The sequence below is a fragment of the Corynebacterium qintianiae genome (genome assembly GCF_011038645.2).
Lineage (GTDB): Bacteria > Actinomycetota > Actinomycetes > Mycobacteriales > Mycobacteriaceae > Corynebacterium > Corynebacterium qintianiae.
Window position 1 is genome coordinate 1,132,684 of record NZ_CP064955.1, and the last position, 114,251, is coordinate 1,246,934.

General features: G+C 65.7%; 110 protein-coding genes and 7 tRNA genes (2 of these 117 only partly in view). 31 read left to right on the forward strand and 86 right to left on the reverse strand.

Features of this window, described 5'->3' with window-relative positions; genetic code table 11:
* The 3 genes from G7Y29_RS05590 to G7Y29_RS05600 all read left to right on the forward strand — a co-directional run.
* Window positions 1–998, forward strand: partial view of a PFL family protein gene (locus G7Y29_RS05590; protein WP_165004073.1) — the 3' portion only. Its footprint begins 373 nt before the window's first position; the window shows 998 of its 1,371 coding nt (coding positions 374–1,371); its start codon lies off the left edge, out of view; it ends in the stop codon at window positions 996–998.
* Window positions 999–1,157: 159 nt separating this feature from the next.
* Complete coding sequence (locus tag G7Y29_RS05595; RefSeq protein ID WP_165004070.1) at window positions 1,158–2,690, forward strand: DUF222 domain-containing protein; 1,533 nt, start codon at window positions 1,158–1,160, stop codon at window positions 2,688–2,690.
* An 85-nt stretch (window positions 2,691–2,775) separates the two neighbouring features.
* Window positions 2,776–3,510: a glutamine amidotransferase gene (locus G7Y29_RS05600; RefSeq protein WP_165004067.1), complete on the forward strand. Its 735-nt coding sequence runs from the start codon at window positions 2,776–2,778 to the stop codon at window positions 3,508–3,510.
* Window positions 3,511–3,613: 103 nt separating this feature from the next.
* Here G7Y29_RS05600 and G7Y29_RS05605 read toward each other — a convergent pair whose 3' ends face one another.
* The 8 genes from G7Y29_RS05605 to G7Y29_RS05640 are packed head-to-tail and all read right to left on the reverse strand — an operon-like array spanning window position 3,614 to window position 11,491.
* Window positions 3,614–5,242, reverse strand: a complete 1,629-nt coding sequence (locus G7Y29_RS05605) for an ABC-F family ATP-binding cassette domain-containing protein (RefSeq protein ID WP_165004065.1) — start codon at window positions 5,240–5,242, stop codon at window positions 3,614–3,616.
* Between the two features lie 27 nt (window positions 5,243–5,269).
* Window positions 5,270–5,650 (reverse strand): metal-sulfur cluster assembly factor, encoded by a 381-nt coding sequence (locus G7Y29_RS05610; RefSeq protein ID WP_165004062.1) that lies wholly within the window; start codon window positions 5,648–5,650, stop codon window positions 5,270–5,272.
* A complete protein-coding gene (gene sufU / locus G7Y29_RS05615) occupies window positions 5,651–6,103 on the reverse strand; it encodes a Fe-S cluster assembly sulfur transfer protein SufU (protein ID WP_165004060.1) in 453 nt (150 codons plus the stop codon).
* The gene (locus G7Y29_RS05620; protein WP_165004058.1) at window positions 6,100–7,359 is read right to left on the reverse strand and encodes a cysteine desulfurase; all 1,260 of its coding nucleotides are present in this window, start codon (window positions 7,357–7,359) and stop codon (window positions 6,100–6,102) included. Before G7Y29_RS05620 ends, sufU begins: the two co-directional genes overlap by 4 nt.
* Window positions 7,359–8,114 (reverse strand): Fe-S cluster assembly ATPase SufC, encoded by a 756-nt coding sequence (sufC, locus tag G7Y29_RS05625; protein WP_165004055.1) that lies wholly within the window; start codon window positions 8,112–8,114, stop codon window positions 7,359–7,361. The genes G7Y29_RS05620 and sufC overlap by 1 nt, the downstream gene beginning before the upstream one ends.
* 37 nt (window positions 8,115–8,151) lie before the next feature.
* Window positions 8,152–9,333, reverse strand: a complete 1,182-nt coding sequence (gene sufD, locus G7Y29_RS05630) for a Fe-S cluster assembly protein SufD (RefSeq protein ID WP_165004052.1) — start codon at window positions 9,331–9,333, stop codon at window positions 8,152–8,154.
* A gap of 3 nt (window positions 9,334–9,336) precedes the next feature.
* The gene (gene sufB / locus G7Y29_RS05635; protein WP_165004287.1) at window positions 9,337–10,743 is read right to left on the reverse strand and encodes a Fe-S cluster assembly protein SufB; all 1,407 of its coding nucleotides are present in this window, start codon (window positions 10,741–10,743) and stop codon (window positions 9,337–9,339) included.
* A gap of 31 nt (window positions 10,744–10,774) precedes the next feature.
* Entirely contained in the window at window positions 10,775–11,491 is a 717-nt protein-coding gene (locus G7Y29_RS05640; RefSeq protein ID WP_165004050.1) for a helix-turn-helix transcriptional regulator, read from the reverse strand.
* An 83-nt stretch (window positions 11,492–11,574) separates the two neighbouring features.
* Between G7Y29_RS05640 and mptB the strand changes: the two genes are divergently transcribed.
* From mptB to G7Y29_RS05665, 5 genes are all read left to right on the forward strand, one after another.
* On the forward strand, window positions 11,575–13,272 hold the full coding sequence (gene mptB, locus G7Y29_RS05645; RefSeq protein ID WP_196820114.1) for a polyprenol phosphomannose-dependent alpha 1,6 mannosyltransferase MptB: 1,698 nt from the start codon (window positions 11,575–11,577) through the stop codon (window positions 13,270–13,272).
* 6 nt (window positions 13,273–13,278) lie between these two features.
* Entirely contained in the window at window positions 13,279–14,202 is a 924-nt protein-coding gene (locus G7Y29_RS05650) for an ABC transporter ATP-binding protein (RefSeq protein ID WP_165004048.1), read from the forward strand.
* Between the two features lie 10 nt (window positions 14,203–14,212).
* On the forward strand, window positions 14,213–14,986 hold the full coding sequence (locus tag G7Y29_RS05655) for an ABC transporter permease (protein ID WP_165004046.1): 774 nt from the start codon (window positions 14,213–14,215) through the stop codon (window positions 14,984–14,986).
* Window positions 14,987–15,055: 69 nt separating this feature from the next.
* Window positions 15,056–16,012, forward strand: a complete 957-nt coding sequence (locus G7Y29_RS05660; protein WP_165004045.1) for a COX15/CtaA family protein — start codon at window positions 15,056–15,058, stop codon at window positions 16,010–16,012.
* A 10-nt stretch (window positions 16,013–16,022) separates the two neighbouring features.
* Window positions 16,023–16,982, forward strand: coding sequence for a quinone oxidoreductase family protein (locus tag G7Y29_RS05665; RefSeq protein ID WP_165004043.1), 960 nt, complete (start codon window positions 16,023–16,025; stop codon window positions 16,980–16,982).
* Here the strand turns inward: G7Y29_RS05665 and G7Y29_RS05670 are convergent.
* The gene (locus G7Y29_RS05670) at window positions 16,979–17,893 is read right to left on the reverse strand and encodes a heme o synthase (protein WP_165004041.1); all 915 of its coding nucleotides are present in this window, start codon (window positions 17,891–17,893) and stop codon (window positions 16,979–16,981) included. The genes G7Y29_RS05665 and G7Y29_RS05670 overlap by 4 nt on opposite strands.
* Before the next feature lie 288 nt (window positions 17,894–18,181).
* Here G7Y29_RS05670 and tkt point away from each other — a divergent pair, with 288 nt between their 5' ends.
* The 5 genes from tkt to pgl all read left to right on the forward strand — a co-directional run bounded on the left by tkt (window position 18,182) and on the right by pgl (window position 24,702).
* Window positions 18,182–20,257 (forward strand): transketolase, encoded by a 2,076-nt coding sequence (tkt, locus tag G7Y29_RS05675; RefSeq protein ID WP_196820203.1) that lies wholly within the window; start codon window positions 18,182–18,184, stop codon window positions 20,255–20,257.
* A 25-nt stretch (window positions 20,258–20,282) separates the two neighbouring features.
* Window positions 20,283–21,368, forward strand: coding sequence for a transaldolase (gene tal / locus G7Y29_RS05680; protein ID WP_165004037.1), 1,086 nt, complete (start codon window positions 20,283–20,285; stop codon window positions 21,366–21,368).
* Between the two features lie 96 nt (window positions 21,369–21,464).
* Window positions 21,465–23,000 carry a glucose-6-phosphate dehydrogenase gene (zwf, locus tag G7Y29_RS05685; protein WP_165004035.1) on the forward strand — a complete coding sequence of 512 codons (1,536 nt, stop codon included), beginning with the start codon at window positions 21,465–21,467 and terminating at the stop codon, window positions 22,998–23,000.
* A gap of 30 nt (window positions 23,001–23,030) precedes the next feature.
* A complete protein-coding gene (locus tag G7Y29_RS05690; RefSeq protein WP_165004033.1) occupies window positions 23,031–23,963 on the forward strand; it encodes a glucose-6-phosphate dehydrogenase assembly protein OpcA in 933 nt (310 codons plus the stop codon).
* Between the two features lie 16 nt (window positions 23,964–23,979).
* Entirely contained in the window at window positions 23,980–24,702 is a 723-nt protein-coding gene (gene pgl, locus G7Y29_RS05695; RefSeq protein ID WP_165004031.1) for a 6-phosphogluconolactonase, read from the forward strand.
* Window positions 24,703–24,753: 51 nt separating this feature from the next.
* On the opposite strand, the gene secG is transcribed toward pgl, so the two are convergent.
* From secG to G7Y29_RS05795, 20 genes are all read right to left on the reverse strand, one after another.
* Window positions 24,754–24,990, reverse strand: coding sequence for a preprotein translocase subunit SecG (gene secG, locus G7Y29_RS05700; RefSeq protein ID WP_165004029.1), 237 nt, complete (start codon window positions 24,988–24,990; stop codon window positions 24,754–24,756).
* A gap of 18 nt (window positions 24,991–25,008) precedes the next feature.
* Window positions 25,009–25,791, reverse strand: a complete 783-nt coding sequence (tpiA, locus tag G7Y29_RS05705; RefSeq protein WP_165004027.1) for a triose-phosphate isomerase — start codon at window positions 25,789–25,791, stop codon at window positions 25,009–25,011.
* Between the two features lie 13 nt (window positions 25,792–25,804).
* Window positions 25,805–27,022 (reverse strand): phosphoglycerate kinase, encoded by a 1,218-nt coding sequence (locus tag G7Y29_RS05710; protein ID WP_165004025.1) that lies wholly within the window; start codon window positions 27,020–27,022, stop codon window positions 25,805–25,807.
* A 103-nt stretch (window positions 27,023–27,125) separates the two neighbouring features.
* A complete protein-coding gene (gap, locus tag G7Y29_RS05715; protein ID WP_165004023.1) occupies window positions 27,126–28,139 on the reverse strand; it encodes a type I glyceraldehyde-3-phosphate dehydrogenase in 1,014 nt (337 codons plus the stop codon).
* Between the two features lie 127 nt (window positions 28,140–28,266).
* On the reverse strand, window positions 28,267–29,268 hold the full coding sequence (gene whiA / locus G7Y29_RS05720) for a DNA-binding protein WhiA (RefSeq protein WP_165004020.1): 1,002 nt from the start codon (window positions 29,266–29,268) through the stop codon (window positions 28,267–28,269).
* A gap of 75 nt (window positions 29,269–29,343) precedes the next feature.
* A complete protein-coding gene (locus tag G7Y29_RS05725) occupies window positions 29,344–30,312 on the reverse strand; it encodes a gluconeogenesis factor YvcK family protein (protein WP_165004018.1) in 969 nt (322 codons plus the stop codon).
* A 19-nt stretch (window positions 30,313–30,331) separates the two neighbouring features.
* Window positions 30,332–31,213: an RNase adapter RapZ gene (rapZ, locus tag G7Y29_RS05730; RefSeq protein WP_165004282.1), complete on the reverse strand. Its 882-nt coding sequence runs from the start codon at window positions 31,211–31,213 to the stop codon at window positions 30,332–30,334.
* A gap of 12 nt (window positions 31,214–31,225) precedes the next feature.
* The gene (gene uvrC / locus G7Y29_RS05735; protein WP_165004014.1) at window positions 31,226–33,295 is read right to left on the reverse strand and encodes an excinuclease ABC subunit UvrC; all 2,070 of its coding nucleotides are present in this window, start codon (window positions 33,293–33,295) and stop codon (window positions 31,226–31,228) included.
* Window positions 33,296–33,301: 6 nt separating this feature from the next.
* Window positions 33,302–33,877 (reverse strand): PH domain-containing protein, encoded by a 576-nt coding sequence (locus G7Y29_RS05740; protein WP_413228031.1) that lies wholly within the window; start codon window positions 33,875–33,877, stop codon window positions 33,302–33,304.
* A gap of 39 nt (window positions 33,878–33,916) precedes the next feature.
* A complete protein-coding gene (gene ribH / locus G7Y29_RS05745; RefSeq protein ID WP_165004011.1) occupies window positions 33,917–34,402 on the reverse strand; it encodes a 6,7-dimethyl-8-ribityllumazine synthase in 486 nt (161 codons plus the stop codon).
* Between the two features lie 32 nt (window positions 34,403–34,434).
* Entirely contained in the window at window positions 34,435–35,697 is a 1,263-nt protein-coding gene (locus tag G7Y29_RS05750; protein ID WP_165004008.1) for a bifunctional 3,4-dihydroxy-2-butanone-4-phosphate synthase/GTP cyclohydrolase II, read from the reverse strand.
* 5 nt (window positions 35,698–35,702) lie between these two features.
* Window positions 35,703–36,296 (reverse strand): riboflavin synthase, encoded by a 594-nt coding sequence (locus G7Y29_RS05755; RefSeq protein WP_165004006.1) that lies wholly within the window; start codon window positions 36,294–36,296, stop codon window positions 35,703–35,705.
* On the reverse strand, window positions 36,281–37,270 hold the full coding sequence (ribD, locus tag G7Y29_RS05760; RefSeq protein WP_165004003.1) for a bifunctional diaminohydroxyphosphoribosylaminopyrimidine deaminase/5-amino-6-(5-phosphoribosylamino)uracil reductase RibD: 990 nt from the start codon (window positions 37,268–37,270) through the stop codon (window positions 36,281–36,283). Before ribD ends, G7Y29_RS05755 begins: the two co-directional genes overlap by 16 nt.
* On the reverse strand, window positions 37,267–37,923 hold the full coding sequence (gene rpe, locus G7Y29_RS05765) for a ribulose-phosphate 3-epimerase (RefSeq protein ID WP_165004001.1): 657 nt from the start codon (window positions 37,921–37,923) through the stop codon (window positions 37,267–37,269). Before rpe ends, ribD begins: the two co-directional genes overlap by 4 nt.
* A 10-nt stretch (window positions 37,924–37,933) precedes the next feature.
* Complete coding sequence (locus G7Y29_RS05770) at window positions 37,934–39,367, reverse strand: RsmB/NOP family class I SAM-dependent RNA methyltransferase (protein ID WP_165003999.1); 1,434 nt, start codon at window positions 39,365–39,367, stop codon at window positions 37,934–37,936.
* Complete coding sequence (gene fmt, locus G7Y29_RS05775) at window positions 39,364–40,287, reverse strand: methionyl-tRNA formyltransferase (RefSeq protein WP_165003997.1); 924 nt, start codon at window positions 40,285–40,287, stop codon at window positions 39,364–39,366. Before fmt ends, G7Y29_RS05770 begins: the two co-directional genes overlap by 4 nt.
* 14 nt (window positions 40,288–40,301) lie before the next feature.
* Complete coding sequence (gene def, locus G7Y29_RS05780; protein ID WP_165003995.1) at window positions 40,302–40,802, reverse strand: peptide deformylase; 501 nt, start codon at window positions 40,800–40,802, stop codon at window positions 40,302–40,304.
* A 42-nt stretch (window positions 40,803–40,844) separates the two neighbouring features.
* Complete coding sequence (locus tag G7Y29_RS05785; RefSeq protein WP_165003993.1) at window positions 40,845–42,860, reverse strand: primosomal protein N'; 2,016 nt, start codon at window positions 42,858–42,860, stop codon at window positions 40,845–40,847.
* 23 nt (window positions 42,861–42,883) lie between these two features.
* A complete protein-coding gene (locus G7Y29_RS05790; RefSeq protein WP_196820116.1) occupies window positions 42,884–43,783 on the reverse strand; it encodes a VOC family protein in 900 nt (299 codons plus the stop codon).
* 101 nt (window positions 43,784–43,884) lie between these two features.
* Window positions 43,885–45,165 carry a glycosyltransferase 87 family protein gene (locus G7Y29_RS05795; protein WP_165003970.1) on the reverse strand — a complete coding sequence of 427 codons (1,281 nt, stop codon included), beginning with the start codon at window positions 45,163–45,165 and terminating at the stop codon, window positions 43,885–43,887.
* Between the two features lie 106 nt (window positions 45,166–45,271).
* On the opposite strand from G7Y29_RS05795, the gene G7Y29_RS05800 reads away from it, so the two are divergent.
* Entirely contained in the window at window positions 45,272–45,751 is a 480-nt protein-coding gene (locus G7Y29_RS05800; protein ID WP_165003968.1) for a MarR family winged helix-turn-helix transcriptional regulator, read from the forward strand.
* Here the strand turns inward: G7Y29_RS05800 and metK are convergent.
* The 11 genes from metK to pyrR all read right to left on the reverse strand — a co-directional run bounded on the left by metK (window position 45,732) and on the right by pyrR (window position 57,922).
* Window positions 45,732–46,961: a methionine adenosyltransferase gene (gene metK, locus G7Y29_RS05805; RefSeq protein ID WP_165003966.1), complete on the reverse strand. Its 1,230-nt coding sequence runs from the start codon at window positions 46,959–46,961 to the stop codon at window positions 45,732–45,734. The genes G7Y29_RS05800 and metK overlap by 20 nt on opposite strands.
* 44 nt (window positions 46,962–47,005) lie before the next feature.
* Window positions 47,006–48,247, reverse strand: a complete 1,242-nt coding sequence (coaBC, locus tag G7Y29_RS05810) for a bifunctional phosphopantothenoylcysteine decarboxylase/phosphopantothenate--cysteine ligase CoaBC (protein ID WP_165003964.1) — start codon at window positions 48,245–48,247, stop codon at window positions 47,006–47,008.
* 78 nt (window positions 48,248–48,325) lie between these two features.
* Window positions 48,326–48,646, reverse strand: coding sequence for a DNA-directed RNA polymerase subunit omega (gene rpoZ, locus G7Y29_RS05815; RefSeq protein ID WP_413228027.1), 321 nt, complete (start codon window positions 48,644–48,646; stop codon window positions 48,326–48,328).
* A 7-nt stretch (window positions 48,647–48,653) separates the two neighbouring features.
* Window positions 48,654–49,244: a guanylate kinase gene (gene gmk, locus G7Y29_RS05820; protein WP_165003962.1), complete on the reverse strand. Its 591-nt coding sequence runs from the start codon at window positions 49,242–49,244 to the stop codon at window positions 48,654–48,656.
* Between the two features lie 4 nt (window positions 49,245–49,248).
* Window positions 49,249–49,572 carry an integration host factor, actinobacterial type gene (gene mihF, locus G7Y29_RS05825; protein WP_165003960.1) on the reverse strand — a complete coding sequence of 108 codons (324 nt, stop codon included), beginning with the start codon at window positions 49,570–49,572 and terminating at the stop codon, window positions 49,249–49,251.
* Between the two features lie 204 nt (window positions 49,573–49,776).
* Window positions 49,777–50,577, reverse strand: coding sequence for an orotidine-5'-phosphate decarboxylase (gene pyrF / locus G7Y29_RS05830; protein ID WP_165003958.1), 801 nt, complete (start codon window positions 50,575–50,577; stop codon window positions 49,777–49,779).
* A complete protein-coding gene (carB, locus tag G7Y29_RS05835) occupies window positions 50,578–53,919 on the reverse strand; it encodes a carbamoyl-phosphate synthase large subunit (protein ID WP_165003956.1) in 3,342 nt (1,113 codons plus the stop codon).
* A 15-nt stretch (window positions 53,920–53,934) separates the two neighbouring features.
* Complete coding sequence (carA, locus tag G7Y29_RS05840; protein ID WP_165003954.1) at window positions 53,935–55,104, reverse strand: glutamine-hydrolyzing carbamoyl-phosphate synthase small subunit; 1,170 nt, start codon at window positions 55,102–55,104, stop codon at window positions 53,935–53,937.
* Window positions 55,105–55,115: 11 nt separating this feature from the next.
* The gene (locus tag G7Y29_RS05845) at window positions 55,116–56,417 is read right to left on the reverse strand and encodes a dihydroorotase (protein ID WP_165003952.1); all 1,302 of its coding nucleotides are present in this window, start codon (window positions 56,415–56,417) and stop codon (window positions 55,116–55,118) included.
* Window positions 56,414–57,337, reverse strand: coding sequence for an aspartate carbamoyltransferase catalytic subunit (locus G7Y29_RS05850; protein ID WP_165003950.1), 924 nt, complete (start codon window positions 57,335–57,337; stop codon window positions 56,414–56,416). The genes G7Y29_RS05845 and G7Y29_RS05850 overlap by 4 nt, the downstream gene beginning before the upstream one ends.
* A complete protein-coding gene (gene pyrR, locus G7Y29_RS05855; RefSeq protein WP_165003948.1) occupies window positions 57,338–57,922 on the reverse strand; it encodes a bifunctional pyr operon transcriptional regulator/uracil phosphoribosyltransferase PyrR in 585 nt (194 codons plus the stop codon). It lies immediately after the preceding gene.
* Between the two features lie 116 nt (window positions 57,923–58,038).
* Here pyrR and G7Y29_RS05860 point away from each other — a divergent pair, with 116 nt between their 5' ends.
* Genes G7Y29_RS05860 through G7Y29_RS05870 form a run of 3 tightly spaced genes read left to right on the forward strand, consistent with a single transcriptional unit; the run spans window position 58,039 to window position 60,317 of the window.
* The gene (locus G7Y29_RS05860; protein ID WP_165003947.1) at window positions 58,039–59,385 is read left to right on the forward strand and encodes a TIGR01777 family oxidoreductase; all 1,347 of its coding nucleotides are present in this window, start codon (window positions 58,039–58,041) and stop codon (window positions 59,383–59,385) included.
* Window positions 59,386–59,395: 10 nt separating this feature from the next.
* On the forward strand, window positions 59,396–59,866 hold the full coding sequence (locus tag G7Y29_RS05865) for a YbjN domain-containing protein (RefSeq protein ID WP_165003945.1): 471 nt from the start codon (window positions 59,396–59,398) through the stop codon (window positions 59,864–59,866).
* Window positions 59,856–60,317 carry a YbjN domain-containing protein gene (locus tag G7Y29_RS05870; RefSeq protein ID WP_165003943.1) on the forward strand — a complete coding sequence of 154 codons (462 nt, stop codon included), beginning with the start codon at window positions 59,856–59,858 and terminating at the stop codon, window positions 60,315–60,317. The genes G7Y29_RS05865 and G7Y29_RS05870 overlap by 11 nt, the downstream gene beginning before the upstream one ends.
* A gap of 88 nt (window positions 60,318–60,405) precedes the next feature.
* Here the strand turns inward: G7Y29_RS05870 and G7Y29_RS05875 are convergent, their stop codons facing one another.
* The 19 genes from G7Y29_RS05875 to aspS form a co-directional block, all read right to left on the reverse strand.
* The gene (locus G7Y29_RS05875) at window positions 60,406–61,164 is read right to left on the reverse strand and encodes an ATP-binding cassette domain-containing protein (protein WP_165003941.1); all 759 of its coding nucleotides are present in this window, start codon (window positions 61,162–61,164) and stop codon (window positions 60,406–60,408) included.
* A gap of 8 nt (window positions 61,165–61,172) precedes the next feature.
* The gene (locus tag G7Y29_RS05880; RefSeq protein WP_165003940.1) at window positions 61,173–62,207 is read right to left on the reverse strand and encodes an ABC transporter permease; all 1,035 of its coding nucleotides are present in this window, start codon (window positions 62,205–62,207) and stop codon (window positions 61,173–61,175) included.
* The gene (locus G7Y29_RS05885) at window positions 62,204–63,202 is read right to left on the reverse strand and encodes a substrate-binding domain-containing protein (RefSeq protein ID WP_165003939.1); all 999 of its coding nucleotides are present in this window, start codon (window positions 63,200–63,202) and stop codon (window positions 62,204–62,206) included. Before G7Y29_RS05885 ends, G7Y29_RS05880 begins: the two co-directional genes overlap by 4 nt.
* Window positions 63,203–63,363: 161 nt before the next feature.
* On the reverse strand, window positions 63,364–64,215 hold the full coding sequence (locus G7Y29_RS05890) for a PPK2 family polyphosphate kinase (RefSeq protein ID WP_165003938.1): 852 nt from the start codon (window positions 64,213–64,215) through the stop codon (window positions 63,364–63,366).
* 48 nt (window positions 64,216–64,263) lie between these two features.
* On the reverse strand, window positions 64,264–64,797 hold the full coding sequence (nusB, locus tag G7Y29_RS05895) for a transcription antitermination factor NusB (RefSeq protein ID WP_165003937.1): 534 nt from the start codon (window positions 64,795–64,797) through the stop codon (window positions 64,264–64,266).
* Window positions 64,797–65,360, reverse strand: coding sequence for an elongation factor P (gene efp / locus G7Y29_RS05900; RefSeq protein WP_165003936.1), 564 nt, complete (start codon window positions 65,358–65,360; stop codon window positions 64,797–64,799). The genes nusB and efp overlap by 1 nt, the downstream gene beginning before the upstream one ends.
* Before the next feature lie 69 nt (window positions 65,361–65,429).
* Complete coding sequence (locus G7Y29_RS05905; protein WP_165003935.1) at window positions 65,430–66,521, reverse strand: aminopeptidase P family protein; 1,092 nt, start codon at window positions 66,519–66,521, stop codon at window positions 65,430–65,432.
* Window positions 66,508–66,954: a type II 3-dehydroquinate dehydratase gene (aroQ, locus tag G7Y29_RS05910; RefSeq protein WP_165003934.1), complete on the reverse strand. Its 447-nt coding sequence runs from the start codon at window positions 66,952–66,954 to the stop codon at window positions 66,508–66,510. The genes G7Y29_RS05905 and aroQ overlap by 14 nt, the downstream gene beginning before the upstream one ends.
* Entirely contained in the window at window positions 66,951–68,000 is a 1,050-nt protein-coding gene (gene aroB, locus G7Y29_RS05915; protein WP_165003933.1) for a 3-dehydroquinate synthase, read from the reverse strand. The genes aroQ and aroB overlap by 4 nt, the downstream gene beginning before the upstream one ends.
* A gap of 17 nt (window positions 68,001–68,017) precedes the next feature.
* Entirely contained in the window at window positions 68,018–68,575 is a 558-nt protein-coding gene (locus tag G7Y29_RS05920) for a shikimate kinase (protein WP_165003932.1), read from the reverse strand.
* Window positions 68,568–69,785, reverse strand: coding sequence for a chorismate synthase (gene aroC, locus G7Y29_RS05925; protein ID WP_165003931.1), 1,218 nt, complete (start codon window positions 69,783–69,785; stop codon window positions 68,568–68,570). Before aroC ends, G7Y29_RS05920 begins: the two co-directional genes overlap by 8 nt.
* Before the next feature lie 13 nt (window positions 69,786–69,798).
* The gene (locus tag G7Y29_RS05930; RefSeq protein WP_165003929.1) at window positions 69,799–70,203 is read right to left on the reverse strand and encodes a prepilin peptidase; all 405 of its coding nucleotides are present in this window, start codon (window positions 70,201–70,203) and stop codon (window positions 69,799–69,801) included.
* Window positions 70,204–70,218: 15 nt separating this feature from the next.
* Window positions 70,219–71,040, reverse strand: coding sequence for a shikimate dehydrogenase (locus G7Y29_RS05935; RefSeq protein ID WP_165003928.1), 822 nt, complete (start codon window positions 71,038–71,040; stop codon window positions 70,219–70,221).
* Complete coding sequence (mltG, locus tag G7Y29_RS05940; protein ID WP_165003927.1) at window positions 71,040–72,188, reverse strand: endolytic transglycosylase MltG; 1,149 nt, start codon at window positions 72,186–72,188, stop codon at window positions 71,040–71,042. Before mltG ends, G7Y29_RS05935 begins: the two co-directional genes overlap by 1 nt.
* Window positions 72,185–72,679: a Holliday junction resolvase RuvX gene (gene ruvX / locus G7Y29_RS05945; protein WP_165003926.1), complete on the reverse strand. Its 495-nt coding sequence runs from the start codon at window positions 72,677–72,679 to the stop codon at window positions 72,185–72,187. Before ruvX ends, mltG begins: the two co-directional genes overlap by 4 nt.
* Window positions 72,680–72,773: 94 nt before the next feature.
* Window positions 72,774–75,443 carry an alanine--tRNA ligase gene (alaS, locus tag G7Y29_RS05950; protein ID WP_165003925.1) on the reverse strand — a complete coding sequence of 890 codons (2,670 nt, stop codon included), beginning with the start codon at window positions 75,441–75,443 and terminating at the stop codon, window positions 72,774–72,776.
* Window positions 75,444–75,523: 80 nt separating this feature from the next.
* Entirely contained in the window at window positions 75,524–76,873 is a 1,350-nt protein-coding gene (locus G7Y29_RS05955) for a replication-associated recombination protein A (RefSeq protein ID WP_165003924.1), read from the reverse strand.
* A gap of 10 nt (window positions 76,874–76,883) precedes the next feature.
* Window positions 76,884–78,116: a phosphotransferase gene (locus G7Y29_RS05960; RefSeq protein ID WP_165003923.1), complete on the reverse strand. Its 1,233-nt coding sequence runs from the start codon at window positions 78,114–78,116 to the stop codon at window positions 76,884–76,886.
* Between the two features lie 10 nt (window positions 78,117–78,126).
* Window positions 78,127–79,935 carry an aspartate--tRNA ligase gene (aspS, locus tag G7Y29_RS05965; protein ID WP_165004270.1) on the reverse strand — a complete coding sequence of 603 codons (1,809 nt, stop codon included), beginning with the start codon at window positions 79,933–79,935 and terminating at the stop codon, window positions 78,127–78,129.
* A 206-nt stretch (window positions 79,936–80,141) separates the two neighbouring features.
* Between aspS and ypfJ the strand changes: the two genes are divergently transcribed.
* The 5 genes from ypfJ to G7Y29_RS05990 all read left to right on the forward strand — a co-directional run bounded on the left by ypfJ (window position 80,142) and on the right by G7Y29_RS05990 (window position 85,062).
* Complete coding sequence (gene ypfJ, locus G7Y29_RS05970; protein ID WP_165003922.1) at window positions 80,142–81,035, forward strand: KPN_02809 family neutral zinc metallopeptidase; 894 nt, start codon at window positions 80,142–80,144, stop codon at window positions 81,033–81,035.
* A 3-nt stretch (window positions 81,036–81,038) separates the two neighbouring features.
* Window positions 81,039–81,752 (forward strand): CBS domain-containing protein, encoded by a 714-nt coding sequence (locus G7Y29_RS05975; protein WP_165003921.1) that lies wholly within the window; start codon window positions 81,039–81,041, stop codon window positions 81,750–81,752.
* Window positions 81,753–81,846: 94 nt separating this feature from the next.
* Window positions 81,847–82,980: an LLM class flavin-dependent oxidoreductase gene (locus tag G7Y29_RS05980; protein ID WP_165003919.1), complete on the forward strand. Its 1,134-nt coding sequence runs from the start codon at window positions 81,847–81,849 to the stop codon at window positions 82,978–82,980.
* Window positions 82,980–83,645: an FMN reductase gene (locus G7Y29_RS05985; protein WP_165003917.1), complete on the forward strand. Its 666-nt coding sequence runs from the start codon at window positions 82,980–82,982 to the stop codon at window positions 83,643–83,645. Before G7Y29_RS05980 ends, G7Y29_RS05985 begins: the two co-directional genes overlap by 1 nt.
* Window positions 83,646–83,667: 22 nt before the next feature.
* Window positions 83,668–85,062, forward strand: coding sequence for an L-serine ammonia-lyase (locus tag G7Y29_RS05990; protein WP_165003915.1), 1,395 nt, complete (start codon window positions 83,668–83,670; stop codon window positions 85,060–85,062).
* On the opposite strand, the gene hisS is transcribed toward G7Y29_RS05990, so the two are convergent.
* From hisS to tpx, 3 genes are read right to left on the reverse strand one after another with little or no spacing between them, the layout of a single operon-like run.
* On the reverse strand, window positions 85,049–86,332 hold the full coding sequence (gene hisS, locus G7Y29_RS05995; RefSeq protein WP_165003913.1) for a histidine--tRNA ligase: 1,284 nt from the start codon (window positions 86,330–86,332) through the stop codon (window positions 85,049–85,051). The genes G7Y29_RS05990 and hisS overlap by 14 nt on opposite strands.
* A 15-nt stretch (window positions 86,333–86,347) precedes the next feature.
* Window positions 86,348–86,986: an MBL fold metallo-hydrolase gene (locus G7Y29_RS06000; RefSeq protein WP_165003911.1), complete on the reverse strand. Its 639-nt coding sequence runs from the start codon at window positions 86,984–86,986 to the stop codon at window positions 86,348–86,350.
* A 7-nt stretch (window positions 86,987–86,993) separates the two neighbouring features.
* A complete protein-coding gene (gene tpx, locus G7Y29_RS06005) occupies window positions 86,994–87,503 on the reverse strand; it encodes a thiol peroxidase (protein WP_165003909.1) in 510 nt (169 codons plus the stop codon).
* 85 nt (window positions 87,504–87,588) lie between these two features.
* Here tpx and G7Y29_RS06010 point away from each other — a divergent pair, with 85 nt between their 5' ends.
* Complete coding sequence (locus G7Y29_RS06010; protein WP_165003907.1) at window positions 87,589–88,494, forward strand: peptidylprolyl isomerase; 906 nt, start codon at window positions 87,589–87,591, stop codon at window positions 88,492–88,494.
* 167 nt (window positions 88,495–88,661) lie between these two features.
* Window positions 88,662–88,967, forward strand: coding sequence for a hypothetical protein (locus G7Y29_RS06015; protein WP_165003905.1), 306 nt, complete (start codon window positions 88,662–88,664; stop codon window positions 88,965–88,967).
* A gap of 63 nt (window positions 88,968–89,030) precedes the next feature.
* Here G7Y29_RS06015 and G7Y29_RS06020 read toward each other — a convergent pair whose 3' ends face one another.
* From G7Y29_RS06020 to G7Y29_RS06135, 24 genes are all read right to left on the reverse strand, one after another.
* A complete protein-coding gene (locus G7Y29_RS06020) occupies window positions 89,031–91,307 on the reverse strand; it encodes a RelA/SpoT family protein (RefSeq protein ID WP_165003903.1) in 2,277 nt (758 codons plus the stop codon).
* A gap of 27 nt (window positions 91,308–91,334) precedes the next feature.
* Entirely contained in the window at window positions 91,335–91,895 is a 561-nt protein-coding gene (locus G7Y29_RS06025; RefSeq protein WP_235933562.1) for an adenine phosphoribosyltransferase, read from the reverse strand.
* Between the two features lie 24 nt (window positions 91,896–91,919).
* Entirely contained in the window at window positions 91,920–93,572 is a 1,653-nt protein-coding gene (locus G7Y29_RS06030) for an ABC transporter substrate-binding protein (RefSeq protein ID WP_235933561.1), read from the reverse strand.
* A gap of 46 nt (window positions 93,573–93,618) precedes the next feature.
* Entirely contained in the window at window positions 93,619–94,824 is a 1,206-nt protein-coding gene (secF, locus tag G7Y29_RS06035) for a protein translocase subunit SecF (RefSeq protein WP_249399708.1), read from the reverse strand.
* Between the two features lie 3 nt (window positions 94,825–94,827).
* On the reverse strand, window positions 94,828–96,549 hold the full coding sequence (secD, locus tag G7Y29_RS06040; protein ID WP_165004261.1) for a protein translocase subunit SecD: 1,722 nt from the start codon (window positions 96,547–96,549) through the stop codon (window positions 94,828–94,830).
* A 439-nt stretch (window positions 96,550–96,988) separates the two neighbouring features.
* On the reverse strand, window positions 96,989–97,321 hold the full coding sequence (gene yajC / locus G7Y29_RS06045; RefSeq protein ID WP_165003900.1) for a preprotein translocase subunit YajC: 333 nt from the start codon (window positions 97,319–97,321) through the stop codon (window positions 96,989–96,991).
* A 14-nt stretch (window positions 97,322–97,335) separates the two neighbouring features.
* Complete coding sequence (ruvB, locus tag G7Y29_RS06050; protein ID WP_165003898.1) at window positions 97,336–98,412, reverse strand: Holliday junction branch migration DNA helicase RuvB; 1,077 nt, start codon at window positions 98,410–98,412, stop codon at window positions 97,336–97,338.
* A gap of 21 nt (window positions 98,413–98,433) precedes the next feature.
* Window positions 98,434–99,054 carry a Holliday junction branch migration protein RuvA gene (gene ruvA, locus G7Y29_RS06055; RefSeq protein ID WP_165003896.1) on the reverse strand — a complete coding sequence of 207 codons (621 nt, stop codon included), beginning with the start codon at window positions 99,052–99,054 and terminating at the stop codon, window positions 98,434–98,436.
* A gap of 18 nt (window positions 99,055–99,072) precedes the next feature.
* Window positions 99,073–99,597: a crossover junction endodeoxyribonuclease RuvC gene (ruvC, locus tag G7Y29_RS06060; RefSeq protein ID WP_165004259.1), complete on the reverse strand. Its 525-nt coding sequence runs from the start codon at window positions 99,595–99,597 to the stop codon at window positions 99,073–99,075.
* 47 nt (window positions 99,598–99,644) lie between these two features.
* Window positions 99,645–100,397: a YebC/PmpR family DNA-binding transcriptional regulator gene (locus G7Y29_RS06065; RefSeq protein ID WP_165003894.1), complete on the reverse strand. Its 753-nt coding sequence runs from the start codon at window positions 100,395–100,397 to the stop codon at window positions 99,645–99,647.
* A 98-nt stretch (window positions 100,398–100,495) separates the two neighbouring features.
* Complete coding sequence (locus G7Y29_RS06070; protein WP_165003892.1) at window positions 100,496–101,377, reverse strand: acyl-CoA thioesterase; 882 nt, start codon at window positions 101,375–101,377, stop codon at window positions 100,496–100,498.
* Between the two features lie 11 nt (window positions 101,378–101,388).
* Window positions 101,389–101,862, reverse strand: coding sequence for a hypothetical protein (locus G7Y29_RS06075; protein ID WP_165003890.1), 474 nt, complete (start codon window positions 101,860–101,862; stop codon window positions 101,389–101,391).
* Entirely contained in the window at window positions 101,859–102,950 is a 1,092-nt protein-coding gene (locus G7Y29_RS06080; RefSeq protein WP_165003888.1) for a glycosyltransferase family 4 protein, read from the reverse strand. Before G7Y29_RS06080 ends, G7Y29_RS06075 begins: the two co-directional genes overlap by 4 nt.
* 11 nt (window positions 102,951–102,961) lie before the next feature.
* A complete protein-coding gene (locus G7Y29_RS06085; protein ID WP_165003886.1) occupies window positions 102,962–103,870 on the reverse strand; it encodes a phosphatidylinositol mannoside acyltransferase in 909 nt (302 codons plus the stop codon).
* Window positions 103,867–104,508: a phosphatidylinositol phosphate synthase gene (gene pgsA, locus G7Y29_RS06090; RefSeq protein ID WP_165003884.1), complete on the reverse strand. Its 642-nt coding sequence runs from the start codon at window positions 104,506–104,508 to the stop codon at window positions 103,867–103,869. Before pgsA ends, G7Y29_RS06085 begins: the two co-directional genes overlap by 4 nt.
* Complete coding sequence (locus tag G7Y29_RS06095) at window positions 104,501–105,085, reverse strand: ATP adenylyltransferase (RefSeq protein WP_165003882.1); 585 nt, start codon at window positions 105,083–105,085, stop codon at window positions 104,501–104,503. The genes pgsA and G7Y29_RS06095 overlap by 8 nt, the downstream gene beginning before the upstream one ends.
* Complete coding sequence (gene thrS, locus G7Y29_RS06100) at window positions 105,078–107,138, reverse strand: threonine--tRNA ligase (protein ID WP_165003880.1); 2,061 nt, start codon at window positions 107,136–107,138, stop codon at window positions 105,078–105,080. The genes G7Y29_RS06095 and thrS overlap by 8 nt, the downstream gene beginning before the upstream one ends.
* A gap of 89 nt (window positions 107,139–107,227) precedes the next feature.
* Complete coding sequence (locus G7Y29_RS06105) at window positions 107,228–108,472, reverse strand: Dyp-type peroxidase (RefSeq protein ID WP_165003878.1); 1,245 nt, start codon at window positions 108,470–108,472, stop codon at window positions 107,228–107,230.
* 9 nt (window positions 108,473–108,481) lie between these two features.
* Window positions 108,482–109,078, reverse strand: coding sequence for a copper chaperone PCu(A)C (locus G7Y29_RS06110; protein ID WP_165003876.1), 597 nt, complete (start codon window positions 109,076–109,078; stop codon window positions 108,482–108,484).
* 28 nt (window positions 109,079–109,106) lie between these two features.
* The gene (locus tag G7Y29_RS06115) at window positions 109,107–109,718 is read right to left on the reverse strand and encodes a copper resistance CopC family protein (protein WP_165003874.1); all 612 of its coding nucleotides are present in this window, start codon (window positions 109,716–109,718) and stop codon (window positions 109,107–109,109) included.
* 134 nt (window positions 109,719–109,852) lie between these two features.
* Window positions 109,853–110,956, reverse strand: a complete 1,104-nt coding sequence (locus G7Y29_RS06120; RefSeq protein ID WP_165003873.1) for a hypothetical protein — start codon at window positions 110,954–110,956, stop codon at window positions 109,853–109,855.
* Window positions 110,953–111,435, reverse strand: a complete 483-nt coding sequence (locus tag G7Y29_RS06125) for an RNA polymerase sigma factor (RefSeq protein ID WP_165003871.1) — start codon at window positions 111,433–111,435, stop codon at window positions 110,953–110,955. Before G7Y29_RS06125 ends, G7Y29_RS06120 begins: the two co-directional genes overlap by 4 nt.
* A gap of 16 nt (window positions 111,436–111,451) precedes the next feature.
* A complete protein-coding gene (locus tag G7Y29_RS06130) occupies window positions 111,452–111,832 on the reverse strand; it encodes a hypothetical protein (RefSeq protein ID WP_249399709.1) in 381 nt (126 codons plus the stop codon).
* 335 nt (window positions 111,833–112,167) lie between these two features.
* Window positions 112,168–112,239: transfer RNA gene (locus tag G7Y29_RS06135), tRNA-Val, on the reverse strand.
* Between the two features lie 208 nt (window positions 112,240–112,447).
* Between G7Y29_RS06135 and G7Y29_RS06140 the strand changes: the two genes are divergently transcribed.
* The 7 genes from G7Y29_RS06140 to G7Y29_RS06170 all read left to right on the forward strand — a co-directional run.
* Window positions 112,448–112,520: transfer RNA gene (locus G7Y29_RS06140), tRNA-Gly, on the forward strand.
* 26 nt (window positions 112,521–112,546) lie between these two features.
* A tRNA-Val gene (locus G7Y29_RS06145) sits at window positions 112,547–112,621 on the forward strand.
* A 17-nt stretch (window positions 112,622–112,638) separates the two neighbouring features.
* Window positions 112,639–112,714, forward strand: a tRNA-Gly gene (locus G7Y29_RS06150).
* A 33-nt stretch (window positions 112,715–112,747) separates the two neighbouring features.
* A tRNA-Cys gene (locus tag G7Y29_RS06155) sits at window positions 112,748–112,818 on the forward strand.
* Between the two features lie 21 nt (window positions 112,819–112,839).
* Window positions 112,840–112,914, forward strand: a tRNA-Val gene (locus G7Y29_RS06160).
* Window positions 112,915–112,931: 17 nt separating this feature from the next.
* Window positions 112,932–113,007, forward strand: a tRNA-Gly gene (locus G7Y29_RS06165).
* Between the two features lie 117 nt (window positions 113,008–113,124).
* Window positions 113,125–114,251, forward strand: partial view of a glycosyltransferase family 87 protein gene (locus G7Y29_RS06170; RefSeq protein WP_165003869.1) — the 5' portion only. It continues 100 nt past the right edge of the window; 1,127 of the gene's 1,227 nt are visible here — the first part of the coding sequence; the start codon lies at window positions 113,125–113,127; its stop codon lies beyond the right edge, outside the window.

A 114,251-nucleotide genomic window follows, 5' to 3' on the forward strand; every position in this document is an offset into this window, starting at 1 on the left:
AGGGTGCGACCGAGTCCGACCGGCGCCTCATCTCATCTATCCCCGAGGCCCTGTCCGTCACGGGCAGCGTCTGCGGGTCCGTCAACGTCGCAACGTCGCGCGCCGGGATCAACATGAACGCCGTAGCCGCGATGGGACGGGTGATCAAGGAAGCCGCCGAGCTGACGCGGGACGAGTCCTCCATCGCCTGTGCCAAACTGGTGGTCTTCGCCAACGCCGTGGGTGACAACCCGTTCATGGCGGGCGCCTTCCACGGCATCGAGGAACCGGACACAGTGGTATCAGTGGGCGTGTCCGGCCCCGGCGTGGTCGACCACGCCATCGGTTCCCTGGAGGGCGCCTCGTTGAACGAGGTCGCCGAGGAGATTAAGAAGGCGGCGTTCAAGATCACGCGTGCGGGCCAGCTCGTGGGCACGATGGCGTCGCAACGCTTGGGCGTGCCGTTCGGCATCGTGGATCTTTCTCTCGCGCCCACTGCCGAGATCGGCGACTCCGTCGCGCACATTCTGGAGCACATGGGCCTTGAGCAGGTGGGAACGCACGGGACGACAGCAGCGCTGGCGCTGCTTAACGACGCAGTGAAGAAGGGCGGCATGATGGCGTGCTCCCGCGTCGGCGGTCTCTCCGGTTCCTTCATTCCCGTCTCCGAGGACCAGGGAATGATCGATGCGGTACGCGCCGGTACCATCACGATGGACAAGCTCGAGGCAATGACGTCGATCTGCTCCGTGGGCTTCGACATGGTCGCCATCCCGGGTGATACCTCCGCCGAGCTCATCGCGGGCATGATCGCCGACGAGGCCGCGATCGGTGTGATGAACCACAAGACGACCGCCGCGCGCCTCATCCCTGTGCCAGGAACACGGCCAGGCGACGAGGTCAACTTCGGCGGGTTGCTGGGCTATGCACCAGTGATCCCGGTGCACGCCGTGGGCAACGACGCATTCATTCTCCGTGGCGGGTTCATCCCCGCGCCGGTGCATGGATTCAGGAACTAGGCCCGAAGATTTTTGTGAAATACGTCATACACCTTTAGTTGGTGTTTCGCATTTGGGCTGGTAGAGATGTTTTGTCGGCGCTTCGGCTCACCTGCGATGTCGAACCTCTTTTCTATAGTGCTTCTAAACCGCACAACGGAGCACTCGAAAGGAGGGGCCATGGCTTCTGAACTGGCTAAACACGTCGACACGCTTGCGGTTGCGTTGCTTGCGATACGGGACGTGTTCTCCGACCCCTCCGCGGTCATGTTCAACGATGTCGCCGCAGACATGGAGAAGCTCGAGGGTGCGCTACACGCCAAGGCGCTTATCGACGCCGCCTTCGCCCACATCTGTGAGCGCGACCGCGCCGGCCGTTTCGTCGGGGCAAAGCACCCGGACGCCTACCTGAAGGAGCGTCTGGGGCTGTCCCCCCGCGAGGCGCGGGAACGCATCGCGCGCGGACGGGACCTGTTCTCGGAACCTCCGATTCCGGAACCCGGGGACACTGGCGAGGATGTACGCAGCGGGGCGAAGGGAGAGACCCCGGCCGAAGCGGCAGCGCGTCGCGCGACCGAGGAAGAAGTGGCTCGGGAGCGGGCGCGGCGCGAGCAAGAGCGAGCCCGCAAGCAGGCGGACAAAATTAACGCCGAGAAGCAAGCCGCGATCCGTTATGAGCTGGACAAGCTGCTCGATGCAGCCCGCGGGGCGCGGCCACGTTTGCTCGCTGCCGCGCTGCGTGACGCGCAGTCGCGCGATCTCAAGGACCTGCGGGTGAGAGTGCGTCGCTGGGTCGATGACGAGAATCGCAAGCACGCCGAGCCCGCGAACCCTAACGCAGGTATGGAGCGTCGGGGGGTGCGAATCGGGCGCCGCAACGCGGACGGAACCCACGACATCACCATCACAGCCCCGGCCGGGGATGCGGCGTTGCTGAAAGCCCTGCTGGATAAGGGCTCGGCGCCCAACTCGAACCTGCCCGACGGTATGCAGGACTACCGCTCCCCCTCCCAGCGCCACTACGACCAGTTGATGAAGGTGCTGCGCCACTTCGACACCTGCAACCGGCCCGTCTCCGGCGGCTGCGCGTCGGTGGTCATCTCCGTCACCCTCGACGAGATCGCGGGCGCCGATGCCGCGACGTTGTTCGCAACAAACACCGGCATTGAGCTTGATGTCTTCGACCTCGTCCGGCTCGGTATGGACGGTACAGACGACTTTGTCCTCGCCGTCGACGGTGCGACGGGGGTGCCACTCAATCTGCTGCGCACAAACCGCACCGCATCGATTGCTCAACGAGTGGCCTTGTTGGCCGTCCAAGGGGTGTGCGCATGGTCTGGATGCACAGCGCCGATCACTGAATGCGAGGCGCACCACATTGTCGCCTGGATTCAGGGAGGTAACACGGACATCTCTAACCTGACTGCTCTATGCCGCGAGCACCACAGATGTAACAATGACCACCGCGACCACAGGTTCAACACCCGACATATGGAGCTCGATCCGAAAACCGGACGGGTGGGCCTCAAACTGCCCGGTGAGCCTACGCTCCGTTTCAACCAGGCAGACGCGGCAGAGCGGTCAGCGGTCAACCGGATACGAGCTCGAGGTAAGTCATCACCGGCCCACCGACTCCGTCCGGCTAGTCGGCAGTCCGAGCCCGACGTTCATAAGCGCCCTCCGCCGGCCCGATCACCCGGCCCACCGTTCTAGTTTAGGATGCCGTAGTCTCCGCTGCCGCGGAGCCCGACGGGACATTTCACCGTGCCGTGGGGTGCCCTCCTGTAGATTCAGAAAAATGACGCCGCGCCCCTTCCTCCTCATCAGCACCCGCCCCGAGGCCGACGCGGCGGCCGCCGAGCTCGCGAGCTTCTCCGAAACCATGAAAGTTCCCATCGACGCCATCGAGCAGCGCCGCGTCGAATCCGCGCCGCTCGGAGAAGTCGAGCTCGCGAACTACTCGGGCGTGATCCTGGGCGGCAGCCCTTTCAACAACACTGACCTGGCGAAGTCCGAGCTCCAACTGCGGGTGGAACGCGAGATCGGCACGCTCGTCGCAGACATCATCGACAGGGATTTCCCCCTCATGGGCGCCTGTTACGGAATCGGAGCAGTGGGCACCGCGATTGGCGCGCGGTTGGGTAACGAGTTCGCCGAGGATGCGGGCGCCGTGATGCTGTCTGTGAGCGACGCAGGCAAGCACGATCCCGTACTCGAGGGACTTCCCGACAGGTTCGAATCGATCGTCGGACACAAAGAGAACATCTCGACTCTGCCGGAGTCGGCAACGGTGCTGGTGTCCGGCGACGCGTGCCCGATCCAGATGTTCCGGGTCAAGGCGAACGTTTACGCCACCCAATTCCACCCGGAGTTGACCGCAGCGTCGCTCGAATTCCGCCTCCGCGTGTACGCGCACCTCAATTACTTCGACCCGCAGGCATTCAACACAATCGTCTCAGCCGCGCAGGAGGCCGACTACACCTTCAGCAACCGGGTGATGGAGAACTTCGCCCGGTGCTACCGGCGTTTCTAGACGCTTCCGCCCGGGGCAATGCGGTCGACGAGGTCTTTCGCCGCCCGCAGGCCGAGCCCCGTCTCCTCGCGCAGCTGTTTGATGCCGCCGAGGGTAACAGGTCCTAGGCGAGCTCGACGATCTCCATGTATTCGTCCGACCACATGTCCTCGTCACCCTCCGGCATGATGATAACCCTCTCCGGCTCAAGCGCGCGGACCGCGCCCGGATCGTGGGTGACCAGAACGACGGCCCCCGTGTAGGTCTTCAGGGCGTCGAGCACCTGCTCGCGAGACTGGGGGTCGAGGTTGTTGGTGGGTTCGTCGAGAAGCAGCACGTTTGCCCGCGAGGAGACCAGGGTGGCCAGCGCGAGGCGGGTCTTCTCACCGCCGGAGAGCGTGCCCGCCGGCTGGTCGAGCTTATCGCCTGAGAACATGAAGGCGCCCAGCAACCCGCGCAGGTCCTGCTGGCCCGCGTCGGGGCAGGCGTTGATGGTGTTCTCCCACACCGACTTCGAGCCGTCGATGGTGTCGTGCTCCTGCGCGAAGTAGCCGATCCTCAACCCGTGGCCGGTGACCAAGCCTCCCTCACCGTCGGTGCGCTCCACTCCCGCCAGAAGCTTGAGCAGCGTCGTCTTGCCGGCGCCGTTCGTACCGAGCACGACCACGCGCGAGCCCTTGTCAATCGCGAGATCCACACCCGCGAAGACCTCCAGGGAGCCGTACATCTTGGTGAGCCCCTTGCCGTGCAGCGGGGTCTTGCCGCAGGGGGCGGGTTCGGGGAAGGAAATGGCGGCGACCTTGTCGGCCACGCGGACGCTGTCGAGCGATCCCATCAGGCGTTCGGCGCGGGCCAGCATCTGCTTCGCGGCGGCGGCCTTCGTAGCCTTTGCACCGAGCTTCGCGGCCTGCTTGTGCAGCGCGGAGGCCTTCTTCTCGGCGTTGGCGCGTTCGCGGCGCCGGCGGGCCTCGTCGAGGGCGCGTGCGTCCTTGTACTTAGAAAAGCCCATGTTGTAGACGTCGGCCTCGGCGCGTACAGCGTCGAGGAACCAGACCTTGTTGCAGACGTCGTTGAGAAGCTCAACGTCGTGGGAGATCATGATGAGCCCGCCCTCATGCTTGGACAGGAAAGCGCGCAGCCACGAGATGGAGTCAGCGTCGAGGTGGTTGGTCGGCTCGTCAAGAAGTAGCGTGGTGGTCGACTTACCGGAACCGTTGTTCGCCGCGAACAGGATTTGGGCCAGTTCCACGCGGCGGCGCTGGCCGCCGGACAGGGTGTGCAGCGGCTGGTCGAGGATGCGGGCGGGCAGGCCCAGGTTGTCACAGATCTGGGCCGCCTCCGCGTCGGCCTCGTACCCGCCGAGCGCCGAGAAACGCTCCTCGAGTCGGGAGTACCTGGAAATCGCCTTGTCGCGCTCGGCCGCGTCCTCACTTTCCATGAGTACCTGCTGCTTCTCCATGCTGCGGCGGATCTCGTCCAAGCCGCGCGCGGAGAGGACACGGTCGCGGGCGGTCTGCTCGATGTCGCCTTCCTTGGAGTCCTGCGGCAGGTATCCGATGTCACCGGAGCGCGTCACCGACCCGCCGTAGGGCTCCGTCTCCCCCGAGAGAATGCGCATCGTGGTGGTCTTACCTGCACCGTTGCGGCCCACTAGGCCGATGCGGTCACCCGGCTGCACCCGCAAATGCTGCCCTGGGGCATGCAGGAGGGTGCGGGCGCCGACGCGGACTTCGAGGTCTTGAGTGACAATCACAACGGGACACCTTACCCGCCGGGGTTTCTACACCGCGAAGCCGAGCGCGCGCAGCTGTTCGCGGCCTTCCTCGGTGATCATCTGCGGACCCCACGGCGGCATCCACACCCAGTTGATCACGACCTCGTCAATGGAGGTGTTGCCCGTGATTGCGTCGGTCGTCTGCTCCTCGATCACGTCGGTCAGCGGGCAGGCGGGAGAGGTCAGCGTCATGTTGACGATCGCTTTGGTCACGCCGCCCTCTTCCTCGATCCACAGGTCGTAGACGAGACCGAGGTCAATGACATTGATACCCAGCTCGGGGTCGATCACGTCGTGCATGTATTCGGCGGCTTCGCCAGCAAGCTTGATCTGCTCTTCTGTCTGGCTCGGGCGCTCGCCCGCTCCCGCAAAATTCGATTCGGCCATTTAATTCTCTTCCTTCTCTAGAGCATCGGAGGTCGCGGCCTGAAAAGCTTTCCAGCCGAGCAGCGCGCACTTGACCCGCGCGGGGAACTTGGCGACACCAGCGAACGCAACGCCGTCACCGATCATCTCGGGGTCGCCCTCGAGCTCGCCGCGCGAGGTCACCATCTCCTCGAACGAGGCGAGTTTCTCCATCGCCTTATCGACGCTCAGCCCGACGATCTCCTCGGCCATCACGCTTGTCGACGCCTGGGAGATGGAACACCCGGCTGCGTCGTAGGAGACATCGGCGACGGTCGAATGGTCGTCGCTCAGTGAAACACGCAGGGTGATCTCGTCACCGCACGACGGGTTGACATGGTGCACCTCGGCGTCGAACGGGTCGCGCAACCCCGCGTGCTGCGGATTCTTGTAATGGTCCAGGATGACTTCCTGGTACATCGACTCTAGGTTCATGCGCCGAAGAACTCCTTCGCCTTTTCGATCGCTGCGACGAGCGCATCGACCTCCGCGCGCGTGTTGTACAGATAAAAGCTGGCCCGCGAAGTCGCCTGCACGGAAAGGCCGCGGTGCGCCGGCCACGCGCAGTGGTGCCCGGTGCGGATCGCGATACCCTCGGAGTCGAGCACCTGGCCCAGGTCGTGCGGGTGCACTCCCTCGACGGTGAACGCGATTGCGCCACCGCGCTGGTCGGCCGTGGGGGGGCCTGCGATTGTCAGGCCGTCGATAAGCTGCATGCGCTCCAGCGCGTACGCCGTGAGCTGCTGTTCGTGGCGCTGCACCGCCTCCATGCCGACCTCGGTGAGGAAGTCCACCGCCGCGCCCATCCCGACGACCTGGCTGGTCATCTGGGTGCCCGCCTCAAAACGCTGCGGGGCCGGGGCGTAGGTCGAGCCCTCCATCTGGACCACCTCGATCATCGAGCCACCCGTGAGGAACGGGGGCAGCTTGTCCAGCAGCTCTCCCCTGCCGTACAAGACACCGACACCCGAGGGGCCGCACATCTTGTGGCTGGAGAAGCCGGCGAAATCCACGCCCAGCTCGTGGAAGTCGACCGGCATGTGCGGGACAGACTGGCACGCGTCGAGCACGGTCAGCGCCCCGACAGCCTTGGCGCGGCGCACCATCTCGGGCACATCCGCGTGAGCGCCCGTGACGTTCGATTGGTGCGTGAACGCGACCACCTTGACGGAGTCGTCGAGCTCCAGGGAATCCATGTCGATGCGCCCGTCCGGGGTCATCGCGTACCACTTCAGGGTGGCACCCGTGCGCCGCGCGAGCTCCTGCCACGGCACCAGGTTGGCGTGGTGCTCCAGCTCGGTGACCACGATGGTGTCGCCGTCGCCGACGCGGAGTTCGCCCGCGCGGTCGTCGCCAAGCACGTAGGCGACCGCATTAAGCGCCTCCGTGGCGTTTTTGGTGAAGGCGATCTCGTGCCCCGCCGCACCCACGAACGCGGCGATTTTCTCACGCGCGGATTCGTAGGCGTCGGTGGCTTCCTCAGCGAGCTGGTAGGAGCCGCGGTGGACAGGAGCGAAAGTGTTCAGGACGAAGTCACGCTCCGCGTTCCACACGCGTTCCGGTCGCTGCGAGGTCGCACCGGAGTCCAGGTAGACGAGCGGTTTGCCGTCTCGGACGGTGCGGGACAGGATCGGAAACTCCGCGCGGATGGCGTCCACGTTGAGTGTTCCGTCTGGGTGTGTGTAGGTCATTAGACGAACTTCTCGTAGCCTTCTGCTTCGAGGACGTCGGCCATCTCGGCACCGCCGGTCTGGACAATCTTGCCGTCGGCGAAAATATGGACGAAGTCCGGGGTGACGTAGTTGAGGATGCGCTTGTAGTGCGTGATCATGAGCACGCCACCATTGGTCTCATCCTGGTAGCGGTTGATGCCCTCGGAAACGATGCGGAGCGCGTCGACGTCGAGGCCGGAGTCGGTCTCGTCCATCACCGCGAACTTGGGCTTCATCAGGGCGAGCTGCATAACCTCGTGGCGCTTCTTCTCGCCGCCGGAGAAGCCCTCGTTGACGGAGCGCTCGGAGAAGGAGGCATCCATTTGCAGAGAGTCACGGGCGGCGTTGAGCTCCTGGACCCACTCACGCAGCTTCGGCGCCTCACCGCGCACGGCGGTGACGGCGGAGCGCATGAAGTTGGAGGAGGACACGCCCGGGACCTCGACGGGGTACTGCATCGCGAGGAAGAGGCCGGCGCGAGCGCGCTCGTCGACTTCCATCTCGAGGATGTTCTCGCCGTCGAGAAGCACCTCGCCGTCGGTCACCTCGTACTTCGGGTGGCCAGCCAGGGTGTAGGCCAGGGTGGATTTGCCAGAACCGTTGGGGCCCATGATCGCGTGGGTCTCACCCGAAGTGATGGTCAGGTTCACACCCTTGAGAATCGGGGTCGGCTCTTGGCCCTCCTCGTTCGGTAGGACGTTGGCGTGCAGGTTTTTGATTTCGAGAGTAGACATAGAGTTCTTTCCGTCGGCTTTCGTTCGGTAGAGGGGCTTACAGGTTGGCGTTTTCGAGCTCGCCGGACACACGGGCAATCAGGTCATCGCGCACCGACTCGACCGGGATCTTGTTCAGGACCTCATTGAAGAAGCCGCGGATGATCAGGCGGGTGGCCTCCTCCGTGGGGATACCGCGGGCGCGCAAGTAGAAGACCTGTTCCTCGTCGAAGCGGCCGACGGTGGCGGCGTGGCCTGCGCCGGCGATCTCGCCGGTCTCGATCTCGAGGTTGGGGATGGCGTCTGCGCGGGCGCCGTCGGTAAGCACCATGTTGCGGTTGGTCTCGTAGGTGTCAGTGCCCTGCGCCTCGGCGCGGATGAGCACGTCGCCGACCCAGCAGGTGCGCGCATCCGGCTTGTCGGACTGCTTGTCGCCCTGCAGCGCACCCTTGTACAGCACGTTGGAACGGCAGTTGGGCACGCTGTGGTCCACCAAGAGGCGGTTTTCGATGTACTGGCCATCGTCCGCGAAGTACACGCCCGTCAGCTCGACATCGCCGCCGGGTGCGGTGAACTTCACGCGCGGGGTGATGCGTGTGACCTCGCCGCCGAAGCTGGCGACGGTGTGGCGCAGCGTTGCGTCGCGGCCGACCACGATGGACTGGGCACCGAGGTGCACGGCGTCGTCGGACCATTGCGTGTCGACGACCGCGTAGACCCGCGAACTGTCGCCGATGAGCCAGTTGACGTTGTCGGCGTGGGTGCCGGAGCCTTCGTAGCGCACAACGACGGTGGCCGAAGAATTCGCCCCGGACTCAACCACCACGGTGCCGAAGGTGGTCACGTCCGGGCCCGCACCGGTGACCGTGATGGTGACGGGCTCGGTGAGCTCGGCGTTCGCGGGGATCTGCACGATCGTGCCCGCGGTAGCGGCGGTCCACGCCTGCGCGGCGACGCGGTCGACGGGCCCGCCGGCGGCCTTGAGGCGGTCGTCGTCAGGCGAGACAGTCTCAACGACGACCTCGGAGGGACCCTCTACGGTGATCTTGGAATCAGCGACGGGTGCGAACGTCCCGTTGTGCAGGCCGCGGATGCGACGCAGGGAGATGAAGCGCCAGTCCTCGTCGCGCCCGCCCGGCACAGCGAAATCGTCGACGTTGTAGGAGACGAAGGCGTCGCCCTTCGTGTTCACGCCGGAGGCGTTCTTGACGGTTGCGGCTTCAAGAGCAGTGTCTGCCATGGTTTAACCCACCGATCCTTCCATTTGCAGTTCGATAAGACGGTTGAGCTCGAGGGCGTACTCCATCGGCAGCTCCTTGGCGATTGGCTCGACGAAGCCGCGCACGATCATGGCCATGGCCTCTTCCTCGGCGATTCCGCGGGACATGAGGTAAAACAGCTGTTCCTCCGAGACCTTGGACACCTTGGCCTCGTGGCCCAGGGTCACGTGGTCGTTGCGGATGTCGTTGTACGGGTACGTGTCGGAACGGGAGATGTTGTCCACTAGCAGCGCGTCGCACTCCACGTTCGAGGTGGAGTGGTGGGCATTCTGGTTGATTTGAACCAGACCGCGGTAGGCGGCGCGGCCGCCGCCACGCGCCACCGACTTGGACACGATGCTCGAGGAGGTGTGCGGCGCCATGTGGGTCATCTTCGCACCGGTGTCCTGGAACTGACCCTCACCGGCGAATGCGACCGAGAGCACCTCACCCTTGGCGTAGGGGCCGGTCATCCAGACGGCCGGGTACTTCATGGTCACCTTCGAGCCGATGTTGCCGTCGACCCACTCCATGGTTGCGCCCTCTTCGGCCTTGGCGCGCTTGGTCACCAAGTTGTAGACGTTGTTGGACCAGTTTTGGATGGTGGTGTAGCGGCAGCGGCCGCCCTTCTTCACGATGATCTCGACCACGGCGGAGTGCAGGGAATCCGACTTGTAGATCGGCGCGGTGCAGCCCTCGACGTAGTGCACGTACGCGTCCTCGTCGACGATGATAAGCGTGCGCTCGAACTGGCCCATGTTCTCCGTGTTGATGCGGAAGTAAGCCTGCAGAGGGATGTCCACGTGGACTCCCGGCGGAACGTAGATGAAGGAGCCGCCGGACCACACGGCGGAGTTCAGCGCGGAGAACTTGTTGTCGCCGGCCGGAATGACGGAGCCGAAGTACTCCTTGAAGATGTCTTCGTGCTCGCGGAGGGCGGTGTCGGTGTCGACGAAGATGACGCCCTTCTCTTCCAAGTCCTCGCGGATCTGGTGGTAGACGACCTCGGACTCGTACTGGGCTGCGACGCCGGCCACGAGGCGCTGCTTCTCCGCCTCGGGGATACCGAGCTTGTCGTAGGTGTTCTTGATGTCCTCGGGCAGGTCCTCCCAGGAGGTGACCTGCTTCTCGGTGGAGCGGACGTAGTATTTGATCTGGTCGAATTCGATGCCGCTGAGGTCGGCGCCCCACGTCGGCATCGGCTTCTTGTCGAAGACCTCCAGCGCCTTGAGCCGTTGGTTCAGCATCCATTCGGGCTCGTTCTTGATGCCGGAGATGTCTTTCACCACGTCGGGGCTCAGTCCGCGGCGGGCAGACGCGCCCGCGGTGTCGGAATCGTGCCAACCGTAGTTGTAGGCGCCAATCGACTCAATAATTTCATCGTCGTTCATCGGCCGTTCGAGGCCGGGTGCGGGAGTTGTCTCAGTCAAGATCTCCGCTCCTTTCGGTGTGTGTCTCGTGCGCCGTAACCGGGTCCTTCACGGCGGCGAGGGGAATGTTTGTCGTGCAAATTCCGTTTCCGTCCGCAATCAGGGCGAGCGGTTGAACGTGCCTGCCGACGAGGGCCGAGATGGCTTCGTGCTCGGCGTCGCAGATCTCGGGGTGTTGCGTGGCGACGGCGGACACCGGGCAGTGGTGCTGGCAGATCTGGATACCCGTCCCCGCCCGCGTCACAGTCGCAGCGTAGCCGTTGTCGTCGAGAGCGTCAGCGAGGTTCCGCGCCACCGCTTCTACGTCGCCGTCAGACTCAGTGACACCCTCGACCCCGTCGAGAATCTTACGGATCCTCTCCCGGGCGAGCGCACGCACCGCCTCCTCACCGCCGATGTCCCTGAGGATCCCGATGGCGTCGGACGCGAGCGAGTCGTAGTGGCTCCCGAAGAGCTCCCGCCCCTGCGCGGTGAGGCGGTAATGCTTGGCGGGTCGGCCTCGCGTGGCTTCCTCCCCCGCTACCAGATTTGGCCCACACGTCTCGGCGAGTTGTTCGTCTACCAGTTTGTCCAGGTGGCGTCGGACACCTGCGGCGGAGAGCCCGAGGTGGTCGCCCAGGTCGGCGGCGGTGACGGGGCCGTGCTTGAGAAGAAATGACATCACCGCACGGCGGGTTTCCCCGCCGATGGAGCGCGCTTTCTCAACCATTGCCTCACCTCCGAACCTGATCGTCCACACCGGTTTTCCTCGTGCGCCTTTACTCAACACTAGTGTGTTCAAATTCATTCCGCATGTGTGCCCCCGATCTGTGCCGGAACCGTTTTGTAGACTTCTCGGTTGTGAATGCACGTCGCCGTCTCCCGCTGCCGAGCGTGACGAGGGCGGCACGGGTTTTGCCCCGCCTAGGCCGCCCGGGGTCGCGTTCGGCGGAGCTCCATGAGAGCTCGCTTATCGACGCCTCCAGCACGCGCCCCTCCATCGCCGAAGCGAACCGCTTCGCCCTGTTGCGCTGGTTTGGGCTCGTGGGAACAATCCTCATGGGCCTCGGCGGGCTCGGCGGCGGGGCGATGCCCGTCGTGGGCAACCCGTACGTGCACTTGCCGGGCGGCGCGCTCATGAGCCGCATGCTGCAGACGTCGTCGGCACTGATCCTCATCGGTGTCGGCCTGCTGGTGGTCTCGTGGGTGCTGATGGCCCCGTTCGTCGGCGCGGGGGGCACGCCTGCACGGGTGGGTAAAGCGGCGGTTGCGCGGACCTTCGCGGCGTGGGTGATCCCGCTCATCCTGACCGCCCCTCTGTTCACCCAGGACATCTACTCGTATCTGGCGCAGGGGTCGATCGTGCGCCAAGGGCTCGACCCCTACGCGGCAGGCCCGGTGGAGATCCTCGGGCCCGAGAACCACCTCGCCCGCTCCGTTCCCTTCATCTGGGCGCAGTCGCCGAGCCCCTACGGCCCTGTGGCGCTCGGAGTCTCCGCGGCGATTTCGTGGCTCACGTCCGACTCGATCGTGCTGGGCGTGGTCGCTCACCGCCTCGTGTCGCTCATGGGCATCGGCGTTGCGGGATGGGCAGTTGTCGCCCTCGCTCGGCGCTGCGGGGTGTCCCCCTCCGCGGCGCTCTGGCTGGGCGTGCTCAACCCGCTGACCATCCTGCACCTCGTCGGCGGCATTCACAACGAAGCCATTCTGCTCGGTCTCATGCTCGTCGGCGTGGAGCTCGGCCTGCGCGGGGTCGACGCCCTCGGGAGCCGGAACGCGGCCGCTGTTGTGTACCTCACCGGCTCAGGAGCCCTGATCTCCTGCGCGGGGCTGGTCAAGGTCACGGGGTTCATCGCCCTGGGCTTCGTCGGCATGGCCCTCGCGCGCGAGCTTGCGCGGCGCGTTGCACCGGCGGTCGCGCTGGTGGTGGCCGCCGCGACTCAGGCGGCACTCCTCGTCGCGACAACTGTGGTGGTTTCCGCAGTCACGGGCATCGGATACGGGTGGGTGACGGGCCAGGGCGGTGCGGCGTCGATACGCAGTTGGCTTTCAATTACCACCGACATCGCCGTCATAGCGGGACATCTCGGAATGCTGCTCGGCCTCGGCGACCACATCGACGCGATGCTGGTTATCACACGCGGGGCGGGTGTGCTCGTGGCTGGCGTGTTCCTGGTGCGCATGCTGTGGGCGACGTTCCGTGGGGCGATCCATCCAGTTGGAGCCCTCGGTGTGGCCACGCTCGTGCTCGTGATCCTTTTTCCCGTCGTCCACCCTTGGTACCCGCTCTGGGCGATCCTCCCCCTGGCCGCGTGGGCGAACCGGTTGTTCTTCCGGGCCGCCGTCGTCGCCTACTCCGCTATCTTCAGTTTCCTGGTTCTGCCGCGCGGCCTCGCGCTCGACCCCGGCGCCGTGTTCACCATCTACGCCACGGCCGCGGCATCCTTCGCTGTGCTGTGCGCCGCGGCCTGGTGGTGGTACCGGAGATCCGGCCGGAGAAGTCTAAACTAGCCAGCCATGAGCGATGCACTCGTCGTGGACAACGTTTTTAAGAGCTACCGCGACACCCTGGCCGTCAACGGGTTGACCTTCACCGCACGCCGCGGTGAAATCCTCGCCCTGCTCGGCCCGAACGGTGCGGGGAAAACCACCACAGTCGAGATGTGCGAGGGTCTCACCACTCCCACCAGCGGCAGCATTTCCGTGCTCGGTCTCGACCCGACAAGGGACGCGGAGAAGGTTCGCGAGCGAATCGGCATCATGCTCCAGGGCGGCGGTTCCTATTCCGGCATCCGCGTCAGGGAGATGCTGGAGTTGACGGCGAGCTACAACGAAGATCCGCTCGACCCCGACTGGCTGATCGACCTGCTCGGCCTGGGCGGTGTGGAAAAGACCACTTACCGGCGCCTTTCGGGCGGCCAGCAGCAGCGGCTCTCGCTAGCTCTGGCGATGATCGGCCGGCCCGAGCTGATCTTTCTCGACGAGCCAACCGCGGGGATGGACGCGCAGTCGCGTCTGGCGGTGTGGGACATCATCGCGGCAATGAAGCGCGACGGTGTGACGGTCATTTTGACCACCCATTTGATGGACGAGGCTGAGGCGCTTGCCGACAGCGTGGTCATCATCGACCGCGGTGCCGTCGTCGCCCAGGGGACCCCCGCCGAGCTCACCAGCCACGACTCTTTCCCGCTCATCGCCTTCACCACAGACAAGGAGCTGCAGCTCGCTGGGCTTAACGACGCCCTCTCGGCGCATTCCCTCTCCGCCGAGGCGACCCGCCCGCTGCGCTACCAGATCGCCGGCGGAGCAACGCCTTCAGTCCTCGCGGCGCTGGCGTCCGAAGCGCAGCGGCAGGACGTGCTCATCCGCGACCTTAACGTCGCGCATCGCACCCTCGAAGACGTGTTCCTGGACATAACCGGCCGCGAGCTGCGGAGTTAGGAGAATCGCAATGGCTATCAACCTCGCCCCCGGAACTTTCACCCCGCGCCCGCGCCGCGCCTCGCGGACGCGGATGGCGCTCGCACAGGGTCGCATTGAGGCGAAACTCATGCTGCGGCACGGGGAGCAGCTGCTGCTCAACCTCATCATCCCCGTTGTAATCCTCGTCGCGGCGGCGCGCCTGCCCCTGCCCGGATCGGAGACCGGCGCGCGGCTCGAGCACTTAGTGCCTGTCGTGTTCGCCGTCGCGGCGAGCAGCGCGGGATTTACGGGGCAGGCCATCGCCCTCGCATTCGACCGGCGCTACGGCGCCCTGAAACGCACCGGCGCGTCGGGTGTGCCCGCGTGGACGATAATTTCCGGGAAGATTCTCGGTGTGCTGGCGATGGTCGCGGTGCAAATCGTGGTGCTGGGTGCGACCGCGCTGGCGCTCGGGTGGCGTGTTTCGGTCGCCGGCACCATTTTCGGCGGGCTGACCCTCCTGCTCGGAGTCGCGTGCTTCACTGCGCTGGGCCTGCTGATGGGCGGCACATTGAGTTCCGAGCTGGTGCTCGCGTTGGCTAACCTGCTCTGGCTCGTCCTCGTCGGTGTGCTTGGCTGGGTGACGTATTCCGGGCACCTGACCGACGCGGGCTGGCTCAACGCCGTACCCACCGTGGCGCTTGCGGGAGCACTCACCCAGGCGTTTCAACTCACCCTCGACTCTGGCGCCTGGCTCGCCCTGTGCGCCTGGGTTGTCGCTGCGGTGGCGGCGGCAGCGCGGTGGTTCCGGTTCGATGGCTAGATGAGCCGGGCCGTGCGTTAAGCTCAGGATCAACCCAAAGTTTGATATGCGGAAGGTAGCGGTGTTCCCGTGAGTACGACGACTAATTCCCCGAGCTCTGCCGCAGCGGCCGAAGCCGCTGACGCCGCGACCCGCCGTGGCCCGTCGGTAAAGCTGCAGCGCATTCTCGCGCTCATCCTTCTGTTGTGCCAGGGCGGCATAACGGTGACCGGTTCGCTGGTCAGGGTCACAGGCTCCGGCCTCGGCTGCAACACCTGGCCGTTGTGCCACGAGGGCTCCCTCGTCCCGGTGGCCGGTGCCGCGCCGGCCATCCACCAGGCCATCGAGTTCGGCAACCGACTACTGACTTTTGTCGTGTCCGCCGCCGCAATCGCCGTCGTTGTCGCGGTGTTCCGAGCCCGGCGACGCTCCGAAATCAAGACTCTCGCGGTGCTCTCCATCGCCGGCGTCGTACTCCAAGCAGTCATCGGCGGCATCTCGGTGCTGGTAAATCTCCACTGGTGGGTCGTGGCGGTGCACTTCCTGCCGTCCATGCTGCTGGTTGCCGTCGCGGCGGTGCTGTACATGCGCATCGCGGAGCCGGATGACGCCACCTCTACCCAGCGATTCAGCCGCGGTGCTCGCACGGCCATCGTCGTAGCCGCGGTGGCGCTATGCCTAGTCCTGATCACCGGAACAATGGTGACCGGTTCCGGTCCACACTCCGGGGATGACGGCGTGGGCATGGAAGGCCGCTTGAACCTGGACACCCGGATCCTCGCTTACGTCCACGCCGCCTGCATGTACGTCTACCTGATTAGCACCCTCGTCGGTGTCTACCTTCTGCGCCGCTCCCAAGCCCCCAAGGACGCGTTCAAGACTTCTCTGGTGCTGGTGGCGATGATCGTTGTGCAGTGGGCCGTCGGTGTGACGCAGTTCTACCTGGGTGTGCCGCGCTGGACGGTTCCCATCCACATCGCGATGTCGTCGATCGTTGTCGCGTTCAGCGCATTCCTCTGGGCGCATGGCAGGCGTCGCTTGCCGTAGCCTGTCAAGTATGAAGGCTATCTACGTCACTGAGCACGGGGGGCCGGAGGTCCTCACGTACAAAGACCGCCCCGACCCGGTGCCGGACGCGGACCACGTCCTCGTCGAGGTGATCTACGCCGGCATCAACTACATCGACACCTATTTCCGGTCCGGCACCTACGCTCAACAACTGCCCTACATTCCGGGAACCGAGGGCTGCGGCAGGGTCATCCACGACCCTGCGGGCGAGATCGCCGAAGGGACCCTCATCGCCTGGCACAGCGCTCCTGGTTCGTACGCGGAAAAAGTCTGCGTGCCCCGCAACCGTCTCGTCGCCGTGCCGGAAAACGTTGACCCCGCCGTGGCCGCGTCCATGCTTCTGCAGGGCATGACTGCTCACTACCTGCTCCACGGCACGCGCGAGACCAAGCCCGGCGACACACTGGTCATCACCGCAGGATCCGGCGGGGTCGGTCTCATGCTGACCCAGATGGCCGCGGCGGCTGGTGCCGTGGTTTACTCGGTCACGTCCAGCAACGAGAAGGAGAAGCTCGCCTACGATGCTGGAGCGTCCCAGGTTTTCCGATATGAGAATTTCGCTGAGGCAGTAAGGGAAGCCAACGGCGGCGAGGGGGTCGACGTGGTTTACGACGGCGTCGGCAAGAGCACGTTTGCGCAAGCCCTCGACGTGTGCCGCCCGCGCGGTCTAGTGTGCTCCTTCGGCTCCGCCTCCGGCGACGTCGAGCCGTTCGTGATCCAGGAGCTGAACAAGCGCGGCTCGCTTTTCCTCACCCGCCCGTCGCTCGCCGCCTACGTCGCCACCGACGACGAGTACCGCATGCGCGCCCAGGCGGTCGTGCGCGGTGTCGAGGACGGCACCTTGCGGTTGCGCATCCACGAGCCATTTTCGCTTGGCGACGCCCGCCTGGCGCACGAGGAGCTTCAAGCACGCCGCACGTCGGGCTCCGTCGTGCTGAAGGTTCGCTAGAAAATCATCTCGCCGAGGGGCTGCCAGCCGAGAACGGCGTCAACCGACAGCGCGAGGAACAGCACCGCGAGGTAGTTGTTCGAGAGGATGAACAGCTTCAGCGGTTTCACGTCCTGGCCGCGGGCAACCCCTTGGTGCAAGCGCGTAGCCATAACCAGGAACGCGCCGCCGGACAGGACCGCCGCCGCCAGGTAGATCCACGATGCCGCAGGTACGAGGAACAGGGACGTGAACACGGTCAGCCAGGAATAAAACACGATCTGGCGCGTGGTCTCTTGCGGGGTGGCCACAACCGGCAACATGGGGACTTCGGCCCGGGCGTAGTCGTCCTTGTACTTCATGGCCAGAGCCCACGTGTGCGGCGGTGTCCAGAAGAAGATGATCATGAACAGCACCACGGCCTGCCACCAGCGGTCGGGGGAGCCATCGTGGACGTTGTCGCGGATGACCGCCCAGCCGACGAGAACCGGCATACAGCCGGCGGCCCCGCCCCAGATCACGTTCTGCCAGGTCCGGCGCTTCAGCCACTTGGTGTAGACGAAAATGTAGAACCAGTTGGTCAGGATGACGAAGAAGGCGGCGAGCCACGAGTTGCACACAATCCCGAGCCACAGAACCGACAGGACGAGCAGCGTCCACGCGAAAATCGCGGCCTTGTTCTTCGTCAGCTTGTGCCGGACTAGCGGGCGGGCTCGGGTGCGCCCCATCTTCTGGTCGATGTCGTAGTCGGCGACCATATTGAAGGTGTTGGCCGCGCCCGCGCCCATCCAACCACCGAGCAGCGTGCCCAAGATCAACCACAGGTCCACCGATCCCCGGTTCGCCTGAAGCATGGCGGGGATAGCGGCGACTAGGAGGAGCTCGATGACCCTCGGCTTCGTTAGCGCGAAATAAGCCTTGATGGTCTCCAAGAAAACAACTCCTCCAGCAAAAAGTAGCCACCCCGGCATGGGCAACATACATCACAGTAGTCGTGGCGCAGCGGCGGAAAGTTCCACCCCACAAAGCCCGGTGGGCGTCATACCTTCGGTTGATAGTACCGGGGTGGTTCCACTTCGAGTAATCCAGACACGCGCTCTGCTCAACCGTTAGGCTTAAAGTCGACGTGCGCCCGAGCGCGCGATCTCCCCATGAGAAAATGCACGATACAAGCGAGGTACCACGTGACCCAGTCGAACCTGCCCCCCGAGCTCCACGCCATGACCGTCCGCAACTATCCGGACGATTGGACGGACACGGACACACGGGCCGTCGATACGGTTCGCGTCCTCGCGGCCGACGCCGTGGAGAACTGCGGTTCGGGCCACCCGGGTACCGCCATGTCCCTGGCGCCGCTGGCGTACACGCTCTACCAGCGTGTGATGGACATCGACCCGCAGGATCCGCACTGGGTCGGCCGCGACCGTTTCGTCCTCTCCAACGGCCACTCCTCCCTGACGCAGTACATCCAGCTCTACCTCGGCGGACTGGGCCTTGAGCTCGAGGATCTGAAGAACCTGCGCACCTGGGGTTCAAAGACGCCGGGGCACCCGGAGTACAACCACACCAAATTCGTGGAGATCACCACCGGCCCGCTCGGACAGGGTCTGGCCTCTGCCGTCGGCATGGCCATGGCGGCCCGCCGCGAGCGCGGCCTTTTCGATCCTGCGGCCCCGGCCGGCGAGTCCCCCTTCGACCATTTCATCTACGTCATTGCTGGCGACGGCTGTCTCCAGGAGGGTGTGACGTCTGAGGCGTCGTCGCTCGCGGGCACGCAAAAGTTGGGCAACCTCATCTTGTTCTGGGACGACAACCGCATCTCCATCGAGGATGACACCCAGATTGCGTTTACCGAGGACGTGATGAAGCGTTACGACGCCTACGGGTGGCAGACGCTCACCGTGGAATCCGGCGAGGATGTCGTTGCCATCGAGTCCGCAATCGCGGAAGCCAAGGCCGACACCGCCCGCCCGACCATCATCCGTGTCAAGACGGTCATCGGCTACCCCGCGCCGAACCTGCAGAACACCGGCGCCGCCCATGGTGCCGCCCTGGGAGCTGAGGAGATCAGGCTCGTCAAAGAGGCCCTCGGGTTCGATCCCGAGGTTGACTTCCCCGAGGAGCAGGAAGTGATCAGCCACACCCGAAAGCTTTCGGCCCGCGCCTCTGACAAGCGCGCGGCGTGGGACGAAAAGTTCAACGCCTGGGCGGAGAACAACCCCGACAACGCCGCGCTCCTGCAGCGCCTGACCGCCCGCGAATTACCCGCTGACTGGGACGCGGACTTTCCGACCTGGGACGCGGACGAGAAGGGCTTGGCCACACGCAAGGCCTCGGAGGCCACCATTCAAGCCGCGGCCGCCGCGTTGCCCGAGTTGTGGGGCGGTTCCGCCGACCTCGCCGGGTCCAACAACACCTTGATCAAGGGTGCCGCCTCATTCGGGCCGGAGGCGATCTCCACCGAGATGTTCACCGCGGAACCGTACGGCCGCAACCTCCACTTCGGCATCCGCGAGCACGCCATGGGCTCCATCATGAACGGTATTGCCCTGCACGGCGGCACCCGCGTTTACGGTGGCACCTTCCTGATCTTCTCCGAGTACCTCTACCCCGCCATCCGCGTCGCTGCCCTATCCGGCATCGACGGTTACTACGTGTTCACCCACGACTCCGTCGGCCTGGGTGAGGACGGCCCGACGCACCAGCCGGTGGAGACCCTCGCTGCCCTCCGCGCCATCCCGGACCTGGCCGTGATCCGCCCCGCCGACGCCAACGAGACCTCCGCCGCGTGGAAGGCCGCGCTCGAGGCGAAGGAGCAGCCAAAGGCGTTCGCCCTGTCGCGCCAGAACCTCCCCGTGCTCGAGGGCACAAAGGAGAAGGCCTTCGAGGGCGTCGCCCGCGGCGCCTACGTGTTGGTGGAGAGCTCCGCAAAGACACCGGACGTGATCATCATTGCCACCGGCTCGGAGGTCCAGCTCGCCGTTGAGGCCGCCCGCACCTTGGAATCCGAGGGCGTTAAGACCCGCGTTGTTTCCATGCCGTCAATCGAGTGGTTCCTCGAGCAGGAAGATGACTACATCGAGTCGGTGCTGCCGCGCGCCGTCCGCGCGCGCGTCTCCGTCGAGGCTGGCGTCTCCATGCCGTGGCACCGCTTCACCGGCGACCACGGCCGCAACGTCTCCCTGGAGCACTTCGGCGCGTCCGCCCCGGGTGCGGAGCTTTTCGAACGCTTCGGTTTCACCGCCGAGGCTGTGGCGGAAGCCGCTCGCGCATCGCTCAAGTCCGTCAACTCTTAGAATCCGAGCCACGTAAGGAACCCACATGACCCCCATCGACCAGCTCTACGAGATCGGCACCTCCACCTGGCTCGACGACCTGTCCCGGGACCGGATCACCTCCGGAAACCTGGACGAGATCAAGGCGTCGAAAAGCATTAAAGGCGTGACCACCAACCCTGCGATCTTCGCCAAGGCCATGTCGGGCGGTAACGCCTACGACCTTCAGCTCGCCGACCTCAAGGCGGCCGGCTCCGACGTTGACACCGCCGTCTACGCCATGAGCGTCAAAGACGTGCAGGACGCGTGCGACCTGTTTGCTGACGTCTTCGAAGCCACCGGCGGCAAGGACGGCCGCGTCTCCATCGAGGTGGATCCGCGCTACGCCGCCGACGAAGCCCGGACCGTGGAGCATGCGGCCGAGCTGTCCAAGCTCGTCGACCGGCCGAACGTGATGATCAAGATTCCGGCGACCGACGAGTCACTCCCGGCGATTGCTGCGACCCTGGCCGCGGGCATCTCCGTAAACGTCACGCTCATTTTCTCCGTGGACCGCTACCGACAGGTCATCGATGCCTTCCGCGAGGGTGTTCGCCGGGCTGAGGCGAACGGCCACGACGTGTCCGCGATCCACTCAGTAGCGTCCTTCTTCGTCTCCCGCATGGACACCGAGGTGGACAACCGCCTTGAAACCATCGGCACTGACGAGGCGCTCGAGCTGCGCGGACTGGCCGGAATCGCCAACGCTCGCCTGGCTTACCAGCTCTTCCTCGACGAGTTCTCTGACATGTCCCAGTACCCGGAAGGCGCCAACAAGCAGCGCCCATTGTGGGCGTCGACGGGCGTGAAGAACCCGGACTACCCCGCCACCATGTACGTCACCGAGCTTGCCGGCCCGGACACCGTCAACACGATGCCCGAGTCGACTCTCGACGCCGTGCTGGCGGAAAGCGAATTCAAGGGTGACACTTTGACGGGCACGGCGGAGCAGGCTAAGGAGACCTTCGACAAGCTCGAAGCCGTGGGCATCGACCTGGGTGACGTGGTCGGGGTGCTGGAGCGTGAGGGCGTCGACAAGTTCGTCGATGCCTGGCAGGAGTTGCTCGATTCCATGGCCCAGAATTTGAAGTAGTACCGCGTTCTTGCCCGCGTGGCGCCGTCGACAGAGTAACTTTGAACTAATAACCGGAAATTTTTACCGACTACCTATCATTCGAGGTGAACAACCGTGACGGACGACGCCGCGTGGGTCAACCCGCTCCGACTGCCCGACGACAAGCGCCTGCCTCGCATCGCAGGCCCCTCGGGCATGGTCATTTTCGGCGTGACCGGCGACTTGGCCAAGCGCAAACTCCTGCCAGCCGTGTACGACTTGGCCAACCGCGGTCTCCTTCCGGCGGGCTTCACCCTCGTCGGATACGGTCGCCGCGAGTGGACCAAGCGCGACTTCGAGGACTACGTGCGCACGGCCGTCGAGAATGGCTCGCGCACCACCTTCAACGAGAACGTCTGGACCCGCCTCGCCGAGGGAATGCATTTCGTCACCGGCGCCTTCGACGACGACGAGGCCTTTGAGAAGCTGGCAGCGCTGCTGGCAGAGATGGACGCGAACCGCGGAACCGGCGGCAACTGGGCTTTCTATCTCTCCGTGCCGCCGGAGTACTTCTCCGCCGTCGTCCACCAGCTCGACCGGTGTGGAATGGCGACCCCGAAGGGCAACCAGTGGCGCCGCGTCGTCATTGAGAAGCCGTTCGGCCACGATCTCGCCTCCGCGAAGGAACTCAACGAGGTGGTCAACCACGTCTTCCCGGAGCGCTCAGTGTTCCGCATCGACCACTACCTGGGCAAAGAGACCGTGCAGAACATCCTCGCGCTGCGCTTCGCCAACCAGATGTTCGAGCCCGTGTGGAACGCCAACTACATCGACCACGTGCAGATCACCATGGCCGAAGACATCGGCCTTGGCGGGCGCGCCGGTTACTACGACGGCATTGGCGCCGCCCGCGACGTGATCCAGAACCACCTGATCCAGTTGCTCGCGCTGGTGGCCATGGAGGAACCGACGTCGTTTTCCCCCCGCCGCCTGCGCGCCGAGAAGCTCAAGGTGCTGCGCGCGACTTCCCCGGTGGAGCCGTTCGACGAGACCACCGCCCGCGGCCAGTACACCGCGGGCTGGCAGGGCTCCGAGAGCGTCATCGGGCTGCGCGAGGAGGACGGTTTCGACCCGAACTCCTCCACCGAGACCTACGCGGCCTGCACCCTCAAAATCAACTCGCGGCGCTGGGCGGGCGTTCCGTTCTATCTGCGCACGGGCAAGCGTCTCGGCCGCCGCGTCACCGAGATCGCGCTGGTGTTCAAGCGCCCGCCGTTCCAGCCCTTCGCCAAGGGCCAGACGGACTTGCTCACCGCCAATGCAGTCGTGCTGCGTATCCAGCCCGACGAGGGCGTGCTCATGCGGTTCGGTTCTAAAGTTCCCGGGTCCACCATGGAGGTGCGCGACGTGAACATGGACTTCTCTTACTCGGAAGCCTTCACCGAGGAGTCCCCCGAGGCCTACGAACGCCTGATTCTCGACGCGCTGCTCGACGAGTCCAGCCTCTTCCCCACCAACGAGGAAGTGGAACGCAGCTGGGAAATCCTCGATCCGATTCTCGAGCACTGGGCGGAAAACGGCAGGCCGGACGAGTACGCCGCTGGCACGTGGGGCCCCGAGTCCGCCGACGCCATGCTCGCCCGCACCGGCCGCCACTGGCGCAGGCCGTAACAAGCACGACCGATTGAAAGAGGCCCGGAGATGATTATCACCCTCCCCGACACCACGACGCGCCAGATCACCGCGACGCTGCTGCAGGCGCAAGACAACTACTCGCTCGCCACTGGCCGGGTGCTCACCCTGCTGGTCGTCGCCTCCGCACGCGACGACGTTGACTCGATCCTGATCTCCGTGCGCGACGCCACCCAGGAACACCCCGCCCGCGTGCTCGTCATGCTGCTGGGAGACCCGGAGGCCCCCACCGCCCTGGACGCCGAGTGCATCCTCACCGCCGACGCCGGCGCCTCCGAGATGGTTGTCATGCACCTGCACGGTGAGCTGACCCGCAACCTCGATTCCGTGGTCACCCCCCTTATCTTGCCTGACACGCCCATCGCCGCGTGGTGGCCAACCACCGCCCCCGCGAATCCCGCCGACGCGCCGCTGGGCAACATCGCGCAACGCCGCATCACCAACGCCCGGCGCAACGTGTCGGGCAACGCGCTGCTGCGCCTGTCGAACGGCTACTCCGAGGGTGATTCCGACATGATGTGGTCGCGCATCACCCCGTGGCGCGGCATCGTCGCTTCGGCCGTCGACCGGCATCAGGGCGAAGACATCACGGCCGTCACCATTTCCGGCCCGGTGGACAATCCGAGCGTGGACATCGCGGCCGGTTGGCTCGCCAGCTGCCTGAACGTGGATGTGACCCGGTGCCCGGGGCCGATTGCGTCCGAGATCATCGAGAACGTGCCGATCACGGAGCTTCGCCTGACGTACGACCGCGGTGATATCGTGGTGTCGGTCATGGACGAGCACAGCGTGCGTGTCTCCGTTCCGGGCAGCCCAGATTCCTACGTCGCCATGACGGCGCGCACGGACGCGGAATGCCTGGCGGAGGAACTTCGCCACCTGGATCCGGACACCGCGTACTCCCGCGCGCTCGACGGCCTCGCCCACGTTCGCGTGCACTAGAAGAAAGGTCCTGCCGATGGTCTCGGTTTCCAGGTTTCCCGACCTCGACTCGCTTATCGACGCCTCCACGAAACGCTTCACCGAAACCATCAGCGCCATCCACGCTGATCCCGTCGGCGGGGTCAACGGAGACGGGACCGCCCGGGTGGTGCTGACCGGCGGGACCGCCGGCATCCGTTTCCTCGAGGGCCTTCGCGGATCCGGCATCGACTGGTCGCGCGTCAGCATCTTCTTCGGCGACGAACGCAACGTGCCGGTGACGGACCCGGACTCCAACGAAGGCCAAGCGCGCGCGGCCCTGCTCGACCATGTCGCCATTCCCGAGGCGAACATACACGGGTACGGACTGACGGGGGCCGATATGTCTGCACCCGTGGAGCGCTACGAGCAGACCGTGGGCATCGCCGCCCCGGAGGGCTTCGACATCCACCTGCTCGGCATGGGCGGCGAGGGCCACGTTAACTCCCTGTTCCCGGACACGGACGCGGTGCGAGAAACCGAGCGACTGGTCATCGCCGTAACCGATTCCCCCAAGCCGCCCGCCGAGCGCGCGACACTAACCTTGCCTGCTGTCGCCCGCGCCCAGCGGGTGTGGCTGCTGGTCTCTGGCGCTGAAAAAGCCGAGGCCGCCGGAGAACTAGTTCGCGGCGCCTCGCCGGAGGCGTGGCCGGCCGCTGGTGCCAAGGGCCGTGAGGAAACAATCCTGTTCGTCTCCGAGGACGCCGCCGCCGAGGTGTAAGCGCCTTGGGGTATATCGGTGATATCCCCCAAGGCGCGTGGCGCAAGCGACCTAGACTGCGAAAGACTGGGCCAAGTTCAGGCCAATGATGCAGGTGATCCAGATCAGCGCGATCACGATGGTGTAGCGGGTGAGGTTTCGCTCCACGATGGTCGAACCGGAAAGGTTCGCCTGAACACCGCCGCCGAAGAGGCTGGACAGGCCGCCGCCCTTGCCCCGGTGAAGCAGAACGAAGACCGTCATCAGGATTGCGGTGATGACCAGAACGATCTCGAGTGCCAGAATCATGGATTAAACCTTACACCATCACCGGACGGCGTTCGCGGCCGCCGCGGCGAGCTTCGCAAACTCCTGGCCATCGAGGGAGGCGCCGCCGACCAAACCGCCGTCGACGTCGACCTCGCCCACGATCTCCCCGATGGTCTCCACCTTGACCGAGCCGCCGTACAAGATACGGATCGCATCGGCCGTGGCGTCGCCCGCAAGCTCGCGCACGAGGCTGCGGATCGCGTGGCACACCTCCTGGGCATCGGCGGCCGACGCGGTTTTACCGGTGCCGATCGCCCAGACGGGTTCGTAGGCGATGACGGTGCGGCCGAGATCCGCAGTGCTCAGACCAGCGAGTGACCGGCGGGTCTGCTCGACGACGTAGCTGACGTGATCTCCGGCGTCGCGGATCTCCTCCGGTTCACCAACGCAGACGATTGGGCTCATCCCGTGCTTGAGCGCCTTGGCCGCCTTAGCGGCGACAACCTCGTCCGTCTCCCCGTGCTGCTCGCGACGCTCGGAGTGGCCGACGACCACCCAGGTGCAGCCGAGCTTGGCCAGCATCGAAGCCGAAATGTCGCCCGTGTGCGCGCCGTTGTCGTGCTGTGAGACGTCCTGGGCGCCGTAGGTAATCTGCAGATTGTCACCGTCGACGAGAGTCTGGATGGAGCGGAGATCCGTGAACGGGACGGTGAGCGCGATGTCGACATACTCGTAACCGTCCTTCGGAAACGCGAAGGCGAGCTTCTGGGCGCTGGAAATGGCCTCGAGGTGGTCGAGGTTCATCTTCCAGTTGCCCGCGATAAGCGGAGTGCGTGCCATGGATTCGTCCTTTCTACTTGCTGACGACGGTCACACCGGGCAGTTCCTTGCCCTCGATGAGCTCGAGGGAAGCACCGCCGCCGGTGGAGATGTGGGAGAAGCCGCCCTCGTCCAGGCCGAGAGTGCGCACGGACGCCGCGGAGTCGCCTCCACCGACGACCGTGAAGCAGCCTCTGTCTTTCGTCGCCGCGATCATCGCCTCCGCCACGGCCTTGGTGCCGTCGGCGAAGTTCGGGAACTCGAAAACGCCCATCGGGCCGTTCCAGAACACGGTCTTCGCGTCCTTAATGGTGTCCGCGTACTTCTTAGCGGTCTCCGGGCCGATGTCGAGGGACATCCAGCCCTCCGGGATGTCGTCGAGGCCGACAATCCTCTTCTCGGCATCCTTATCGAACTCGGGCGCCACAGCAAGGTCCACTGGGAGGACGAGCTTGTCCCCGTAGGTCTCGATCAGCGTGCCGCAGGTCTCCACCATGTCCTCTTGCAGCAGCGACTTCTGCACGTTGTGGCCCTGCGCGGCGAGGAACGTGTAGCACATGCCACCGCCGATGATGACGCGATCGGCCTTTTCCGCCAGTGCCTCGATCACACCGAGCTTATCGGAGACTTTCGATCCACCGAGCACGACGACGTAGGGGTGCTCCGGGCTGTCTTTGACGGAGCTCAGCGTTTCAACCTCCTTCTCAACGAGGTAGCCGGCGTAGGCCGGGAGCTGCTTGGCGACGTCGTACACCGACGCCTGCTTGCGGTGAACCACGCCGAAACCGTCCGAGACAAACGCGCCGTTGTCGGCCGCGAGGGCCGCGAGCTCAGAGGCGAAGGCCTCGCGCTCGGAATCGTCCTTCGACGTCTCGCGGGCGTCGAAACGCACATTCTCGACAAGAAGGATCTCACCCTCCGTCAGACCATTGGCGCGCTCGTGGGCGTCCTCACCCGACACGTCGGCCGCGAGCGGCACGTACTGGTCGAGGCGCTCGGACAGCGCCTCGGCGACCGGCTTGAGGGAGAACTCCGGCTTCACCTCTCCCTTCGGGCGACCGAGGTGAGCGGTGACGATCACCTTGGCGCCGCCGTCGAGGAGCGCCTTGAGCGTGGGGATGGAAGCATCGATGCGGCCGGCGTCAGTAATGTTGCCCTCGTTGTCGAGCGGGACGTTGAAATCGGAGCGAACGAGGACGTGACGGCCGTCGACGCCCTCGTCAAGCAGCTGCTGGATGGTCTGAAGTGCCATGAGAGTCTCCTTCAAAAGCTGGTGGTTGGCTTGGCTTTCAAGTCTAATGAGAAATGCGAGAACCCGGAGTGCGCTTAATGCGTCACCCCGGGCTCGGATCGGATTAGTTGAGCTTGTCCGCGACCGTCTTAGCCATGCGGATGTACTGCTCGGTGTAGCCGTACTCGTTGTCGTACCAGCAGATGATCTTCAGCAGGTTGCCGTCGATGACGCGGGTCATGCCGGAATCGAAGACACCGCCGTGCGAGCTCTTGATGATGTCGGACGAGACGATCGGGTCTTCGGTGTAGTGCAGAGCCTTCGCCATGTCACCATCCTTGGTCGCCTCCTTGACAGCCGCGTTGACCTCCTCGACAGTGGTCTCCTTCTCCAGGACAACCGTGAGGTCAGTGGCGGAGCCGGTGATGGTGGGAACGCGCATGGCGAAGCCGTCGAGCTTGCCCTTGAGCGCCGGAATGACCTCGGCGACGGCCTTTGCCGCGCCGGTGGTGGTGGGCACGATGTTCTGCGCGGCGGCTCGGGCGCGACGCAGGTCCTTGTGGGGGGCGTCCTGCAGACGCTGATCACCGGTGTAGGCGTGGATCGTGGTCATCAGGCCCGACTTGATACCGAAGTTGTCGTTGATGATCTTGGCCACCGGCGCGAGCGAGTTCGTGGTGCAGGATGCCGCGGAAATGACGGTCATCTCGTTGGTGTAGTCCTCATGGTTTACACCCCAGACGAAGGAGCCGTCGACGTTTTTGCCCGGTGCGGAGATGATGACCTTTTTCGCCCCGGCGTCGATGTGGGCCTGCGCGTCTTCCTTCGTGCGGAACTTGCCGGTGCACTCTAGGACGATGTCGACGTCGAGCTCGCCCCAGTTGATGTCGGCGGGATCCTTCTCCTCGGACACCTCGATGCGGTGGCCGTCGACGGTAATGGACGTCTCGTCGTGCTCCACCGTGCGACCGAGATGGCCGTACGCGGTGTCATACTTCATCAGATGCGCGAGGGTCTCGTTGTCGGTCAGGTCGTTGATCTTGACTACCTCGAGGTCGCCCTCGAAGTTGTCGAGGATAACGCGCAGCGAGCTGCGTCCGATTCGTCCAAAGCCGTTGATGCCAATGCGGGTGGTCACTGTCGGTCACTCCTTAAAGAGTTTCGGTTTGTTGAGCGGCACTGGAGTGTCCTGTTCCTCTCAGCCCCGTTGTCACCCAGTGTAGCGGCGCCTAGCCGTGCCCGCATGAGACCGAATCTGCCCGAATTCAGCCATTTTCGGGCTCGATGGTCGCGGTGTGCTCACCCTCCAGGGCTGACTGGGTGTCCGGAATCCCCAGCTCGACGGCGTGCTTGTCGGCCAGTGACAGCAGCCGCCTGATTCGGCCCGCTACGGCATCCTTGGTCATCTGAGGCTCAGCCAGCCGACCGAGCGCCTCCAGCGAGGCGTGCCGGTACTCGACACGCAGGTGTCCGGCCTCGGCGAGGTGCTCCGGCACGTCATCGCCCAAGATCTCCATCGCGCGCTCGACGCGGACCGCGGCCGCCGCGGCGGCCTGGGCGGAGCGGCGGGTGTTCGCGTCATCGAACGTGGCGAGGCGCTGGCCGCTCTTCGTGGGAATCTGCCTACTCGTTCGCTTCTCGTCCCACACGAGCCGGGCCCGCTGTGCCCCTACCCGGCTGAGCAGGATCCCGATGGAGTCACCGTCGCGCAGGTAGACCCGCTCGACCCCGCGCGTCTCCTTCGTCTTGGCGGGCACAGACAACCTGCGGGCCAGGCCGACCAGGGCGAGGGCCGCTTCCTGGCATGGGCTCACAACCTCGAGACTGGAGCTGCGCCCCGGCTCCGTGAGCGCTCCGCGGGCGAGGAAAGCCCCGCGCCACGCGGCCTCTACCTCCGCGGGCGAACCGGAGATGATGTGTCGCGGCAGGCCCACCACGGGGTGCCCCGAGGCGGTTACGAGCCGGAGGCGCCGGATGACGTCTTTAGCACCGTCGTCGACACGCACCTCGTACGCCGTGTCCCGGTTCGCTGACCCCGGTGTGAGCGTGGCCACCTTCGCGTCGACCTCGCACAGCGCTTTCAACGACGCGGCGAGGCGCTCCGCCACGCGCAGCTCGTCGAAGCCCACACAAATAGCAAGACCCCGGGGAGATGGCTCGAACTCCCCGGCGAAGCGGATCATCGCTGCGGCCTCTGCGAAACGGGCGTTCTGGGAAGGGTGCTCAACCTGCAGTAGTTCGTCCTTCACCTGAGACGTCAGCGTCACCGCAGTACCTCCAATTGCTCCGCACGATTAACCGGTCTCCGTGAGAACCGGTTCAGTCCACACAGTCCCAACAGTTTAGCCCGAGCCGCTTAGCGTCATCAGGGCCGCCGCCAACTTCTCCGGGTCGTGGGTGTTGGTTGCGCTTCCGTCCTCCCGGATCGTGCGCACATCCATGTACGCGATCGCCCCTCCGACGCGCTCCGCAGTCCGCTGGAGGTGCCTGCGCTCGCCCGGTGTTGCCGTGAGGTAGTTGTCCGCCAGGAAGTGGTCGACGTGCAGCCCGGGCGCGTGCTGCGAGAGCAGGTGCATGTGCCGCTCCGTGGTGAATCCCTGGGTCTCCCCAGCCTCGGGCGAGAGGTTGAGGATCACCACCACCTGCGCGGTTGTCTCATTCAGCGCCGTTACGACGTCCGGAACAAGGAGGTGCGGAATGACCGACGAAAACCACGAACCTGGGCCGACGGTGACCACGTCCGCGTTCATGATGGCCGCGATCGCGGCGGAGTTAACGGGCGGGTCGCCGGGCAGGATGCGCACGCGGCGCACTGTGCCCGGCGTGGTGGCGACGGCCACCTGGCCTCGCACCGAGCGCAGGACGCGGGGGTCGTCGTCAAGGCCCGCGACATCCGCCTCGATCTCGAGAGGCTCATTGCACACCGGGATCACCCGGCCGTTTGACCGCGTCCATTTCGCGAGGACGTCCAGCGCCTGCTGCATGCCGCCCGCCTCCTCACTCAACCCGGCCAGAATGAGGTTGCCTACGGCATGACCGGCCATCGCGCCGTTGCCCTTGAACCGGTGCTGCAGCGTGGACCGCCACAGACGGCCCTCCTCCGAATCGTGCGTGAGGGCGGACAGCGCCATCCGCAGGTCGCCGGGAGGAATCATGCCGAGCTCGCGGCGGAGGCGGCCGGAGGACCCGCCGTCGTCGGCGACGGTGACCACCGCGTTAATGTGGCCCGCGCGGGCGTGGCGCGCCGCTAGCAGAGTCTGGTACAGGCCGTGGCCGCCGCCGAGGCAGGTGAAAACGGGAGAAATAGACATAGGCACGTTCCAGCTGCTCCTAACCGCGCTCGAGATCGCGGTGGAGAACGTGGACGTCGACCTTGCCGATCTCGCGGAGGCGCTTCGCAATGGCCTCGGACACCGCGACCGACCTGTGGTGGCCCCCCGTACAGCCGATTCCGACCGTGATGAAGTCCTTACCTTCGTGGCGGTAACCCGCGAGCATCGAGTTCAGGAGCGTGACGAAGTTGTCTACGAATTCCGTCGCACCCGGCTGGGAGAGAACGTAGTCGGACACGGGGGCGTCGACACCGCGGAACTGGCGCAGGCCTTCGATCCAATAAGGGTTGGGGAGAAAGCGCACGTCCATCACGATGTCCGCGTCGCGCGGCGACCCGTGCTTGAACCCGAACGATTCGATTGTCACATGTTGGCGGTCTGCGGGCAGCTCGCCTACCGACGCCTCGATGGCGCGCCGGAGGTCGTGGACGGACAGGTTGGAAGTGTCGATGATGACATCGGCACTGTCACGCACCTCGCAGAGCTGCTCGCGCTCGCGCGCGATGCCGACGCTCAGCGGGTGGACGCCCTGAAGGGGGTGCGTGCGGCGCACGCTGTCGAAGCGCTTGATCAAGACGTCGTCACGCGCCTCGAGATAGAGTATGAACGGCTCGATCCCCCTTTCCTTGATCTGCTTGATCGTGTCCAACAGGGAGCCCGCGAAGTTGCGCGCGCGGACGTCGGTGACGAACGCGATGCGCTCGACCGGCACATCGCCAGCCAGTGCCATGTCCGTCAGCTCGAGGATCATCGCCGGGGGCAAGTTCTGGGAGACGAAGTACCCCTTGTCCTCGAAAATCTTCGCGGCCGAGGACAACCCGCCGCCCGACAGGCCGGTGATGATGACCGGGCGAATGTCCGTTGCGCGCTTCATGTCCATCATCCTACCGCGCTAACCGCGGTGGAGGTGCTGGTAAATCGTTTCCGCAAGCTTCGGTCCCACGCCTTTGACCTGCTGGATTTCTTCCAGGCTCGCCTCGGTGATCTTCTTGACGCTGCCGAAGTGCTTGACCAGGTCAGTTCTACGCGCCGGGCCCAACCCGGGCACCCCGTCGAGGGCGGAGGCGCGCATGCGCTTCGAGCGCTGCTGTCGGTGGTAGTTGATGGCGAACCGGTGCGCCTCGTCGCGGATTTGCTGGAGCAGGTACATGCCCTCCGAGTTGCGGGGCAGGATGACCGGCTCGTCATCGTCCGGCACCCAGATCTCCTCCAGGCGCTTGGCCAGCCCGATGAGCTTCACGTCGACGACGCCCAGCTCGTCGAAAACCGCCTGGGCCGCGTTGACCTGGGGCTTTCCACCGTCGACTATAAACAGTTGCGGTGGGTAGGCGAAGCGCTTGTTGCCGGTCGTCTCCACCTCCGCGGCCTCGTCCGCGAACATCATCGCTGACGCCTCCTCGTCGGGATTTGCCAGCTTGTCCTCGTTGTAGCGCTTGAACCGGCGGCGGGTGACTTCGGCGATGGAGCCGACGTCGTCGGAGCGCCCGTCGCCCGCGGCTTCCTTGATCCGGTAGCGGCGGTAGTCATTCTTCTTGGGTAGGCCGTCCTCGAACACCACGAGCGAGGCGACCACGTCGGTCCCCTGGATGTGGGAGATGTCCGTGCACTCCATGCGCAGGGGCGCCTCCTCCATCCCGAGGGCGTCCTGAATGTCCTGCAGCGCCTGCGAACGGGCAGTGAGGTCGCCTACCCGCTTGAGTTTGTGCTGGTGCAGCGCCTCCACCGCGTTGCGGTTCACGGTCTGCATCAGCGACGCCTTATCCCCGCGCCGGGGAACCCGGATATCGACGGGGCCGCCGCGCAGCTCGGCGAGCAGCAGGGTCACCTCGTCCGCCTCTTCCGGAATGGTGTCCACGAGAACCTCGCGCGGTACCGGCATGGGCGGGGCAGCCGCTGTGTGGGACTCCTGGTCAACACCGCGGCGGCGCACCTTGGACGCACGCAACCGGGCATCCTCCGCCTGCTCCTCCTTCACCCGGTCCACGGCGTCCGAGTAGTACTGCACCAGAAAGTCCCGCATGAGGGCGGGCAGTGCCGGATCCTTTCGACCCTCCTCGAGGCGCTCCAGGCTGCCCGGCTCGTCGCCGGTCTTCTCCACCACCCATCCACGCTGGGCGCGGATGCGGCCGTCCCGGACGTTGAAGATCTGTACGGCGGCCTCCAGCTCGTCAGTGTCGAAGGCGATGACGTCGGCGTCCGTCCCGACGGAAAGCACGACGGTCTGCCGTTCCATGACCTTGTTTACGGCGTCGAGGTCGTCGCGAAGCCTGGCGGCTCTCTCAAACTCGAGCTCGGCCGCGGCGGCGTTCATTCGCTGAGTGAGCTCCCGGACGACGTGCTCCGTCCGCCCCGACATGAACGCTACAAAACCGCGGACTGTGGCGTCGTACTCCTCCTCGCTGACGCGGCCGACGCACGGCGCCGAACACTTGTCGATGTAACCGAGCAGGCACGGCCGACCGAGGGCCTCGTGGCGGTTGAACACACCGTTGGAACACGTCCGGATCGGAAACACCCGCGTAAGCAGGTCGAGCGTCTCGCGCACTGCCCAGGCGTGCGAATACGGGCCGAAGTAACGCACACCCTTGCGCCGCGGGCCACGGTAGAAGAACGCGCGCGGGTAGCGCTCCCCCACGCTGACGGCCAGCATGGGGTATGTCTTGTCGTCGCGGTACATGACGTTGAACCACGGGTCGAAGCGCTTGATCCACGTGTATTCGAGCTGGAGCGCCTCGACCTCGCTGGCTACGACGGTCCACTCGACGGACGCCGCGGTGAACACCATCTGGCGCGTGCGCGGGTGCAGCTGAGCGGGTGGTTGGAAGTAATTGTTCAGACGCGCCCGCAGGTTCTTGGCCTTGCCCACGTAGACGACGCGTCCGGACGAGTCGCGGAACTTGTACACCCCCGGTTCCGTCGGGATGGTGCCCGCCGCGGGGCGGTAGGTTTCGGGATTTGCCACTGGCGGCTAGGCCTCCGGCATGTACTTCGCCTCGAGGGCACGGAACTTATCGACGGCCTGGACAGCGCGCGGGCCGTCGCCCGACTGGATAGCCCACAGGGGCACGTACTCGAACTCGGGCAGCTCGAGGCGGGCCATTCGCGAAGACTTCGGAAACGTCAGCCCGTAAATGACCAGCCAGGGGTAGAAGCGCGTGCCGATGATGTTGCGCACCTCCACGCCGTCCCTGTTCGCTCGTACCCGCGGCCGGGTGAGGCAGACCCAGGAGACGATAGAGATGATTACACCGACGCCGGGAAAGGCGAACTTGTCGACCGCGGTGAAGGTCATGCCAGTGAACTCGACGTCGAGCACCGCCGCCATGAAGATGTGCACGGCCATGACGAGAATCACCCACCCGGCGGCTATTTTCTTGAGGAAGGGTGAGGTGATCTCCAGCTCCCACGGGCTTGTCGACGTCGCGGCGTGCGGGTCGGCGGCGTAGAGGCGCATAAGTTCCTCGTCGCTCAGCTTCCGGGTCTCACCCGTGCTACGGGTGTTGTTCGCCTCCACAGCGCCACCGTCCTCTCCCTGCGCGGCCAGCCTCTGCGCGTCCAGACCATTCTTTCGATTGATGATAACCTACCGCTTCTCCGCCACGGCACGGACCTTGGCCAGCTCAGCGGCGGCGCCGAGGGCGGCGTAGACGGCGCCCGCGCCCTTGTCCTCCTTGGAGTCCTCCCCGCCGGCACGCTCCAGCGCCTGGTCTTCGTCGTCCACGGTCAGCACACCGTTGCCGACCGGGGTCTCCTCGTCGAGGGCAATGCGGGTCAGGCCTGCGGTGACGGACTCGCACACGTAGGTGAAGTGCGCCGTCTCACCGCGAATGACGCAGCCGAGTGCCACGACGGCGTCGTAGCGCTTGGCGCACGCCTGGACTACGACCGGAAGTTCGAGGGCTCCGTCAACCCAGTACTCCTCCGCTTTCGCGCCGAGGCCACGGGCGGTGTCCACCGCTCGGGAATGCAGCTGGGAGACGATTTTCTCGTTCCAACGGGTGGACACAATCGCCAAAGTCATGCCCTCGGCGTTTAGCTTCGGCAGATCGGGTGTTCCCTGGTGTGCCATCGTGCATGTACTCCTTGTCTGGGGCGGCGACCCTACCGGCCGCCGGTCATGTCGTCCCAGCTCGCGACCCAGCCTTCCGCCAGTGGCAGGTCGTGGCCGAGACGCTCGCGTTTGGTGCGGAGGTACCGGATGTTGTCGTGGGACGGAACGATCTCGATCCTAGTGCGGCCGGCGACGGCCGGCCCGTAGCCGTGGAGCGCCTCGACCTTGTCGGGGTTGTTGGACAGGATCTGGATTGATTCGAGGCCGAGGTCGGCGAGGATCTGGCCGGCGACGGAGTACTCGCGGGCGTCGACCGGCAGGCCCTGCTCCAGGTTCGCGTCAACCGTGTCCAGTCCCGCGTCCTGCAGGCGGTAAGCCTCGAGCTTGGCCGCGAGTCCGATGCCGCGGCCCTCGTGGCCCCGCACGTAGACGATGACACCGCGGCCGGCCTCCTGGACGCGGCGCATGGATTCGTGAAGTTGCGGGCCGCAGTCGCAGCGTCGCGACGCGAAGACGTCGCCGGTGAGGCATTCGGAGTGAACGCGGACGAGCACATCTTTCTGATCGGCGACGTCACCGACAACGAGGGCGACGTGCTCGGTGGCATCGACGTCGTTGCGATACCCGTAGGCGGTGAACTCGCCGAACTCGGTCGGCAAGCGCGTCTGTGTCCGGCGGGTGACGAAGCGCTCGCGGTGGCGCCGGTAGTCGATGAGCTGTTCAATCGAGATCATTGCGAGCCCGTGCTCGTCGGCGAAGCGGCGCAGCTCCGGGCCGCGCGCCATGTCGGTGGGATCCTCGGCGGAGACGATTTCACACAGGGCACCCGCTGGCCGGAGCCCGGCCAGACGCGCGAGATCTACGGTGGCTTCCGTGTGCCCGTCGCGCACGAGCACTCCGCCGGCGCGGGCGCGCAGCGGCACGATATGGCCCGGGCGGGTGAAGTCTTCCGGCCCGCGCGCGGGATCGGCGAGACGTGTGATGGTCTCGCAGCGGGAGCGTGCGGAGATGCCTGTTGTGCCCGTTGCCGCGTCGACGGTGACGGTGTAGGCGGTCGCCCGGGCATCCTCGTTACGCGCGACCATCGGCGGGAGGTTGAGCCTGTCGGCATGCTCGTTCTCGAGAGCGACGCAGACGTAACCGGACGTGTGGCGGACCATGAACGCGACGAGCTCCGGTGTCGCCAGCTCGGCGGCGAAGATGAGGTCGCCCTCGTTCTCCCTGTCCTCGTTGTCGACGACGACCACGGCCTCACCGCGCGCGATCGCGGCGATCGCGTCCTCGACGCTATCCAGGGAAATCCGCTCACTCATGGCGACTAATGGTAGCCCCCCACCATCTTCTCTACGTACTTGGCCACGATGTCGACCTCGATGTTGACGTCGTCTCCGATCCCTAGGGCGCCGGCGGTGGTGTCCGCGAGCGTGGTGGGAATCAGCGAGACCTCGAAGTCATCCTCCCCGACGGCCGAGACGGTCAAGGACGTCCCGTTAACCGTGATCGAGCCCTTCTCTACGACGTAGCGGGCCAGCCCGGAGGGCAGTGTGAACCGCACTACCTCCCAGTGTTCCGACGGGGTGCGGGACACGACGCTGGCCACGCCGTCTACATGCCCCTGGACGATGTGCCCGCCCATGCGCTGCCCGGCGGCAAGCGCGCGCTCGAGGTTGACGCGCGAGCCCTCGGCGTAACCGCCCAGGCGGGAGCGGCTGAGGGTCTCCTGCATCACGTCGGCGGTGAACACGCCGTCGACAATGTCCACCACAGTCAGGCACACGCCGTCGACAGCGACGGAGTCCCCGTGCGCGGCGTCCCGAGTCACGCGCGGTGCACGCACCGCGATGCGTACGGCATCACCCAGCCGTTCTAACCCGACGACCTCACCGACTTCTTCCACTAGGCCTGTAAACACGTTCTCTCCATTTCCATCAGTACGTCGTTGCCCAGAACGGACACCCCCGTGAGCTCAAATCTCGGCGCGCCCGGCAGGGACTGCGCCAGGGCCCCCGCAAGCACCCCTCGCCCGCCGCCGAGGAGTAGCGGTGTCGCGTATGCCTGGACGCGGTCGACCACCCCGAGCGCGAGAAAGCTCGTCGTCAAGCTCGCGCCCCCTTCGACGAGCACGTCGCGCGCCCCCGTTTCCCACAGCGCTCGGAGCGCCTCTTCCGGCGTCGCGTACTGCTCGAATCCGAGGCGCGCCAAGTTTCCATCCGGCACCTTCCGCTTGCCGACGACCACCCGACGCGGCTGGTTCTCCCGCAGCGTCCCGTCAGGCCAGCGCGCTGTCAGCGAAGGGTCGTCCGCCAGAGCTGTTCCGGTGCCGACGATGATGGCGTCGCGCTTGGCGCGGTCCTCGTGGACGTGCTCCCGTGCGGTCGGACCGGTGATCCACTGGCTGGTGCCGTCGGGTGCCGCGGTGAAGCCGTCGACGCTGGCGGCGAACTTCGCCGTGACCGAGACCCGGCCGTGCCGCACAGAGCTGAGCCACGGCTGCAGCGCGTCGACTCGGTGGGGCTCGTAGCGGACGTCGACGCCACCCTCACGCAGGTAGTCGGCGCCGCCGGAGGCAACCGGGTTGGGGTCGGCGGTGAGGTAGATAACAGTGGCCACGCCGGCGTCGGCAAGCGCTTGCGCGCACGGCCCCGTGCGCCCGGTGTGGTTGCACGGCTCGAGCGTGACCACTGCCGTCGCGCCACGGGCCCGCTCACCGGCGGCGTCCAGCGCGTTGACCTCGGCGTGCGACCCGCCCGCGGGGGACGTGCCGCCGGTCGCGATAACCTCCCACCCCGCGTCGAAGAGTGCGCAGCCGACCGGCGGATTCGGGGAGGTCGTGCCGCGCACCGCTTCGCCGGCGTCCACGGCCGCGGAGTACTCGAGGGGGATCAACGCGCCTGCTCGGCGAGAAGCCGCAGGTTCTCCACCGCCGCCGCCGGGTCATCCTTGCCGAAGACGGCCGATCCCGCCACGAAGGACTCCACCCCGGCCGCGGCGGCATGGGCGATGGTGGTCTCGGCGATTCCGCCGTCGATGGCGATGATGGTGCCCAGCCCGGCCTCGGCGATGCGGTCACGCAGCACACGGACCTTGTCCAGCACCTCGGGCATAAACTTCTGGCCGCCGAAACCCGGCTCGACGCTCATGATCATCACTTCTTCGAACAGCTCGAGGTCGTCAAGGTAGGGCTCGATGGAGGTACCCGGCTTGACGGCGAAACCGGCCTGTACGCCCAAGTCGTGGGCCTGTCGCGCCGCCCCGACGTGGTCGCTGGTGGCCTCGACGTGGAACACGAGGCGGTCACCGCCGGCTCCCACGTACGTCTCAAACCACTTCTCCGGCTGTTCGATCATCAGGTGCATGTCTAAGAATTGTTCGGTCACATTGTTGACGGCCTTGGTCACGTCCGGCCCGAACGACAGGTTGGGCACGAAGTGGCCGTCCATGATGTCGACGTGGATGAGGTCGGCGTTGGCCACCTTGCGCACGTCGCTGCCCAGCGCCGCGTAGTCGGCGGCGAGGATGGAGGGAGCGATGTAGATCATGGACCCCACCCTACTTTTTCCGCAGTACCGCAAGGAACATCGCGTCGGTACCGTGGCGGTGCGGCCACATCTGCACGCTCTTTTCGCTGCCCGTGTTCTCCATGCCCGGCACGAACTCGCTCGCGTCAAGTTCCTCGACATCCCCGGCAGCGAGGACCCCGTCCACGACGCTGCGGGTTTCACGCAGATCCGGCGAGCAGGTCGAATACACCACGACACCGCCGGGCTTGGCCAGGTGGACCGCCGACTCCAGCAGCTCGCGTTGTAGCACCGCGAGCTGGGAGATCTCGTCTTCCGACTTTTTCCACCGGGCTTCGGGGCGGCGGCGCAGGGCGCCGAGGCCGGAGCAGGGGGCGTCGACAAGCACGCGGTCGTAGCCTGGCTCGAGGCCGGGGTCGCGGCCGTCCGCCACGGTGACCGTCACAGGCAGGCCCCCGACCGACTTGCGGATGAGCTCGGCGCGGTGCTCGCTGACCTCGACTGCGTCCACACGCGCGCCCTCAATGCCAGCGAGCGAACCGAGGAGCGCGGCCTTGCCGCCCGGGCCCGCGCAGAGGTCGAGCCAGCGGCCGCCGTCGTCGTCCACCGGCACTTCGGCGGCGGCGCGGGCGATGAGCTGGGAGCCCTCGTCTTGGACGCCGGCGAGCCCGTCTCGCACCGGTTCAAGCTTGCCCGGGTCACCCTCCGGCAGGTAGACGGCGTAGGGAGAGTACGTTCCCTCGTCGCCGCCCGTGACGGCGGCGAGCTCCGCGGCCGAGATTTCACCGGGCCGCGCCACGAGGTGGACGACCGGGCGCTCGGAGTCGGCGGCGAGCGCCTCCTCGAGTTCATTGGGGCCGAGCACCTGCTGGAACGAGCGCGCAATCCACTCGGGGTGGGCGGTGCGGAACGCTATGGCCGCGACAGGGTCGTGGGGCGCCAGAGACTGCATCCACTGATCGGCCGGTTTGCGGGCGATACTGCGCAGGATTGCGTTGACGAAGCCCTTCGCCTTCACGGTGCCAGCCGCCTCCACGAGGCGAACCGAAGTATCCACCGCCGCGTGGGCGTCCACGCGCGTGTACATCAGCTGGTATGCGCCCAGCCTGAGCGCCGCGAGTACTTCGGGGGCGATCTCACCCAGTGCGCGCGAGGAGCATTCCGCGATGACGGCGTCGAGCACACCCTGGGTACGCAGAGTGCCGTAGGCCAACTCCGTTGCGAAGGCGGCGTCTCGGCCGGTGACCTTGCGCTCGCGCAAAAGTTTCGGCAGCACCAGGTTGGCGAACGCGTCATCCGCCTCCACGCGGCGCACGACGTCGAAGGCAGCCTCGCGCGCGCCGTCGCCAATGCGGGCGGGCTTGCTTGCCGACGCTCGCCCAGCGCCCCGGTTCTTCACGCCAGCAGGCGTGTTCTGCGGCTCTGCCCGGCGTCCCGCCGCGCGTGATCTAAACCCTCCGCTCATGAAAACACGATCCCTTCCGTCTCCTTGAGCCCGCGCGCCCAGTCGGCGGCGGACATCATCTTCTTGCCGGGCGGCTGGATGCGGGTGAGCCGGACATCCGCTGTGGCGGTGCCCACGAGCACCTCATCCTTGGAGGCGGAGACCTGACCCGGGGCTAGGCTGCCTCCCCCAGTGATCTCCACCGGGCCGAGTTTGACGCGCTCGGGACCGAGACTGGTCCACGCGCCGGGGCCCGGTGTGTGAGCGCGGATTGCACGCTCGATGAATTCTGCGTCCGCGCCCCAGTCGACTCGGGCGTCGCCGCTCGAAATTTTCGGCGCGTACGTGCCCTCCTCGGGCTGCTTCACAGCCGTAACCGTGCCCCGCTCCAAGCCGGTCATTGTTTCCACGAGCAGGTCTGCACCGGAGTGGGCGAGGCGGGTCAACAGGTCGTCTGCGGTGTCGGTGGGGTGGATCGGCTCGTGGATGTGGCCCAGGATGTCACCAGTATCCAGACCCTTGTCAATGCGGAAGGTCGTCGCGCCTGTGTCCGTGTCACCGCTTTTTATGGCGGACTGCACCGGCGCGGCCCCGCGCCAGCGCGGGAGCAGCGAGAAGTGGAGGTTCACCCAACCGTGCGCGGCGATCCCGAGCATGTCCTCGGGGACGAGGTTGCCGTAGGCGACAACCGGGATCGCGTCGGGACCAATCTCGCGCAGCACCCGCCGGATCTCTTCGTTGCCTTTGAGGGAGTCCGGCGTGAGCACCTCAATGCCGTGCTGTTGAGCAAGCTGCCTGACGGGAGAGGGGTGCAAGGTCCGCCCGCGTCCCTTGCGTGCGTCGGGGCGGGTGAGGACGGCGGCCACCTCGTGCTCAGACGCAATGAGTTTGTTCAGGGCGACGACGGCGGGCTCGGGTGTCCCGGCGAAAACGAGTCGCATGTTTTTCTCCTCCTTTACTTCTGCTGGAACCAGTCGGCGCCGCGGACCATCGCCATGGCTTCCTTGCGGGCCTCGGGCTCCATTCGGCGCATGAACATGACCCCGTCCAGATGGTCGGTTTCGTGCTGGATGCAACGCGCCAGAAGCCCGGTGCCACGGATGACGAGCGGGAGGCCGTGCATGTCCCGGCCTGTGACCATCACGCTGTTGTGGCGGGTGACTGTTCCGCTGACCCCGGGGACCGAGAGGCAACCCTCGGCGCCGACCTGCATGTCTTGCCCGGCGGGCACCCACTCGGGGTTGACGATGTGGCCACGCAGCCCCTGGCAGTCGAACACGAACACTCTCGAGGACAGACCGACCTGGTTGGCGGCGAGGCCGACGCCGCCGGCGTCGTCCATCGTCTCGAGCATGTCGGCGACCAGCGCGCGCAGCGAGTCGTCGAAACGCGTCACGGGCGCGGCCACGGAGTTCAGCACAGGGTCGCCGAACAAGCGGATAACACGTACAGCCATGGTTTCCGAGTGTACTTGCCGTCCCGGGCGCCAATTCCTTGGTTAACCGATGTGCACGGGATCGACCTGGATGCGCAGCGGGGCTTCTTGCTTGCGCGCTGCCCGGCTAGCGGCGGCCGCGCGCAAGGCAAGCCCCAGCTCTGCGCGTCCGACGAGCGGGCTGCGCACCAGCATGCGCTGCGCTGGTCCGAGCCCGTGCAGGTCCCACTCCCCCGGTAGCTCCACGCCCGGCGGGAGGTCGACGGGGCCGAGGGCCTCGGCGTGGGCGGGGAGCTCGGCGTGGGCGAAGAAGTCCTCGAGGGCCTCGCGGGGCGCGTCCACGACGGCGACGTGGACCGCGGGCGGGAAGCGGGCGTCCCTGCGCTGGCCCAGCTCGAGGGCGGCATGGCCTGGCACGTCCCACCGGATGAGGTGCTGCACCACCGGCAGCGACGGTTCCGCGACGACGACGACTTCCCCGTCGTGTTCGGCGGCGTCGACGAGCGTGCACGCCGCAAGCCACTTCTCGAAGGTCTCCTCCGTTGCGCGCAGGTCGGGCCGACCGAGCAGCGCCCACGTGTCCAGCAGCACGGCAGCGCCGTACCCGCCGCCGGCGACGGCCGGTTCGGCACCGGGTGTAGCAACGACGATGGCTGGGGCGCGCGGCACCTCATCCACGATCCGTTCTCCCCACGATGTGCGCACGCGGTGCTTCGGAAAGGCCCGGCCCAGCTCCTCGGCAGTGCGCTCCGTGCCGAGCACCACCGCGCGCAGCCTCCGCGAGCCGCACGCCGGACACACGTGCGCTGCGTCCATGCGCCCGCACCAGCGGCACGTCGGCGCGGCGGCGTCTCCCCCCGAGGGCAGGCTCATCGGCCCGTTGCACCAGCGGCACCGCGCCGGAGTCCGGCACGACCCGCAGGCCAGAGACTGCACGTACCCGGAGCGCGGCACCTGGAAAAGCACGGGCGCGCCGCGCTCCAGTGCTTTCGCGGCCGCCTGGAACGCCACCGACGGCATCCGGGCCTCACGCGCGCGGGGGTCGCGCTCCAGGGCGAAGTCCGAGTCGCCGGCGGCGTGGATCAACGGGGCGCGCATGCGCAGCGTGCTTCTCGACGCCACCAGCTCGTGCATCCACCCGGATTCGACGAGCAGCTGAGCCTCCGCGGTGCGCGAGTGCCCGCCGATGATCAGCGACGCCTTTTCGAGCGCGGCGCGCGTGGTCAACACCTCGCGCGCGTGGACGTAGGGCGCCCGCGGGTCGACGAGCGACTCGTCGCCGTCGTGCATGAGCACCATGAGCTTCACGCCGGTGACGGGCGCGAACGCCGCCGAGCGCGTGCCGACGACGAGTCGGCCCTGGCCGTGGAGGATGGACAAGTAGCGCGAGTAACGCGCCTGCGGACCTTGCGACGCGGTGAGCGTGGTGATCTGCCGCGGGCCCACCAGAACCCGCAACGCCGCCTCGCACGCCTCGACATCGCGCTGGTCCGGCACGACGATCAGCACGCCAGCGCCGCCGGCCGCGACTTTGGCCGCCAGCGCCGCCACGGGTTGGGCCCACCGCTCCCCCGGTGCCACCTGCCAGGCGGCGCGGGCGAGCCTGCCGCCAAGGACGGCGTCGACGAAAGACTCGCCGTACTCGTATGTGCTCCACGCGGACAAGTCGGGTTCCGCAGTCTCCCCCAGCTCGCCCCACGGGGTGCTGGTGTCGGTCTCCTCCGCCTTCGCGTGCCGCGCCGGGATCGCCGCGCGGTAAATGTCCGAGCGGATGCCGGCGTAGCGCGCGCTGAGGGCGTCGACAAGCGTGCGCATGCGCTGCGGTGCAACCACCTCCGCACTGATGACGCGCTCGATGAAACGCAACGCACCCTCGTGCTCGGAGGTTGAGCGGCGCTCGAGGACAATGGCGTCAACCAGCCGGCCGGCGAAGCGGATGCGCACCCTCACGCCCGGCACGGCCGCGGAAGAATCAGCTTCGGTGACGAGGTAGTCGAACACCCTGTCCAGGTGAGCCAGGCCCAGAAGCGGAAGCACCCGCGCGACCGGGTGAACGGCAGCTGCGGGTGATTCGGTCATGGGGCCATATTCTAGCCCGGCCGCTAATTCTGCTCGGCAGACGTGACGCGGATGAGCGTGTTCCACGGGTCCTCGAAGGAGAGGGTCCGGCCGTCGTGGCGTGTGGGCAGCCCGTGGTCTTTCAGACGGGCGGCGAGCGCGGAGAGGTCCTCATCGCGCGGGACGTCGATGTCGACACGGCCCAGGCCCAGGGCCGCCGCGCGCGGACCCGCGCCTAGGCTGTTCCAGGTGTTTAGTGCGATGTGGTGGTGGTAGCCGCCGGCGGAGACGAAAAGCGCCGAGCCAAGCTCGCCCATGACCTCGAACCCGAGGGTTTTCACGTAGAAGTCGCGCGCCGTGTCAATGTTGCCCACCTGCAGGTGGACGTGGCCGAGGGTGCCGGACAGCGCTACGGGTGCCGCGGGGGCGTGATCTTGCAGGAAAGCGTTCGGGTCGAGCGGGTCGGTCGCCAGTGCATAGAGGCCGGAGGGGTCGCGCACCCACTCGTCGCGCGGGCGGTCGACGTAGAGCTCGACGCCGTTGCCCTCAGGGTCATCGAAGTAGAATGCCTCGCTGTAGATGTGGTCCGCGCTGCCTGTGAAGTTGCGGGGGTACTTGGAGGCGACGGCAGCGACGGAGGCGGCGAGCAGCTCGGCCGTCGGGAAGAGCACGGCGGTGTGGAACAGGCCGGCGTCACGGCGGCTCGGGGATGGCAGGTTCGGCTCGCGGCGCATGGTCATGACCTCGGTGCCGTTCAGGCCGAGCGTTGCGGTCTCTCCGCCCTGCTCCGTGACCTCGAGGCCGACACCGTCATGGTAGAAGCGGACCATCGTGTCAATGTCCCGCACGAGCAGCTCGACTGCGCCCATGCTGAGGTCGGCGGGAAGCAGGTCGTCGGGGTTGCGCTTGATTAGTGAATCTGGGTGGGGTGCCTGGGTGAACATGCGGGTCTCCTCCGGTTTTTAGTTGCGTTGTGAAGTAAATACTAGCCAGTAATAGTTCACTGCGCAAGTGTTGACGCAGCCCGTTCACTTCTCCCGTGAGATTAAGAGAGCCGTTCGAGCCCGTAATCCAGATGACGGGGCACCCGTAACACGGCCGTCGCGGCGACCACCGCGATCCATAGCACGAAATGCAGCACGGTTACGGGGCTCGGGGCCGCGTTAGTGGTGAAGTCGATGCGGATCAACAGAAGAAGTGACACAGCGGCAGCGAACACCACCCACGGCCACGCCCTCGAGCGGATCCCGAACGCCAGCATCCCGGCAATCGGCAGCACGAGTGCGACAGAATAATGCAGCCACAGGATCTGCGAGACCACCATCGGCCCGAGCAAACACAGAGCGAGAAATACCTTCCCGGGGAACGCACCGGCCCGGCGCCACGTCCAGGCGAAGAGCGCGAGGACTCCCCCGACGACGACAACCGTGGTCAGCACCGTGGGTAGCGCGGAGCCATCCCGAACTACGACCACCCCCTCGGTTGTCCTCTCCCCGGCGTAGAGGATTGAACCGATCGTCGCATTCATCGGGGCGGACAAATGGGCGTCACTGAAGCTAGCTAGCGTCGCCGCCCACAGGGCGAACTGCGTAGGCAGGAACACAAGCTGGGCCGCAAAGAGCGCGGAGAGAACCCCGGCAGCCCACGCACCCGCACGGCGCGTAGCGGGCAGGGCCACCATGCCGGCAACGAGCACCACCGGGGTGAGCTTGACAAACGCGGCCGCGGCGAGGAGAAGCCCCGCTACCCGAGGCCGAGTCGACGCAAGCGCCATCGCCGCCACACACGACGCGATGATAATCGGTGTCGTCTGGCCCACCACCCGCGAGATCACGAGCGGGACGGTCAGCCAGATGAACACGGTTGCGGCGATGAGAACCGAAAGGCGCAGCGTCGCAGACGTCCAGAACGTATACGCGGCGGCGGCGAGCAGCGGAACCGCGAACGCGCAGAGTACGGTGATCGCCAGCAACGACGCCTCGAAAGACAGTGCCCTAGAGACCAGCGACATCACCACACCCACTCCGGGGTTGTGCACGAACGGGTGCGTGAACGGCGCGGACGTGTGCTCCGCCACGATCTGGTCCCACACCGCGGACCCCGGGTACGCGAAGTCCGTCGGCGAGACGGCGTACGCCTCCTCCCAGTTTCCCTCTGCGACGAGGCGGCCGCCGATCCAGAGGCTGGCCCAGTCATCCCCCACCGCCCTGGGGAACCAGAGCACGCCCGCGGCGATGCCCCAGACAACGCTGAATATCCATCCCCACGGTGGCATGAGCGAGGTACCCGGTTCAGAAGCGCTGCGATAGTCGTGTGTGGTTTCCATGCTGCCACTGACATTAACCCGAGCGCGCGGGCATCGCCTGCAGGGACGCACCGCCACAGCGAGGGTCTGACTTCACCACTGAAGTTACCCGGTTATGCTGACGACCATGAGTAACGCCCCGCAGCCCGAGGAAGCCCTCTACCTCGACGACCAGGAGCGGCAGACGTGGAACGCCCTGGTCAGCGTCCTCGTCCGCCTGCCCGCTGCTCTGGATGCCCAGTTGCAGCGGGATTCAGGTGTGAGCCACTTCGAGTACCAGGTTTTGTCTATCCTCTCGGAGAGCCCGGACCGCACCCTGCGGATGAGCGCGCTGGCGCGGCGGGTCGAGTCCGCCTTGCCCCGGCTGTCCCAGGTAGTGAGCAGGCTGGAAAAGCGTGGCTGGCTGTCGCGTGCGACGGATCCGGACGACGGCCGTTACACGTTGGCCACACTCACTGACGACGGCATGGCCAAGGTCGTCGAGACGGCTCCCGGCCACGTCAACACCGTGCGCCGCCTCGTATTCGACCCGCTCACCAAGACGCAGCTTCGGCAGGTTCGGGAGAGCGGGCGCCGGATTGTCGACGCTATCGAGAACGGGAAGTAGCGGCCGCCTTCAACTCCTCGACCTTGTCCAGTTTCTCCCACGGAAGGTCGATGTCGGTGCGGCCGAAGTGGCCGTACGCGGCGGTTTGGCTGTAGATGGGGCGCAGGAGGTCGAGCTCGCGGATGATGGCATCCGGGCGCAGGTCGAACACCTTTTCCACCGCCTGTTGGATGGTCACGTCGGTCTGGCCTTGCGCAGCAGTACCGAAAGTCTCAACGTACAAACCGACGGGGTTCGCGCGTCCGATGGCGTACGCCACCTGCACCTCGACCCGGTCGGCGAGGCCTGCAGCGACGATGTTCTTGGCCACCCACCGCATGGCGTAGGCCGCGGAGCGGTCCACCTTCGACGGGTCCTTGCCGGAGAACGCACCACCACCGTGGCGGGCCATGCCGCCATAGGTGTCCACGATGATCTTGCGGCCTGTCAGACCGGCGTCGCCCATGGGCCCACCGAGGACGAAGGAGCCAGAGGGGTTAACCAGTAGCGTGGTATCCGCGGTGTAGAACCTCTGCAAGCCCGCGTCCTCGACAACCCACTCCACAACCTTCGTGCGCAGCGCCTCCTCGAGCTCGGCACGCTTGAATTCCGGGTCGTGCTGGGTGGAGATAACGATCGTGTCCAGGTGCACCGGGGTGTCGCCGTCGTAGGCGAAAGTGACCTGCGTCTTGCCGTCCGGACGCAGGCCAACGACCTCGCCCATCTTGCGCACCTCCGTCAGGCGGCGCGACAGGCGGTGCGCGGTGGCGATCGGCAACGGCATGAACTCTTCAGTTTCATTCGTGGCGTACCCGAACATCAGCCCCTGGTCGCCCGCACCGGATTGGTCACCATCGCTTGTCGACGCGTGCTCCCGGACCTCCTGCGACGTGGTGACACCGTTGGCGATCTCCTCCGACTGCTCACCGATGGCGATGTTGACGCCGCAGGTGCGGCCGTCGAAACCCACCTCGGAGGAGGTGAATCCGATGCCGACGAGCTTGTCGCGCACGATCTTCGCGATGTTCGAGTACGCCTCGGTGCGCACCTCCCCCACGACGTGCACCTGGCCGGTGGTGACCAGTGTCTCAACGGCTACGCGCGAATAAGGGTCCTGCGCGAGCATGTCGTCGAGGATCGCGTCAGAAATCGCGTCACAGATCTTGTCGGGATGACCCTCGGTCACGGACTCGCTGGTGAACAGGCGGTGAAAAGTAGACAAGGCAGTCATTCCTTCGGCTCGTAAGTAACTCCAGCCAATATAGACCAAGCTGTCTAATTTGCCAACTCTCGGGGGTCTGGCAACCCGAACGCCTCGATAGCGTCCCAGATACGCGCAGCGACGACGTGCTTCGGCCCGTCCGGAACTTCCCTCACCGACCCATCCGACCCCAGCAGCCAGCCGCTGTTGCGCGCTTGCCCGAACACCGCTCCCCCAGCCACCGAATTCACCATGAGCATGTCGGCCCCCTTGCGCTTGAGCTTCGCCTTGCCGTTGTCGAGAACGTTGTCCGTCTCAGCCGCGAATCCGACGATGGTGGCGGCAGTCTCACCCGCCCGCCGCTGATCGACGAGCCCACGCAGCACGTCCGGATTCTCCACCAGCTCGATGCGGGTGAGCGCGTCGGTGTCCCTGCCCTTTTTCATCTTGGATGCGGACTCCGACGCGGGCCTAAAGTCGGCCACGGCCGCGGCCATGATAATGACATCGGCGTCAACCGCCCGCGCGTTCATCTCCACCTCGAGGTCGCGGGTGGAGCGCACTCGCACGACGTCCGCGCCCGCCGGGGCGTAGAGCTCGTCGGTGTCTCCCGCGACGAGCGTCACCCGCGCGCCCTTATGGGCCGCGATCTCCGCCAAGGCGAACCCCTGCCGCCCTGAGGAGCGGTTTCCGATGAAGCGGACGGGGTCGATGTTCTCCTGTGTGCCACCGGCACTGATGAGCACCTGTTTGCCCTCCAGCCCGCGGCCCAGCGGTCCCGTCTCCGCGACCGTACGCGCCAATTCGGCGATTTGCACCGGTTCGAGCAGGCGCCCGGGCCCGGTGTCCTTGCCCGTCAGTCTCCCGTGCGCGGGCTCGAGGACGGTGATCCCGCGTACCCGGAGCGTGCGAATGTTCGCCTGCGTCGCCGGATTCAGCCACATCTCCGTGTGCATTGCCGGGGCGACAACGACCGGGCACGTGGCGACGAGGATGGTGGACGTCAGCAAGTCGTCGGCACGCCCGGCCGCTATCCTGGCCACGACATCGGCCGTGGCGGGTGCAACCACGATGAGGTCGGCCTCCTGACCAACGCGCACGTGCTGCACTTCGTCGACTCGCGTAAACACGCCCGTGTCGACAGGGTTGCCCGAAAGCGCCTCGAACGTCGCGGCACCCACGAAGTTCAAAGCGTTAGGCGTGGGCACCACCCGCACGTCATCGCCGCGCTCTTTGAAGTCCCGAATGAGGTGGCACGCCTTGTAGGCCGCGATGCCTCCGGACACGCCGATTACCACGTTGCGGGATTCAGTCATGTGTCACGAGTCTACTCGAGCATGGAAAACGCGGCCGACCCGTCACGGGTGGCCGCGTCGCTGACGCCGCAGAATGCCTTACTGGCCTTCCTCGTGCTCCAGGAGCCCGGCCTGGATCTCGCGCAGCGCCATAGAGAGGGGCTTTTCACCGGCCTCCGGGGTCACCAGGGGACCGATGAACTCGAAAACGCCCTCGTCCTGCTCCTGGTAGTAGCTGTTGATTTGCCGCGCACGCTTTGCCGCGAAGATCACCAGGGCGTACTTGGAAGAGACCTTGCTCAGAAGCTCGTCGATCGGCGGCGCGGTAATGCCCTCCGGGGTGTCGTAGACCAGGGTGTCGGAAGAATCCGCGGTCACGGCCTCCTGATCCACTGGCAGATCGTTGCTTATGTTGCTCAAAATGAACCTACTCGTCGTTGTTGTTGGGTGTGCGCAGCAAGATGCCCGCGATTGCCGCTACTGCGTCCTCGACGTTGCCGTTGACCACGACATTGTCGAACTCTCCCTGAGCCTCCAACTCCTGCCGTGCGGTTGCGAGACGGCGCTCGATCACATCGGCAGACTCGGTTCCGCGGCCAGTGAGCCGCTCGACAAGGACCTCCCAGGACGGCGGAGCGAGGAAAACCGTCTCCGCATCAGGCATGAGAGCCTTAATGTTACGGGCCCCGACCAAGTCCACCTCGACGAGGACGGGTCGCCCTTTAGCGAGAGCGGCCCTGACGGGTTGCGCCGGCGTGCCGGAACGTTGCAAGCCACCGTGGATATCCGCCCATTCGAGCATCTCCCCGGCGTCAATGTTGCGCTGGAAGTCCTCGGCGCTGACAAAGAAGTAATCTTTGCCGTCGACCTCACCCGGGCGTGGCGCCCGTGTTGTCATCGACACCGAGAAGTAGAGGTTGGGAACGTCAGAGCGCAGACGGTGGACAACCGTCGATTTCCCGACAGCGGAGGGACCGGCCAGAACTACGAGCCGGCCCCGCGGTGTCACGTCTGCCACCTGTTTAGTCCTCGGAGAAGCCGAAACGCTCCAGCAGGGCGCGACGCTGGCGGTCGCCCAGGCCGCGCAGGCGGCGGGTCTGAGCAATCTCGAGCTCCTCCATGATTTCGCGGGCCTTGACCTTGCCAACCTTCGGCATGGCCTCGAGCAGTGCGGAGACCTTGGTCTTGCCGATAATCTCGTCGGAGTCGGACTTGTCCAGAACATCCTTGAGGTTGGTGTCGCCGCGCTTCAGCGATGCCTTCAGCTCAGCGCGCTGCTTGCGTGCCTCTGCCGCCTTGGCGAGTGCTTCCTTGCGCTGCTCATCGGTCAACTGTGGAAGGGCCACGGATTCCTCCAAATAGTAGTAGTTTGAGTTTCCCGCCGGTGCTAAATTCCAACGGTGCAACTCGCGGATTCCGGCTCAGTGTAGCACCGGGCCGGACGATCGTCGGTCAACCTGGCTGGGTTTTACTGCGTTTTGCCACGTCACCGCGATGACGCACTTAAACTACCAGGCTTTTTCCCATTCTACGAATAGGGTCGGGCTTTGTCAGGGTTTCGCCAGCTCGGTTGCGCGTTTACGCAGCTCACCGACATCCGGGCCAGAGGCCAGCACGGAACGGGACACGTTCGGGAAAACCAGGTGGATCTGGGCGCCGGCGATGCGGGCGACGTCGTCAAGCGTCGCTCCCTGGGCCCCGACGCCGGGCATAAGCACCGGAGCGTTGAGCTCGGTCAACGCAGGAGGGGCGGCGACGGTCGCCCCCACGACGACACCGACGTTACCGACGGTTTCTCCCCTGTTGTACGCCGTGCAGGCGTCAACCATCTGCTGGGCGATTGTGACGCCGTCGATCGCCTGCGTCTGGAACGCCTCGGCTTCCGGGTTAGAGTTCGCGGCCATGACGAACACGCCCTTACCCGTCTCCTCCGCGAGTGCGATCGCGGGATCCAAGGATCCAACCCCGAGGTACGGGGTGAGGGTCACGGCGTCCGCCTCCAGCGGCGAGCCAGCACCGAGCCAGGCGCGGGCGTAGCCCTCCATCGTCGAACCGATGTCACCGCGTTTGGCGTCGGCCACCACTAGGGTCCCCGACTCGCGCAGCGCAGCCAGGGTCTCCTCCAGCACGACGAATCCTGCCGAACCGAAGCGCTCGAAGAACGCGACCTGCGGTTTGACCAGCGCGACATGGCCCGCGAATGCGTCCACGCAAATACGCGAGAACTCGCGCAGACCCGCAACGTTGTCACCCAATCCCCACTTCTCCAACAGAGCTGCGTGGGGGTCGATACCAACGCAGAGGCGCCCGAGGCGCTCCCCTGCGCTGACAAGCTTCTGCCCGAAACCCATCTACCGTGCACCGCCGGGGTTGTGGTCGAGCTCCTGCAGGCTCATGACCGTGACCTCGTTGTCGCGGATCGCCTCGATGCCCTGCACCGCGGCGACGACGCCCTGGACGGTGGTGACCAGCGGGACGTTGTTGGCCGCGGCGGTAGCACGGATCTCGTAACCGTCGTGGCGCGCACCGGAAGAGCCAGCCGGGGTGTTGAGGATGAGGTCGATTTCGCCGTTGCCGATCCGCTCGACGATCGACGTGCCCTGCGCACCCTCGCGCACCTCGGAAGCCTTCAGCGCGACCTCGCACTCGATGCCGTTACGGCGCAGCATAGAGGCGGTGCCGGCGGTGGCAACGACGTTGAATCCCATCGTATGCAGCCGCTGGATCGGGAAAATCAGCGAGCGCTTGTCGCGGTTGGCCACGGACACGAACACTGTGCCCTGCGTCGGCAGCTCACCGAACGCGGCGGCCTCGGCCTTGGCGTAGGCGACGCCGAAGGACGGTGCAAGCCCCATCACCTCGCCAGTGGATTTCATCTCGGGGCCGAGGATGGTGTCCAGGACCTCACCGGCCGGGGTGCGGAAGCGGGTGAACGGTAGCACCGCCTCTTTCACGGCGATCGGGTGCTCGAGCGGCAGCGAGCCGCCGTCGTAGGCGGTCGGCAGCATGCCCTCGGCCTTGAGCTGCGCGATCGTCGCGCCCATCATGATGCGCGAGGCGGCCTTGGCCATGTGCACGCCGGTAGCCTTGGACACAAACGGCACGGTGCGCGAGGCGCGCGGGTTTGCCTCGATGACGTAGAGGATGTCGTCCTTGAGAGCGAACTGGACGTTCATCAGGCCCTTAACTCCGATGCCGTGAGCGAGGGCCTCGGCGGAGCGGCGCACCTTGGCGATGTCCTCCGGACCGATCGTCATCGGCGGCAGCGCGCAGGCCGAGTCACCGGAGTGGATGCCGGCCTCCTCGATGTGCTCCATCACGCCGCCGAGGTAGACCTCGGTGCCGTCGCACAGCACGTCCACGTCGATTTCGATGGCCGAGTCGAGGAAGCGATCCACCAGCACCGGGTGGTCCGGGGACAGCTCGGTGGCGCGGTTGATGTAGTCCTCCAAGTTGGCTTCGTCGTAGACGATCTCCATGCCGCGGCCGCCGAGGACATACGACGGGCGCACGAGCACGGGGTAACCGATGCGGTCGGCGACCTCGCGGGCCTCGCTAAACGACGTCGCGGTGCCGTACGCCGGCGCGGGCAGCTGCGCGGTGTCGAGGACCTTGCCGAACTCGCCGCGGTCCTCGGCCAGGTCGATCGCCTCGGGCGAGGTGCCCACCACCGGCACGCCGGCGTCGGCAAGCTGCTGCGCCAGGCCGAGCGGGGTCTGCCCTCCGAGCTGGACGATGACGCCGGCGACGGTGCCGGACGCGGATTCCGCGCGGTAGACCTCCATGACGTCCTCGAAGGTCAACGGCTCGAAGTAGAGGCGGTCGGCGGTGTCGTAGTCGGTGGACACCGTCTCCGGGTTGCAGTTGACCATTACCGTCTCGTAACCGATGCGGGACAACTCAAGGGCGGCGTGGACGCAGGAGTAGTCGAACTCGATGCCCTGGCCGATGCGGTTCGGGCCGGAGCCGAGGATGATGACCTTGTCCTTGCCGGAGTCCGCGATCTCACTCTCGGCGTTCTCGTCGTACTCGTAGGAGGAGTAGTGGTACGGCGTCTGCGCCTCGAACTCGCCGGCACAGGTGTCCACGGTCTTGAACACGGGGTGCACGCCGAGGGAGCTACGCAGCGATCGCACGCCATCCTCGCCCGCGAGCTCGGGGCGCAGCGCGGCGATCTGGGCATCCGACAGGCCGTAGACCTTGGCCTCGCGCAGGAGCTCCTTGTCCAGCACGGGGGCGTCGACAAGCGTCTGGCGGAACTCGACGAGCGCGGCGAGCTCGGCGAGGAACCACGGGTCGATGTGGGAGGCCTCGTGCACCTGCTCGATGCTCGCGCCGAGGCGCAACGCGAGCTCGACGTCGTACATGCGCTTGTCTGTGGGGGTGCGCAGGTCCTCGAGCACGGCGCTGAGATCCGTCTCGCGGCCGGGCGCGAAGTAGGAGTCGGGCCGGGTCCAGAAGCCGTTGGCCTTGTCCTCCATCGAGCGCATCACCTTGTTCAGGCCCTGGATGTAGTTGCGGCCGATGCCCATTGCTTCGCCCACGGCCTTCATGGAGGTGCCGAGTGTCTCGTCCGAGCCCGGGAACTTCTCAAACGCGAAGCGCGGCATCTTCACAATGACGTAATCCAGCGTCGGCTCGAATGCGGCCGGGGTGACGCCGGTGATGTCGTTGGTGATCTCGTCGAGCGTGTAGCCGATGGCCAGCTTGGAGGCGATCTTCGCTATCGGGAAGCCGGTCGCCTTCGACGCCAGCGCCGAGGAGCGCGACACGCGCGGGTTCATTTCGATGGTGATAATGCGACCATCAATCGGGTTGACCGCGAACTGGATGTTGCAGCCGCCGGTGTCGACGCCGACCTCGCGGATGATCGCGATGCCTTGGTCGCGCATGGTCTGGTACTCGCGGTCCGTCAGGGTCAGCGCCGGGGCGACTGTGACGGAATCGCCGGTGTGCACGCCGAGCGCGTCGACGTTTTCGATCGAGGCGATCACCACGACGTTGTCGTCGCCGTCGCGCATCAGCTCAAGCTCGAATTCCTTCCAGCCGAGGATGGATTCCTCGATCAGCACGTTGGCCTCCGGCGAGGCCTCGAGCCCGCCGCCGGCGATGCGGTTGAGGTCGTCCATGGTAAACGCCAGGCCGGAACCGAGCCCGCCCATGGTAAACGACGGTCGGACCACAACCGGCAGGCCGAGCTCGGCGACGGTTGCGTGGACCTCGTCCATGGTGTGGCACACGCGCGAGCGCGCGGACTCGCCGCCGATCTTGGCCACGATGTCCTTGAACTTCTGGCGGTCCTCGCCGCGCTCGATCGCGTCGATGTTGGCGCCGATGAGCTCCACGCCGTGCTTGCCCAGAATGCCGAGGCGGTCCAGCTTGATCGCGGCGTTGAGCGCGGTCTGGCCACCCAGGGTGGCAAGGATGGCGTCGACGGGGTGGCCCTGCTCGGCCTCGCGGGCGAGGATCTTGTCGATGTAGTCCGGCTCGATCGGTTCGACGTAGGTGTGGTCGGCGAACTCGGGGTCGGTCATGATCGTCGCCGGGTTGGAGTTGATCAGGGTGACGCGCAGGCCTTCGTCCTTGAGCACGCGGCACGCCTGGGTGCCCGAGTAGTCGAACTCGCATGCCTGGCCGATGACGATCGGGCCGGAGCCGATAACCAGGACGTGGTTGATGTCTTCTCGCTTCATGTTTTCCTCTCCTGGTTATTTCTGGCTAGCGCCGGTGCTAGAACCTGCGCGGTGAGTGTCCATCAGGGCGATGAACTGGTCGAACAGGGGGTTGGCGTCGTGCGGTCCCGCCGCGGACTCGGGGTGGTACTGCACTGAGTAGGCCATTCCGCTTTCCAGCGCAACGCCTTCAACCACGCCGTCGTTGAGGCATGTGTGGGTGACCACGGCCGGGCCGAAGTCGGTGTCGAAGCTCTCCCCCGGCCCGACGGGCGCCTCGAGCGCGAAGCCGTGGTTCTGGCTCGTGATGTCGATCTTGCCGGTGAGGTGGTTCTTCACCGGCACGTTGACCCCGCGGTGGCCGAACTTGAGCTTGAACGTGCTCAACCCCAACGCGCGCCCGAGGATCTGGTTTCCGAAGCAGATGCCGAACAGTGGCACCCCGGCGGAGATGACGTCGCGGGTGACTTCCACCATTGCGTCGGCGGTGGCCGGGTCGCCGGGTCCGTTGGAGATGAACACACCGTCCGGGTTGTATTTCGCAATCTCGGAGTAGAGCGTGTTGGCGGGCACCACGATTGTCTCGATGCCGCGGTCAGCGAAGTGCCCGGGGGTCGCGGTCTTGATGCCCATGTCGTAGGCGACGACGGTGTAGCGCTTCTCACCCTTCGGCGCGACGGTGTACGGCTCGTTCGTCGAGACCTCGTCGGCAAGGTCGGCACCCGCCATCGACGGCTGCGCGTTCACTCGAGCAACAAGCGTATCGACGCCCTCTCGCGCCGCGTCCCCGGTGAAAATCCCGGCCGCGATAGAGCCGTAATTGCGCAGGTGGCGCACGACGGTGCGTGTGTCCACGCCGTAGATGCCCACGACTCCCTGGCTGCTCATCTCCTCCTCGAGAGTGCGGTCGGCACGCCAGTTGGACACGCGCTTAGACAGGTCGCGGATGACGAGGCCGGAGACCCAAATCTGGTTGTCGTGCGACTCGTTGTCCTCGTCGTTCCAGCCGGTGTTGCCGATCTGCGGCGCCGTCATGACCACGATCTGGCGGTGGTAGGACGGATCCGTCATAGTCTCCTGGTAACCGGTCATGGCGGTGGTGAACACGGCTTCGCCGAAAACCTCGCCAGCTTCACCGAAGGAGAAGCCCGGGAAGGTGGTGCCGTCACCGAGCACAAGCACGGCGGGGATGCGTTGGTTGATCATGAGTTTCTTCCTTAGTCGGTTGTGCTCGGGGTTGTCGTGTCGGTTTCGCAATGGGTCACGGCGCCTCGCAGCAGCGTCAGCGCCACGCGGGCGTTGAAGTCCATGCCCTCGTACGGGGTGTTCGACGCCTTCGACGCCATCTCCTCGCCGCGGGCGGTCCAAGAAGCACCGGGGTCAATGACCGTGAGGTTGGCGGGCTCTCCCACGGCGATGGGGCGACCCTGATCCTCGAGTTTGAGGATCTCGGCCGGCCGCTCGCTCATCACCTTGGCCACGAAGCGCCAGTCGGCCAGCCCGGACTCCACAAAAACCTGGGCGACGACGGCCAGCGACGTTTCCAGCCCGAGCATGCCGGGCTTAGCGTTTTCGAACTCGACGCACTTGTCCTCGGAGCCGTGGGGCGCGTGGTCAGTGGCGACGACGTCGACGGTGCCGTCGAGAAGCGCCTGGCGCAGCGCGATGGTGTCTCGGTCCTCGCGCAGCGGCGGGTTGACGCGGTAGACACCGTCATAACTTTCGAGCTTCGCGTCGGTCAGCAACAGGTGGTGGGGCGTGACCTCGGCGGAAATGTTGATGCCCTGCGTCTTTGCCCAGCGCAGCAGCTCCACGGTGCCCTCGGTTGAGGCGTGGCAGATGTGGAGGCGCCCGCCGTAGTCTCGGGTCATGATTGCGTCGCGCGCCACGATGGATTCTTCTGCCACCCGCGGCCAGCCGCGCAGGCCGAGGCGGGCTGCGGTCTCACCCTCGTGCGCGCTGGCGCCCTCGGTCATGCGGTGGTCCTCGGCGTGCTGGGCAAGTAAGACGTCGTGAGCCTTGGCGTACTCGACGGCGCGGCGCATCAGCTGCGGGTCGTTGACGCACTTGCCGTCGTCGGAGAACATCCGCACGTGCGAGCGGCTCATCAAACCGATCTCAGTTAGCTGCTTGCCTTCAAGACCCTGGGTAATGGAGCCCACCGGGTAGACGTCGCACGTGCCGTAAGCCTGGCCCTTCTCCCACACGGCTTCGGCGAGGAAGGGCTGGTCGATCACCGGGTTCGTGTTCGCCATCGTGAACACGGCCGTAAACCCGCCGCGCGCGGCGGCGTCCGAGCCGGTGGCGATCGTCTCGGTGTCCTCGCGGCCGGGCTCGCGCAGGTGGACGTGCATGTCCACGAGCCCGGGGAGCAGCACCTTGCCGGCGGCGTCGTACCCGTCGTCGGCTTCGTCAACGTCGACGTCGGCACCGAGGGCGGCGATCACGCCGTCCTTGATGAGGATGTTGACCTCGTCCTCGCCGTAGGGGCGGACATGTTTCAAGACGAATGTCGTCATTTGCTTTCCTCTCCTGCCAGGAGCGTGAACAGAACCGCCATGCGGGTGTACACGCCGTTGGTCACCTGCTGCAGCACCGCGGTGTTGTCGCGGTCGGCCACGCCGAAGTTGATTTCCATGCCGCGCAGCATCGGGCCGGGGTGCATGATCAGCGCCCCGTCTTGTAGCGCGTCGGCGCGGGCGGCGGAGAGCCCGTAGAGCGTCGCGTACTCGCGGTGCGACGGGAAGAACCCGCCGTCCATCCGTTCGGCCTGCACGCGCAGCATCATCACTACGTCCGCTCCGGGAAGCTCGGCGTCGAAGTCCGAGCTCACTCGAGCGGGCCAGTGCTCTACGCCGGTGGGAAGCAGCGTCGGGGGCGCGACGAGCACGACCTCGGCGCCGAGGATGGACAGCAGGTCCACGTTGGAGCGGGCGACGCGCGAGTGCAGCACGTCGCCGACGATCAGCACCTTGCGGCCAGCCACGTCGCCGATGCGCTGGCGCATGGTCACGGCGTCGAGAAGTGCCTGCGTCGGATGCTGGTGCTGGCCGTCGCCCGCGTTGATGATGGACGTGCCCGGCAGCCACTGCGTGAGCAGCTTCGGCGCGCCGGACGCGGGGTGGCGCATGATAATCGCATCGGCGCCGACGGCTTCCACCGTCAGGGCCGTGTCCTTGAGCGACTCCCCCTTCTTTACGGACGAGGAGGACGCCGACAGGTTGATCACGTCGGCGCTCATCCACTTTCCCGCCGTCTCGAACGACGAGCGGGTGCGCGTCGAGTTCTCGTAGAACAGCGTAAAGATGGTGCGGCCGCGCAGCGTCGGCAGCTTCTTCATCTCGCGGCCGTGCAGCGCTTCGCGGAAGCGGTCAGCCTCGTCCATGATGCCCACAATCTCGTCGCGGGACAGGTCCTTGATATCAATCAGGTGTTTCATTTACTCCCCCTCCTTCAGCAAGGTGACGGCATCGGCGTCATCGATCGGAGTGAGGGTGACACGTACGTCCTCGCTTCTCGACGTCGGGATGTTCTTGCCCACGTAATCAGCCCGGATCGGCAGCTCCCTGTGGCCGCGGTCCACCAGAACGGCGAGCTGGATCGCGGCCGGCCGGCCGATGTCACCCAACGCGTCGAGCGCAGAGCGGATAGTGCGGCCGGAGAACAGGACGTCGTCGACAAGCACGACAACCGCGCCGTTGATGTCCCCCGGGATGGATGTGGGCAGTAGCGCCCGGTGCGGGCGATTGTTCAGGTCGTCGCGGTAGAGCGTCACATCAAGGCTGCCCACCTGCACGTGGACGCCGGAAAACTCCTCCACCGCCTCAGCGATCCGCCGGGCCAGCGGGACGCCCCCGGACGGAATCCCGAGGAGAATCACCCGGGGCGCGCTATCAGATCCGCCGGATCCGATAGCGTTTTTCTCTATGATCTGGTGCGCAATGCGTGCGATCGTGCGCGCCACGTCGGAGGCGTTCAATAACTCCACCGTGCCCGCAGTAGCGCGCGAATCTTCTCCGCTCACCGGACCTCCTTCCCCGCCTCACAGTGCGGAATTTAAAGGATGTCGAACTGGATAGAAGTCTAAGTTTGAGACCATCCACGACATTAGCATCCCGCCGACCGATCCAAGGCACCTTCATGAGCTTGACAGCATCCCACTTTGTCCCCACGCCCGTCGATGAGGTTTGGCGGTGGCACACCCGCCCGGGCGCCGTCGTCCGGCTCACCCCTCCGTTTATGCCCATGCGCCCTATCCGTCAGGCGCGCTCGCTTGCCGACGGCACAACCGTCTTTGCCCTGCCTGCCCGCCAGCGCTGGGTCGCGGAGCACGACCCCAACGGCTTCCGCGAGGGACACTCCTTCCGGGACACGGTGGTAAACCAGCCGTTCCGCGGTGCCACCAGGTGGGTGCACACGCACTCCTTCGAAGACGCTTCCGGAATGGGCACGCGCATCACCGACACCATCGACACCCGCGTCCCCGGGTTCCTGCTGGCACGCGCGGTCGCTTACCGCCAGCGCCAGCTCATCGGCGATGTCGAGTTCCTCTCCTCCCTGCCGGCGACGCGCCCGCTGACCGTTGCCGTGACGGGGGCCAGCGGCCTGGTGGGAACGGCGCTGTCGGCGCAGCTCACCACCGCCGGGCACACCGTTGTTCCCCTGACACGCGGCGCGGAAACCGCCGCGGGGGCGCGGTACTGGGATGTTGATGCGCCGGCGCCCGACCTCCTGCGCGGGGTGGATGCTGTTGTCCACCTCGCCGGGGAATCCATCATGGGGCGCTTCACCGCGGAGAAGAAGCGCCGCATTGAGGATTCGCGTGTGGGGCCGACGAAGCATCTCGCGCGCCTCGCTGCGGACAGCGGTATCTCCACGTTCATCTCCGCCTCCGGCGTCGGCTACTACGGCACCGACGCGGGCGGGCGCGAGCACGACGAGGGCGATCAGCGCGGGGCGGGATTCCTCGCCGGGGTTTGCGAGCGATGGGAGGAGGCCTCGCGCGCGGAGGGAATGCGCACCGTCAACGTGCGTACCGGCCTCGCCCTCTCCGGCGCCGGCGGGTTGCTGCCCCTGCTCAAGCTCTCCGCGTCCACTGGCCTGGGGGCGCGTTTCGGCGCCGGGAAGTTCTGGATGAGCTGGATCTCGCTGGACGACCTGACGGACATCTACATCCGCGCCCTCGTGGACACTTCGGTCGAAGGGCCCGTCAACGCGACCGCCCCGAACCCGGTGACCAACGAGGAATTCTCCGCCACCCTGACGAGCTTGTTGCACCGCCCCGATGTCGTGTCCATCCCGCGTTTCGCGCCGGCAGCGCTGCTCGGCAGGCAAGGCGCCGACGAGCTCGCGCTGGCGGACCAGCGCGTCATCCCGTCAGCTGCGCTCGCTGCGGGGGCGCGCATGCGCTACCCCACCCTTTTGAGCGCCCTCGCCCACGAGCTCGGGCGGGAGGCACTGGTAGAGCCTGCAGTGTCAGGGCCGTAAAGTCGGCGGGGTGAGCGAACAAACTACACCCGATGACCCCAACAACGACGTCCGCCCGGTCGACCTCGACGCCGTGGCGGCGATCCTTGCTGCGGAGGCACTCGAGCACCGCGTGGAGGCAAGCGGCGTGCGTACCGGTTTCGTCAATGCGGCGATGGTTTTCGCCATCGACAACGACACCCTCGTTTTCGAGGCCGTCTGGCGCGGCGAATTCCCCAAGGAGACCGCCTCTCAGGTGCTCTACGCCTGCAACGAGCACAACCAGTCCACCTTCGCGCCCACGCTGCGCTTCTTCGAAAGCGGCGACGACACCCTCGCCATTAGCGCGGTGCGCACCCTGGACATCACCCACGGCGCGTCCTTCAACCAGCTCGGCGCCTTCACTGTCAGCTCCATCGACGCGACGCTGCAGGCATTCGACTTCCTCGCCGCCACATTCCCGACCCTGGTCACCTGGGAGGACCCCCACAATGAGCACTAGCACTTTTGTCACCATCGACCGCGTCATCGCCGCGATGGAAAACCACGGCATTTCGCTTGTCGACGACCCCTCCGGGCGCACCGCCCACGCCAACATCAACGGCTTTGAGGTCATGTTCGTCATCCTCGACTCGGTGCTGATCGTGCGCACTGCGTCGGCCACGGAGGTGCCCTCCGACACACCGGACCCGACTCTGTACCTGGCGGCGAACCAGCTCAATTCCTCGCTTGCGGGTGCCCGTGCCATCGTGGTGAACCGTCAGCAGAACATTACGGTGCGCACCGAGGCCGAGATCCAGGTGGCGGCTGGGCTGACAGAGCAGCAGCTTTCTTCCGCCCTGAAGCGTGCCGTCGACGGAATCCTCCACGCACAAGACGCGCTCACGGTCACCGCCGAGCACTTCGAGCAGCTGCGCGACGACGCGGCGGGCACTGCTGACCCGGGCGAGTGAGAAAGGTTGCCCCGGGGGTTCAACTTTTCTCAGTTTCGCCAGGTCAAATTTTCAGCGGCCCAACATTTCTCACTGCGCCGGGATCCTGCTAGCGGCCAAGCTCGTGGCTGAGCGCCTCGAGTTCCCCGCCGCCGGCCATGTGGTGGGTGAGTTCGTCGAGAGTGATCTCAGCCCGCTCGGCGATAAGTTCCTGGCGGCCGAGCTTGAGGATGGTGAAGGTGTCGCCCACCAGAAAAGCATGGTGAGGGTTGTGGGTCACCAGCACTACGGCCACGCCGCGGTCGCGGGCCGCGGCGACGAAACGCAGGACCACACCTGACTGCTTCACTCCCAGCGCCGCGGTGGGCTCGTCGAGGATGATCACCCGCGCGCCGAAGTGGATCGCGCGGGCAATGGCGAGCACCTGGCGCTGACCGCCGGAAAGTTTGCCCGCCTCGACGTCCACGTCTGGGATGTCGATGCCCATCTCCCTGAGCGCCGCGGCGCAGCGCTCGCGCATCTGCGCCTCCTTCAACGCCCCGAGGAAGCCGGAGATCTCGTTGCCGAGGAAGAAGTTGCGCCACACGCTGAGCGAATCGACGATCGCGAGGTTCTGGTAGACGGTCGCGATGCCGCGGCCGATGGCGTCGCGGGGCGAGGAGAACGTGGCGGGGATGGCGTCGAGAAGCATCTCTCCGCTGGTTGGCTCGTGCAGACCCGACAGGATCTTGATCAGGGTCGACTTGCCCGCGCCGTTGTCACCGAGCACGCAGACGACCTTGCCCGCCTCGATGTCGAGGTCGACACCGCGCAGGGCATGAAAAGCGCCGTAGGACTTAGTGATGTTCTCGAGCTGGATAATTGCCATGTGCTCCCCTACCCGTTATTGGTGTACTTGGCGAAGGCGGTGTTGGTCAGCACCGCGAATAACAGCATCGCGCCGAGGAAGAACATGAACCAATCCGGGTTCCAGCCCGCGTAGACGATGCCCTGGTTGGTCATGCCGAAGATCAGCGCGCCGATCGCGGTACCGACTGCGGTCCCGCGGCCGCCGTTCATCGCGCAGCCGCCAATCACCGCGGCGATGATGTAGAGGAACTCGTTTCCGACTCCCTGCCCGGCCTGGATGGAGTCGAAGGCGAACAGGGTGTGCATGCCGACGAACCACGCCGCCAACGCGACGAGCATGAACAAGATGATCTTCACCCGGCCGACGGGAACGCCCGAGGCGCGCGCGGCATCCTGGTTGCCGCCGACGGCGAAGATCCAGTTGCCGAAGGTTGTTTTGAACAAGACGAACGACGCGAGCGCGACGAAGATCAGCCACCACACGACCGTGATGCGGATGCTGACCCCGCCGACACTAAAGGAGCTGGCAAAGAAGGCGCGGGCGGAATCGAAACCCGCCATGTCGGCGATGCCGGGCGTGGCCACCTGGCCCGTCACGAGCTTGGTCACCGCCAGGTTTAGGCCCTGCAGCATGAGAAATGCCGCCAGCGTGATCAGGAAGCTGGGGATACCGGTGCGGGTCACCAGCACACCGTTGAGCGCGCCGATCGCCAGCGAAATGCCCAAAGCAATGAGGGCGCCGACCCACACGTTGAGGTGCAGGTTGTAGTTCAGCATTGTCGCAGCCAGCGCAGCGGTTGTCACCGCGACACCGCTGGAGAGGTCGAACTCGTCACCAATCATGAGCAGGCCGACGGCGACGGCCACAATGCCCAAGGTCGAGCTGGCGTAGAGGATCGTCGCCACCGCGTCCCACGAGCGGAACGCGGGCGCCACAACCATGAACAAGGCGAAGATCAGCGCCAGGCCCAGCAGGCTGGCGAGCTCGGGTCGCCTGATGAGCGCGGCGAAACCAGTGTGCCTCCGCAGCCGGTCCTCGCCGGGTTTCACTGCCGTGCTCATCGCATGCCAGCCTTGGCGGCCTCCGCGATCTTCTCCACATTTGTCGCGTCTACGAAGCTGGGTCCGGTGTAGACGGGCTGCCCGCCGCCAATGGTTCCGCCGTTGCGCTTGGCCAGCCAGAGCGAGTCCACCGCCAGGTAACCCTGGAGGTAGGGCTGCTGATCCACCGCCCACTTGACGCGGCCGTCAGCGATGGCGTCGACAAGCTCGGCGTTGGTGTCGAAGGTGGCTATTTCGGCGTCGGAACCCGCGTCCTTGACCGCGTCTACGGCGCGCATGGCAACCGGGGCCTGCAGGCCGAAGACTGTGTCGATACTTGGGTCCTGCGCGAGCTTGGCCTGCATCGTCGCCTGCGCGGAGACGAGGTCCTGCCCGTTGACGTACAGCAGCTCGACGTCGCCACCGGCGCCGAGGCCGTCCTTCACCCCGGCGCAGCGGGCCTCTTGGGAGGAATTGCCCTGCTCGTGGATGACGCAGAGCACGTTCTTCGCCCCCTCCTCCTTGAGGCGTCCACCGGCAGCGGTGCCGGCGACGGTCTCGTCTTGGCCGAAGAAGCCGCTCAGTCCGAAGTCCTGGTAGTTGTTCATGCCGGCGTTGAGCCCGACGGTGGGAATGCCCGCCTCGACGGCGCGCTGGGCGGCCGGCCCAATGGCCTCCGCGTTCGGCAGGGTGACGGCGATGCCGTCTACACCGGCGTCGATCGCAGACTGCACAAGATTCGCCTGGTTAGGGGCCTGCGGGTCGGAGGAGTAGCGCAGCTCGATGTTGTCTTTCGCGGCGGCGTCCTCTGCTCCCTTACGCACGAGGTCCCAAAACGTGTCGCCAGGTGCGCCGTGGGACACCATCGCGACCACGTAGCGGGGCGTGTCCACGCCACCGGCGAGGTCTCCTCCCTCCGCCGGGCGAGACGCACCGCCGGTGGACGAGCACGCGGCGAGCGCAGCGGCGACGCCCAAAGAAATGGCACTAGCAACAATCTTTTTAGCTTTAGTCACCACACCATAGTGGGGTAGCCCATCTGACCTAGTCAAATGGGGTTTTGGCTGCTTGAATCGATCAAGAGCGGATGACCAGCGCCGTCAGTGAACAATTCAGTTCTCGGCCCGTCCCGTCAGTGAACCTCCCGAGCGAGGTAAAGCGGAACTAAAGGCGGACGTTAGGAATTAGCGAGGCGCTCGAGCTCGACCTCGGGATCGAAGTCGGCGTCGGGCCACGACAGGTTGAGCGACTTCAGCGCGTCGTACATCAGGGTCTTCACTACCGTCCGGCAGTAATCCTTGTTGTCGGACGGGATGCAGTACCACGGCGCGGCATCCGTCGACGTGCGCGTCATTGCGACCTGGTACGCGGCCATGTACTGCGACCAAAGCCTACGGTCGTCGATGTCTCCAGGGTTGTACTTCCAGTGCTTGTCCTCGCGCAGGATGCGCTCTTTGAGGTTTTCCGCCTGGAACTCGCGGGAAATGTGCGGCATGATCTTGATGATCTTCACGCCGCGCTCTACAAGCTTGTTCTCCCACTCGACGATCGCGCCGTAGCGGCGCTCGATCTCCTCCGGCGGTGCCATTTGCTTGACGCGCTGCACCAGGACATCCTCGTAGTGGGAGCGGTCGAACACCGAGATCATACCGGGCTCGGGCACGTGGGGCTCGAAGCGCCAGAGGAAGTCGTGCGCCCTTTCCTCCTCCGTCGGGGCGCCGAAGGCGCGCACCTTCACGCCCTGGAGGTCCATGGTGGCGCCGATGACGTGGCGGACAATTCCGCCCTTTCCGGAGGTGTCCATCCCCTGCAACACCAGGAGCACCGAACCTGCTTCAGCGTTGTCGGCCCGGGAGTTGGCGTAGAGCATCTCCTGCAAGTTTTCCAGATCGTCGTCGTGGTGCCCGAAGGCCTCATCAATGTCGTCCTCGCCGTCGAGGCCCGGGGTCGCGGACGGGTCCACGTCCGCGATCTGGAAGTGCTCGTCCACCCGGAAAGCCTTGGCTTCCTCCACGTTGATCTTTGACATGGTCGCTCCTTGCTGGGTTAGTTGCTACGAACCCCCAACTCTAGCGATTCAAGCTTCGGGCTTGACGACGCCCGGCTCCGCCACAATCTCACCCACAAAGGTGTCCTCGGGCTCACCGGTCAAATCCAGAGCTTCCGGGGCTTCGGGAGCCTGCGACTGCACGATGTCATCGAGCACCGCGTGAATGTACGGCGGCGCGGCCTTACCCGCGTACTCCTCCGCCATGGCGAGCGCGTTGGAGATGGCGATGGGCGCGTCTATCTCCTCATTGAAGAGGATCTCCCAGGCGGAGACACGCAGAATTTGGCGGTCGACGGCCGGAATACGGGCGAGCACCCAATTCTCGGAGAGAAACCGCTCGACGGCGTCGTCGACATCGTCGAGCTTCTCGGCCACACCCGCGACGATCGCGCGGGTGTATTCGGCGATGGGTGCGACGGCGTTGTGCGGATCCTGCGAGAGTTGGATGCGGTCCTCGACGACGGCGACTGGGTCGATGTCGCGCGTCTCGGCCTCGAACAGGATGTCCACGGCGCGGCGACGCGCCCGGTAACGCGCCCCGTGGCGCTTGTAATCAGCCATTACTGGTTGACACGGGAGAGGTACTCGCCCGTGCGGGTGTCCACCTTGACCACGTTGCCCGTTTCCAGGAAGAGCGGCACCTGGATCTCCGCACCGGTCTCGAGGGTGGCGGGCTTGGTGCCGCCGGTGGAGCGGTCGCCCTGCAGGCCAGGCTCGGTGTGCTCGACCTTCAGGTCGACGGAGATCGGCAGCTCCGCGAAGAGCGCCTCGCCCTCGTGGAAGGAGACCTGCACGCGCATGTTCTCGAGCAGGAAGCGGGCTGCGTCGCCGAATTTGTCGGCCGAAAGCTCGAACTGCTCGTAGGTCTTGTCGTCCATGACAACATAGCTGGTGCCGTCGTTGTACAGGTAGGTCATGTCGCGGCGGTCCACCGTCGCGGTCTCCACCTTCACGCCCGCGTTCCAGGTCTTGTCCACGGTCTTGCCTGAGACGACATCCTTGAGCTTCGTGCGCACGAACGCGGGACCCTTGCCCGGCTTGACGTGCTGGAACTCAATGATCTGCTGCAGCTTGTTGTCAACCTTGAGCACAAGACCGTTCTTGAAATCGGCGGTAGTTGCCACTTCTGAGCCTTCCTTCGGAGCTAGAGGATGGTATGCAAACACGACAATGCTACACCACCGGGCAAATCGCTAAATCACGGTGAGCTGCTTGTCCCACTCCGTGATGATCTTCGGGGCACCCGACGTGATGATCAGCGTGTCTTCGATACGCACCCCGCCCTTGCCCGGAACGTAAACCCCGGGCTCGATGGTCAGCAGCATGTTTTCCTTGAGAACACCGGTTCCCGTGCGCGCAGCGGCAGGCGCCTCGTGAACCTCGAGACCGATTCCGTGACCCGTGGAATGCACGAAATAGTCCCCGTAGCCGGCTTCGACGATGACGTCGCGCGCGGCCCGGTCGACGTCGGCAAGCTTCGTGCCCGGGGTGGCCGCGGCGACCCCGGCGAGCTGGGCACGCAGGACCACATCGTAAATTTCGGCGGCGAAGTCGGTGGCGTGGCCGATGACGAAAGTGCGCGTCATATCCGAGTTGAAGCCGAGTCGGTGCATTCCGAAGTCAATGGTGACCAGGTCGCCGTCGACAAGCGTGCGGTCGCCGGCGTTGTAGTGGGGCATGGCTGAATTCGGCCCAGAGGCGACGATGGTGTCGAAGCTCGGGCGCTCCGCGCCAAGGACGCGCATGCGGTACTCCAAGTCCGCCGCGACGTCGCGCTCGGTACGGCCGGCCGCCAACTCCCCGCTTGCAACGAGGCCGCTCAGGGCCTGCGCGGCGAGCTCCGCGGCCTCGGTGAGGCGCTGCAGCTCGAGTGGGTCCTTGGTCAGCCGGATCTCCTCCAGCACGCCCGTTACCGGCACAAGTGTGACACCCTCCGGACAGGCTTTCTTCAATCGCTCCAGGGCAGCGACAGAGACGTAATCCGCCTCGAAGCCGACCCGGCGGCCTTCCGCGACGGAGGAGAGCAGGGCTTCGGCGCACTGCCGCTCGATCACGGCCTCGATGTCAGGGACCTCGGCGGCAATTTGGGTGGTGTAGCGGCCATCAGTGGATATCGACGCGGTGAGGTCCTTGGCCACTTTAAGCGCTGCATTCGAGCCGCTGAAACCGGACAGGTAGCGGACGTGGATTAGGTTGGTCACCAACATCTCGTCGACACGCTGCGCCGCGAGCATGCTCGCCAGCTTGCGGCGGCGGGTGGCGAAACGGGTATCAACAAGCGGCATGGTTCCTCCTGGCGAAATAGTCGAGCGCGAGGTCGTACCCCGTCGTCCCGAGGCCAGCGATCACACCGGCGGCAATCGGCGACAGGTACGAGTGGCGGCGGAACTCCTCGCGGGCGTGGACGTTGGAAATGTGGACCTCGATAAAACCCGCGCCGTCGGCAACCTCAGCCAGCGCATCACGCAACGCGACCGAGGTGTGGGTGAACCCGCCGGGGTTGATCACAACGGGCCAGCGGGCGTCGGCCGCCTCGTGCACCCAGCCAATCAATTCACCCTCGTGATTGGACTGGCGGCACTCGAGATCCACGCCGAGTTCTCCGGCCTTCACACCCAGCCGCTTCTCGACGTCCGCGAGCGTCTCCGATCCGTAAACATCCGGCTGCCTCTTGCCCAGTCGATTGAGGTTCGGGCCATTAAGTACTAGAACCTTCATGAGATTGCAGCGTACGCCTCGCGCATCTCGTCCACGGTCGCATCCTCAATTCTCGTGCAGGATCCGAGACCGTCGAGCACGACGAAGCGCACGCGCCCGTCACGGTTCTTTTTGTCGCGGGTCATGGCCTCGTAGAGTTCGTCGAACGCGTCGGCGTCGTAGGTTGTGGGCAAGCAGATCCCGTCCATGATCTGTTTGTGCATGTCGACGATGTCATCGCCAATCAGCCCGCGGTTGCGTGCGAGGTGCGCGACGAACATCATGCCCACGGCGACGGCGTTGCCGTGTCGCCAGGCGTAGTTCTCCCGCAGTTCGATTGCGTGGCCGAGGGTGTGGCCGTAGTTGAGCATCTCGCGCAGGCCCGACTCCTTGAGATCCTGGCCCACCACAGAAGCCTTGACGGCGACGGAGCGCTCCACCAGCTCGGCGTAATGCGCCTGGGGGTTGTCAAGGTAGAGCTCGAGGATCCGCGGGTCCGCGATGAAACCGGTCTTGATCAGCTCCGCCGAACCAGAGATCAGCTCCTCTTCGGGGAGGGTGACCAAGCGCTCCAAGTCGATAAACACAGAGTCCGGCACGTGGAAACTGCCGACGAGGTTCTTGCCGGCCGCGGTGTTGATTCCGGTCTTACCCCCGACAGCCGCGTCCACCATGCCCAGTAACGAGGTCGGCACCTGGATCACCTTGATGCCGCGCATCCACGTCGCGGCCACGAAACCAGCCAGGTCAGTCGCGGCACCTCCGCCAACCCCGACAATCACGTCCTGGCGGCCGAAACGCTTTTCACCGAGCAGAGCCCACAATCCGGCAGCGACGTCGAGGGACTTTCCACCCTCTGCGTCGGGCACGGGAGCGAGGATGCACTCGACATGGCTGGAGGCGAGGTTGCTGCAAATTTCGCGGGCCACCGCCGCCAGCGGCACCTGGTGCACGATGAGAACTTTCCGCGCCCCGATGTCCGCGACGCGTTGCGACACTTCGTCCAGGTTGCTGTGCCCGATGTGAACCTTATACGGCGATGGCCCGTTGACCTTGACGACTGTCATGCCTTTATTCCTTTCCTCTACTGGGAATCGATGATTCCCAGTACCTCTGCCACCACTCGCTGCGGCGGCCGCTCGTCTGTGCGCACCCGGTAATCCGACACCTCGCGGTACAGGTGTTCGCGGGAGGCGAGGAGGTCGCGGTAGTGCTGGGCGGGATCAGCGGAGCTGAGGACCGGACGTGACGTTTCGTTCGCCGTGCGCCTGATACCCTCCTCCGCGCTCACGTCGATCCAGACAACGGTGTGGGCTTGCAGGAGCGTGCGGGTGGCGTCGTTAAGCACCGCTCCCCCGCCAAGGCTGACCACGCCGCCGGTGGCTAGCGCGCGGGCCACGTAGGTCGCCTCGATTTCGCGGAAGCGCTTCTCGCCGTTCTCGACGAACACGTCGCCGCACGCCTTGCCTTCACCCTGTTCAATGAGTTCGTCCGAATCGACGAGGGGCAGATTCAGCGCGCTCGCTAAACGACGACCAATGGTCGTCTTGCCCGCACCTGGCGGGCCGACGAGGACGACGCGTGGGCGAGAATGCACCACGGGAGTCACCACGTCGGCGCCGGTGCTGAGTGGCTCAATCATCCTGACCTCCGAAACTCAAACGCTGTGAAACATAGTCATTGTAGGAGATAATGTTGCGCTCGACCTCTCGAAGACTGTCGCCGCCGAACTTCTCGGCCACAGCGCGGGCGAGGACAAGAGCCACCATCGCCTCGGCGACGACGCCGCCGGCGGGCACGGCACACACGTCCGAGCGCTGGTGGATGCCGGTCGCTGCCTCCCCGGTTGCCATGTCCACCGTGCGCAGCGCGCGCGGGACAGTCGAGATCGGCTTGAAGGCGGCGCGCACGCGCAGCTGCTCGCCGTTTGTCATGCCCCCCTCGAGACCGCCGGCGCGGTTAGTCAGGCGATGGACCCCGGCGCCGTCCCGCACCATCTCGTCGTGAGCTGCCGAACCCCGGCGGCGCGCCTCCTCGAAGCCGTCGCCGATCTCCACCCCCTTGACGGACTGGATCCCCATCACGGCCGCGGCCAGCTGGGCGTCGAGACGCGCGTCGCCCGAGATGTGGGAGCCGAGGCCGATGGGCAGGCCGTCGACTGCGACCTCGACGATGCCGCCGAGGGTGTCACCGTCTTTCTTCGCCGCCTCGATGCGGGAGATCATGTCCTCCTCCGCGGCCGTGTCGAACGCCCGCACCGGGGAAGCGTCGACGGCCCCCATGTCGGCAGGCGTGGGCGCGGCACCGTGGTAGGGAGCGGATTCACCGATGGAGATGACGTGGGAGACGACCTCCACACCGAGGGCCTCGCGCAGAAAAGCGCGCGCGACGGCTCCGGCCGCGACGCGGGCGGCCGTCTCGCGCGCCGAGGAACGCTCCAAGATGGGACGGGCGTGAAGGTGCCCGTACTTGACCATGCCCGCGAAGTCCGCGTGGCCCGGCCGCGGACGGGTCAGCTCGGCGCCTCGTCCGGAACTCATGGCCTTGGCCACCTCGGGGTCCTCCATATCCACGGGCTCCGGGGACATGATGGTGGTCCACTTCGGCCACTCCGTGTTGCCGATCTGGATGGCAATGGGGCTGCCGATGGTCGCACCGTGGACGATGCCGCTCAGCAGGGTAAGTTCGTCGGCCTCAAACTTCATCCGCGCACCGCGGCCGTAACCGAGCCGGCGGCGCGCCAGCTGGTGCGCGATGTCGTCTTTGTTGACGGGAACACCGGCCGGCATGTTCTCAATCATGGCGATGAGCGCCTGGCCGTGCGATTCCCCAGCGGTAGTCCAACGAAGCATGCGCAACATTGTCTCACAGGTCAGGCCCGCATAACCCATAGAGTGCGACGAGCCAGGCCGCCACGAGCATCGACGGCCCGTGCGCGAGGACTGCGCGGCGGGTGACAAGCGCGCCGAGCAGGGTGAACAGGCTGGACAGCAGGACGACCGCCACCACGGCGCCGGCTCCGCCGACCGCCGCGCACACCACCCCGAGGGGAAGCGCCAGCTTGACGTCTCCCCCGCCGACACCCTTGCCCGACGCGAGGTAGGCGGCAGGCCACGCCAAACCCCACAGGCCAACCGGCCACGCCAGAATCGCGGCGGAGGCGAGGCATACCGCGGGCAACGTGAGCCAGTCCGGCAGGCGCAGCCGCGTCACGTCGTAGTACACCAGAGCGGCGCTCCACCCTAGCGCCGCCAACCCCCCGATCAACATGCCGGGGAGTCTACGTCACCCAGTCTGACGCTGGCGGTGCTCCACGAGCGCCGCGCGCATCGCATCGCGGGGGGCAGCGACACCGGTGAACTGCTCGAACTGAGAGAAAGATTGCTCGGCGAGCATGACTAGGCCGCCCACTGACGTGTACCCGTTGGAAGCCGCCGCAGTCGCCAAGGGTGTCGGCCACGGGTCGTAGATGACGTCGAGCACGGGCGCGTGGGCTAGCGCGCCAGCGTGCTCATCCAATGCGCGGGCGGGAACGGTGGAGACGATCACGTCCGCCTCCACCGCCAGCGCCTCGATATCCGCGTCGAAGGTGGCGAAATCCAGGTCGGCACCGCGCACCAGCGGCGCGACCTCGGCGGAGCGGTCGCTGCGGTTGAGCACAGTGAGCTTGTCGACGCCCCGCTCCCCCAACGCCCACAGCGCTGGCCGGGCAGTACCCCCGGCACCGATGACAAGGGCCGACGACACAGGGACCCCGCCCAGCAAGGCGTCCAGTGCCCCTGTAATGCCCTCGCAGTCGGTGTTGTCCGCGCGCCACCCACCGTCGATCCGTGTCAGTGTGTTCGCGGAACCAATCGCCGCTGCGCGTTCGCTGACCTCGGTGGCGAACTCGAGGGCGGCGAATTTTGCCGGCATGGTCACGGAGAATCCGCGGAAGGATCCATCCGAGCCGGCCACGACCCCCGGCAGCTGGTCTGCCGTGCACTCGATCCGGGAGTACTGCCAGCCGCTGAGGCCAGCCGCGGCGTAACCCGCGTTGTGCAGCACCGGTGACAGGGAGTGCTCAATGGGTGAGCCCAGGACAGCGGCGCGGTGCGTGACCTGCATTAGCGTTGGGAGTCCAAGACGCCGGACTCGTAGGCGCGCTGGGTATCTTCGAGGTGCTGCTCGAAGGTGTCGTTGAACACCGTCGTGCCGTCCTTGTCGACCGTGACGAAGAACAGCCAGTTGCCCTCCGCCGGGTTCTCCATCGCGGTGATGGCCTCCATCGACGGCGACGCAATCGGCGTCTCCGGCAGGCCGTCCATGGCGTAGGTGTTCCACGGGGTCACGCGCTGGCGGGCGGTGTCGCCCGTCGCCACCTCGACGGTGGGCAGGTCGTAGTTGACGGTGGAGTCGAACTCGAGACGCATCGGGGTCTTGAGGCGGTTGAGGATCACGCGCGCGACCTTGTCGAACTCCCCTGCCGGGGCCTCGCGCTCGACCAGCGACGCCGCGACGAGCAGCTCGTACGGCGTCAGGCCGACGGCTTGCGCGCGGGCGACGATGTCAGTCGCCTCGTACTGGCTGGCGGAGCGGGTGATGAGGTCGGAGAGGATCGCATCCGCGTCCGCACCCGGGTCCACGGTGTACTCGCCCGGTGCAATGAGCCCCTCGAGCCGCTTCGGGTCGCCCGCGCGGGCCGCTACGGTCTCCACCGCCCACTCGGGGACGCCGAGCTGGGCTGGGTCGGCGTTCGCGGCGACGTCGTGAAGCTTTTCCGCGGTCACACAGTCCTGCGTCGGTTTATCCCCGCACGACACCTGCTGAATCTGCGAGTAAATGCCCTGGCGGGTCTGGCCGCCGACGACGTTGACGTCCATCAGGGTGGCGCCACCGTGGACTTGGAGCGGGATGATGCGGTTGGCCGGGTCAAGCAGCGCGGCGACGGCCGCGTCAGCGCTCATCCCGGACTGGAGGCGGTAGAAACCGGGCTGGATGCTGTGGGAGTCGGGGTTGGCCATCGCCGCGGACTGGAAGGCGGAGTTGGATTTCACAATGCCCTTCTCCTCCAGCTGGGGGCCCAGGGCGGAGACGCTGGAGCCCTCGGCGATCTCGACCACCTGCTCCTCTCCGGTACCAGCGCCGCGGAAGTCTCCCCCGCCAGAGTTGCGCGAGAGCGCAATCCACGCGATGAGGCCCACGATAAGCAGGATGGAAACGACGACGACGGCGGTGCCGCGGGTGCGCTGCCCGGAAAGCTGTCGAGAATTCACTGCTGAGTCTCCTTGAGTTTGGTGAGTCGGCCATCGAGCCACGATTGAAGAATTTCCACCGCGGCGGCTTGGTCGATGAGTCGGCGACCCGCCTTTTCGCTGACACCGGAGGAACGGAGAGCATGGGTGGCGGCGACGGTGGTCAGCCGCTCATCCCCCATCCTGACAGCGACGTCACTGCGCCGCCGGATCCGGAATGCGATCTCCTTGGCGTGTTTCACACTTGCGGATCCGTTGCCCTTCAGATCCCGCGGCAGACCGACGACAACTTCGACGGCGTCGTACTCCCCGATGAGGGCGAGGATGCGCTCGATGTCCGCGCCGTCGCGGTCCTTGAAACCGGTCACCCGGTCGACGGTTTCCACAGGCATGGCAAGACGCGCCTCCCGGTCGGAGGCTGCGACGCCGATGCGCACCGTTCCGACATCGAGCCCGATGCGGCGCCCCTCGCCGGGGTCGTCCACACCAGGTGTGTCGGGGTGCACCTTCATACGTCAGTCCTCGCTCGGGCTTCTACAGTCTTGCCTCGGACCCACTTTGTGTCCGGTTCGTTATCTTACGGTACGGGAAACGAACTGCGGGTAACTACCGCTGGGCCAACTCGTCGCGCACCGCACCCAACGCGGCGGTGATCCCTTGCACGTCCGAGCCTGAGCCCTGCGCGAGATCAGGCTTTCCGCCACCCTTGCCGGCGACGTATCCGCCGATGAGCTTGACTAGGTCGCCGGACTTCACACCCGCGTCGACAGCCGCTTTCGTCGCCGCTGCAGCGAAGGGGACCTTGCCGCCGTCCGTTGAGGCCAGCACGACCACACCCGGTTCGGCGCCGAGGCGCTCGCGCACGTCCGCGGCCACGGTGCGCAGGTCTCCCGCGCCGATGCCGTCGGGCAGCTGCAGCGCCACGAGGGTGAACGAGCCGACGCGCTCCGCCTTGGCCACGTAGTCCGCCGTCTGGCTGACCAGCTGCTGGCGGTGCAGTGCCTCGATCTCTTTCTCGGCGGCGCGGAGGCGCTCGGTGAGCTGGGCGATCCGGTCAGGCAGCTGCTCAGTCGGGGTCTTCAACTCGGCGGCCAGACCGGAGGCGAGGGCGGCTTCGCGTGAGAAGTAACGGAAGGACTCCAATCCCGAATATGCCTCGATGCGGCGGGCACCGGACCCGACGGAGGACTCGCCCAGCACGGCGACCGGGCCAATCTGCGAGGAGTGGGCCACATGGGTGCCGCCGCACAGCTCGATCGAGAACGGGCCGCCGATCTCCACAACGCGGACGCTGTCACCGTAGTTTTCACCGAACAGCGCCATGGCGCCCATCGCCTTCGCCTCCTTCAGGGAGGTCTCGATGGTGTTGACGGCGAAATCGGCGTCGACTGCCTGGTTGGTGATAGTGGTGATCTCACGCAGCTGCTCCTCGCTGAGCTGCTCGGTGTAGTTGAAGTCGAAGCGCAGGTAACCGGGCTTGTTCAGCGAGCCAGCCTGGACTGCCGTCGGGCCGAGCACCTGGCGCAGCGCGGCGTGAATGAGGTGTGTTGCGGTGTGTGCCTGGCGTGCGCCGTGCCGCCATGCACCGTCGACCTCGGTGGTGACGGCTTGTCCCACATCGAGCCCGCCGTTCTGCACGGTGGCCTTGTGCACCCACAGTTTCTTGCCTATCTTCTGCACGTCGTTGACGTTGAGCACCGTGTCGCCCACGACGATGCGCCCGCGGTCGCCCATCTGGCCGCCCGCTTCGGCGTACATCGGCGTGACGTCGAGGATGACCTCTACCTCATCGCCCTGGGACACCTCGCCTACCTTCTCGCCCTCGCGCACGAGGCCGATGACGGTACCGTCATGGGTCAGTTCGCTAAAGCCGACGAACTCTGTGGGGGCGGAGTCGACCCACTCACGGTAGAGCGACTCATCGACGTTGCCCTGCTTCTTCGCCTTGTTGTCCGCCTTGGCGCGCTGGCGTTGGGCGGCCATCTCGGTGTTGAAGGCGTCCATGTCCACCTCGAGGCCGGCCTCTCGCGCCATTTCGAGGGTGAGGTCGATGGGGAAGCCGTACGTGTCGTGCAGCTCGAAGGCCTGAGCGCCCGGCAGAGTAGCGGCACCGGAGGACTTGATGGACGCCGCGGCCTCTTCGAAGCGGTGGGTTCCGGATTCCAGGGTCTTCATGAAGGCCCTCTCCTCGGCGGTGGCGACGCGCAGAATTCGCTCGCGGTTCTCCGCAATCTCCGGGAAGGACGGGGTCATGGTGTCCGTGATCGTGTTCATGAACGTCTCCAGCACGTGGCCGGTCGCACCCAGCAGGCGGGCGGAGCGCACGATACGGCGCAGCAGGCGGCGCAGGATGTAGCCGCGCCCCTCGTTCGACGGGGTCACGCCGTCGAGGATGACCATCATGGCGGTGCGCGAGTGGTCGGCGATCACGCGGAACCGGACGTCGTCAAGCGTGTTGCCCGTGTTGTAGGCGCCGCCGGTGAGGTCGACGGCCGCGTCGATGACGGGCCGCAGCAGGTCCGTTTCGTACACATTGTCCACACCTTGCAGGATGCACGCGACGCGTTCCACACCCATGCCGGTATCGATGTTCTTCTTCGGCAGCTCGCCAATGATTTCGAAACCGCCCTTCTTATCGCCCGCGCCGCGGATGGACTCCATGAACACCAGGTTCCAGATCTCCAGGTAGCGCGTGTCGTCGGCGATCGGGCCACCTTCTTTTCCATGCTCGGGGCCGCGGTCGTAGTAAATTTCGGAACACGGGCCGCAGGGCCCGGGCACTCCCATGGACCAGAAATTGTCCTCCATTCCCATGCGCTGGATGCGCTCGGCGGGCACGCCGATCTTCTTCTCCCAGATGTCAGCCGCCTCGTCGTCGTCGAGGTAGACGGTGACCCACAGGCGCTCCGGGTCAAGGCCGTACCCGCCCTGCTCCGCGGGGTCAGTCAGCAGCGACCACGCGTGGGTGATCGCTCCCTCCTTGAAGTACTGGCCGAACGAGAAGTTGCCCGCCATCTGGAAGAACGTGTTGTGGCGGGTGGTGATACCCACCTCCTCGATGTCGAGAGTGCGCACACACTTCTGGATCGACGTGGCGGTTCCGCTCTCGAACGGCGGGGTCTGCTGGCCCAGGAAGTAGGGCTTGAACGGCACCATGCCCGCATTGACGAACAGCAGCGTCGGGTCGTCCAAGATCAGCGACGCGCTCGGCACCGGCGTGTGCCCTGCGTTGGCAAAGTGCTGGGTGAAGCGCTCTCGGATCTCATGAGTCTGCACGTGCGATGTCCTTACATTCTGGGGTGACGTAAATCGCGAACCACTTTACCCGCGTCCCCGCTGGCACCCGTTGTCGCCGTTCACTTACCGCGCACCATGCGGCGCAACCGCCCGAGATATTCCTTGATCCGATTCTCGGCGCCGTGCTCGGACGGTTCGTAGTACACGGCGTCGTCGAGGCCTTCGGGAATGTAGCGTTGCTCCACCACGCCGCGCGGGTAGTCGTGCGGGTACTCGTAACCCACGGCATTACCCATCGCCTCGGCGTTCTTGTAATGGCCGTCGCGCAGATGCGGCGGTACGGGCCCGGCCTTGCCCTCGGCGACATCGGCCTGCGCCCGGTTGATAGCGGTGTAGACAGCGTTGCTTTTCGGCGCAGTGGCGAGGTGCACCGTCGCCTGCGCCAGCGCGAGACGGCCCTCGGGCATGCCAATGAACTGCACTGCCTGCGCGGCAGCGGAGGCAGTCTGCAGCGCGGTCGGGTCGGCCATGCCGATATCTTCGGAAGCGTGGATGACCAGCCGGCGGGCGATGAACCGGGGGTCCTCCCCTGCCTCGATCATCCGCGCGAGGTAGTGCAGCGCGGCGTCGACATCGGAACCTCGGATGGATTTGATGAACGCGGAGACCACGTCGTAGTGCTGGTCGCCGTCGCGGTCGTAGCGCACCACGGCACGGTTGACGCTGTCGCGGACCACCTCAACCGTGATGGTTTCGCCCTCGCCGACCGCCTCCGCCGCAGCCTCGAGGTAGGTCAGCGCGCGCCGGGCGTCGCCGCCAGCCAGTAGCACTAGCTGCTCCCGGGCCGCGCTGTCGAGCGCCTTCGCCCCGCCGACACCGCGGTCTTCCTCCATCGCGCGGTCGAGTACGCGCCCGATGTCGGAGGGCTCGAGCGAGTGCAGCTGAAGCAGGAGGGAACGCGACAGCAGTGGAGCCACGACGCTAAACGACGGGTTCTCCGTCGTTGCGGCAACCAGGAGCACGGTCCGGTTTTCCACCGCGGCCAGCAGCGCGTCCTGTTGCGTCTTGGAAAACCGGTGAACCTCGTCAATGAACAGCACCGTCTTCTCCCCCCGCGCCAGGTCGCGGCGGGCATGGGCGATGACTTCACGGACCTCTTTGACGCCGGAAGAAAGGGCGGAAAGGCCGACGAAATTCTGGCCCATCGTCGACGCGATCAGTGAAGCGACCGTGGTTTTCCCGGTGCCGGGCGGGCCGTAGAGGATAACGGATGCCGCGCCGGATCCCTCAACGAGGCGGCGCAGCGGCTTGCCCTTCCCGAGGACGTGCTCCTGCCCCACGACCTCGTCGAGGGTGCGCGGACGCATCCGCGCGGCCAGCGGAGCCGACTCCCCGACCTCGAACAGACTGGAGCCGCGGCTGCCTGCCGAGCTCGCCGCCTGCTCGTTTCCGAACAAACCCTCCTGCATTAGGCCGGTCCTAGCTCAGCCGGCGGGCGACGCTGCGGGCGAATTCGGAGATCACCAGGTACGCCGTGTCGCGCCCGGTTCCCGCGTAGCGTCCCAGCGCCTCGAACGTCTCGTACAGGTCGCGCCGGACGAGCTTCTCGTCATGGGTGAAGGGGCCCTCTGTGGCGGGGCGCAGCAAGTCGCCGCTGACCTCGAACTCCTCAAGGTGCATTGCCGAACCGACCTCGACACCCGCCGCCGCGAAGTCGGCGGCGATGGTCTCGTCATGGTCCCACACGTCGCCGAGCGCATTGACGTTGAGCACCGAGACACTCGACAGCGCCCAAGCGACGAGCGCGGCGGTGATCCGGGCTTGAAGCGTGTCCTCGTGCAAGACCTCGGGCCAGATCCCACCGACTTCGCGAACCCACGTGTCCACGAACACCTGCACCTCGTCATCGCTGATCGGCAGCGTGGAGATGTAGTTGGGGAACCCGGCGATGACGAAGGCGAGGTCGAAAGTGACATCGCGGAAACCCGCCCACTCGTAGTCGAGGAAGTGGACCGAGTTCGAGTAGATGACGTTGTCCGGTGCCAGGTCGAACGGCGTGAACGCGCGGTTTCCACCCGTGAGAAGCCGCGAGCTCATGTTTCCGGCAGTTACGCGGACCTCGTTCGGGATCTCAAGACCGGACTGCTCCACCATCTCGAGCCCGACGCGGATTCGGTGCAAGAGGATGCGGTCGCGCAGATTCTGCACGCCCGCCGTGCCCGTGTGAATCTTCGTCAGTCGCGAAAACAGCACGTTGAAGGCTGCTTCCTTGCCTGCGGTGCCGGCATGCATCCTGCCGAGCGCCGCCCCGAGGGTACGCAGGACGTTCACTCGCTTCTCCGGGTCGGAATCTGTGAGCAGCGACTCAAGGGTGTCCCCGTCCCCAGAGTCGGTAATGATGACGATGCGCTGGTCCACGTCGTAACCGAGCAGCACAGGCCCGGGCCGGACGTCCTCGCTCAGCGACGTGGTGAACTGGTACGCACCCACTTCGCGCAGGTAGGCGGCGTCTTCGACCGGGTCCCCGGTTAACGGAGAGTGCTTGACGACGACCGAGCGGTGCTGCAGGAAAGGATTCGCGGCCACCTTTGCCCTATATACGCCCGCGAATCCTGACCCGGGCAACCGGGTGGCGTCGATAAGCTTCTGCGATCCGCCGTAGCGGCGGGTGAGGATTGCCTCTGCCGCCGTGATGACGTCGCTTCGCTCCATGGGGGTCTCCTTAATTGGGCGCACCTGCGGCTTCGGTTCCTGCGTCCTTCTTGGGCTTGAAGTCCACACCGGTCTCCTTGCGCTGCGCCGCCGGGATGGGGGCCGGGGCGTCTGTCAGCGGGTCGACGCCGCCGCCGGACTTCGGGAAGGCGATGACGTCGCGGATCGAGTCGAATCCGCCGAGCAGGGAGACGATGCGGTCCCAGCCGAAGGCGATGCCGCCGTGCGGAGGTGCGCCGAAAGAGAATGCCTCGAGCAGGAAGCCGAACTTCTCCTGAGCCTCTTCCTCGGTGATGCCCATGACCCCAAATACGCGTTCCTGCACGTCGCGCTCGTGGATACGGATGGACCCGCCGCCGATCTCGTTGCCGTTGCACACGATGTCGTAGGCGTAGGCGAGGGCCTCGCCCGGCTCAGCGTCGAAGGAGTCGATGTACTCCGGCTTCGGGGAGGTGAACGCGTGGTGCACAGCGGTCCACTTCGAGTGGCCGAGTGCGACGTCGCCGGAGGCGGTGGCGTCGGCGGACGGCTCGAACAGCGGCGCGTCGACGACCCACGTAAAGGCCCAGTCGCCGTCCTTAATCAGGTCGAGCTTGCGGGCGATCTCGCCGCGGGCGGCGCCGAGCAGCGAGCGGGAGCTCTTGGTGTCACCGGCGGCGAAGAAGATGCAGTCACCCGGCTTCGCGCCAACGTGGTCGGCGATGCCGGCCTTCTCCGCGTCAGTGATGTTCTTGGCCACCGGGCCACCGAGTTCCCCGTCCTCCTGGACGAGGATGTACGCCAGGCCCTTGGCCCCGCGCTGTTTGGCCCACTCCTGCCACGCGTCGAGCTGGCGCCGCGGCTGGGAGGCACCGCCTTCCATGACAACGGCTCCGACGTACTCGTTCTGGAACACGCGGAAGGTGGTGTCCTGGAAATATTCGGTGCAGTCGACCAACTGGATGCCGAAGCGCAGATCCGGCTTGTCGGAGCCGTACTTCTCCATCGCGTCCTTGTGGGTCATACGCGGGATCGGCGTGGTGATGTCGTAGCCGATGAGCTTCCACAGCTCCACCAGAATCTCCTCGGCCAGGGCAATAATGTCGTCCTGGTCGACGAAACTCGCCTCGATGTCGAGCTGGGTGAACTCCGGCTGGCGGTCAGCGCGGAAGTCCTCGTCGCGGTAGCAGCGGGCGATCTGGAAGTATCGCTCCATGCCTGCGACCATGAGCAGCTGCTTGAACAGCTGCGGCGACTGCGGCAGGGCGTACCAGGAACCCGGGCGCAGACGGGCCGGCACGAGGAAGTCGCGGGCTCCCTCCGGGGTGGAGCGGGTCAAAGTGGGGGTCTCGATCTCGGTGAAGTCGTGCTTGTCCAACACCGCGCGCGCGGCGCGGTTGACGTCGGAACGCAGGCGCAGCGCGTTGGCCTGGCGCTCGCGGCGCAGGTCGAGGTAACGGTACTTCAGGCGCGTCTCCTCGCCGACCTCGTTGGAGGAAAAGTCCTCCACCTGGAACGGCAGCGCCGCAGATTTGTTCAGCACCTTGAGCTCAGTAGCGTTGACCTCGATCTCGCCGGAGGCGAGGTTCGGGTTAGCCGAGCCCTCGGGGCGCGGCTCGACCACGCCGGTGACCTGGACACAGAACTCGCTGCGCAGGTCGTGAGCGGTCTGCGCCACCTCGGACTCACGGAACACAACCTGGGCAAGCCCCGAGCGGTCGCGCAGGTCGATGAAGATCACGCCTCCGTGATCCCGGCGGCGCGAGACCCAGCCAGTCAGGGTGACGGTCTGGCCATCGAGTTCTTTGCGGAGGTCTCCGGCGAGGTGGGTGCGCAGCACTGTTGTTTCCACGTCCTTCTTGTCACGGGCCTTGCCACGGCCCGATAACGGGCCAGGGCGAGGAGGTTAGTTAACGGCCCTTAACTCTACTCCTTCACCCGGACACGCGACCGGCAACCCCGCCCGGTCCGGGTGGCCTCCACCGCGGTGTGAAATTGGGGGAATCAACTGCACACTCGCTGTGATTGTTTGGCAAAATCACCGCCATGACTTTCAAGAGCAGCTACCAGCGCACCGGTAACCGCGCGACGACCAGTTCCGGCGGCGGCATGGGTGGTGCACCCATGATGATTGGCGGCGGAGGAATCGGCACCCTCCTCCTCATCGGCCTCTTCCTTCTTTTCGGCGGCAGTGGAGGCGGCGGCCAGCTCCCCGCGCCGCAGAACAACTCAAACCAGGTCTCCGACGGAGGAAGCTACAACCTGGACCACTGCAACTCACCGGGTGCGGCGAACGAGTACGCCGACTGCCGCGTCGAGGCCACCGCGGTGTCCGTCGACGCGGTATGGGAGGACATTCTGCCCGCTGAGGCCGGCATCGAGTACGTCCAGCCGGGTATGCACCTTTTCCAGGACTCCACGAACTCCGGGTGCGGGCGCGCTTCTGCCCAGACGGGTCCGTTCTACTGCCCTGCAGATACAACCGCGTACTTTGACGTGAGCTTTTTCAACCAGCTGGAGCAGCTCGGTGGCTCGGACGCGTCGCTGGCCCAGATGTACGTCGTCGCCCACGAGATCGGCCACCACATCCAGAAGCTTGAGGGAACCCTTGGGATGAGCAACTACAACAACCCGGGCGAGGATTCCGCCGCGGTCGCCATCGAGTTGCAGGCGGATTGCTACGCCGGTCTGTGGGCGTCGCACGCCGACAAGGGCGAAGATGCGATCCTCGAGCCGATCACCCAGGAGCAGCTTTCCGCAGCGATTCAGACCGCACGCGCCGTGGGTGATGACAATATCCAGAAGCGCTCGGGAGGAGACGTCAACCCCGATCTGTGGACCCACGGTTCATCCCAGCAGCGCGAGGAGGCGTTCGTCCGCGGTTACCAGGGCGGCCACATGCGCTCCTGCGACTACCTCAACCGCAACGCCTACTCCTAAGCCATGGAGCACAACCGCGCCACGGCTTTCCTCGCCGCATTCAACGACATTGAGGCGTTCCTTCGAGACGTGTTGAACGCCAAGAAGTCCGACGGGTTCACCTGGATGGCCAACCTCGCCGCCAAGAAGGGCCACATCAGCCGCGATCAAGTCGACGACTTGAAGGAGTACGCGGAGCTGCGCAACGCGATCAGCCACGGTGCCTACCGCGACCTGCGTCCCATTGCGGAACCCCTGCCTGAGACGGTGTCCGAGATCGAGAGAATCCGCGACTCCTTGCTCTCGCCGGCGCTCGCCATGGACGTTGTCGGACCGCAGAAGGTTGTGACCTTTGAGCCCGGCGACGACATCCACGAGCCGCTGGCTGTGATCCGCGACACCGACATCTCCCAGTTTCCCGTGTACGACGGCGGCGAGTGCGTCGGGCTTCTCACCACCAACGCCATCGCACGCTGGGTGTCTGCGGACCTCGGCGCGGACGACAAACTCGACGCGAAGACCGTCGGTGAGGCGTTGCAATACGCCGAGACGCAGGACCAAGCGGTGTTTCTCCCGCGTCAGGCGAGCGCAACCAGTGCGGTCGAGGCACTGACCACGCCGCTTGGCGACGGTGCCTTGCCCCGGCTCGCCATCATCACCGAGCACGGCAAACCCTCCCAGCGCCCCCTCGCCGTTGTCACGGCGTCGAATATTCCGGAACTGGTCGCCGCGATCTGACCGGCCCACCGCCGCGGGAATATGTGATGTGTCACCATTGTTCCACTACAGTGGAAGGAACGCATTAAACACAAGGCCCGAAAGGTTTCACACAATGCAGTTCGGCGTATTCACAATCGGTGATGTCACCACCGACCCAACAAACGGCACGACCCCGACGGAGAAGGAGCGCATCGACGCCATGACGGCCATCGCCGTCAAGGCTGACGAGCTCGGCCTGGACGTCTTCGCCACCGGCCAGCACCACAACCCGCCCTTCGTCCCCTCGGCGCCGACCACCCACCTGGCCTACATCGGTGCGCAGACGACACAGATTCAACTGTCGACGGCCACCACGCTGATCACCACCACCGACCCGGTCCGTATCGCGGAAGACTACTCCTTCCTGCAGAACCTCGTCGACGGCCGGATGGACCTCATGATGGGCCGCGGCAACACCGGCCCCGTTTACCCGTGGTTCGGCAAGGACATCCGCCAGGGCATCCCGCTGGCCGTGGAGAACTACCACCTGCTGCGCCGTTTGTGGCGCGAGCCCGTAGTCAACTGGCAGGGGCAATTCCGCACGCCGTTGCAGGGTTTCACCGCCACCCCGGCCCCGCTCGAGGGCGTCGCCCCGTTCGTGTGGCACGGCTCCATCCGCTCCCCCCAGATCGCCGAACAGGCCGCCTATTACGGCGACGGTTTCTTCCACAACAACATCTTCTGGAACAAGGAGCACACGGCCAAGATGGTCGACCTGTACCGCCGCCGCTTCGAGGCGCACGGCCACGGCCGCGCGGACCAGGCGATCGTCGGCCTCGGTGGCCAGGTCTACATCGCCGAGTCGGAAGAGCAGGCGAAGAAGGAATTCCGCCCCTACTTCGACAACGCCCCCGTTTATGGCCACGGCCCGTCGCTGGAGGAGTTCACGGAGCTGACACCGCTGACCGTCGGCACCCCGGAGATGGTCATCGAGCGCACGATGCAATTCGCGGACTGGGTCGGCGACTACCAGCGCCAGCTCTTCCTCATCGACCACGCCGGCCTGCCACTGGAGGTCGTGCTGCGCCAGCTCGAGATTCTCGCCACCGAGGTCGTGCCGGAGCTGCGCCGCCGCATGGAGGCCCGCCGCCCAGCGCACGTTCCCTCCGACCCGCCCACGTTTAACACGCTGCTCGCCGCCAAGCGCAACGGTGTAAAGCACCCGCACTTCGAGGTCAATCCGGGCAACGACGGGGAGGCGAGCTGATGAAGAACCTCATCGTCATTTCCGCAGGCTTGTCGACGCCCTCCACTACGCGTCAGGTGGCCGACACCATTTCCTCGGCGGTCTCCTCCGCCGTGGCCGGACGAGGTGAGAAACTCGCCGTGGCCACCATCGAGCTGCGTGAGCTGACGGGTGACCTCGCCCAACAGATGTCCACGGGCATGTCCACACCAAGGCTCGACGAGGTGAAGACCCGGCTGTCTCAAGCCGACGGGCTCGTGGCTGTGACGCCCGTGTTCAAAGCCAGCTACACCGGCCTGTTCAAGATGTTCTTCGACATCCTCGATACCGACGCGCTCAACGCAATGCCCACCATCATCGCCGCCACCGCTGGCACCGCGCGCCACTCCCTGGTGACCGAGTACGCCTTGCGCCCCCTGCTGACGTACATGCGTGCCGTCGTCGTGCCCACTGCCCTGTTCGCCGCCACCGACGACTTCGGCGGAGCGGAGGGCGCGGACTTCACCAGGCGCGCCGGTCGCGCCGCCGCTGAGCTCGCCGCGTTGATCGTGTCCACCGAGGCCTCGGTCGAGGGCCTCTCAGGTGCGGTCGCGGAAACCCCTGTGCGTAAACGTAGTGCCGGGGTGGATCTGGAAGACGGCTTCGTGCCCTTCTCCCAGCTCTTGCGCGGCCATGCTGGCAATTGAGGGGTTGAGGTAGCATCGCGTCATGTCCCAAAATACTGTCAGCGTCGTTGACCTGTTCAGCATCGGCATTGGGCCGTCGTCAAGCCATACCGTCGGCCCGATGAGGGCGGCGATGGCTTACGTGGGCGAGCTGGGACAAATTCCGGCGCGGGTGGCCGTGGAGCTGCGGGGCTCACTCGCTGCCACCGGTGTCGGACACGGTACCGACCGCGCCGTTCTTCTCGGGCTGGTCGGCTACACGCCGACAACCACCACGCCCGACATCGCCCCGGTTCCTGGGGAGAAGATCCCGGAAACTGGCGTGATCGAGGGGCCCGCCGGCAGCGTGGAGTACGAGGTCTCGTTCAACCCCAAGCCGGTCGCGCAGCATCCGAACTGCCTTATTTTTGACGCGTGGGATGCGGACGGCAACCGGGTCACCTCGCGCAAGGAGTACTACTCCGTCGGCGGCGGCTTCATCCTCGACCGCGAGGGAATGGAGGCCCACCGCAACCGGGCAGGCGTGTCGACGGTTCAGCCCGACGACACTGTTCCCTTCGAGTTCAACTCTGGCACGGCGCTCATGGCGCACTGCCGGGACAACGGCATGTCAATCGCCGCGGTCATGCGCGCGAACGAAGAAGCGCTGCACGGGTGGGATACGGTGCGCGAGCATCTTGACGCGGTGTGGAACGTGATGCAGGAGTGCGTGTCCAACGGTTTAAAGGCTGAGGGCGTGTTGCCCGGCGGCCTGAATGTCACGCGCCGCGCGCCGCGTCTCTACCGGCTGCTCACCGCCGAGTACGAGGAATCGACGTCGCGCGGGCTCGACGCCATGGAGTGGGTCAACCTGTTCGCCCTCGCGGTCAACGAGGAGAACGCCGCCCACGGCCAAGTTGTTACCGCTCCCACCAACGGCGCCGCGGGAATCATCCCCGCGGTGATGCACTACTGCCGGGACTTCACCGACGGCTTCACCGATGAGCGAGCGCGCGAGTTCCTGCTGACCGCAGGTGCGATCGGGGCGATCATCAAGACCAACGCCTCCATCTCCGGAGCAGAGGTCGGCTGCCAGGGCGAGGTCGGCTCGGCGTCGTCGATGGCGGCCGCAGGCATGTGCGCGATCCTCGGCGGCACGCCCGAACAGGTCGAGAACGCTGCGGAGATCGCGCTCGAGCACAACCTGGGTTTGACGTGCGACCCAGTCGGGGGCCTCGTGCAGGTCCCCTGCATCGAGCGCAACGCCATCGGCGGGGTCAAGGCCATCAACGCCGCCCGCCTAGCCAAGCTCGGCGACGGCACGAACATCGTCACCCTCGACGACGTCGTGGAAACCATGGCCGCCACCGGCCGCGACATGATGACCAAGTACAAGGAGACATCGATGGGCGGGCTCGCCGTTCAGCTCGGCCTGCCCGTTAACATCACCGAGTGCTAGCCACCGCCGCGATCACGGCCTGAGCGTTAAGCGCAACAGACGTCTGGCTGTGCTCCGCGAGGTTCTTCACCGCGACCTCGCCGGTGGCCAGCTCGTTTTCCCCGAGCACGAGCGCGAACTTCGCGCCCGCCCGGTCGGCGCCCTTCATCGCGCCCTTGAGCCCGCGCCCGCCGTAGGACATGTCGGCGGAAATTCCGGCGGCGCGGAGGTCGTCGATAAGCAAGCTCATGCGTTTCGACGCCTCCTCGCCCATCGCCACCCCGAACACGTCGACGCGGCGCTCAACCCCATCGAGGGTGACGCCTTCCGCCTCGAGTGCGAGCACGGTGCGGTCGACGCCGAGGCCGAAGCCGATGCCGGAGAGGTCCTGGCCGCCGATTTGGGCCATGAGGCCGTCGTAACGCCCGCCGCCGCCGATGCCGGACTGCGCACCGAGGCCGTCGTGGACGAACTCGAAGGTGGTCTTTGTGTAGTAGTCCAGGCCGCGCACCATGCGCGGATTGATCACGTAGTCCACGCCCATCGCGTCGAGGGTGGCGGTCACCGTGTCAAAGTGCGCGCGCGCTTCGTCCGAGAGGTGGTCGATCATCAGCGGGGCGTCGGCGGTCATCTCTTGGACCTCGGGGCGCTTGTCGTCGAGCACGCGCAGCGGGTTGATCTCGGCGCGGCGGCGGGTCTCCTCATCGAGGTCGAGGGAGAACAGGAACTGCTGCAGCTTCTCGCGGTAGGCGGGGCGGCACGTGTTGTCGCCCAGGCTTGTCAGCTCGAGGCGGAAGCCCGTCAGGCCGACGGCGCGGTAGCAGCGGTCGGCCAGGGCGATGATTTCGGCGTCGAGAAGCGGGTCGTCGACGCCGATGGCCTCCACACCGACCTGCTGAAGCTGGCGGTAGCGGCCCGCCTGGGGGCGCTCGTAGCGGAAGAACGGGCCATAGTAGTTGAGCTTGACCGGCAGGTAGCCGCGATCCAGGTTGTGCTCGATCACCGCGCGCATCACCCCGGCCGTGCCCTCCGGGCGCAGCGTGACGCTGCGGTCGCCGCGGTCCGCAAACGTGTACATCTCCTTTGACACCACGTCGGTGGATTCGCCGACGCCGCGGGCGAAAAGCGTGGTGTCCTCGAAAACCGGCAGCTCAATGTGCTGGTAACCGGCAAGCCGCGCCTGGCGCGCGAACTCGTCGCGCACCGCGATAAACGTCGCCGAGGCCGGCGGGACGTAGTCGGGCACGCCCTTCGGGGCGGACAGGGCCTTGAAAGTGCTGTTTTCGCTCACGGGTGCAAAGTCTAGTCAGCGCCCGGCGTTCGCCGCCCGCAGGTAAGGGTTGGTGGCGCGCTCGTGCGCCATCGTGGTCGTCGGGCCGTGGCCTGGCAGAAGTGGAAGGCGGTCCTCGAGATCCCACACCGGCCCGCACAGGCTGGCCTGCATCGCCGCGTCGTCCGAGTACGGCAGATCCGTGCGACCGATGGAACCCTGGAAGATCACGTCGCCGGCGAGCACGAAGTCGTCGTGGACCCACAGGGCGCTGCCCGGCGAATGGCCCGGGGCGTGGCGCACGGTGAAGTCGATGCCAGCGAGGGTGACCGGTTGGCCGCCGGTGACCTCAGTGACGTTGTCAATCCGCTCCATGTTGTCGATGGCGAAGGGCACGCGCAGCCACTCGGTGGCCGCCGCCCCGTCGAGCATGAAGACGTCGTCGGCGTGGATGAACGTCTCCACCCCGAACTTGCCCGCGTCGCGGATGTGGTCGATGTGGCCGTGGGTCAAGATGATCGCGACCACCGTGAGGTTTTCCTCAGCGCAGAACTTTTCGACGCGCGCGTGCGCCCCGTAGCTCGGGTCGACGACAACGGCCTCGCCGGTGTCCTCGTTGGCCACGATGTAGCAATTGGTTTGCAGCGGGCCCGCCGCGAATCCGATGATCTGCACGTTGTTGCTACCCGTTGTTTCCGGTCAGGGCGGCCGCGGCAGCGTCGTAGTCCGGCTCGTTGGTGATTTCGCTGACCAGCTCGGTGTAGACGACGTTGTGCTCGGCGTCGGTGACAATCACCGCACGGGCGAGCAGGCCCTCAAGCGGGGAGCCCTCGAGGCGCAGGCCGAAATCCTCGCCGAAGGAGGAGCGAAACGCCGATGCAGCGGTGACCTTGTCAATACCCTCCGCGGCGCAGAAGCGCTGCTGGGCGAAGGGGAGGTCCCGGGAGATGCACAGCACCTCGGTGTTGTCGAAGTCCGCGGCCAGCTTGTTGAAGGCGCGAACGGATGCCGCGCACACGCCGGTATCGAGTGAGGGGAAGATGTTGAGCACAAGGCGCTTGCCCGCGAAGTCGGATGCGGCAACGGGGTTCAGGTCGCCGCCGACGAGCTCGAAGTTCGGCAGGGCGTCGCCCACTGCGGGCAGCTCGCCGGAGGTCGTGGTCTGGTCATTTTTAAAGGTTACGGTAGCCATATCCACCACCGTAGTGGTCTGTGGTGGGTACTGCCACGGCGCTGCTAGGCTGAAACACCGCACATCTTAGAAGGCAAGCGAGTCAATGGAGGAAGCCATCGTGTCCCAGGCGCCCAATAATGAACAGCGTGGCAAGGAAGCGTTGCGCGACCTTGAAAAGGAGTTGGGGGCTCGCGACCGTAAGGAAAAGACCAAGCCGTGGGCTGTTGCCGCGGCCTCGCTGGCTGTCCTCGCCGCCATCGGCGGAGGCATCTACTTCCTGGCCAACCAGGAACCGGAGCCGATCCAGGCCGAGCCGCTGTCGCTTACTCGCTCTACCCCGCTGCCCGCCACCGTGAGCTGCTCGTACGAGGAGCAGGAGGGACAGAAGGACAACTTCGTCGGCGTGCCCCCGAGCGACAACGTCTCCACTGAGGGCACCGTCACCGTGACCCTGGAGACCTCTGCCGGCCCGATCGGCATGGAGCTGGACCGCTCCGTCTCCCCCTGCACGGTCAACGCCGTCGAGTACCTGGCCACGGAGGGCTACTACAACGACACCGTGTGCCACCGCCTGACCACAGGCGAGGGCCTCAAGGTCCTGCAGTGCGGCGACCCGACGGGCACCGGCTCGGGCGGGCCCGGCTTCCAGTTCCCCAACGAGTACCCCACCGACGAGGCGCTTGAGACGATCGACACCTCCCAGATCCCGGAGGGCGTGCCGGCGGAGCAGGCCGAGCAGTACAAGGGAATGCTCTTGCAGCAGCAGCAACCAGTTAAGTACGAGCGCGGCACCATCGCGATGGCGAACGCAGGCCTGGACACCAACGGCTCGCAGTTCTTCCTCAACTACGGCGATTCCTCGCTTCCGCCGGCCTACACCTACTTCGGCCGCATTGACGACGCCGGCCTGGCCACCCTCGACGAGGTTGCCGCCCGCGGCACCGCCGACGGCCAGCCCGACGGCGCGCCGAAGGACGAGGTCCGCATCACCTCCGCCACGGTGAGCTAGGCGCTTGTCGACGCCCCACCCCAACGCCCCCGGCCCCAGTCGATCTGACACTCCGATAGACCGTGAGTGAACTTTAGAAGAACAAGGGCCGGGGGCCTTGCGCACCCTCTATTACTGCGACTATGTTCAAATCCTGTACATGTCATGTCTGGCAGATAGGAAAAACCATGAAGCTTCGTAACAGCCTCCTCGCAGTCGTTACCGCAACCGCACTCGTCTCCGGCGGCGTCGCCGCACCGGCTCACGCCCAGACCTCCCCGCTCGAGGCCCTCAGCTCGCTGTCCTCTGACAAGGGCACCACTGAGCCGACCACCACCCCCGAGGAGGAGGGTAGCTCGGCGAAGGATGCTAACGACATTGGGAAGTCTGTGTCCACCTGGATCGGCGTCATCGCAGCTGCTATCGGCCTGCTCAGCACCATCCTCACCTTCGCCACCAAGAACCTCGGCGTTACCCTGCCAAAGCTCGGCTAAGAGCTGACATTCAACCGCCCGTGCCCCACAGTTCGGAGGCCGGGCGGTTTTTGCGTGCTGGCTCTACGCAGTCACGCGGTAGATGTCGAACACGCCCTCGATGTTGCGCACGTGCTTCATGATCGAGCCGAGCTGCTTGGTGTCCGAGACGACAACGGTGAACCGCACGGTGGCGACGTAGTCGTTGCCCAGTTGCGAGGCCAGAGCGACGATGGGTAGACGCTGCTCGGACAGGACACCTGTAATCTCTGCGAGCAGCCCCTGGCGGTCCAGGGCCTCAACCTGCAAGGTCGCTTCGGATGCGGCTCCCGGGGCGGACGCGCCGGCCCACGAGACGTCGACAAGCCGCTCTGGCTCTTCGTTCAACTTCGCCGCGTTGGTGCAGTCCCTGCGGTGGACGGAGACTCCGCCGCCGCGGGTGACGAAGCCGAAGATCTGGTCGCCGGGCACAGGCTGGCAGCATTTGGCCAGCTTCGCCAGCATGTCCGGGCTGCCCTCGACCAGGATTCCATTCGCCGACGCCGCGACCTTGGAGCGGACCAGCTCCGACATCGGCGTGCGCGCGGCAAGGGCGTCAACTGCGTCCTCCTCGTCGCCGAACAACTCGGTGAGCATCCGGGCGACGTGTTGTGCGGAAACAGTTCCTGCGCCGATTGCCGTGTACAGCGCGTCCACATCTGGGTAATGCAGGCGCTGGGTGATCTGACGCATGGATTCGGCAGTGAAGAGCCGGTGCATCGGCAACCCGCCGCGCTGCACCTCCGCGGCGAGCGCGTCCCGGCCTGCCTCGAGGTGCTCCTCCCGGCGTTCCTTGGCAAACCACTGGCGGATCTTGGACCTCGCCCGGGGCGAAACCACGAAGTCTTGCCAGTCCCTCGACGGGCCGGCGTTCTGGTCCTTGGACGTGAAAATCTCCACGCGGTCGCCGGAAACCAGCTCGGATTCGAGGGCCACCAGCTTGCCGTTGACTTTCGCACCGATGCAGCGGTGGCCCACCTCTGTGTGCACCGCATAGGCGAAGTCGACGGGAGTCGATCCCGCTGGGAGGTTGACCACGTCACCCTTCGGTGTGAACGCGAAGATCTGCTGCGAGGTCAGGTCGTAGCGCAGTGCGTCGAGGAACTCGTTCGGGTCCGCGGCCTCCTTCTGCCAGTCGAGCAGCTGGCGCATCCACGCCATCTGGTCGACCTCGGCCTGGTCGCCCTTGTGGGAGCCCTTCGTCTCCTTGTAGCGCCAATGCGCGGCGACACCGAACTCCGCGTTGTAGTGCATCTCGTGCGTTCGCACCTGCACCTCGAGCGGGCGGCCGCTATCCGTCATCACCGTGGTGTGCAGCGACTGGTACACGCCGAAGCGGGGGTTTGAGATGTAGTCCTTGAACCGCCCCGGCATCACCGAGTACATGGAGTGCACCACGCCGACGGCGGCGTAGCAGTCGTGCACGTTGTTCACCAAGACGCGGATTCCCACCAGGTCGAAGATTTCATCGAACTCGTGGCCGCGAACGACCATCTTCTGGTAAATCGACCAGTAGTGCTTCGGCCGACCCATCACCTCGGCGGTAATGCTGTTAGCTTTCAGCTCCGCCTGTAACTCGGCGCTTATCTCGCGCAGAGCCCTGTCGCGGGAGGGTGCGCGGTCCGCGACTAACCGCACGATTTCCTCGTACTTCTTCGGGTACAAGATGGCGAAGGCGAGGTCTTCCAGCTCCCACTTCACGCTCGCCATGCCGAGGCGATGCGCCAGCGGGGCGATGACGTCGAGAGTTTCTTTCGCCTTCTTCGCCTGCTTCTCCGGCGGCAAAAAGCGCATGGTGCGCATGTTGTGCAGGCGGTCAGCGACCTTGATCACCAGCACACGCGGATCCTCCGCCATAGCAACGATCATCTTGCGGATAGTCTCAGCCTCGGCCGCCGCACCGAGGGCGACTTTGTCCAGCTTCGTCACACCGTCGACAAGCTTGGCCACCTCGGGCCCGAAATCTTCGGACAGGTCGTGAAGCGAGTAGTCGGTGTCCTCCACAGTGTCGTGCAACAAAGCCGCGACGAGCGTTGTGGTGTCCATGCCGATTTCGCCGCAAATCGTGGCCACGGCAAGCGGGTGGGTGATGTAGGGATCACCCGACTTGCGGGTCACACCTTCGTGCAGGCGCTCAGCGGTGTCGTAAGCGCGGTTGAGCACGTCCGCGCTGGCTTTCGGGTGGTAGCGGCGGTGAATCGACATGAGCGGGTCCAGCACCGGGTTGACGCGGGTGCGCCCTCCCGTCAGCGAGCGCGCAAGACGCGCGGATACGCTGCGCACGCTCGAGCCCGAGCGCTTCTGCGCCTTCTCATTCGCCATAGCGGGCCCTTTCTCGCGTGCGTACGTCTAGCGCTCGTGCTCGAGGACGACCAGCGGGGCGTCGCCAAGCTTCTCCCGCCCGCCAAGGCCGTCGACCTCGAGCACAACTGCGTATCCAACGACGCTACCACCGGCGCGTTCAATAAGTTCCGTCGCCGCCACCAACGTTCCGCCGGTCGCGAGGACGTCGTCGATAAGCACGACCTTCTTGCCCGCGAAGTCGATGCCCTCGGCTGGCACCTCGAGGGCGGCGGAGCTGTACTCCGTCTCGTACTCCTCGGTGATGACGGGTGGCGGCAACTTCCCCTTTTTGCGGATGGCGAGGATACCGATGCCGAGCTCGTAGGCGACGGCCGAGCCGATGAGGAAACCGCGCGCGTCGAGACCGCCGATCATGTCGGCGCCGAAAGCGCGGCTCGCCTCGGCCAGTTCCCGGATGACTACGGCGAGCGCGTCGCCGTCCGCGAGTACAGGGGTCAAGTCCTCGAACAGAACTCCCTTTTCGGGGAAATCCTGCACCTTGCGAATCCTAATCTCCAGCGCCTCGCGCGCTGTCGAGTACTTGCTGCTGGCTGGGTCGATGGGCACGTTGAGTCCTCGCTTACTCTCGGCTTAGTTAGTTGGTTCGGCCGTCTTGTCGGCGGACTCTGGACGGAGTTGCCACCGGTCCATGTTCCAACCGATGCCGGTTGGGCCTGTGTACACGATAACGTTTGCCAGGTTGCGGTCGACGGCGAATGACCTCGGCTGCGCGGCCAGCGGGATGCTCGGCAGCGTTGTCCACAGCTCAGCCTCCTTCTTCCGCATCGCATCCAGGTCCTGCGCCCGCGAGCCGGGGGCGCTGTATTCCGTCTGCGGGTTGACCGGCCGCAGCATCGCGTCGATCTCGCCTTCGACGCCCGCATCCTCGCCCCACTCCCCCTTTTCGATCCTGCTGAGATCGCGCAGGGTCTTGCCCTCACCTGTGGATTTAGTGACGTCGACGACGGTAATGCCCGCCGGCTCGCACGAGGCGCGGATCGACTCCACCATTGCCGCCATGCGTTTCGACGGGTGCACGTACCCGACCCGCAGTTCCAAACCAGCGGCCGCCTTCGCGCCCTCGACGTCCACATCCATGCGGGGCGCCACGATGTCGTCAAAACGCCGTGCGAGCGGGTCGTTGTGGGAAACGAGGTGTACGGAAGTGGCAGGGACCTCCACACCCGAGGCCCCGCTCGAGGCCGCGGCAACCGCCCGCGGGTCGACGCATTTTGCCAGAGCTTGTCGACGCTCGTAGTACGACCACGGTCCGAAAGACTCGAACGTGAGGGAATCTGTCAGCGAGCCGACCGTGGTGGTGACGTCCAATGCGTTGCCCTCGGCGTCCACATCGAGCCAGTCAGGATCTGGCTCATCCAAGTCCGCGATACGAAGGTTGTCCTGGTTTCGCAGCTCCGCCGAGTCAGCAGAACCCGGCCACACGACGATCTCTTTCGTCAGCGGGGCGTCGCCGTAGTAGTTCTCGTTGGCGGTCAACGTGACCTGCCCTGCCTCACCGACGTCCGCAATCTTGTAGGGGCCGAAAGACACCTGCATCTCAGGATCGAACTGAGCGAGGTTGAACCCTTCGCGCCACACCTCCGCGATGGGCCGGAGAACGTCGACGCTGCCGGAGGTAAGGTCCGCGTTCAACGCCGCCTCGTCCTTTCCCAGCTTCCCGGCTACGGCGTGAGCCGGAAGAACTGTGCCGGCGCCGAAGAGATCCCTCCACCGAGCGCCCTGGCCCTCCGCGAAGACGAGATCGAAGTTCTTGGCGCCCGGCGTGCAATCGAGTCGCTCCACGTCCTGAAACAGGGGCATGTGCGAGCCGAACAGTTCGGGGTTCTTCCCCGCGGTGTAGGCGAGCAAGTAATCGGTGCACGTCACCGGGGCGCCGTCGGAGAACGAGGCCTCCGCGGACAAGGAGTACTCCACGATGCGCTGCGCGCCTGGCAGCGCCTGCGCGCGCACCAGATCCGTATTCGGAATCACCTGGCCGCTGGGCCCCGGGACGAACACCCCGGGGTAGAGCCTTCCTGACAGCATCTGCGCGAACTCAGAGGCTCCGACCTCGGTTCCCGCGTTCGTGGTGCTCAGCTCGACCGGCACCTGGTAGCCGAAGTGGTTGCCCGCCTGCTCTTCGGTTGTACCGGCGTCGATGCCCGAACATGCTGCGAGTGACGTTCCAACGATAGTGACGGCGGCGACGATGCTGACTGCCCTCAGAGCAAGGCGACGAACCACGAGCGGCTTCCTTCCTAATCAGACCCGGTTTGGGGCCCTTCGGGTGCTAACGAGAGTTGGGGCGCCAGGACACCGTAGTCGGCACCGCGTTTTCCGTCATCACCGCAGCGCTATCCACAACCGGGGCGGACACCGAGCGCTTCGGCGCTCCGGAACCGGATGCGTCCGCACCGTTACCGTCTGTGCTCTCACCCGTCCTGAACGCGGCCACCTCCCTGTTGTGCTGTTTGTACTTCTTCTGCCGATTCACCAGGGACACCAGGATCGGGGTGGCCAGGAACAACGAGGAGAAAATGCCCTCGATCACACCGATGAGCTGGATTAGTGCGAGGTCGCGCAGCGTGCCCACTCCCATCATCCACACAGCAACAACCATGAGCGCGATGATGGGCAGCGCGGAGATGACTGAGGTGGAGATCGAGCGCATGACGGTCTGGTTCACAGCCAGGTTCGCCTCCTCCGCGTACGTCGAGCGCCGCGAATCGAGCACCCCGGCCGTATTCTCGCGCACCTTGTCAAACACGATCACGGTGTCGTAGATAGAGAACGTGAGCACGGTCAGCAGACCGATGATCATCGCCGGGGAGATCTCGAGGCCGAACAGCGCGTACGTGCCCATGATGAGCACGCCGTCCACAACCAGCGCGGCCATGGCGGCAACCGCCATTTCTCGCTCGAGTCGAAGCGCGACGTACGCGGCCGCGGCGAGAAGGAACACGCCCATCGCCAGCAGCATGCGCTGGGTAATGGTCGAACCCCACGACTCGGAAACGGTGGAGTCGCCGATGGCGTCGGGGCTGACGTTGCCTTCGGCGTTGCGCGGCTCGTGCTCCTCGAAGATCGCCTGCCGCGCCTCGTCGATTTGCGCCTGCGTGAGGTGCTCCGAGTTGATCTCGAGCGTGCGGGCGTCACCGGCCCCGACGATTTGGGTTAGCTCAGGGGTAACGCCGGTCGCGTCGATGAAGGTGTCTTCGACATCCTCGGCCACGAGGTCGCCGGCCGGCATGGTCATCTTCGTTCCGCCCTCGAAGTCGATGCCGAGGTTGAAACCCCGCAACAACATTGCGAGCAGCGCGATGACGACCAGTGCGAGGGTGATGCCGTACCAGAGCTTGGAACGCCCGATGAAGTCGATCGCACCCTCACCCGTGTAGAGCTTGTCGTAACGGCTCCGTTGCGAAGCGGCCGGCGCCGCTCCGGTGCCGCTTGGGACAGCAGAGGTGTTGTCGCTGGTGAATTTAGTGCTACCCATGTCTTACTTCTCCTCTACTGAAGCGAGGGATGCGGAGCTGGTCTCTTCGGCCGCGGCGGCGCGCTCTCGCTCCACGAGCCGGTAGATCTTTCCCATGCCGTTAACCGAGGGCCGCGACCAGAACCGCGACCTCGACGCCAGGATCATCAGCGGGGCGGTGACCAGGAACGTGACAAGAAGGTCGACCACGGTGGTCAGGCCCATGGTAAACGCGAAACCCTTGACGTCGCCGACGGCGAGGAAGTAGATCACCACTGCGCCGATGAGGGTCACGATGTTGCCCGTGACAATAGTTTCCTTGGCACGGTCCCAACCCTGCGCGGTCGCCGAGCGGAACGTCCGACCCTTGCGCAGCTCGTCCTTGATGCGCTCGTAGATGACCACGAAGGAGTCGGCGGTAGTGCCGATACCGATGATGAGGCCAGCAACGCCCGACAAGTCGAGCGAGTAGCCAATCCAGCGGCCGAGGAGCACGAGCAGACCGTAGACGACCAGGCCCGCCAGGGCTAGGGTCGCCAGGGAGATTAACCCGAACAAACGGTAGTAGGCGAAGACGAACAAAGCGACGAGCAGGAGGCCGACGGCGCCCGCGATGAGTCCGGCCTTCAGCGAGGCGGCGCCGAGTGACGGCGGAACAGTCATGGCGGTGCCGCCCGGCTCACCGTCCTCACCGGCGAAGGATAGCGGCAGCGCGCCGTAACGCAGGTTGTTCGCGAGCGCGGTCGCCTCCTCCTGGGTGAACTGCCCAGTGATCGACGTAGCGGAACCCACCGGTGTCGCACCCTGGATGACCGGCGCCGAAATCACCTGTGAGTCGAGGGTAATGGCGACCTGCTGGCCGATCATGCTCGACGTCAGCTGTGCCCATGCCTGAGAACCGTTCGGCTCACCTTCCTGGCTGAACGCGAAGCTGATCTCCATCTGGCTGGACTGCGGGTTGAACCCGCCGGTAATTGGCCGGTTGGTGTCAATCTCGTTGCCAGTAAGGCGTGCCCCGGACGGATCATCCGGCGACAACAGTGGTGCCTCACCCAGAAGCAGCGGCTGCTGCGACGTGGAATCGCAGGCAACCAGCGGCTGGGCCAAGTCGTCCGTGCCAGCAAGCGGGTCGGTCTGCTGTACCGGGCACACCGTGCTCATCAGCGCCAGCGAAGCGAACTGCTGGGTCGGGTCAGCCGACTGGCGGGTCCTGCGCAGCATCTCCGTCGTCTCCTGGCGGCGGTCCGCGGCCTCTACCGGGCCCTGGGGTTCGTCGAGCGGCTGCGCAGTGACCGCTAGCGAATCGGCCCCCTCGCCCAGCTGAGACGTAATGCCGTCGAGGGTTGTCTGTGCCTGGTCCGCGGGGATAATGCCGTGAGCGACCCAGTCGTTCGCAGTCTGCACCAGAACGTCGCCTATGGCCGCAGGGTCAGGCACCGGGCTTTGCAGCACGGGTCGGAACGCGAGCTGGGAGGTCTGGCCCAGGTTGCGGACCGCGGAGGTGTCATCACCGGCTGCGGTGATGACGAGTGTGTTTCCGTCAACCACCACGCTAGCGCCGCTGACGCCCATTCCGTTCACGCGGTTCTCGATGATGTTTCGCGCATCCTCGAGTTGCTCCTGCGTGGGATCCTCACCCTGGGGCACGAGCGTCACGCGGGTGCCACCCTGGAGGTCGATGCCTAGCTTCGGCGACGCGGAGCGGTCCCCGGTGAAGAATACGAGCGCGTAGACGGCGACGACCATGAGCAGGAAGAGAGCCAGGGCCGTCGCAGGCCACGTTCTCTTCGCCCGCAGGTCTGCGGTGCGTCGGGTGTGTGGGGGCACTGAGGTATCTCCTCTGATTCATTTACCTTTAAACGTTCTTTCCGTGCGCGCGCAGCAAGAACTGCACGGCCGGGAAGCGCACATCGCAACATGCTACGTCATGGTCTCGCAAGAGATGGGCCCGACCCTTGAGTGAAGGCAAAGAAACTACATCTCACATGAAATGTTGCACTCACCTTCAGACCAGTTTGGGTCGAGAGCTCTCGTTGATCAGCGGAGTCGCCCACTCAGTTTCATGCCGCAAAATCCCCGGAACTCTACAGCGGCAGAGTTCACGCATCACCAGGTTGCGGCGCACGCGACAGATGAGACTCGAGGGGTCCTGCGCAGTCCGCAATGCGGAGAGTAACGAACAGCCCTAGCTCGTGGGGCGATCGTCGTCGGGCAGCTGTGAGGACCCAGCCTCGGGGGCCTGAGTGTTGCTGGGAATCGCAGCGGGTTCAACGCGGCGCAGCACACCGGCGCGCTCCATGGTGACTACCGTGCCGGGTGCCACCTCCACCTGCAGTGTTTCCTCCCCTGCCGCAACCACCGTGCCGTGGAACCCGGAGACGTTGACAATCTTGTCCCCCGGCTGAACGGATACCTGCAGCTGGTCCATTTCGGCCTGCCGCCTGCGCTGACCGCGCATCATCAGGAAAGTCGGCAGCATGAACAGAGCGAGAATGAGGAGGAGAAAAATTAGTTCCATGGCTCCCGATTGTGTCACAGGAGGTTGAGCTGACCCGGAGCGTCCGGGGGCGGCGCGATACCGAGGTGGTGCCATGCCGCGGCAGTGGCGACACGCCCGCGGCCGGTGCGCGACATGAGACCCGCGCGCACGAGGTAGGGCTCGCAGACCTCCTCGACGGTGGCCGGCTCCTCCCCGACGGCAATTGCGAGGGTGCTCACCCCGACCGGCCCGCCACCGTGCCCGCGGATAAGGGAGCTGAGCACCGCCCGGTCGAGCCGGTCGAGGCCGAGCTCGTCGACGTCGAACACTTCCAACGCGGACCGCGCTGCGGCGACATTGACGCGGCCGTCGCCGTGCACGTCAGCCCAGTCGCGGACTCGGCGCAGGAGACGGTTAGCGATGCGCGGGGTGCCGCGCGAGCGGGACGCAATCTCCACCGCAGCGTCGGCGTCGATATTCACATCCAGGATTGCCGCCGCGCGCGTGATCACGCTGGTGAGGTCGTCGACGTCGTAGAACTCCATCTGAGCTGTGAAACCGAAACGGTCACGCAGGGGGCCCGTGAGCATGCCAGCGCGCGTGGTTGCCCCGACGAGCGTGAACGGGGGGATCTCCAGCGGAATAGAGGTCGCCCCCGGGCCCTTACCCACAATGACGTCGATGCGGAAATCCTCCATCGCCATGTACAGCATTTCCTCGGCCGGGCGCGCGATGCGGTGAATCTCGTCGATGAACAAAACGTCGCCCTCCATGAGGTTGGACAGCATGGCGGCGAGGTCGCCTGCTCGCTCGAGCGCGGGGCCGGAGGTCATGCGTAGCGACGTCCCGAGCTCCTGCGCGATAATCATCGCCATCGTGGTCTTGCCCAAACCAGGCGGCCCGGACAGCAGAATGTGGTCCGGTGTCACTGAGCGTCGTCTAGCTCCCGCGAGCACGAGGTTAAGCTGCTCGCGCACCTTCGGCTGGCCGATGAACTCGCCGAGCGACTTCGGGCGCAGGGACTTTTCAACGTCGCGCTCTTCGACGAGTTCCGCGGCGTTGATGACGGAGCTCGGCGGGCGCCCTACCCCCTCCGGCAGGGCGAACTCGGTTTTCTCCACGTCTGACATGATTCTTAGCCTACTTCCGCGCTACTTTGAACCGAGCTGCGTCAAAGCTGCGCGCAGCAGCGCCGAAGAGGTCTCGGACGGGTTCTCCTCCACCAGCACGTCCACGACCGGGCGCGCCGTCTTCTCGGCGAACCCGAGGCCGACGAGCGCCTCGACGACCTGCTCGGAGGCGAGGGATGCACCGGCGGGGGCCGCCTCGGCCACTGGGGCTTTCCCCTCCAACGGCTCGTAAAGCCCGTCGATCTTGTCTTTGAGCTCGAGCGCCATGCGCTCCGCCATCTTCTTGCCCACGCCCGGAATGGTCTGGATCCGCTTGATCGCGGCCGCGTCTCCAGCGGTGATCAACCCGGCCAGCTCGGCGGGCTCGAACACGGAAAGGCAGGCCAGCGCCAGCTTGGGGCCGAGACCGCTGACCGTTTGTAGTTTGTGGAACATGGTGCGCGCGACGTCGTCAACAAAACCGTAGAGGGTTACACCGTCGTCCTTGGCAACCATTGAGGTCAAGACCCGCGTGGTGTCGCCGCGAGTCAGCCTCGCGAGGGTTGGCGGCCCGGCAAGGAAACGGTACCCTACGCCCGCGCACTCGATGACCGCGTGGTCAAGGCCGACGGAGAGCACCTCCCCGTTCAAAGAATCGATCATGGCAGTGGCCGTCCTATCCTATTTCGTGGTGGTGGCCTGCAGGCCGCGGGCGATTAAGGGTGCGCGCCAGCAGTGGCACACGGCGATGGCGAGCGCGTCCGCCGCATCGGCGGGCTTGGGCGCCTCCGTCAAGCCGAGGATGCGGGTGATCATGTTCGTCATCTGCTTCTTGTCGGCCCGGCCGTTGCCGGAGATTGCTTTCTTCACCTCGGACGGCGTGTACATGTGTACCGGTATCTCCCGCTCCGCCGCGGCGAGGATGAGCACGCCGACGGCATGGGCGGTGTGCATAACAGTTGAGACATTGCCACGCTCGAAGATGCGCTCCATAGCGATCACGTCCGGCTCGTAGTCATCCAGCCACTCCCGCACCGCGTGGGACAGGCGGACGAGACGCTCGGGGAGGTCAGACGCGGCCGGCGTGCGAACGACGCCCACGGCGACGGGAATCACCTGCCGCCCGCGACCCGCCTGCACCACGGACAGGCCGCACCGCGTCAGTCCCGGGTCGATGCCCATCACGCGCAAACCCTCGAGGTTCAGAACTACAGTCACACATTTGTTCTACCACACTGGCTGGCGCAACTGCGTTAATCGTCCAGCTGCGCGGCGACCTCGTCGCTCATAGTCATGTTGGTGTAGACGTTCTGCACGTCGTCGGAGTCCTCGAGGGCGTCGATGAGGCGCAGCATCTTCTTGGCCGTGTCAAGGTCCAAGTCGACCTCGACAGAAGCACGGAAGTCCTGCTCCGCGTCATCCACCTCGATTTCCTGTTCTTCGAGAGCGGTGCGCACAGCGCGCAGGTCCGTGGGAGCGCAAATAACCTCGAAGACCTCGCCCAAGTCGCGCACTTCCTCGGCGCCGGCGTCCAGGACGGCCATGAGCAGATCGTCTTCGCTGAGCTCCCCCTTGGCCACGGTGACGACACCGGTACGGGTAAACATGTAACCCACCGAGCCGGTCTCGCCGAGGTTGCCGCCATTCTTCGACATAGCAGTGCGCACCTCGGTGGCTGCCCGGTTGCGGTTGTCGGTCAGGCACTCGATCATGACGGCGACACCGTTCGGACCGTAGCCCTCGTACACAACGGCTTCCCAGTTCGAGCCGCCAGCTTCCTCGCCGGAGCCGCGCTTACGTGCGCGCTCGATGTTGTCCTTCGGCACGGAGGCCTTCGTGGCCTTGCGGATCATGTCGTCGAGCGTCGGATTACCCGCCGGGTCCCCGCCACCGGTGCGGGCGGCAACCTCGATGTCCTTGATCAACTTCGCCCACTGCTTCGAACGCTTCGCGTCGTTGGCGGCCTTTTTATGCTTGGTGGTCGCCCACTTTGAGTGGCCTGACATGACCAGCTCCCCTTTCCGCTGTCTGCGCACCCGATCACTCGGGGTCTGAACTTCCCACGATTATACGCACGGGCACGACACGCCCTGTGCGCGGGGTTTTAGCCCTCCGGAGCTTGTTTCGGGGTGGGCAGTTCCGAGGTGCCGTCGCGAAGCGTGCGGGTCAGGCCCTCCTGAACGGTGACTGCCACGAGGTTGCCCGCGCGATCGAAAATTTTGCCCTGCGTCAGTGCACGCCCGGCATGGGCCGAGGGCGAACTCTGATCGTAGAGCAGCCATTCGTCGGCGCGGAACGGGCGGAGGAACCACATCGCGTGGTCGAGCGAAGCCATCTGCACCTTGTGGCCGGGGTGCGGCACCATCGAGGAGAACAGAAGGGTCATGTCGGACATGTACGCCAGAGTGCAGATGTGGAACGTGTCGTCATCGGGCAGGCGCTGTTTCGACCGGAACCAGACCACCTGCTGGCCCGAGGAGCGCTCGTCGGATTCGTAGCTGGCGGATGGCACTACCCGAATGTCCCAGTCGGCCCACTCGCTGATCAAGCCCTTGAGGCTGGCGGGCATCTCGTCGGTCTTGAACTTGATGTCCTCCGGGTCGGGCACGCGACGCATCTCATCCCGGTGCTCGGGCCCCTCGTCGCCTGCGATGTGGAAACTGGCCTGCATAGAGAAAATCACTTCACCGTTCTGCATGGCCTCGACCTTGCGCGTAGCGAAGCTGCGGCCCTCGCGCACTCGCGAAACCAGGTACACGGTTTCTTCCGTCGCTTTACCGCCGCGCAGAAAGTACCCGTGCAAGGAGTGCACCCGCTTGTCGTCGTCGACGGTGCGCGTCGCCGCCACCAGCGCCTGGCCCGCGACGTGCCCGCCGAACGTGCGGACGAACACTTTCGACTCCATGGCGCGGCCGCGGAAAATATCTTTGTCGATACGTTCGAGATCGAGAATCGCCTGGATGCCGTGGAAGCTGGGTGTGTTCATAGTGAGTAAGACTACATCGCGGTCGGGAACGCTTTCAGGCTTACGTACTCCGGCAGCGCCGCCGTTCCGCCGAGGCGCAGCACGCGCACCGGCGCGCGGAGGCGCACGGCCCGGGTATCGGACACGGCGTCGTTGTAGAAGCGCAAGGCGAGCATGACGCGCGTGTCGGCGTCCGCAAGATCGCGCGAGGTGGCCGCAGCGGGCGCGTGCTTATCGACGTCCCCCCGCAACGCATCCTCAATCCCGCAGCGTGTCGTTACGTCGCGGGGCGTGAGCCGGACCGCCTCCGCCGCCCTAGCGCGGGCCGCGAACTCGGGCACGGTGGCCGCGATGACGGCGCAGCGCCTATCCAGTGCCGCCTGGAGAGCGTCGCGGGAGCGGTCCACCCGGATGTGCAACCGGTCGAGGCGCTGGGCGGTGAGATACGCCCACAGCAGCACCAGTGCGACGGCGGCAGCAAGGGCCACCCACAACGCGGTCGTCATCGGCGCACCCGAACCTTCTCGCCGACGACGGTGTCATAAACAGTCATGATCTGCGCAGACACGCTCTCCCAGTCGTACTGCCGCGCGCGAAGAGTGCCTGCGTCGATGAGCTCGTTGCGCGACGCGGGGGCGTCGATAAGCGTGCGCAGCGTTGAAGCGAGCGCGCCCGAATCCCCAACCGGGAAGAGCGCACCGGCGGGGCGCTCGGTGTCGGCGGCGCACACCGCGGCGAAGGCTTCGATGTCGCTGGCGACAACGGCGCAGCCTGCGGCCATGGCCTCGACGAGCACGATGCCGAAGGACTCGCCACCCGTGTTGGGGGCAACGTAGATGTCGGCCCGGCCGAGGATCTCAGCCTTTTGCGCGTCGCTGACCCTGCCGACGAAGTCGACACCCTCGTCGCTGCGCGCGGTACCCCCGCCGATGACGGTAACGCGCACTCGGCGGCCGAGCCCGCGGACCGCTCGGAGGAAAATGTCGAGGCCCTTGCGCGGCTCGTCGAGCCTGCCAAGGAAGACGATCTCCACCTCGCTGGTGTCGTTGCGTGGACCGCGCGCGCGGCAGAAGAGCGACGTCTCCACACCGTTGGGAATGAGGACGGGGTCCGCACCGACCTGCTCCACCTGCCAGCGCCTGGCCATCTCACTAACCGCAATGCCGCCGCGGATCTTCTCCAACCCGGATCGGAGCACGGGAAGCGCGGCGCGCAGCACCCACGACGAGGTCGCGGACGCGTGGTACGTGGCCACGATCGGCCCCTCTGCCAGACGCAGCGCGGCCATGGAGTAACCCGGCGAGTTCGGCTCGTGGATGTGGAGGACGTCGAAGTTGCCCTCTGCGATGAATTCGCGGGTGATGCCGCGAACTCGCGGTCCGACGGCGAGACGCGCCACCGAGCCGTTATACCGGATCGGCACCGCTGCACCCCCGGGGGTGACAAACGCTGGCACGTGCGCGTGCTCGGTCGCGGGTCCGAGAACGCGCACTTCGTGGCCCTGCGCACGAAAAACGTGCGCTAAGTCAAGGATGTGGGCCTGAACACCACCCGGTTCGTCGAAGGAGTAGGGGCACACCATGCCGATCCTCACCGTGAATCTCCTTAACGACCCCTGCGCGGTTTCTTCGGCCGGTCTACCGGCCACATCGGCTGAAGCATATGCCAGTCTGCTGGATGGGCGGCGATGTTCGACGCGAAGCGGTCGGCGAGGCGCTGCGTGGTCTGCCCCACCGTGGTTACCTCCAACGGTTGCTCAGCCTTAAGACCCCACGCGGGTTGACGGTCGGTGCCCTCGAACCACGCGTGCGCCGGCAAGAGGGCCGCACCCGTCTCGACCGCCAGTTTCGCCGGGCCCGCGGGCATGGTGGTGGCCTCACCGAAGAACTCCACGGGCACCCCCTTCGGAGTGAGGTCGCGCTCGCCGAGCAGACACACGATTCCTCCAGCCTCGAGGACCTCTCGCAACCTCGCGTACGGCGGCGCCTCCCCACCGGAATGCGGGAGCACCTCGAAACCGAGGCCCTCGCGGAACTCCACGAAGGCCCGGAAAAGCGAATCCGGTGCGAGCCTTTCCGCGACGGTAGTGAACCGCCCGTAATTGCGCACGAGCCACATCCCGGCCATGTCCCAGTTGCCGGAGTGCGGCAAGGCGAGAATTACCCCCCTCCCCTGCTCCAGGGCCTTATCGAGGTGCTCGCGCCCGCTGAGGGACCTGGTGATCTGAGCTACCACGTTGGCGTCGCCCGCCAACCTCGGCAGGCGAAAGGCCTCCTTCCAGTAGCGCGCATAGGAACGCACGGACGCACGCACGAGCTTCTGGTCCACGTTTTCCACCCCCACGACGCGGGTGAGGTTGCGGCGCAGCATGTCCATCCCTGTGCCATTACCGGAAACCCTGTCTGCGCCGTAGTTGAACAGGCGCGCGACAGCAGCGTCCGGCAGGCGCCCAGCAACTCTCCAGCCCGCGATGTAGGCGCCCGCTGTCAGCGTGTCCTTGAACGAGCTGCTCACCGCTTCACCCCGGCGGGAGGTGCGGTGCGCTCGTGCGCACCGGGGTCATTCGCGGCGAGCCGGAACCGCTGCACGACGGTGACCAGGGAACCCGCCAGAAGGATCCACATCGCCACCGACAGTGCACCGGAGAGGCCGAAGCCTTCGAGCGCCAGACCGACGAATGCGATTATGAGGCGCTCGGGGCGTTCGATCAGCCCGCCGTCGATGGCGAGCCCCCCCGCTTCACCGCGCGCCTTGATGTAGCTGATCACCTGCGAGAGCACAAGGACGGCGAGCGTGACCGCGACGACGGTCGGCGAGGCGTCAGCGACGTAGATGAACCACACCGCGATCGCACCGAACAGCGCCCCGTCAGTGATCCGGTCGCAGCTGGCGTCCAAAGTCGCACCGTAGGCCGTGCCACCGCCTCTGAGCCGGGCCATGGTGCCATCGACCATGTCGAAGGCCGCGAAGAACGCGGACAGCGCCGCCGCTAGCACGAGATGGTTCAGGGGAATGAGCACCACTGAGACGAGGATCGTCGCCGCCGTTCCCAGCAGCGTGGTCACATTGGGGGTCAACCCTGCCCTGAGCAACCCGCGGGCGACGGGTTCGACGACGAAGGCGGCCGGCTCGCGGCCGTGCACGCTAAGCATCGGTGCCCCCGGTGGTGCCCCCGGTCCCGTCGGGCCAAGCGTCGGCTAGCAGCTCCCGCGTCTCCCTGAGCAGCTGCGGCAGGACTTTGGTGCCGCCGAGGACCGTCATGAAACTGGCATCGCCCGCCCACCGCGGCACGACATGGAGGTGCAAGTGGTCCCCGACCGAGCCGCCGGACGCCTTACCCAGATTGAGCCCGACGTTGATTGCATCCGGGCGCGACACCGTCTTCAACGCGCGGACAGCCTTCTGGGCGAACGCCATCAGCTCGGTGGCTTCCTCGTCGCTGAGCTCCTCGAGTTCGGCGACCTTGCGGTAGGGCACGACCATGAGGTGGCCGGAATTGTACGGGTACAGATTTAGCAGCGCGTAGACGGTCTTGCCGCGTGCGACGATGAGCCCATCCTCGTCACTGCGCTGCGGCGCTGCGAGGAAAGGGTCCTGCGCTTGCTGGCCACCTGGTTCCGCGGTGATGTACGCAGCGCGGTATGGAGCCCACAACCGCTCGAGGCGGTCCGGGGTGCCTACGCCGCGCTCGACGTACTCGTCCGGCCGCTGCGGGCCGGTGCTATCCACGCCGGGCTGCAACGGTGTCCTCGCTCGGCTGGTCGTTGATGCGCTCGCCCACCCAGGCGCCGATAATGTCCACCGCCTCCGCCACGGGGACGCCGTTGATCTGGGTGCCGTCGAGGAAACGGAAGCTCACCGCGTCCGCCTCCACGTCGCGCGCTCCCGCAAGGAGCATAAACGGCACTTTGGAGGTGGTGTGGTTGCGGATCTTCTTCTGCATGCGGTCGTCGGAGTGGTCGACCTCGGCGCGGATCCCGCGGGCACGAAGCTTCTCGACGACACCGTCAAGGTGGCCGGCGAAGTCGTCCGCCACCGGGATTCCCACCACCTGGTGCGGCGCGAGCCATGCCGGGAACGCACCGGCGTAGTGCTCCAGCAGCACGCCGAAGAAGCGCTCGATGGAGCCGAAGAGGGCGCGGTGGATCATCACCGGGCGCTTCTTCGTGCCGTCGGAGGCCGTGTAGTTCAGATCGAAACGCTCGGGCAGGTTGAAGTCGAGCTGCACGGTGGACATCTGCCAGGTGCGTCCGATGGCGTCGCGGGCCTGGACGGAGATTTTCGGGCCGTAGAACGCCGCGCCCGCCGGGTCCGGGACGAGTTCGAGGCCGGACTTTTCCGCCACCGACTGCAGGATCGCCGTGGAACGCTCCCAGATGTCGTCGTCGCCGATGTACTTTTCCGGGTCCTTGGTGGAAAGCTCGAGGTAGAAGTCGTCCAGCCCGTAGTCCTGGAGAAGCGAGATAATGAACTCGAGCACGCTCGTCAGCTCAGCTTCGAGCTGGTCCTCGGTGCAGTAGATATGGGCGTCGTCCTGCGTGAACCCGCGCGCGCGGGTCAGGCCGTGGATCACGCCTGACTTCTCGTAACGGTAGACGGTGCCGAACTCGAACAGGCGCAGCGGAAGCTCGCGGTAGGAGCGGCCGCGGGAGTCGAAGATCAGGTTGTGCATCGGGCAGTTCATCGGCTTGACGTAGTAGTCCTGCGGCTGCTTGACCACGTTGCCGTCGTCGTCGACCTCGCCGTCGAGCTTCATCGGCGGGAACATGCCATCGGCGTACCAGTCGAGGTGCCCGGACTTGGAAAACAGCGCGCCCTTTGTCACGTGCGGGGTGTTCACGAATGAGTAACCGGCCTCGATGTGGCGGCGGCGCGAGTGATCCTCCATGGCCAAGCGGACGATGCCGCCGTCGGGGTGGAACACGGGCAGGCCGGAGCCGAGCTCGTCCGGGAAGGAGAACAAGTCCATCTCGTTGCCCAGGCGGCGGTGGTCGCGCTTCTCGGCCTCGCGGAGCATATGCAGGTGCTCGTCGAGGCGCTCCTTCGACTCCCAGGCGGTGCCGTAGATGCGCTGCAGGCCCGCGTTGTTCTGGTCGCCGCGCCAGTAAGCGGCCGAGGAGCGGGTCAGCGCGAACGCCGAGATGTACTTGGTGGTGGGCACGTGCGGGCCGCGGCACAGGTCATGCCACTCGACGTCACCGGTGCGCGGGTTGACGTTGTCGTAGTGGGTCAGGTCTCCGGCACCCACCTCGGTCGCCTCGTCGGTGTCGGGGTCGACATTGCCCTTGTCCTGGATCAGCTCGAGCTTGTACGGCTCGTTCCTCAGGTCCTCTGCGGCCTCCTCGGCAGAGGCGTAGACGCCGCGGACGAACTTCTGGCCCTGTTTGATGATCTTCTTCATCCGCTTTTCCAGCGTGGCCAGATCCTCGGGCGTGAACGGCTCAGCGACGTCGAAGTCGTAGTAGAAGCCGTCGTTGATCGCGGGGCCGATGCCGAGCTTGGTGCCGGGGAACTCGGCCTGGACGGCCTGGGCGAGGACGTGGGCGGCGGAGTGGCGGATAACGGAGCGGCCGAGCTCGGTGTTGGCCGCCACGGGCAAGAAGGTGGCGTCTGAGTCAGGTACGTGCGAGAGGTCCTTGAGCTCGCCGGCGGAGTCCTGGACGCACACGACTGCGTCATCGCCCTTGTTCGGGTAGTTCAGGTCCCGCATCGCCGCTCCCACGGCGGTTCCGGCCGGGACGTGGAAGGGCTCTAGCAGCACAACCGGTGATTCGCTGGACATGGGCGCTCCTTTGCGCTCGCGGGATGCGACATACCTGGCCGCACCCCTTGTTCATAACAGTCTTGAGACAGCGCCCAATCCTACCCGGGTCAGGCCTCGAGAACCGACTGGCCCCAGTACTCGTCGCCACCGTCGCGTGACGACGTCCCCGGGGGCACCCAGTACACCGCGGAACCGATGTGGGTGGTCCACGTGTTCAGGCGGTCCACCTCGTCGAGGCGCGCCTGAACCGGTGTGAACTGCGTGTCGGGGTTCTTCTGGAAAGCGATGAAGATGAGGCCCGCGTTGGACAACGCGCCGCTGCCCGGCTCGGGCGGCAGGTTGTAGTTGTACGGCCTGCGCTTGAAACGCTGCTCCGGGTGGTCGGCCGGCGGCATGGCGCGGGCCATGTGGGAGTTCTTATCTATCACGGGCAGGCCGTACTGATCTGTGGCTTCCATATCGGGCGCGGCGAACTCATCCCCGCCTGTCAGCGGGGAGCCGTCGTCAAGCGTGCGCCCCACGGCCTCCTCGCGCGACGCGCGGTCGAGCAGCTCCCACTCGTCGAGGTTCATCGCGATGCGGCGCACCACGAGCGAGGTGCTGCCTGCGACACCCTCGGGCTCGTCTATCCACACCTGCTCAGCGAATTCCTCGTCGGCATGCGGGTTGACGGTCCCGTCAACCTGGCCGAACAGGTTGCGCGGGGTCTGCCCTTTCGGAATCGCCCCGTAGGCGTTCATGAACCCCTGCTGCACCCACTTGGTGTCGACGTAATCCATTCCGGCGCGGGTCATGTGCCGCATTGCCCACGCGCCCATCACCGGATCGTCGGAGCAGATCTGCAGGACGAGGTCTGTCTGGCCCCACTTTTCCTCGAGCTGGTCGCGGGTGAATTCGGGAATGTCGTGGAGCCACTCGGGTTTGCGGCCCGGCGCGGCGATGTCGAAGACCCGCTCGCCGAACCCGCAGGTGATGGTGAGGTTTGCCGGCCATTCGTTCATCTCGGGCTCAAGGCTGCCGAGGGGCGTCTCACCGGAGCAGAGGGCCCGGGCGTCGGCCGTCCACACGCGCATGAGGCGTGTGATCGCCGGGCCGTCGGCACGCTCGCGGAGGTTGAAGCCGATGAGATTCAGCGAGGCCTGCGTAGGCGTGTCGATTCCCGCCTGGTGGGGCCCATCGAACTCGACGATCGCGTCTCTCAGCGGCTGCGGCGTGTCGTCGGAGTTGCTGGGCGGCTCGCTTGTCGACGCCCCTCCCGCGTCCCGCTTCGAACACGACGCCAGCGCACCCGCCGACGCCGCCGTTGCGGCGGTAGCGGAACCGGCGAGGAAGAGTCGGCGGGAGACTGTCATGGCTTGAGACTAGTGGTGCTCGTGGCCCTCGTGGGAGCCGTGGCCCTCGTGGGAGCCGTGGCCGGTCATCTCGCCGTCCTCGCCGTAGTTCTCCTCGCCCGGGATCAAGGAGCGCACCGCGACGCCGGGGACCTGGATCTCACCCTTGTCGGTCTCGAGTGTGAGGTCAACGGTGTCACCGGCGGGAATCTCGGCCGGGAAATCGAGAACCATGAGGTGGAAACCACCGGGAGCAAGCTCGACCGCTTCACCGGCGGGGATGGTAAGGCCCCCTTCGACGGGGCTCATCTTTCCGTCCTCGGTCTTGTGGATCTCGTAGCGGGCATCACCCAGCGAGGATGAAAACCCGGTGACGGTGACGTCCTCGTCCGTGGGGTTGCGCAGGGTGCCGAAGATCGCGGTCATGGGCATGTCCGCTCCCGCCTCCTTGGCGCGAACGACGGCGTTGTCGAACTCGAGGGTGTTGGACACTGCGGTCTGGGTGGATGTTTCTTCCGACGTTGCCGAGGCTGCGGGTTCAGCAGCGTGTTCGCTCGGGCTGCATCCTGAGGCAAGGAGCGCTGCGGAAGCGAGTACGGCGGTGGCGGCAAGGGCGCGGTTATGCATGAAAATTACTCCTGGGGTTATCGGTCAGTTAATTAGCGGGCTTTTCCGGGGTTTCGGCGTCGAGCTTGCGTGTCCTGCCCGCGCGGGCGATGGCCGCGGCCGCGACTGCGGCGACAGCCAAGACCCCGATCAGAGCCCAGAGCCACGTCATATTTCTGGCGGACTCCTCCTGGTTACTGCCCGCTTCCCCACCCGCGGCCACGGGCTGGTCCGCAGAAGTTCCAGCTGCCTCAGCGCTTGCCGGGGCGTAGGTGAAGGAGGTCATTCCCTTCGTCGCATGCCCGTCAGAGGAGATGATCTGGAACCCGATGCGGTAGTCACCGGGTTCCGCCTGCACGCCCTCCGGCACCTCGAGCGAGACTTGGCGGCCCTGAACCGTCGGCTCCCCCGAAAACAGCACCTCATCGGTGTCGGCGCGCGTCACGGCGAATGTGTTGAATCCTTCCTGCACCTCACCCGAGAAATCGAGGGTGAGTGTGTCCGGGAAATCCTGGACGGTTTCGCCGTCCGCCGGTGACCCGCCGACGACCGCATCGTGCGCGAGCGCGAGTGGCGCAGTTGCCACCGACAGACCTGCTGCCATGGCTACCGCGGTGATGCCCCGACGTGCGCGGTGCGTGGTGGTGGACGAGGTCCGCATAAACAAAACTCCTTGGTGTTGCTCCGTGATGGTCACATTAATAGTCGGTTAACAAACGGTGTTAGTTCCAGCCGTGACGTACCCCACAGACGGCTTGACGCGCTCTCTAACACATGGGCCGACTTCCCCAACCGCTAACCGCACCCCAAATCGAAGGTCTCCGGCTGTGCCAGAGGTTCGGCGCGCTGGACCTCCTCGCTGTAGTCCACTTCCAGCTTGGTGTACACCTCCAGGTTGTAACCGCACGAGCGTTTCTCGCTGGCGCTGACGTCCGCGGGGAAAGTGTGGAACGTACCGCCCGCGCAATCCGGGTCGCACTCGTTGATCGACGCGGTGCCGACGGCGGTGGCAAGCGCCGATTCCCACCCATTCCACTGCAAATCCGTCAGGAGGTAGTTGTTGTCCGCGCACGTAAGCGAGATCTCGCTGGGCCCGGCCACACCTGTGATGTTGACGCAGCTGACGATTCCCGCCGCGTCCACCGTGGTCACCACACCCGGTGCAACAAGGTTTGTCACGGACACGAGCTGACCCGTCTCGGGCAACAGCGTGAACGTGAGGTCCTCCTCCTTGCGCTCAATGGTCACCGCGTTGCCCTCGCGTTGACTTTCCCAGTCCACGACCCTGCTGCCCTCGGCCTGCGCGATGAATGCGTACAGGTCCCGCTGGTGGCCCGCCGTCAGTCCCGGGCTCAGCAACATTTCAAGCGCGGTCCGCACTGACTTCCCGGGCAGAAGCTCAGGGATGTCCGCGTCGGGGTCGAGCGGCCGCTGGTCCCTGATGTCACCGGCTGCTGTAGCGAGCTCGGCCGGCAAGTCACCGATATCCTCCTGGTTGACCTCCACGGTGCCCGAGGCGTCGGTGCGCAGAACGCTGACTACGCTCGCCTCACCGATCGAATCGACGCGGCGCAGGTAGTCGGCACTGGTCACGCTCGCCATTTGCGGCTTGCTTGCCGACGCCTCCGCAGCCCGCGTCAGCGCCTCCTCCGCCTGAGCCCGCGCCCGCTGTTGCGGCACTACGCCGACCCCGAGACCGACAACAAGCACCAGCGCCGCGGCGGCGCCGAGCCAGGGCACCCAGGGCAGGCCACGGGGGCGTCGAGAAGCTCGCGGCTGGGCCATGACGGCCTCAAGCGTCTCGTCCGCGCGCGCCTGCTGAGCGGGAGTCAGCGCGTCGTCCGGGACGGGGTTTGCGCGCCGGAGCAGGAACAGGCTGTCATCTTCGTTGTATGTCATCGCGTGACTCCGGTTGTCTCGTTCAGCAGGTCAGCAAGGCGCGTGCGTGCGAGGTGCAAGCGGACGCGCGCGGCGTTCTCCTTGATTCCGAGCACGGCGGCGATTTCCGCGGGCCGCAGGTTCTCCCAGGCGTACAGAGTGATGATTTCGCGGTCCGTCTCGTTCAGTGCTCGCAGGGCCCGGCTGATGTCCACTTCCGCCGCCGCGTACGTCTCCGCCGACGGAGCGGCCCATGCGCTCTCCGCGACATCGTCGAGGGGCACCGATTCGCGGCGCCGGCGGTAGTGTTCCAGCACGACGTTCCGGGCGATGCCGTAGAGCCACGGCATCGCGTCCGCACCGCGTGGAGGCCAGCCAGACCAGGCGCGGGCGAACACGTCCGCGCACAAGTCCTCCGCTACGGAATCGTCGGTGCGGCGGCGCAGGTACGCCAGAACGCGCGGGTAGCACAACCTGTAAGCGGTCTCGAAATGCTGCATATGTGTCGCAGGATACCTACGAGGCGTCCGCCGCCGTGCCGTTGCCGGCGTCCGGAAACACGGCGGTGGCGGTGGTGCCCGAGGCGCAGGTGACTGTGACCGTGTGGGCGCCGTCGGCCGGACCCGGCCCGATCTGCGCCGGAGCAGTGACGTAACCGATCAGCTCGCCCGTGTCGGCGGCCGGGGTCATCACTGCGTCGGCTCCGAAAGACGTGGTCAGCGTGGCGCGGGTGTCGTTAGCTGCGCATGGGGAGCTCACCATAATCTCGGCCCCCGGCTTCAGCGCGTCGTGGATTGTGAAGGCGTTGTCCTGGGGGAACCCCACCGCGGTCGGCACTGCGATAGCGACTGAGGCGACGGCGGCGCCTGCGGCGAGCGTCCAGTTCTTCTTCGTCATGATGATCTCCTTCGAGGTTGGCCCGCTTTCTCGCGGGCGTTCATCACGTTTGTGACGCTTAACGACGCCCCATTACACGCACCTGCAATATTTTTGCGCGCTCGCCCCTAAAATTGCGCTCCCCCTAAACCCACAAAGGTAAACTTTCGGGCATTCCGCCTAAAATTGCAGCAATTTCGGGGTGTAAGGGTTTTGGGGAGAAAGGTTTAGGGAGAAAACCCCCACGATTGCCCAGGCAAGTAAACGGTGATACGGCCAAACCCTCCGCACCACGCACGCACGACGAAAGATGGCCTTAAACACAAAAAAGGCGCTGCGAACAGCGCCCTTATCCGTGGTCCTAGCTGGGTTCGAACCAGCGACCTTTCCGGTGTGAACGGAACGCTCTTCCACTGAGCTATAGGACCGAATCTGGATTGCTACATTACACCGCCCCACCCACGCGCCCTAATCCGCAGGTCATTGAGCGTTTGGCGGGCAAGGTGCACGGTGGGTTAACAACACGCATGTAATTTAGAGAAACCCAGTCGAATGCGCCCCTGACCTTGGCGATTTGTGAAACGCGCGGGCAAACAGATAATGTTCTATCTCGCACAACACGACAGAGTGGTGCATGCGGATGTAGCGCAGTTGGTAGCGCATCACCTTGCCAAGGTGAGGGTCGCGAGTTCGAGTCTCGTCATCCGCTCTCGGTTCTTCAGAACCGGAGTGCAAGCGCGTTTAGCTCAGCGGGAGAGCGCTTCCCTGACACGGAAGAGGTCACTGGTTCAATCCCAGTATCGCGCACCAAGGGTGTACACCCTTTTGCGGATGTAGCGCAGTTGGTAGCGCATCACCTTGCCAAGGTGAGGGTCGCGAGTTCGAGTCTCGTCATCCGCTCCAAGTACGTAACGCGTACTTTGGAGGTAACTCCACGGTGGATTGGTCGAGTGGTTAGGCAACGGTCTGCAAAACCGTGTACACGGGTTCGATTCCCGTATCCACCTCCGAGCCAACACTGGCTTCGAGCGCGATTAGCTCAGCGGGAGAGCGCTTCCCTGACACGGAAGAGGTCACTGGTTCAATCCCAGTATCGCGCACCAAGGGTATACACCCTTTTGCGGATGTAGCGCAGTTGGTAGCGCATCACCTTGCCAAGGTGAGGGTCGCGAGTTCGAGTCTCGTCATCCGCTCCACGCTGCACTCAAGCCCCGGAATCCCCTCGATCCCGGGGCTGTCGCATTTCTCGCATCTGCCCCGCAACCGGCGAGGGCGCACCTACTCCAGCCGCCCGCACCGGTACGGTGTGTGCCATGACAAAGCTCGACTCCGTCTGGGTCGCAGACGCACCCCGCGAAAGTGCCGCGTCCACAAGGTCAGTTGCCAACTTCGTCGCCTGGCCCGCCGCGGTGTTGATCGTCATCCACAGACTCTTCGTATTGGCCTGGACAGGCTCGCTTACCGACGACTTCACCACCGTGTGGTCCGCCGCCCGGCGCTTCGTCGACCGGGTTCCCGTGTACAACGAGACTTACCACCACGTGGATCCCCACTATCTGTACAACCCGGGGGCGACGCTGCTGCTGTCCCCTCTCGGGCTCGCACCTAGCGTGGAGGCGGCCCGCCCGCTGTTCATCTTGGTCAACGCCGCCGCCATCATCGCCGCGTTGGCGTGGTTGACCCTGCGCTCCGGGTTCAAGCTGTCTCATCCGGTGTTCCCGTTCGTCATCTTCCTTGCGTTTCTCACAGAATCGGTGACCAACACCCTGGTGTTCTCGAACATCAACGGCATCCTGCTTCTCGCGCTGGTGGCCTATCTCGACCTCTTCCTCCGCGGCCGGCCGTGGGCGGCGGGGGTGATCCTCGGTCTCGCGATCGTGGTCAAGCCAATGCTGGCACCTCTGATCGTCCTCCCGTTGATGCGGCTCGACTGGAAAGCACCGGCAGCCGCGGTGGCCGTCCCGGTTCTGCTCAACCTTGCCGCGTGGCCGGTCACCCCCGGCGCACGCGACTATGTGGACACCGTCATGCCCTACCTTGGCGTCACCCGCGACTACGCAAACGCGTCTCTGGCCGGCTTCGCCGCCTACTACGGCATGCCGGGCTGGCTGCACGCGATCTTCTTTGTCATCCTGGCCGGGGCTGTCGCTATTGCCGTGATTGGCCTGGCCCGCTTCCGCTTCAGCGACGAATGGATGTGGGCCGCGACCACCTCCGGGGTGCTCATCGCGGGGGTCTGCATGCTCTCCTCCCTCGGGCAGGCCTACTACTCCATGATGCTGCTTCCCGCGATCTTCACCGTCTTCCGCCGTTTCAGCCCCATGCACACCGCGCCAGTCTGGGCGGGAATAGTTGTCTTCTTTTCGCCGTTGCAATGGGCGACATCCAAGATCCCCAACACGGGAGCAACGCTCGACATCGTGTTAGTCACCATCGCATG

Bases quoted from the DNA above. Each gene is read 5' to 3' on its own strand.
- G7Y29_RS05650 (WP_165004048.1), top strand. From the start codon at position 13,279: ATGAGCGATGCACTCGTCGTGGACAACGTTTTTAAGAGCTACCGCGAC.
- pyrF (WP_165003958.1), bottom strand. From the start codon at position 50,577: ATGGGTTTCGGGCAGAAGCTTGTCAGCGCAGGGGAGCGCCTCGGGCGC.
- G7Y29_RS05990 (WP_165003915.1), top strand. From the start codon at position 83,668: ATGTCCCAAAATACTGTCAGCGTCGTTGACCTGTTCAGCATCGGCATT.
- yajC (WP_165003900.1), bottom strand. From the start codon at position 97,321: ATGGAACTAATTTTTCTCCTCCTCATTCTCGCTCTGTTCATGCTGCCG.
- sufB (WP_165004287.1), bottom strand. From the start codon at position 10,743: ATGAACGACGATGAAATTATTGAGTCGATTGGCGCCTACAACTACGGT.
- secD (WP_165004261.1), bottom strand. From the start codon at position 96,549: ATGGTCGTCGCCGTCTACGCGCTCGTATTCTTCACCGGGGACCGCTCC.
- G7Y29_RS06120 (WP_165003873.1), bottom strand. From the start codon at position 110,956: ATGACATACAACGAAGATGACAGCCTGTTCCTGCTCCGGCGCGCAAAC.
- rpe (WP_165004001.1), bottom strand. From the start codon at position 37,923: ATGATCTACATCGCTCCCTCCATCCTCGCCGCCGACTACGCGGCGCTG.
- tpx (WP_165003909.1), bottom strand. From the start codon at position 87,503: ATGGCTACCGTAACCTTTAAAAATGACCAGACCACGACCTCCGGCGAG.
- G7Y29_RS05875 (WP_165003941.1), bottom strand. From the start codon at position 61,164: ATGGCAATTATCCAGCTCGAGAACATCACTAAGTCCTACGGCGCTTTT.
- G7Y29_RS05790 (WP_196820116.1), bottom strand. From the start codon at position 43,783: ATGTTCACCCAGGCACCCCACCCAGATTCACTAATCAAGCGCAACCCC.
- G7Y29_RS05640 (WP_165004050.1), bottom strand. From the start codon at position 11,491: ATGGTTGAGAAAGCGCGCTCCATCGGCGGGGAAACCCGCCGTGCGGTG.
- G7Y29_RS05935 (WP_165003928.1), bottom strand. From the start codon at position 71,040: ATGCAGGTCACGCACCGCGCCGCTGTCCTGGGCTCACCCATTGAGCAC.
- G7Y29_RS05845 (WP_165003952.1), bottom strand. From the start codon at position 56,417: ATGACGACATTCGTCTTGAAACATGTCCGCCCCTACGGCGAGGACGAG.
- G7Y29_RS05665 (WP_165004043.1), top strand. From the start codon at position 16,023: ATGAAGGCTATCTACGTCACTGAGCACGGGGGGCCGGAGGTCCTCACG.
- G7Y29_RS06110 (WP_165003876.1), bottom strand. From the start codon at position 109,078: ATGCATAACCGCGCCCTTGCCGCCACCGCCGTACTCGCTTCCGCAGCG.
- G7Y29_RS06070 (WP_165003892.1), bottom strand. From the start codon at position 101,377: ATGAACACACCCAGCTTCCACGGCATCCAGGCGATTCTCGATCTCGAA.
- rapZ (WP_165004282.1), bottom strand. From the start codon at position 31,213: ATGGACATGAAGCGCGCAACGGACATTCGCCCGGTCATCATCACCGGC.
- thrS (WP_165003880.1), bottom strand. From the start codon at position 107,138: ATGTCCAGCGAATCACCGGTTGTGCTGCTAGAGCCCTTCCACGTCCCG.
- G7Y29_RS06115 (WP_165003874.1), bottom strand. From the start codon at position 109,718: ATGCGGACCTCGTCCACCACCACGCACCGCGCACGTCGGGGCATCACC.
- G7Y29_RS05955 (WP_165003924.1), bottom strand. From the start codon at position 76,873: ATGCAGGAGGGTTTGTTCGGAAACGAGCAGGCGGCGAGCTCGGCAGGC.
- G7Y29_RS05975 (WP_165003921.1), top strand. From the start codon at position 81,039: ATGGAGCACAACCGCGCCACGGCTTTCCTCGCCGCATTCAACGACATT.
- G7Y29_RS06105 (WP_165003878.1), bottom strand. From the start codon at position 108,472: ATGACAGTCTCCCGCCGACTCTTCCTCGCCGGTTCCGCTACCGCCGCA.
- aroQ (WP_165003934.1), bottom strand. From the start codon at position 66,954: ATGAAGGTTCTAGTACTTAATGGCCCGAACCTCAATCGACTGGGCAAG.
- G7Y29_RS05710 (WP_165004025.1), bottom strand. From the start codon at position 27,022: ATGGCACTTCAGACCATCCAGCAGCTGCTTGACGAGGGCGTCGACGGC.
- G7Y29_RS06010 (WP_165003907.1), top strand. From the start codon at position 87,589: ATGGAGGAAGCCATCGTGTCCCAGGCGCCCAATAATGAACAGCGTGGC.
- fmt (WP_165003997.1), bottom strand. From the start codon at position 40,287: ATGCGACTCGTTTTCGCCGGGACACCCGAGCCCGCCGTCGTCGCCCTG.
- G7Y29_RS06125 (WP_165003871.1), bottom strand. From the start codon at position 111,435: ATGCAGCATTTCGAGACCGCTTACAGGTTGTGCTACCCGCGCGTTCTG.
- metK (WP_165003966.1), bottom strand. From the start codon at position 46,961: ATGACTGCCTTGTCTACTTTTCACCGCCTGTTCACCAGCGAGTCCGTG.
- def (WP_165003995.1), bottom strand. From the start codon at position 40,802: ATGGCTGTACGTGTTATCCGCTTGTTCGGCGACCCTGTGCTGAACTCC.
- sufC (WP_165004055.1), bottom strand. From the start codon at position 8,114: ATGTCTACTCTCGAAATCAAAAACCTGCACGCCAACGTCCTACCGAAC.
- G7Y29_RS06075 (WP_165003890.1), bottom strand. From the start codon at position 101,862: ATGACGACCGCGTTGTGGGTGGCCCTTGCTGCCGCCGTCGCACTGGTG.
- pgl (WP_165004031.1), top strand. From the start codon at position 23,980: ATGGTCTCGGTTTCCAGGTTTCCCGACCTCGACTCGCTTATCGACGCC.
- G7Y29_RS05920 (WP_165003932.1), bottom strand. From the start codon at position 68,575: ATGATTGAGCCACTCAGCACCGGCGCCGACGTGGTGACTCCCGTGGTG.
- G7Y29_RS05960 (WP_165003923.1), bottom strand. From the start codon at position 78,116: ATGGAGCGAAGCGACGTCATCACGGCGGCAGAGGCAATCCTCACCCGC.
- sufU (WP_165004060.1), bottom strand. From the start codon at position 6,103: ATGAACCTAGAGTCGATGTACCAGGAAGTCATCCTGGACCATTACAAG.
- G7Y29_RS06130 (WP_249399709.1), bottom strand. From the start codon at position 111,832: ATGACGAAGAAGAACTGGACGCTCGCCGCAGGCGCCGCCGTCGCCTCA.
- G7Y29_RS05850 (WP_165003950.1), bottom strand. From the start codon at position 57,337: ATGAAACACCTGATTGATATCAAGGACCTGTCCCGCGACGAGATTGTG.
- G7Y29_RS06020 (WP_165003903.1), bottom strand. From the start codon at position 91,307: ATGGCGAATGAGAAGGCGCAGAAGCGCTCGGGCTCGAGCGTGCGCAGC.
- G7Y29_RS05870 (WP_165003943.1), top strand. From the start codon at position 59,856: ATGAGCACTAGCACTTTTGTCACCATCGACCGCGTCATCGCCGCGATG.
- G7Y29_RS05750 (WP_165004008.1), bottom strand. From the start codon at position 35,697: ATGAGTGAGCGGATTTCCCTGGATAGCGTCGAGGACGCGATCGCCGCG.
- tpiA (WP_165004027.1), bottom strand. From the start codon at position 25,791: ATGGCACGCACTCCGCTTATCGCGGGCAACTGGAAGATGAACCTCGAC.
- G7Y29_RS05980 (WP_165003919.1), top strand. From the start codon at position 81,847: ATGCAGTTCGGCGTATTCACAATCGGTGATGTCACCACCGACCCAACA.
- G7Y29_RS05785 (WP_165003993.1), bottom strand. From the start codon at position 42,860: ATGACCGAATCACCCGCAGCTGCCGTTCACCCGGTCGCGCGGGTGCTT.
- ribH (WP_165004011.1), bottom strand. From the start codon at position 34,402: ATGGCACACCAGGGAACACCCGATCTGCCGAAGCTAAACGCCGAGGGC.
- G7Y29_RS05725 (WP_165004018.1), bottom strand. From the start codon at position 30,312: ATGTCTATTTCTCCCGTTTTCACCTGCCTCGGCGGCGGCCACGGCCTG.
- G7Y29_RS05690 (WP_165004033.1), top strand. From the start codon at position 23,031: ATGATTATCACCCTCCCCGACACCACGACGCGCCAGATCACCGCGACG.
- tkt (WP_196820203.1), top strand. From the start codon at position 18,182: ATGACCGTCCGCAACTATCCGGACGATTGGACGGACACGGACACACGG.
- ypfJ (WP_165003922.1), top strand. From the start codon at position 80,142: ATGACTTTCAAGAGCAGCTACCAGCGCACCGGTAACCGCGCGACGACC.
- G7Y29_RS05600 (WP_165004067.1), top strand. From the start codon at position 2,776: ATGACGCCGCGCCCCTTCCTCCTCATCAGCACCCGCCCCGAGGCCGAC.
- aroB (WP_165003933.1), bottom strand. From the start codon at position 68,000: ATGACAGTCGTCAAGGTCAACGGGCCATCGCCGTATAAGGTTCACATC.
- coaBC (WP_165003964.1), bottom strand. From the start codon at position 48,247: ATGACTGAATCCCGCAACGTGGTAATCGGCGTGTCCGGAGGCATCGCG.
- aroC (WP_165003931.1), bottom strand. From the start codon at position 69,785: ATGCTTCGTTGGACTACCGCTGGGGAATCGCACGGCCAGGCGCTCATC.
- nusB (WP_165003937.1), bottom strand. From the start codon at position 64,797: ATGGCTGATTACAAGCGCCACGGGGCGCGTTACCGGGCGCGTCGCCGC.
- ruvX (WP_165003926.1), bottom strand. From the start codon at position 72,679: ATGAAGGTGCACCCCGACACACCTGGTGTGGACGACCCCGGCGAGGGG.
- G7Y29_RS05610 (WP_165004062.1), bottom strand. From the start codon at position 5,650: ATGGCCGAATCGAATTTTGCGGGAGCGGGCGAGCGCCCGAGCCAGACA.
- G7Y29_RS06065 (WP_165003894.1), bottom strand. From the start codon at position 100,397: ATGTCAGGCCACTCAAAGTGGGCGACCACCAAGCATAAAAAGGCCGCC.
- tal (WP_165004037.1), top strand. From the start codon at position 20,283: ATGACCCCCATCGACCAGCTCTACGAGATCGGCACCTCCACCTGGCTC.
- G7Y29_RS05770 (WP_165003999.1), bottom strand. From the start codon at position 39,367: ATGAGCGGAGGGTTTAGATCACGCGCGGCGGGACGCCGGGCAGAGCCG.
- G7Y29_RS05890 (WP_165003938.1), bottom strand. From the start codon at position 64,215: ATGTCAAAGATCAACGTGGAGGAAGCCAAGGCTTTCCGGGTGGACGAG.
- G7Y29_RS05905 (WP_165003935.1), bottom strand. From the start codon at position 66,521: ATGCCGCTTGTTGATACCCGTTTCGCCACCCGCCGCCGCAAGCTGGCG.
- G7Y29_RS05620 (WP_165004058.1), bottom strand. From the start codon at position 7,359: ATGACCTACACACACCCAGACGGAACACTCAACGTGGACGCCATCCGC.
- G7Y29_RS05800 (WP_165003968.1), top strand. From the start codon at position 45,272: ATGAGTAACGCCCCGCAGCCCGAGGAAGCCCTCTACCTCGACGACCAG.
- G7Y29_RS05985 (WP_165003917.1), top strand. From the start codon at position 82,980: ATGAAGAACCTCATCGTCATTTCCGCAGGCTTGTCGACGCCCTCCACT.
- sufD (WP_165004052.1), bottom strand. From the start codon at position 9,333: ATGGCAGACACTGCTCTTGAAGCCGCAACCGTCAAGAACGCCTCCGGC.
- carA (WP_165003954.1), bottom strand. From the start codon at position 55,104: ATGATCAACCAACGCATCCCCGCCGTGCTTGTGCTCGGTGACGGCACC.
- secG (WP_165004029.1), bottom strand. From the start codon at position 24,990: ATGATTCTGGCACTCGAGATCGTTCTGGTCATCACCGCAATCCTGATG.
- mptB (WP_196820114.1), top strand. From the start codon at position 11,575: ATGTGTGCCCCCGATCTGTGCCGGAACCGTTTTGTAGACTTCTCGGTT.
- G7Y29_RS05860 (WP_165003947.1), top strand. From the start codon at position 58,039: ATGAGCTTGACAGCATCCCACTTTGTCCCCACGCCCGTCGATGAGGTT.
- G7Y29_RS05595 (WP_165004070.1), top strand. From the start codon at position 1,158: ATGGCTTCTGAACTGGCTAAACACGTCGACACGCTTGCGGTTGCGTTG.
- pgsA (WP_165003884.1), bottom strand. From the start codon at position 104,508: ATGCTTAGCGTGCACGGCCGCGAGCCGGCCGCCTTCGTCGTCGAACCC.
- secF (WP_249399708.1), bottom strand. From the start codon at position 94,824: ATGGGTAGCACTAAATTCACCAGCGACAACACCTCTGCTGTCCCAAGC.
- G7Y29_RS05880 (WP_165003940.1), bottom strand. From the start codon at position 62,207: ATGAGCACGGCAGTGAAACCCGGCGAGGACCGGCTGCGGAGGCACACT.
- ruvA (WP_165003896.1), bottom strand. From the start codon at position 99,054: ATGATCGATTCTTTGAACGGGGAGGTGCTCTCCGTCGGCCTTGACCAC.
- G7Y29_RS05795 (WP_165003970.1), bottom strand. From the start codon at position 45,165: ATGGAAACCACACACGACTATCGCAGCGCTTCTGAACCGGGTACCTCG.
- G7Y29_RS05655 (WP_165004046.1), top strand. From the start codon at position 14,213: ATGGCTATCAACCTCGCCCCCGGAACTTTCACCCCGCGCCCGCGCCGC.
- G7Y29_RS05930 (WP_165003929.1), bottom strand. From the start codon at position 70,203: ATGTTGATCGGGGGGTTGGCGGCGCTAGGGTGGAGCGCCGCTCTGGTG.
- G7Y29_RS06015 (WP_165003905.1), top strand. From the start codon at position 88,662: ATGAAGCTTCGTAACAGCCTCCTCGCAGTCGTTACCGCAACCGCACTC.
- ruvB (WP_165003898.1), bottom strand. From the start codon at position 98,412: ATGTCAGACGTGGAGAAAACCGAGTTCGCCCTGCCGGAGGGGGTAGGG.
- carB (WP_165003956.1), bottom strand. From the start codon at position 53,919: ATGAAGCGAGAAGACATCAACCACGTCCTGGTTATCGGCTCCGGCCCG.